This is a genomic window from Achromobacter sp. FW305-C-28, assembly GCF_058783235.1.
Map to the genome: position 1 here is coordinate 1 of NZ_JBYSYL010000010.1, position 114,929 is coordinate 114,929.

93 protein-coding genes, 1 pseudogene and 2 riboswitches (1 of these 96 running past the window's edge) are annotated in these 114,929 nt (G+C 67.3%); of the genes and pseudogenes, 45 read left to right on the forward strand and 49 right to left on the reverse strand.

What is annotated here, in order from left to right; translation table 11 throughout:
• Positions 1–149 precede the first annotated feature (149 nt).
• Both AC3WMR_RS22335 and AC3WMR_RS22340 read right to left on the reverse strand, forming a co-directional pair.
• Positions 150–2,045, reverse strand: a complete 1,896-nt coding sequence (locus tag AC3WMR_RS22335) for an LTA synthase family protein (protein ID WP_492265198.1) — start codon at positions 2,043–2,045, stop codon at positions 150–152.
• Between the two features lie 227 nt (positions 2,046–2,272).
• Positions 2,273–3,001 (reverse strand): FadR/GntR family transcriptional regulator, encoded by a 729-nt coding sequence (locus AC3WMR_RS22340; protein WP_492265197.1) that lies wholly within the window; start codon positions 2,999–3,001, stop codon positions 2,273–2,275.
• A 129-nt stretch (positions 3,002–3,130) separates the two neighbouring features.
• Here AC3WMR_RS22340 and AC3WMR_RS22345 point away from each other — a divergent pair, with 129 nt between their 5' ends.
• From AC3WMR_RS22345 to AC3WMR_RS22365, 5 genes are all read left to right on the forward strand, one after another.
• A complete protein-coding gene (locus tag AC3WMR_RS22345; protein ID WP_492265196.1) occupies positions 3,131–3,970 on the forward strand; it encodes an NAD-dependent epimerase/dehydratase family protein in 840 nt (279 codons plus the stop codon).
• Between the two features lie 14 nt (positions 3,971–3,984).
• Complete coding sequence (locus tag AC3WMR_RS22350) at positions 3,985–4,866, forward strand: SMP-30/gluconolactonase/LRE family protein (protein WP_492265195.1); 882 nt, start codon at positions 3,985–3,987, stop codon at positions 4,864–4,866.
• Between the two features lie 121 nt (positions 4,867–4,987).
• Complete coding sequence (locus tag AC3WMR_RS22355; RefSeq protein WP_492265194.1) at positions 4,988–5,965, forward strand: TRAP transporter substrate-binding protein; 978 nt, start codon at positions 4,988–4,990, stop codon at positions 5,963–5,965.
• Positions 5,966–5,974: 9 nt separating this feature from the next.
• On the forward strand, positions 5,975–6,538 hold the full coding sequence (locus AC3WMR_RS22360) for a TRAP transporter small permease (RefSeq protein WP_492265193.1): 564 nt from the start codon (positions 5,975–5,977) through the stop codon (positions 6,536–6,538).
• Positions 6,529–7,812 (forward strand): TRAP transporter large permease, encoded by a 1,284-nt coding sequence (locus tag AC3WMR_RS22365; protein WP_492265192.1) that lies wholly within the window; start codon positions 6,529–6,531, stop codon positions 7,810–7,812. The genes AC3WMR_RS22360 and AC3WMR_RS22365 overlap by 10 nt, the downstream gene beginning before the upstream one ends.
• Here the strand turns inward: AC3WMR_RS22365 and AC3WMR_RS22370 are convergent.
• From AC3WMR_RS22370 to AC3WMR_RS22390, 5 genes are all read right to left on the reverse strand, one after another.
• Positions 7,764–8,552 (reverse strand): phosphatase PAP2 family protein, encoded by a 789-nt coding sequence (locus tag AC3WMR_RS22370; protein ID WP_492265191.1) that lies wholly within the window; start codon positions 8,550–8,552, stop codon positions 7,764–7,766. The genes AC3WMR_RS22365 and AC3WMR_RS22370 overlap by 49 nt on opposite strands.
• Positions 8,553–8,650: 98 nt before the next feature.
• The gene (locus tag AC3WMR_RS22375; RefSeq protein WP_492265190.1) at positions 8,651–9,982 is read right to left on the reverse strand and encodes a sensor histidine kinase; all 1,332 of its coding nucleotides are present in this window, start codon (positions 9,980–9,982) and stop codon (positions 8,651–8,653) included.
• On the reverse strand, positions 9,979–10,692 hold the full coding sequence (locus AC3WMR_RS22380) for a response regulator transcription factor (protein ID WP_492265189.1): 714 nt from the start codon (positions 10,690–10,692) through the stop codon (positions 9,979–9,981). Before AC3WMR_RS22380 ends, AC3WMR_RS22375 begins: the two co-directional genes overlap by 4 nt.
• 40 nt (positions 10,693–10,732) lie before the next feature.
• The gene (locus AC3WMR_RS22385) at positions 10,733–12,148 is read right to left on the reverse strand and encodes an FAD-binding oxidoreductase (RefSeq protein ID WP_492265188.1); all 1,416 of its coding nucleotides are present in this window, start codon (positions 12,146–12,148) and stop codon (positions 10,733–10,735) included.
• 60 nt (positions 12,149–12,208) lie between these two features.
• Positions 12,209–12,877, reverse strand: a complete 669-nt coding sequence (locus AC3WMR_RS22390; RefSeq protein ID WP_492265187.1) for a BPTD_3102 family carboxylase-like protein — start codon at positions 12,875–12,877, stop codon at positions 12,209–12,211.
• Positions 12,878–13,134: 257 nt separating this feature from the next.
• Between AC3WMR_RS22390 and AC3WMR_RS22395 the strand changes: the two genes are divergently transcribed.
• The 3 genes from AC3WMR_RS22395 (at position 13,135) to AC3WMR_RS22405 (ending at position 17,849) form a co-directional block, all read left to right on the forward strand.
• A complete protein-coding gene (locus AC3WMR_RS22395) occupies positions 13,135–14,526 on the forward strand; it encodes a phosphomannomutase/phosphoglucomutase (protein ID WP_492265186.1) in 1,392 nt (463 codons plus the stop codon).
• A 7-nt stretch (positions 14,527–14,533) separates the two neighbouring features.
• Positions 14,534–16,093, forward strand: coding sequence for a glucose-6-phosphate isomerase (pgi, locus tag AC3WMR_RS22400; RefSeq protein ID WP_492265185.1), 1,560 nt, complete (start codon positions 14,534–14,536; stop codon positions 16,091–16,093).
• A 79-nt stretch (positions 16,094–16,172) separates the two neighbouring features.
• A complete protein-coding gene (locus tag AC3WMR_RS22405; RefSeq protein ID WP_492265184.1) occupies positions 16,173–17,849 on the forward strand; it encodes a gamma-glutamyltransferase family protein in 1,677 nt (558 codons plus the stop codon).
• A 51-nt stretch (positions 17,850–17,900) separates the two neighbouring features.
• On the opposite strand, the gene AC3WMR_RS22410 is transcribed toward AC3WMR_RS22405, so the two are convergent.
• The 10 genes from AC3WMR_RS22410 to coq7 all read right to left on the reverse strand — a co-directional run bounded on the left by AC3WMR_RS22410 (position 17,901) and on the right by coq7 (position 30,735).
• A complete protein-coding gene (locus AC3WMR_RS22410; RefSeq protein WP_175217443.1) occupies positions 17,901–19,034 on the reverse strand; it encodes a glycosyltransferase family 4 protein in 1,134 nt (377 codons plus the stop codon).
• Positions 19,031–20,188 carry a glycosyltransferase family 4 protein gene (locus AC3WMR_RS22415; RefSeq protein ID WP_492265183.1) on the reverse strand — a complete coding sequence of 386 codons (1,158 nt, stop codon included), beginning with the start codon at positions 20,186–20,188 and terminating at the stop codon, positions 19,031–19,033. Before AC3WMR_RS22415 ends, AC3WMR_RS22410 begins: the two co-directional genes overlap by 4 nt.
• Entirely contained in the window at positions 20,185–21,300 is a 1,116-nt protein-coding gene (locus AC3WMR_RS22420) for a glycosyltransferase family 4 protein (protein WP_492265182.1), read from the reverse strand. Before AC3WMR_RS22420 ends, AC3WMR_RS22415 begins: the two co-directional genes overlap by 4 nt.
• 3 nt (positions 21,301–21,303) lie before the next feature.
• On the reverse strand, positions 21,304–23,235 hold the full coding sequence (asnB, locus tag AC3WMR_RS22425; protein ID WP_492265181.1) for an asparagine synthase (glutamine-hydrolyzing): 1,932 nt from the start codon (positions 23,233–23,235) through the stop codon (positions 21,304–21,306).
• A 45-nt stretch (positions 23,236–23,280) separates the two neighbouring features.
• On the reverse strand, positions 23,281–24,423 hold the full coding sequence (locus AC3WMR_RS22430) for a glycosyltransferase family 4 protein (protein ID WP_492265180.1): 1,143 nt from the start codon (positions 24,421–24,423) through the stop codon (positions 23,281–23,283).
• Positions 24,424–25,773 carry a murein biosynthesis integral membrane protein MurJ gene (gene murJ, locus AC3WMR_RS22435; RefSeq protein ID WP_492265179.1) on the reverse strand — a complete coding sequence of 450 codons (1,350 nt, stop codon included), beginning with the start codon at positions 25,771–25,773 and terminating at the stop codon, positions 24,424–24,426. It lies immediately after the preceding gene.
• Position 25,774: 1 nt separating this feature from the next.
• Entirely contained in the window at positions 25,775–26,800 is a 1,026-nt protein-coding gene (locus AC3WMR_RS22440; RefSeq protein ID WP_492265178.1) for an SDR family oxidoreductase, read from the reverse strand.
• Positions 26,801–26,812: 12 nt separating this feature from the next.
• Complete coding sequence (gene tviB / locus AC3WMR_RS22445; protein ID WP_492265177.1) at positions 26,813–28,090, reverse strand: Vi polysaccharide biosynthesis UDP-N-acetylglucosamine C-6 dehydrogenase TviB; 1,278 nt, start codon at positions 28,088–28,090, stop codon at positions 26,813–26,815.
• 97 nt (positions 28,091–28,187) lie between these two features.
• Positions 28,188–29,291: an MraY family glycosyltransferase gene (locus AC3WMR_RS22450; protein ID WP_492265176.1), complete on the reverse strand. Its 1,104-nt coding sequence runs from the start codon at positions 29,289–29,291 to the stop codon at positions 28,188–28,190.
• A gap of 766 nt (positions 29,292–30,057) precedes the next feature.
• Positions 30,058–30,735 (reverse strand): 2-polyprenyl-3-methyl-6-methoxy-1,4-benzoquinone monooxygenase, encoded by a 678-nt coding sequence (coq7, locus tag AC3WMR_RS22455; RefSeq protein ID WP_492265175.1) that lies wholly within the window; start codon positions 30,733–30,735, stop codon positions 30,058–30,060.
• Between the two features lie 121 nt (positions 30,736–30,856).
• Between coq7 and AC3WMR_RS22460 the strand changes: the two genes are divergently transcribed.
• The 4 genes from AC3WMR_RS22460 (at position 30,857) to AC3WMR_RS22475 (ending at position 35,304) form a co-directional block, all read left to right on the forward strand.
• The gene (locus tag AC3WMR_RS22460; protein ID WP_183007172.1) at positions 30,857–31,300 is read left to right on the forward strand and encodes an OsmC family protein; all 444 of its coding nucleotides are present in this window, start codon (positions 30,857–30,859) and stop codon (positions 31,298–31,300) included.
• 39 nt (positions 31,301–31,339) lie between these two features.
• Complete coding sequence (locus tag AC3WMR_RS22465) at positions 31,340–32,311, forward strand: thymidylate synthase (RefSeq protein WP_492265174.1); 972 nt, start codon at positions 31,340–31,342, stop codon at positions 32,309–32,311.
• 379 nt (positions 32,312–32,690) lie between these two features.
• Positions 32,691–34,754: a putative bifunctional diguanylate cyclase/phosphodiesterase gene (locus tag AC3WMR_RS22470; RefSeq protein ID WP_492265173.1), complete on the forward strand. Its 2,064-nt coding sequence runs from the start codon at positions 32,691–32,693 to the stop codon at positions 34,752–34,754.
• Positions 34,755–34,818: 64 nt separating this feature from the next.
• Complete coding sequence (locus AC3WMR_RS22475) at positions 34,819–35,304, forward strand: dihydrofolate reductase (protein WP_492265172.1); 486 nt, start codon at positions 34,819–34,821, stop codon at positions 35,302–35,304.
• Between the two features lie 11 nt (positions 35,305–35,315).
• Here AC3WMR_RS22475 and AC3WMR_RS22480 read toward each other — a convergent pair whose 3' ends face one another.
• A complete protein-coding gene (locus AC3WMR_RS22480; protein WP_492265171.1) occupies positions 35,316–36,734 on the reverse strand; it encodes an aminotransferase-like domain-containing protein in 1,419 nt (472 codons plus the stop codon).
• Between the two features lie 168 nt (positions 36,735–36,902).
• Here AC3WMR_RS22480 and aptA point away from each other — a divergent pair, with 168 nt between their 5' ends.
• The 10 genes from aptA to AC3WMR_RS22530 all read left to right on the forward strand — a co-directional run bounded on the left by aptA (position 36,903) and on the right by AC3WMR_RS22530 (position 51,876).
• Positions 36,903–38,228, forward strand: a complete 1,326-nt coding sequence (aptA, locus tag AC3WMR_RS22485; protein WP_025139401.1) for an omega-aminotransferase AptA — start codon at positions 36,903–36,905, stop codon at positions 38,226–38,228.
• A gap of 150 nt (positions 38,229–38,378) precedes the next feature.
• Positions 38,379–39,872, forward strand: coding sequence for a CoA-acylating methylmalonate-semialdehyde dehydrogenase (locus AC3WMR_RS22490; protein ID WP_492265170.1), 1,494 nt, complete (start codon positions 38,379–38,381; stop codon positions 39,870–39,872).
• 75 nt (positions 39,873–39,947) lie between these two features.
• Complete coding sequence (locus AC3WMR_RS22495) at positions 39,948–41,453, forward strand: M81 family metallopeptidase (RefSeq protein WP_492265169.1); 1,506 nt, start codon at positions 39,948–39,950, stop codon at positions 41,451–41,453.
• Positions 41,454–41,536: 83 nt separating this feature from the next.
• Complete coding sequence (locus AC3WMR_RS22500; RefSeq protein WP_492265168.1) at positions 41,537–43,102, forward strand: ABC transporter substrate-binding protein; 1,566 nt, start codon at positions 41,537–41,539, stop codon at positions 43,100–43,102.
• A gap of 50 nt (positions 43,103–43,152) precedes the next feature.
• The gene (locus AC3WMR_RS22505) at positions 43,153–44,094 is read left to right on the forward strand and encodes an ABC transporter permease (protein ID WP_492265167.1); all 942 of its coding nucleotides are present in this window, start codon (positions 43,153–43,155) and stop codon (positions 44,092–44,094) included.
• A 9-nt stretch (positions 44,095–44,103) separates the two neighbouring features.
• On the forward strand, positions 44,104–45,009 hold the full coding sequence (locus AC3WMR_RS22510; RefSeq protein ID WP_025139396.1) for an ABC transporter permease: 906 nt from the start codon (positions 44,104–44,106) through the stop codon (positions 45,007–45,009).
• Positions 45,010–45,014: 5 nt separating this feature from the next.
• Positions 45,015–46,703: an ABC transporter ATP-binding protein gene (locus tag AC3WMR_RS22515; protein ID WP_492265166.1), complete on the forward strand. Its 1,689-nt coding sequence runs from the start codon at positions 45,015–45,017 to the stop codon at positions 46,701–46,703.
• Positions 46,704–46,729: 26 nt separating this feature from the next.
• Positions 46,730–48,139, forward strand: coding sequence for an amidase (locus AC3WMR_RS22520; protein WP_492265165.1), 1,410 nt, complete (start codon positions 46,730–46,732; stop codon positions 48,137–48,139).
• Positions 48,140–48,215: 76 nt separating this feature from the next.
• On the forward strand, positions 48,216–49,691 hold the full coding sequence (locus tag AC3WMR_RS22525) for a M81 family metallopeptidase (RefSeq protein WP_492265164.1): 1,476 nt from the start codon (positions 48,216–48,218) through the stop codon (positions 49,689–49,691).
• Between the two features lie 214 nt (positions 49,692–49,905).
• On the forward strand, positions 49,906–51,876 hold the full coding sequence (locus AC3WMR_RS22530) for a DUF945 family protein (RefSeq protein WP_492265163.1): 1,971 nt from the start codon (positions 49,906–49,908) through the stop codon (positions 51,874–51,876).
• Between the two features lie 186 nt (positions 51,877–52,062).
• Here the strand turns inward: AC3WMR_RS22530 and gcvP are convergent, their stop codons facing one another.
• The 8 genes from gcvP to AC3WMR_RS22570 form a co-directional block, all read right to left on the reverse strand.
• Positions 52,063–54,936 (reverse strand): aminomethyl-transferring glycine dehydrogenase, encoded by a 2,874-nt coding sequence (gene gcvP / locus AC3WMR_RS22535; protein ID WP_492265162.1) that lies wholly within the window; start codon positions 54,934–54,936, stop codon positions 52,063–52,065.
• 97 nt (positions 54,937–55,033) lie between these two features.
• Positions 55,034–55,411 carry a glycine cleavage system protein GcvH gene (gene gcvH, locus AC3WMR_RS22540; RefSeq protein WP_025139390.1) on the reverse strand — a complete coding sequence of 126 codons (378 nt, stop codon included), beginning with the start codon at positions 55,409–55,411 and terminating at the stop codon, positions 55,034–55,036.
• A gap of 95 nt (positions 55,412–55,506) precedes the next feature.
• Entirely contained in the window at positions 55,507–56,607 is a 1,101-nt protein-coding gene (gene gcvT / locus AC3WMR_RS22545; RefSeq protein WP_492265161.1) for a glycine cleavage system aminomethyltransferase GcvT, read from the reverse strand.
• An 87-nt stretch (positions 56,608–56,694) separates the two neighbouring features.
• Positions 56,695–56,817: riboswitch (glycine riboswitch) on the reverse strand.
• 32 nt (positions 56,818–56,849) lie between these two features.
• A riboswitch (glycine riboswitch) is annotated at positions 56,850–56,944 on the reverse strand.
• Between the two features lie 99 nt (positions 56,945–57,043).
• On the reverse strand, positions 57,044–57,937 hold the full coding sequence (locus AC3WMR_RS22550) for a ZIP family metal transporter (RefSeq protein ID WP_492265160.1): 894 nt from the start codon (positions 57,935–57,937) through the stop codon (positions 57,044–57,046).
• Positions 57,938–57,964: 27 nt separating this feature from the next.
• Positions 57,965–58,579: a superoxide dismutase gene (locus tag AC3WMR_RS22555; protein WP_025139387.1), complete on the reverse strand. Its 615-nt coding sequence runs from the start codon at positions 58,577–58,579 to the stop codon at positions 57,965–57,967.
• A 243-nt stretch (positions 58,580–58,822) separates the two neighbouring features.
• Positions 58,823–60,025, reverse strand: a complete 1,203-nt coding sequence (locus AC3WMR_RS22560; protein ID WP_025139386.1) for a BaiN/RdsA family NAD(P)/FAD-dependent oxidoreductase — start codon at positions 60,023–60,025, stop codon at positions 58,823–58,825.
• An 18-nt stretch (positions 60,026–60,043) separates the two neighbouring features.
• Entirely contained in the window at positions 60,044–62,305 is a 2,262-nt protein-coding gene (locus tag AC3WMR_RS22565; protein WP_025139385.1) for an arginine/lysine/ornithine decarboxylase, read from the reverse strand.
• 231 nt (positions 62,306–62,536) lie between these two features.
• Positions 62,537–62,989, reverse strand: coding sequence for a hypothetical protein (locus tag AC3WMR_RS22570; RefSeq protein ID WP_029954218.1), 453 nt, complete (start codon positions 62,987–62,989; stop codon positions 62,537–62,539).
• Between the two features lie 112 nt (positions 62,990–63,101).
• On the opposite strand from AC3WMR_RS22570, the gene AC3WMR_RS22575 reads away from it, so the two are divergent.
• A complete protein-coding gene (locus AC3WMR_RS22575; RefSeq protein WP_492265159.1) occupies positions 63,102–63,626 on the forward strand; it encodes a GNAT family N-acetyltransferase in 525 nt (174 codons plus the stop codon).
• A 12-nt stretch (positions 63,627–63,638) separates the two neighbouring features.
• Here the strand turns inward: AC3WMR_RS22575 and AC3WMR_RS22580 are convergent, their stop codons facing one another.
• The gene (locus AC3WMR_RS22580) at positions 63,639–64,874 is read right to left on the reverse strand and encodes a GGDEF domain-containing protein (RefSeq protein WP_492265158.1); all 1,236 of its coding nucleotides are present in this window, start codon (positions 64,872–64,874) and stop codon (positions 63,639–63,641) included.
• Positions 64,875–65,046: 172 nt separating this feature from the next.
• Between AC3WMR_RS22580 and AC3WMR_RS22585 the strand changes: the two genes are divergently transcribed.
• On the forward strand, positions 65,047–65,898 hold the full coding sequence (locus AC3WMR_RS22585) for a GNAT family N-acetyltransferase (RefSeq protein WP_492265157.1): 852 nt from the start codon (positions 65,047–65,049) through the stop codon (positions 65,896–65,898).
• Between the two features lie 55 nt (positions 65,899–65,953).
• Here the strand turns inward: AC3WMR_RS22585 and dcd are convergent, their stop codons facing one another.
• From dcd to apbC, 4 genes are all read right to left on the reverse strand, one after another.
• On the reverse strand, positions 65,954–66,517 hold the full coding sequence (gene dcd / locus AC3WMR_RS22590) for a dCTP deaminase (RefSeq protein WP_025139383.1): 564 nt from the start codon (positions 66,515–66,517) through the stop codon (positions 65,954–65,956).
• An 85-nt stretch (positions 66,518–66,602) separates the two neighbouring features.
• Positions 66,603–70,433: a translocation/assembly module TamB domain-containing protein gene (locus AC3WMR_RS22595; RefSeq protein ID WP_492265156.1), complete on the reverse strand. Its 3,831-nt coding sequence runs from the start codon at positions 70,431–70,433 to the stop codon at positions 66,603–66,605.
• Positions 70,430–72,322, reverse strand: coding sequence for an autotransporter assembly complex protein TamA (locus AC3WMR_RS22600; RefSeq protein ID WP_492265155.1), 1,893 nt, complete (start codon positions 72,320–72,322; stop codon positions 70,430–70,432). The genes AC3WMR_RS22595 and AC3WMR_RS22600 overlap by 4 nt, the downstream gene beginning before the upstream one ends.
• Before the next feature lie 3 nt (positions 72,323–72,325).
• Positions 72,326–73,414 (reverse strand): iron-sulfur cluster carrier protein ApbC, encoded by a 1,089-nt coding sequence (gene apbC, locus AC3WMR_RS22605; protein ID WP_492265154.1) that lies wholly within the window; start codon positions 73,412–73,414, stop codon positions 72,326–72,328.
• Positions 73,415–73,516: 102 nt separating this feature from the next.
• Between apbC and AC3WMR_RS22610 the strand changes: the two genes are divergently transcribed.
• Positions 73,517–73,792: a hypothetical protein gene (locus tag AC3WMR_RS22610; protein WP_025139379.1), complete on the forward strand. Its 276-nt coding sequence runs from the start codon at positions 73,517–73,519 to the stop codon at positions 73,790–73,792.
• 254 nt (positions 73,793–74,046) lie between these two features.
• Positions 74,047–76,113 carry a methionine--tRNA ligase gene (gene metG / locus AC3WMR_RS22615; protein ID WP_025139378.1) on the forward strand — a complete coding sequence of 689 codons (2,067 nt, stop codon included), beginning with the start codon at positions 74,047–74,049 and terminating at the stop codon, positions 76,111–76,113.
• 132 nt (positions 76,114–76,245) lie between these two features.
• Here the strand turns inward: metG and AC3WMR_RS22620 are convergent, their stop codons facing one another.
• The 3 genes from AC3WMR_RS22620 to AC3WMR_RS22630 form a co-directional block, all read right to left on the reverse strand.
• Positions 76,246–76,983 (reverse strand): sulfurtransferase, encoded by a 738-nt coding sequence (locus tag AC3WMR_RS22620; RefSeq protein ID WP_025139377.1) that lies wholly within the window; start codon positions 76,981–76,983, stop codon positions 76,246–76,248.
• An 84-nt stretch (positions 76,984–77,067) separates the two neighbouring features.
• On the reverse strand, positions 77,068–77,865 hold the full coding sequence (locus tag AC3WMR_RS22625; RefSeq protein ID WP_492265153.1) for a DUF4377 domain-containing protein: 798 nt from the start codon (positions 77,863–77,865) through the stop codon (positions 77,068–77,070).
• A gap of 162 nt (positions 77,866–78,027) precedes the next feature.
• Positions 78,028–78,558, reverse strand: coding sequence for an META domain-containing protein (locus AC3WMR_RS22630; protein WP_492265152.1), 531 nt, complete (start codon positions 78,556–78,558; stop codon positions 78,028–78,030).
• A 249-nt stretch (positions 78,559–78,807) separates the two neighbouring features.
• On the opposite strand from AC3WMR_RS22630, the gene AC3WMR_RS22635 reads away from it, so the two are divergent.
• The gene (locus AC3WMR_RS22635; RefSeq protein WP_492265151.1) at positions 78,808–80,031 is read left to right on the forward strand and encodes an acyltransferase family protein; all 1,224 of its coding nucleotides are present in this window, start codon (positions 78,808–78,810) and stop codon (positions 80,029–80,031) included.
• Here AC3WMR_RS22635 and AC3WMR_RS22640 read toward each other — a convergent pair.
• A complete protein-coding gene (locus AC3WMR_RS22640; protein ID WP_492265150.1) occupies positions 80,012–80,410 on the reverse strand; it encodes a helix-turn-helix domain-containing protein in 399 nt (132 codons plus the stop codon). The genes AC3WMR_RS22635 and AC3WMR_RS22640 overlap by 20 nt on opposite strands.
• 719 nt (positions 80,411–81,129) lie before the next feature.
• On the opposite strand from AC3WMR_RS22640, the gene AC3WMR_RS22645 reads away from it, so the two are divergent.
• Together AC3WMR_RS22645 and kch are read left to right on the forward strand one after the other, a co-directional pair.
• A complete protein-coding gene (locus AC3WMR_RS22645) occupies positions 81,130–81,948 on the forward strand; it encodes a response regulator transcription factor (RefSeq protein ID WP_492265149.1) in 819 nt (272 codons plus the stop codon).
• A 431-nt stretch (positions 81,949–82,379) separates the two neighbouring features.
• Positions 82,380–83,588: a voltage-gated potassium channel protein gene (gene kch, locus AC3WMR_RS22650; protein WP_492265148.1), complete on the forward strand. Its 1,209-nt coding sequence runs from the start codon at positions 82,380–82,382 to the stop codon at positions 83,586–83,588.
• A 66-nt stretch (positions 83,589–83,654) separates the two neighbouring features.
• On the opposite strand, the gene AC3WMR_RS22655 is transcribed toward kch, so the two are convergent.
• The 3 genes from AC3WMR_RS22655 to AC3WMR_RS22665 all read right to left on the reverse strand — a co-directional run bounded on the left by AC3WMR_RS22655 (position 83,655) and on the right by AC3WMR_RS22665 (position 85,094).
• Complete coding sequence (locus tag AC3WMR_RS22655; RefSeq protein ID WP_081821685.1) at positions 83,655–84,035, reverse strand: DUF4156 domain-containing protein; 381 nt, start codon at positions 84,033–84,035, stop codon at positions 83,655–83,657.
• 184 nt (positions 84,036–84,219) lie between these two features.
• Positions 84,220–84,459: a helix-turn-helix domain-containing protein gene (locus tag AC3WMR_RS22660; protein WP_492265147.1), complete on the reverse strand. Its 240-nt coding sequence runs from the start codon at positions 84,457–84,459 to the stop codon at positions 84,220–84,222.
• Complete coding sequence (locus AC3WMR_RS22665; RefSeq protein WP_492265146.1) at positions 84,459–85,094, reverse strand: hypothetical protein; 636 nt, start codon at positions 85,092–85,094, stop codon at positions 84,459–84,461. Before AC3WMR_RS22665 ends, AC3WMR_RS22660 begins: the two co-directional genes overlap by 1 nt.
• Positions 85,095–85,191: 97 nt before the next feature.
• On the opposite strand from AC3WMR_RS22665, the gene AC3WMR_RS22670 reads away from it, so the two are divergent.
• On the forward strand, positions 85,192–85,389 hold the full coding sequence (locus tag AC3WMR_RS22670) for a hypothetical protein (protein WP_492265145.1): 198 nt from the start codon (positions 85,192–85,194) through the stop codon (positions 85,387–85,389).
• On the opposite strand, the gene AC3WMR_RS22675 is transcribed toward AC3WMR_RS22670, so the two are convergent.
• Both AC3WMR_RS22675 and AC3WMR_RS22680 read right to left on the reverse strand, forming a co-directional pair.
• Complete coding sequence (locus tag AC3WMR_RS22675; protein WP_492265144.1) at positions 85,384–86,952, reverse strand: EAL domain-containing protein; 1,569 nt, start codon at positions 86,950–86,952, stop codon at positions 85,384–85,386. The genes AC3WMR_RS22670 and AC3WMR_RS22675 overlap by 6 nt on opposite strands.
• Positions 86,953–87,029: 77 nt before the next feature.
• Positions 87,030–87,632, reverse strand: a complete 603-nt coding sequence (locus AC3WMR_RS22680; protein WP_492265143.1) for a TetR/AcrR family transcriptional regulator — start codon at positions 87,630–87,632, stop codon at positions 87,030–87,032.
• Positions 87,633–87,869: 237 nt separating this feature from the next.
• Here AC3WMR_RS22680 and AC3WMR_RS22685 point away from each other — a divergent pair, with 237 nt between their 5' ends.
• From AC3WMR_RS22685 to phbB, 7 genes are read left to right on the forward strand one after another with little or no spacing between them, the layout of a single operon-like run.
• Positions 87,870–89,390 carry a PHA/PHB synthase family protein gene (locus AC3WMR_RS22685; RefSeq protein WP_492265142.1) on the forward strand — a complete coding sequence of 507 codons (1,521 nt, stop codon included), beginning with the start codon at positions 87,870–87,872 and terminating at the stop codon, positions 89,388–89,390.
• Between the two features lie 3 nt (positions 89,391–89,393).
• A complete protein-coding gene (locus AC3WMR_RS22690) occupies positions 89,394–90,872 on the forward strand; it encodes an efflux transporter outer membrane subunit (RefSeq protein WP_492265141.1) in 1,479 nt (492 codons plus the stop codon).
• Positions 90,869–91,936: an HlyD family secretion protein gene (locus tag AC3WMR_RS22695; protein ID WP_492265140.1), complete on the forward strand. Its 1,068-nt coding sequence runs from the start codon at positions 90,869–90,871 to the stop codon at positions 91,934–91,936. Before AC3WMR_RS22690 ends, AC3WMR_RS22695 begins: the two co-directional genes overlap by 4 nt.
• Complete coding sequence (rbbA, locus tag AC3WMR_RS22700; protein ID WP_492265139.1) at positions 91,936–94,707, forward strand: ribosome-associated ATPase/putative transporter RbbA; 2,772 nt, start codon at positions 91,936–91,938, stop codon at positions 94,705–94,707. The genes AC3WMR_RS22695 and rbbA overlap by 1 nt, the downstream gene beginning before the upstream one ends.
• A gap of 2 nt (positions 94,708–94,709) precedes the next feature.
• Positions 94,710–95,837, forward strand: a complete 1,128-nt coding sequence (locus AC3WMR_RS22705) for an ABC transporter permease (protein ID WP_492265138.1) — start codon at positions 94,710–94,712, stop codon at positions 95,835–95,837.
• Positions 95,838–95,881: 44 nt separating this feature from the next.
• Positions 95,882–96,355 (forward strand): hypothetical protein, encoded by a 474-nt coding sequence (locus AC3WMR_RS22710; RefSeq protein WP_492265137.1) that lies wholly within the window; start codon positions 95,882–95,884, stop codon positions 96,353–96,355.
• Positions 96,345–97,091, forward strand: coding sequence for an acetoacetyl-CoA reductase (gene phbB, locus AC3WMR_RS22715; protein WP_492265136.1), 747 nt, complete (start codon positions 96,345–96,347; stop codon positions 97,089–97,091). Before AC3WMR_RS22710 ends, phbB begins: the two co-directional genes overlap by 11 nt.
• Before the next feature lie 58 nt (positions 97,092–97,149).
• Here phbB and AC3WMR_RS22720 read toward each other — a convergent pair.
• Positions 97,150–98,046, reverse strand: a pseudogene (locus AC3WMR_RS22720) (LysR family transcriptional regulator).
• 144 nt (positions 98,047–98,190) lie between these two features.
• On the opposite strand from AC3WMR_RS22720, the gene AC3WMR_RS22725 reads away from it, so the two are divergent.
• The 7 genes from AC3WMR_RS22725 to AC3WMR_RS22755 all read left to right on the forward strand — a co-directional run bounded on the left by AC3WMR_RS22725 (position 98,191) and on the right by AC3WMR_RS22755 (position 104,859).
• Positions 98,191–99,072 (forward strand): EamA family transporter, encoded by an 882-nt coding sequence (locus AC3WMR_RS22725; RefSeq protein ID WP_492265135.1) that lies wholly within the window; start codon positions 98,191–98,193, stop codon positions 99,070–99,072.
• Positions 99,073–99,475: 403 nt separating this feature from the next.
• A complete protein-coding gene (locus tag AC3WMR_RS22730) occupies positions 99,476–100,912 on the forward strand; it encodes a cytochrome ubiquinol oxidase subunit I (protein ID WP_492265134.1) in 1,437 nt (478 codons plus the stop codon).
• A 4-nt stretch (positions 100,913–100,916) separates the two neighbouring features.
• Complete coding sequence (gene cydB, locus AC3WMR_RS22735) at positions 100,917–101,924, forward strand: cytochrome d ubiquinol oxidase subunit II (RefSeq protein ID WP_492265133.1); 1,008 nt, start codon at positions 100,917–100,919, stop codon at positions 101,922–101,924.
• Positions 101,924–102,064, forward strand: a complete 141-nt coding sequence (locus tag AC3WMR_RS22740; RefSeq protein ID WP_492265132.1) for a DUF2474 domain-containing protein — start codon at positions 101,924–101,926, stop codon at positions 102,062–102,064. The genes cydB and AC3WMR_RS22740 overlap by 1 nt, the downstream gene beginning before the upstream one ends.
• A gap of 24 nt (positions 102,065–102,088) precedes the next feature.
• The gene (locus AC3WMR_RS22745; RefSeq protein ID WP_492265131.1) at positions 102,089–103,498 is read left to right on the forward strand and encodes an aminotransferase-like domain-containing protein; all 1,410 of its coding nucleotides are present in this window, start codon (positions 102,089–102,091) and stop codon (positions 103,496–103,498) included.
• Between the two features lie 102 nt (positions 103,499–103,600).
• Entirely contained in the window at positions 103,601–104,323 is a 723-nt protein-coding gene (locus AC3WMR_RS22750; protein ID WP_492265130.1) for a hypothetical protein, read from the forward strand.
• 59 nt (positions 104,324–104,382) lie between these two features.
• A complete protein-coding gene (locus tag AC3WMR_RS22755) occupies positions 104,383–104,859 on the forward strand; it encodes a hypothetical protein (protein WP_492265129.1) in 477 nt (158 codons plus the stop codon).
• A gap of 132 nt (positions 104,860–104,991) precedes the next feature.
• Here the strand turns inward: AC3WMR_RS22755 and AC3WMR_RS22760 are convergent, their stop codons facing one another.
• The 6 genes from AC3WMR_RS22760 to AC3WMR_RS22785 form a co-directional block, all read right to left on the reverse strand.
• Positions 104,992–105,966 carry a Bug family tripartite tricarboxylate transporter substrate binding protein gene (locus tag AC3WMR_RS22760; RefSeq protein WP_492265128.1) on the reverse strand — a complete coding sequence of 325 codons (975 nt, stop codon included), beginning with the start codon at positions 105,964–105,966 and terminating at the stop codon, positions 104,992–104,994.
• Between the two features lie 118 nt (positions 105,967–106,084).
• Positions 106,085–107,323 (reverse strand): tricarballylate utilization 4Fe-4S protein TcuB, encoded by a 1,239-nt coding sequence (gene tcuB, locus AC3WMR_RS22765; RefSeq protein WP_492265127.1) that lies wholly within the window; start codon positions 107,321–107,323, stop codon positions 106,085–106,087.
• On the reverse strand, positions 107,310–108,725 hold the full coding sequence (gene tcuA / locus AC3WMR_RS22770) for an FAD-dependent tricarballylate dehydrogenase TcuA (protein ID WP_492265126.1): 1,416 nt from the start codon (positions 108,723–108,725) through the stop codon (positions 107,310–107,312). Before tcuA ends, tcuB begins: the two co-directional genes overlap by 14 nt.
• Before the next feature lie 78 nt (positions 108,726–108,803).
• A complete protein-coding gene (locus AC3WMR_RS22775; RefSeq protein ID WP_492265125.1) occupies positions 108,804–109,730 on the reverse strand; it encodes a LysR family transcriptional regulator in 927 nt (308 codons plus the stop codon).
• A 138-nt stretch (positions 109,731–109,868) separates the two neighbouring features.
• Entirely contained in the window at positions 109,869–110,780 is a 912-nt protein-coding gene (locus tag AC3WMR_RS22780) for a c-type cytochrome (RefSeq protein ID WP_492265124.1), read from the reverse strand.
• Positions 110,773–112,122: a c-type cytochrome gene (locus tag AC3WMR_RS22785; protein ID WP_175217402.1), complete on the reverse strand. Its 1,350-nt coding sequence runs from the start codon at positions 112,120–112,122 to the stop codon at positions 110,773–110,775. The genes AC3WMR_RS22780 and AC3WMR_RS22785 overlap by 8 nt, the downstream gene beginning before the upstream one ends.
• 315 nt (positions 112,123–112,437) lie before the next feature.
• Between AC3WMR_RS22785 and AC3WMR_RS22790 the strand changes: the two genes are divergently transcribed.
• Positions 112,438–112,770 carry a YjaZ family protein gene (locus AC3WMR_RS22790; protein WP_492281592.1) on the forward strand — a complete coding sequence of 111 codons (333 nt, stop codon included), beginning with the start codon at positions 112,438–112,440 and terminating at the stop codon, positions 112,768–112,770.
• Here AC3WMR_RS22790 and AC3WMR_RS22795 read toward each other — a convergent pair.
• A complete protein-coding gene (locus tag AC3WMR_RS22795) occupies positions 112,757–113,455 on the reverse strand; it encodes a glutathione S-transferase N-terminal domain-containing protein (protein ID WP_492265122.1) in 699 nt (232 codons plus the stop codon). The two genes, AC3WMR_RS22790 and AC3WMR_RS22795, sit on opposite strands and share 14 nt — an antisense overlap.
• Positions 113,456–113,628: 173 nt before the next feature.
• A protein-coding gene (locus tag AC3WMR_RS22800) for an HAL/PAL/TAL family ammonia-lyase (protein WP_492265121.1) crosses the window boundary here: on the reverse strand, positions 113,629–114,929 show its 3' portion. The gene runs 475 nt beyond the window's last position; the window shows 1,301 of its 1,776 coding nt (coding positions 476–1,776); its start codon lies beyond the right edge, outside the window; its stop codon occupies positions 113,629–113,631.

Below are 114,929 nucleotides of genomic sequence, written 5' to 3' on the forward strand. Positions count from 1 at the left end.
ACGTTTCTTCTTCATCGGCATATCCATGATCTTTAGTCCTCATGATATGCCCCGCCCACAAAATCCCGGATAGGCCCGCAATCGTAGCCCCGCCCACCCCACACCGACACCGCCAAGCGCGACTTAAGAACCCAATACTCAAGCCCTAATTAAGGCAACCGGTACTTCTCTTCCCGGTAAACCCAACTCCCCCACAATCCATGCGCCAAAGCTTCTTTCACAAGCGCATCGTCTGCCGGCTCAACAGGTTCGTAGATTTCATCACGCCCCACCGGCGCCGCCTCATACCGATATTCTTTTGGTGCCTTCGAAGGTTCCAGAACCAACAGCTTGTCGCCACGCAAATATCCGAAGTTATCCGCGTACTGCATCAGCGCACGATTCGGATCTCGTTGCGTCAGATCTGCGCCCAGCATCGGATTCACGTTGTCCAGGCCGATCAATGACAGCAGCGTCGGCGCCATGTCGATCTGGCTCACGATGCGGTCGTCCTGGCGGGGGGTGATGCCGGCGCCCAGGATCAGCGCGGGGATCTGGAAGTGGCGCACCGGGACCGGGATCGAACCGTAGACACGGGAATCGTGGTCGGCGATCACCAGGAATACCGTGTTGTTCCAGTACGGGGCCTGGCGGGCCTTGTCGAAGAATTGGCCCAGCGCCCAGTCTGCGTAGCGCACCGTGTTGTCCACGCTGGCCGGGTCGCCCACCGGCTGGATGCGGCCAGTGGGGTATTCCCAAGGCGAGTGGTTGCTGACCGAGAACGCCAGCGTGAAGACGGGCTTGTCGCCGTCTTCGCGCAGCAGGCGGTCGACCTGGTTGAACATGTCTTCGTCGGAAGCGCCCCACGAGCCTTCGAACACCGGGTTCACGAACTTCGGGCGGTCAATGACTTCGTTGAAGCCGTTGCCCAGGAAGAATGCTCGCATATTGTCGAAATGCGATTCGCCACCGTAGACAAAACGTGAGTGATAGCCGTGCTTGCCCAGCACTTGCGCCAGCGTGAAGAAGCCGGTCTGCGAGCGTGGCAGTTTGACCACGGCGTCGGCCACACTGGGCAAAAAGCCGGCCGTCACGGCTTCGATGCCGCGTACCGAGCGGGTGCCGGTGGCGTAGGCGCGGTGGAACATCCAGCCGTCCTTGGCCAGGCGATCGATGTTGGGCGTCAGGTCCTTGCCGCCCAGGCTGCCGACGTATTGGGCGCCCAGGCTTTCCTGCAGGATGATCACCACGTTCAGCGGCTTGTCGCGGCGCACGGTGGCTTTCTGTTCGTGCAGGCTGGGGTAGCGCGGGTCCAGCGGCGGGCCGGACAGGCCGGCTTTTTCGCGCACGATGGCGTTCATTTCGTCCACCGGCATCTTCGGGTACATCGCGGCCGACGAGCGCTCGTCGCGCATGCGGTAGGCGGCGTCGAACACGCTGTACAGCGAGTTCAGGGCCAGCGAATTGACCATCGCGTCGGAACTGAACGCCACCTTGGCCGGGTTGATGGGGCGGTGTTCCAGCGTGCCGCGTGCGCCCAGCACCACCAGGGCCAGGATGACCAGCGTCGCCACCGGGCGCTTCCACCATGCCATGAACGGGTCGCGTACGCGTGTCGGGAACAGCTTGACCGCCAGCCAGGCCGCCAGGATCAGCACGATGGCGGCGGCGAGCAGCACACCCTTGTAGCCCTGCCACAGCATCGAACCGACTTCCTTCGGGTTGAGCAGGTAGATGAAGTACAGGCGGTTGGGCCGGGTGTCGTATTCGGCGATGAATTGCGGCGTGGAGACTTCCAGCAGCACGTACAGCATCCACCAGATGCGGAACCACCAGGCAGTCACACGGGCGCCCCAGGCGCGGTGGCCGAACCACGGCGAGAACACCGCGGGCAGCGCGATCACCATGGACAACAGGCAGACGTCGATGCGCAGGCCGCCGAACAACACGGGCCACAGGCCGCCAGCGGCCTCGACGCGGTCCCACATCCACAGCGCCAGGCCCAGCCGGCTGAGGGTCAGCAGGACCAGGACGGACAGGATGAACCGAAGTGTCAGGCGGCGCATGCGGCGGCCCTCCCCTGGCGGCTGCCAAGCCCTTGCGTTGATGCGTCGCTACGATGACCGAGCCAAACCATGCCTTGCCGTCCGGTGAATGAAAACGGCCAAGATTAACGCGGTTTGACGGAGACGACGGCGGTGAACGGCGGTTGAATTTTTACCGAGCCAGGGTAACCGTTGTATGACGTCATATTTCGTCTAATGCTGGCCCTGGGGAAGGCAGCCCGTCGTCGTTACTGCACCTTGCGCAAGCGCTCGCGGCTGTTGCTCAGGTGAGTGCGCATCGCGGCGCGGGCGGCTTCGGCGTCCTGGCGGACGATGGCGCTGTAGATGTCTTCGTGTTCCAGGTTGACGCGGGCCAGGTAGGCGGGGCGGTCTTCGTGGGCGAATTTGGCCGAGTTGATGCGGGTGCGGGGAATGATGGCCGAGCCCAGGTGCGACATCAGGTCGGCGAAATAGCGGTTGTCGGTGGCTTGGGACACCAGCAGGTGGAACTGGAAGTCGGGGGTGATGGTGTCGCCGCCGCTGTCCAGCGCGCTCTTGAAGGCATCCAGCGCGCGGCGCATGTCGGCCAGTTGGGCGTCGCTGCGGCGTATCGCGGCAAGACCCGCGGCTTCGCTTTCGAGGCAGATGCGCAGTTCCAGCAGCACCAGTACATCGCGCACGGTGGCGATGTCGGCCGGGTCCACGCGGAAATCGCCGCCGCCGCTCGGTTCCAGGGCGTAGGTGCCGACGCCATGGTGGGTTTCGACCAGGCCCGAGGCCTGCAACCGCGACAGGGCTTCACGCACGACGGTGCGGCTGACGCCGAACAGCCGCATGATCTCCGATTCCGTGGGCAGCTTGTCGCCCGGGCGGATCTCGCCGCCGCGGATGCGTTCGGAAATGCTTTCGACCAGGCCCTGGGCCAGGTTTCGGGGACGACGCTGCGGCAAGACGGGAGTATCGACAGGAGCGTTCATCAGGGATTATCCGAAAGCGGTTGCGTGGAGCTTGACTGCAAAAATTCGTGCTTATTATACTTTGGACAGGTTGTACGATAACGTACCAGATACGTCCTCTCCACTGCGCCATCCACCGAGTGTTGCGCCATGAGCCAAGTTGTCGACCGCATGCCCGCTGTCCCGCGTTGCCATCGCCTGCTATTGACCGGCGCGGCCGGCAACCTGGGCAAGGTACTGCGGCCACGCTTGAAAGCCTATGCCGACGTGCTGCGGGTATCCGACGTGGCGGCGCTGGCACCTGCCGGCCCTGGCGAGGAAGTCATCCCCTGCGACCTGGCCGATGCCGCCGCCGTTTCCGAACTGGTGCGCGGCGTCGACGCCATTGTGCACCTGGGCGGCGTTTCCGTGGAACGTTCTTTCGAAGAAATCCTGCCGGCCAACATCCAGGGCGTGTACCACGTCTACGAAGCCGCCCGCGTCCATGGCGTGCAGCGCGTGGTGTTTGCCAGCTCCAACCACGTCATCGGCTTCTACGAACAGGGCGCGCAGCTGGATGCCGACGTGCCGCTGCGCCCCGACGGCTACTACGGCCTGAGCAAAGCCTACGGCGAAAACCTGTCGCGCTTCTACTACGACCGCTACGGCATCGAGACCGTCTGCCTGCGTATCGGCTCGTCGTTTCCCGAGCCGAAGGATCGCCGCATGATGGTCACCTGGCTCAGCTACGACGACCTGACCGACCTGGTGGTGCGATCCCTCTTCACGCCGGCCGTCGGCCACCTGATCGCCTACGGCGCCTCGGCCAACCGCGACAGCTGGTGGGACAACGCCCGCGCCGCCGCGCTGGGTTTCGCGCCCAAGGATTCGTCCGAATCCTTCCGCGCCCAGGTCGAAGCCCAACCGCCCTTGCCCGCCGACGACCCCGCCGCCCGCTACCAGGGCGGCGCATTCGTCAAGGCCGGCCCCTTCCCCTTTCCGCCCCGCTGATTCCCGCCCGCGCCATGGCGACCTCCGCTGAACGCATCGGCACCCAGCTCTGCGGCGTGGGCGAAAGCCCGGTCTGGCGCGCCGCCGACCAATCCTTCTATTGGACCGACATCCCTGGCCGCGCGCTCTGGCGCTGGACGCCGGGCAGCGGCGCCATCGACCACTGGGCCCTGCCGCAGATGGCCGGCTGCATCGCGCCGCGCGGCAAGGGCTGGCTGCTGGCCATGGAAGACGGCCTGTATACCTGCGGCCCGCTGGCCGCTGGGCAGCCCTGCCTGCCGCAGCCGCTGGCCCGCGTGCGCCATGGATCGCCAGGCATGCGCTTCAACGACGGGCGCTGCGACCGCCAGGGCCGCTTCTGGGCCGGCACCATGGTCATGGACATGCGCCTGGCCAGCCACGCCGGCCGCCTGTATCGGCATGACGGCGGCGACGTGCTGCAAGCCGTCGTCGATGACCTGATCGTGCCCAACGGCCTGGCCTTCAGCCCCGACGGCCGCACGCTGTACCTGTCCGATTCGCATCCCGCGCGGCAGGTGATCTGGGCCTACGACTACGACACCGACACCGGCGTGCCGAGCAACCGCCGCGTGTTCATCCCGAAGCTGCCCGCGGGCCGGCCCGACGGCGCGGCGGTGGACGCCGACGGCGGCTACTGGATCTGCGGCAACGAAGCGGGCCGCATCTACCGCTACACGCCGGACGGCCGGCTGGACCGCAGCGTCGACGTGCCCGCCCCGCGGGTCGCGATGTGCGCCTTCGGCGGGCCGGACCTGGACGTCCTGTTCGTCACATCCATCCGCCCCGCGGACGCCGCCCCCGGCTCGGCCGCGGGCGCCGTGTTTGCTCTGCGCCCCGGCGCGCGGGGTCTGGAGGAAACCGCAAGCACCGGCTAGCACCCGACCGCGGCGCAGGCCTTGCGCCCATGCACGTGTAGTAGGCAGGTCCGACATCTCAAAGAGCTTCGGGGTCCCACGGGCCCTCAACGAAACGCCGTACTCCCTACCGGAGGTAGACATGCTTGCCCCGACCCTGACCCGCGCCATTCTGGCAGCGGCTGCCTTGCTGACGCTGATTCCCGCCACCCATGCCGCCGAGCTGCGCTCTGCGGACATCCACCCCGACGATTACCCCACCGTGCAGGCCGTGCGCCAATTCGGCGAACTGGTCAGGCAACGCACTAATGGCCGCATCACCGTCAAGGTGTACGCAGGCGGCGCATTGGGCAACGAAGACGATTCGATCGAACAAGTGAAGATGGGCGCGCTGGCCATGGCGCGTGTGTCCAGCGCCGCCATGCACAACATCTGCCAGACCACGCGGGTGCCGTCGCTGCCGTTCCTGTTCCGCTCCAAGGACCACCTGCACAAGGTGCTGGACAGCGACATTGGCGAGCAGATCCTGCGGTCGTGCGAATCGGCCGGCTTCGTGGGCCTGGCGTGGTACGACAGCGGCTCGCGCTCGATGTACACGCGCAACAAGCCGATCAAGACGCTGGCCGACGCCAAGGGCTTGAAGATCCGGGTGCAGCAGTCGGACCTGTCGGTCGCCATGGTCGAAGCCATGGGCGGCAACGCCACGCCGATGCCGATGGGCGAGGTCTATACCTCGCTCAAGACCGGGCTGGTGGACGCGGCCGAAAACAACTACCCCAGCTATGAAAGCGCGCACCACTACGAGGTGGCCAAGTACTACGCGATGACCGACCACACCATGACGCCCGAGATGCTGATCTTCTCGAAGCGGCAATGGGACAAGCTGTCGGCCGACGACCAGAAGATCCTGCGCGAGGCCGCGCGCGAATCGGTGCCCTACATGCGCAAGCTGTGGGACGAGCGCGAACAGAAATCCCGCGCCGTGGTCGAGAAGGCCGGCTCGCAGATCGTCGAGGTCGACAAGGCCTCGTTCCAGGCGGCGATGAAGCCGGTCTATGACCGCTACGTCACCACCCCCGACATGAAAGACCTGGTCGCCAAGATCCAGGCCGTCCAGTAAGGGAACATCATGTTGGCTACCTCCACGAATGACCCGGATGTCGCGGCGGGGGGCCGGGCGCATGCCCTGGCTGCCCCGCTGGACGCCTACACCCGCGCCTGCGCCCGGCTGGCGCGCCTGTGCATGTGGACCAGCGTGTTCGGGCTGGTCTGCCTGATCATCGCCGTGTCGCTGCAGATCTTCGGCCGCCACGTGCTCAACAGCACGCCCACCTGGGCTGAAAGCCTGGCCTTGCTGCTGGTGCTGTACGTCACCATGCTGGGCGCGGCGGTCGGCGTGCGCGATGCCGGCCACATCGGCTTCGAATCGCTGGTGGACGCATTGCCCGCGGCCGGCCAGCGGCGCCTGAAGATATTCATCCACCTGCTGGTGCTGTTGTTCGGCGTGCTGATGGCCTGGAACTGCGCCCTGCTCGCCGAGTCCGTGTGGCCCTACAAGATTCCCAACCTGGGCATCTCCAACGGCTGGAAATACATCCCCGCGGCCCTGTCCGGCACGCTGATTGCGCTCTTTTCCATCGAGCACGTCATCGCCCTGCTGCGCAACCAGAAGGTGGTACCGGCATGGCGCTGACCCTACTCTCATTCACCTTCATGGGCTTTCTGGTGATCGGCGTGCCGGTGGCCTTCGCCATCGGCCTGTCGTCCATCACGGCCATCATGTATGAAGACCTGCCGCTGGCGGTCGCCTTCCAGCAGATGACCTCGGGCATGAACGCGTTCTCGTTCCTGGCCATCCCGTTCTTCATCTTCACCGGCGAACTGATGCTGTACGGCGGCATCGCCGACCGCATCGTGGCCTTCGCCAAATCGCTGGTGGGGCACGTGCGCGGCGGCCTGGGCATGTCCAACGTGGTGGCCTGCACGCTGTTCGGCGGCGTGTCGGGTTCGCCGGTGGCGGACGTGTCGGCAATGGGCTCAGTGATGATCCCCATGATGAAACGCGAGGGCTACCACGCCGACTACGCCGTCAACGTCACGACCCACGCGGCGCTGGTCGGCGCGCTGATGCCCACCAGCCACAACATCATCATCTATACGCTGGCGGCGGGCGGCAAGGTATCGATTGCCGCCCTGATCGCCGCAGGCGTCATCCCCGCGCTGATCCTGACGCTGTGCAACCTGGCCGCGGCCTACTTCGTGGCGCGCAGCCGCGGCTACCCGGCAGGCACGTTTCCGGGCTGGGCCATCGTCGGGCGCTCGCTGGTCGCCGCGACGCCGGGCCTGTTCGTGGTGGTGCTGATCATCGCGGGCATCCTGAGCGGCGTGTTCACCGCGACGGAATCGGCGGCGGTGGCGGTGCTGTATGCGCTGGCGCTGACCATCTTCGTCTACCGCTCGCTGACCTGGGACCAGTTCGTGCGCGCCGCCAGCAAGGCGGTCAAGACCACGGGCGTGGTGTTGCTGCTGATCGGCATTTCAGCCACCTTCGGCTACCTGATCAGCTTCTACGGCGTGGCCGAAAAGACCGGCGAACTGATGGCGTCCGTGTCCACCAGCCCCTGGGCCATCTTCCTGATGGTCAACGTCATCCTGTTCGTGCTGGGGACCTTCCTGGACATGGCCGCCACCATCCTGATCTGCACGCCGATCTTCCTGCCGATCTGCATGCAGTACGGGATGGGGCCGGTGCAGTTTGGCATCGTGATGCTGCTGAACTGCGCCCTGGGGCTGAACACGCCGCCGGTAGGCACCACCCAGTTCGTGGGCTGCGCCATCGGCGGCGTTTCGGTGGGCACGGTGATGCGGACGATCTGGCCCTTCTACGGGGCGCTGATCGCGGCCCTGGGGCTGGTGACCTACGTGCCCGCGTTCTCGCTATGGCTGCCCGGCGTGCTGCTCAACTGAACCGTCGCCACCGGGGACGGTCCGCCAGCGTTCCGTCCCCGCAGCACCGGCCAGAAGAACAGCGCGGCCAGCAGCCACATCAAGGCCGCGGACCAGAGCGTCTGGCTCAGGAAGTGCGCGCCTTGCAGGATGCGCACGACCGAAAACCCCACCCCGGCGGTAATCCCTACCGCCAACCCGCCCCAGCGCCAGTTCGGTCGACCCGCGGCCCAGCCGGCGAAGTACAGAGCCAGCATGGAATAACCGGCGCCGGCATGGCCGCTGGGCAAGGCGCCGCCGGCCTTGGTGCGGTCCCAGGTCCACCATGACGTCGGATACGGCGTGTAGCCGCCCAGCGTGTCCAGGTCGTAGGGCCGCGGCAAGGTGGTGTAGTGCTTGAGCTGGTTGACCAGCAGTTGCCCCACCAGGCAGGTCAGGGCAATGGCCAAGGCCGGGCCCCGCAGGGGTCGCCAGGCCGGAATGCGGTAGCTGGCGGCGGCCACTGCCACCGCACCCAGCCCGATGCCGATGGGCAGGGCCAGCACCATGCGGTGCCCGACCAGTTCCAGCCACCGGTTCGAGTGCAACGGAAAATCGTCCAGCGCCGGGCTGAACAGCGCCCGCCCGATCGCCAGGTCCAGCCCGGAGGCGTTCGCCCACCAGGCCAGGCAGGCCAGGATCAGGGTCACGCCCAGGACGTGCGTGAAGAAATAGGCAGCTGGCGTCGGCCGGGTGGCCGCAGGCAGGGATAACGGGGACATGTAGGAGGCGGTGCGGTGGCGGTCGGCCGGAGCGGACAGCTTAGGCGTGCGATAGTCGAAAATTCGTCAAATTCGCACGCCCGGTTCACGCCATCCGTTCAGGCCGTGGCAGTGGCTGTTTCCAGCCGCAACGTGAAGCGCGTGCCGCGCTGCTCGCCCTCGCGAGCGGAATCGACCGTCAGCGTCCAGCCCTGCATGTCGCATACGCGCTTGGCAATCGCCAGCCCCAGGCCACGCGCCGTCTCGTCGCGTCCGGCCGTGCCCGAATCGCGCATTCGTCCGCTGTAGTAACGGCGGAACAGAAACGGCAGGTCATCCGCCGCAATGCCCTTGCCGTCGTCGCTGAGCAGCAAGGCGCCGTCAGCGTCCAGGCTGGCCGTCAGGGTGGCCGGCGCGGCATGCTCGACGGCATTGCGGACCAGATTGCGCAGCACGGTCAGCAGCGCGTAGCGGTCCAGGATGCGGATGTGGTCGGGCTCGATGCGGTTGTCAAAGCGCAGTTCGGCCAGGCCGGCCTGCGTTTCATACCCCCGCCAGGCATCCAGCATGCATTCGCCCAGGTCGACAGGTTCTGGCGGCCGCATCTGGTCGCGAGCCATGGCGCGCGCGCTTTCCAGGCACACGATGACGTCGTCGACGTTATCCACCACCCGCGTCAGCCGCTGGCGTTGGTCCGGAGTCAGTTCCTGGGTCAGCAACATCAGTTCGCTGTCGGACCGGATGGCCGCAAGCGGAGTACGGACCTCGTGGCTGAGATTGCCGGCAAATTCGCGTTCGCGCGCGATCGACCGGTCGACCTGATTCTGCACCCGGTTGAAGGCTTCGATCAGCCGGCCCGCCTCGTCGTCGCGGGTCACCGCCAGGTCGGGCGCCCCCGGCGCCCAGGTCGACAATCGGTCGGTCAGGTCCAGCAATGGCCCCACCGCCACCGCCGCCACCCGCCGCGACAGGGCGTAGGCCCCCACTACGCAGATGGCCCCCACGCCCAGGACGATCAGGCCGAAATCGTGCACCCGCTCTTCGTTGTCGGTCGCGTCGTACAGCAGATAAACCTTGCCGGTGCCGGTTTCGGCCACCATCACATGCCAGGTATAGGCGCCGGGTTCGATCAGGTGCAGGCCGTTGTCCAGCCCGCGGATTTCTTCAGGCATGCCGATGGGCGGCTGGCCATCGACGCTGAGCCAGGCGCGCATGGACCCGCCCAGCTCGCGGGCGCCGCGGCGCGGCAGGAACTGGTCGCTGGTGCGCGCGTGCTGCACCAGCCGGTCCATTTCGGTGTTGAGGATGTCGTTGACCAGATCGTCTTCCATCTGGTCGAACGTCAGGTAGGCCAGCAGCGCCAGCGCCGTGACGAAAAGCGCCACGGTGCCCGTCAGCGCCCACACCACGCGTTGAGTCAGGGTGCCAGCCCCTGTCGAGGGCCGACTCATGCGGCCGCTCCGCTCGCCACCAGCCGCCAGCCGGTGCCATGCAGCGTTTCGATGCCATCGAAGCCGGCATCGGCCAGTGCGCGGCGCAGCAGGTGAACCTGGCTGCGCAAGGCATCGGAAGACGGCGGCTCGCTGCCCCACAGCTGCGCTTCGAGTTCTTCGCGCGACACCACCCGGCCCGGATCGCGCAGCAGCGCTTCAAGAATGATGGTCGCTTTGCGCGTCAGATGCACCGGCTTGCCGGCGATGGACACCATGCGGCTGCGCGTGTCGTATTGCAGGTCGCCGAACACCCGCACCGTGTCGACGGTGGAGCCCTTGGCGCGCTGGATCAGGGCCAGCAGGCGGGCTTCGACCTCCAGCAGCGCGAACGGCTTGGTCAGGTAGTCGTCGGCGCCATGCGAAAAACCGGCCAGCTTGTCTTCCAGGCTGTCACGCGCGGTCAGCACCAGCACCGGCAGCGGCAGGCGTTTCTCGTTGCGCAAGGCGTGCAGCACCGCGTTGCCGTCCATGCCGGGCAGGCCGATGTCCAGGATCATCGCGTCGAAACGCTGCTCTTGCAGGCGCTTGAGCGCGGCCGGACCGCTGTAGGCCACGTCCGGCAGGAACTTGCGCGCTTCCAGGAAGGTGTACAGGTTGCCGGCGATGATGTGATCGTCTTCGACGATCAGGATCCGCTGATTCGCACCCGCTGCGGGACTGGCCGCCATGTTTGCATTCCCCATGGAAAGAAAGGTTGAGCGTCCCGCGTCAGGCTTGCAGCACCTTGCCGGGATTCATCAGGCCTTGCGGGTCGAGCGCGCGCTTGATGCGTCGCATCAGCGCCAGCTCGACCGGACTCTTGTAACGCGGCAGCTCGTCGCGCTTGAGCTGGCCGACGCCATGCTCGGCGCTGATCGACCCCGCGTGGCCATGCACGCTGTCGTGCACCACGCCGTAGATCTCGCTTTGCAGCGCCAGCAGCTCGGCTTCGGTCTGGCCCGGGGCGTTGGCCACGTTGTAATGCAGGTTGCCGTCGCCCAGATGGCCGAAGATCACGTGCCGCACGCCCGGAAAGCGCGCCTGCAGCAATGCATTGGTCTTGTGCACGAAACCGGCGATGCCGGAAATGGGAATCGACACGTCGTGCTTGACGGACTTGCCCAGCTCGGCCTCGGCCAGCGGGATGCTCTCGCGCAGGTGCCACAGCGCCTTGCTCTGCGCCACATTGGCGGCGATGGCCGCGTCGTTCACCAGGCCGGCTTCGATGGCATCGCCCAGCACGGTTTCAAAGCGCTCGCGCGCATGGGTCTCGCTTTCGCTGTCGGACAGTTCCAGCAGCGCGAACCAGGGCGACGCGGCGGATTCACCGTCGAAAGGCAAGCGCTGTTGCGGAAACAGCCGCACCACCGCCTGCAGGCAATCGCCGCTCATCAATTCGAAGCCGGTCAGCGCCGCGCCAAATCCGGCGCGGGCGCGTGACAGCAATTCCACCGCGTTGTCGATGCTGTCCAGCGTGAGCAGCGCCGTACACGAGGCGACCGGCCGCGGAAACAGCTTGAGTGTGGCCGCGGTGATGATGCCCAGCGTGCCCTCGCTACCGATGTACAGATCGCGCAGGTCATAGCCGGTGTTGTCCTTGCGCAGGCCACGCAGCCCGTCCCAGATCTCGCCTTCGGCCGTCACGACTTCCAGCCCCAGGGTCAGGTCGCGCGTGTTGCCGTAGCGCAGCACCTGCGTGCCGCCGGCATTGGTGGCCAGGTTGCCGCCGATGGTGCAGCTGCCTTCGGCCGCGAGACTCAGCGGGAACAGGCGGCCCGCGTTGGCCGCGGCCTCTTGCACCGCTTGCAGGATGCAGCCGGCTTCCACCGTGATGGTGTCGTTGTCGGTGTCCAGCGCGCGCACCCGGGTCAGGCGGGCGGTGGACAGCACCACGGCGTTGCCGGAGTCGTCGGGCGTGGCGCCGCCGCACAGGCCGGTGTTGCCGCCCTGCGGCACCACCGGCACGCCGTGGCGGGCGCACAGCTTGATGGCATCAGCCACTTCCTGGGCGGACCCCGGGCGGATCACCGCCAGCGCCGCGCCCCGATAGCGCCGGCGCCAGTCCAGCACGTAGGAATCGGCGTCCGCGCCGGTCAGCACATGGGACGCGCCCAGGAGGGACTGCAAATCGCTCAGCAAATTCATAGGCGCCGCACAGGAAATCGCGCCGGGCCGCGCCCGGGCGCTGTTCAAGGGATATACGGCCTATTGTAGAGGCTGCGGCGCCCAGGCCGCCCGCCCGGCCCGCCCTAGGGCCTGGTCCAGCCGGGTGCCCGTCAGGCCCGTGCAGTAGGCCCGCGACGCGATGCGATTCATCAGGAACGCCCGGTCCACGCCGGCGGGGCCGGGCATTTCAGACAATGCGCGGTACGCGCGGCGCAGGGCCTCGCCGCGCGTGGCGCCGCACACCAGCAGGCGGGTGCAGGGCTTGCGACGCTCGGCGCAGCCGTCGATGCGCACTTCCAGTGCATGCGCGGCGACCGGTTCGAAATCGGCCACTGCCGCCCCGGAACGGGGCGTTGATTCGGCGCAGATCACGCGAAAGACGCCGCTGCGGTCGTCCAGCGAAAAGGCCACGGTGCCCATGCCTTGCCAGGCCAGGTCGCGTGCGACGCTGGCCGCTATGGCGCGCAGCGCGCTTTCAATGGAGGACGGCAGGTGCGGCGCCGGGCATTCGGCGATCAGCACCCGGGCATCGCGCCAGACGCAGCGTTCCCAGGCCCGGCCGGTCGCCAGCTCGCCCTCGGGCGAAACGAACACGTGGATGTCGAGCCGGCGCTCCCGCCCGGCGGCGGGGCCGGCGAAGTCCGTGGGCGGCCCCCGCCTGCGCCTGGCGCCGCCCGATGACATGACTGTGGATACTTTGGCTCCCATGGCCCCTCCGGTCTTTCTGCTTGCATGGCAAGCGTATCACCTTCGGATGACGAGCAAGTTCGGTCGCCGCGCAAGGCCCTTGACGTCCTACGGCGGCCGCCGGATGATGCGCCCCGCCCCAATGGGGGATAATCCTTCTTTTCACCCCGCCTTGCCGGCCCGACCGGCCTAGGGGTTAACCAGCAGAACCTGCCCCGGCATCCCCGGCGGGGCCTGCCAGCTGCATGCCAGTATCGTTACTAGAATAAGGAACCGTCGTGGCCGACAACACGCAATTTCCCGCCTCGGTATTCAAGGCCTATGACATCCGCGGCACCGTCCCGGATCTGATCGATGCCCGCTTCGCCCGCTCGCTGGGCGTGGCGCTGGCCGCGCTTGCACAGGCACAAGGCATCCAGACGCTGGTGGTGGGCCGCGACGGCCGCCTGAGCAGCGAAATGCTGTCGCAGGCGCTGCAGGAAGGCATGCTGGAAGGCGGCGTCGACACCCTGGATATCGGCCAGGTCCCCACGCCGCTGGTCTATTTCGCCGCGAACACCATGCAGACCGGCTCGGGCGTCGCCATCACCGGCAGCCACAATCCGCCCAAGTACAACGGCTTCAAGATGATGATGGGCGGACGCGCGCTGTACGGCGAAGACGTGCAGGCCCTGGCCCGCACCATGAATGGCGCCCCGGCCGCCCCGGCCGCACGGCCCGGCGTGCGCCGCGAGCTGGACCTGGTCGCGTCCTACATTGCGCGCGTGGCCTCGGGCGTCAAGCTGGCCCGCCCCATGAAGATCGCCATCGACTGCGGCAACGGCGTGGCCGGTGCCATCGCACCGCAGCTGTTCCGCGCCCTGGGCTGTGAAGTCACCGAACTGTTCTGCGAAGTCGACGGCACCTTCCCCAACCATCATCCCGATCCGGCCGAGCCCAAAAACCTGCAGGACCTGATCCACTGCCTGGCCACGACCGACTGCGAGCTGGGCCTGGCTTTCGACGGCGACGGCGACCGCCTCGGCGTGGTCACCAAATCGGGCCAGATCATCTGGCCGGACCGCCAACTGGTGCTGTTCGCCCGCGACGTGCTCGAGCGCAATCCCGGCGCCACCATCATCTATGACGTCAAGTGCAGCCGGCACGTGGGCCTGTCGGTGCAGGCCGCGGGCGGCGAACCGCTGATGTGGAAGACCGGCCACTCGCTGGTCAAGGCCAAACTGGCCGAAACCGGTGCGCCGCTGGCCGGCGAAATGAGCGGCCATATCTTCTTCAAGGAACGCTGGTACGGCTTTGACGACGGCCTCTACACCGGCGCCCGCCTGCTCGAGATCGTGTCTCGCTTTGCCGACGCCGGCGCGCCGCTGGAAGCCTTGCCGCAAGACGTTTCCACGCCCGAACTGAAACTGGAAATGGAAGAAGGCCAGCCTTTCGCGCTGGTGCAGGCATTGCAAGAGCAAGGCCAATTCCCCGGCGCGGCGCGCGTCATCACTATCGACGGCGTACGGGCGGAATACGCTGACGGCTTTGGCCTGGCGCGGCCGTCCAACACCACGCCGGTCGTGGTCCTGCGTTTCGAGGCACAGACCGCCGAGGCGCTGGCCCGAATCCAGGGTGATTTCCGCCGAGAACTGGCTAAACTCGCTCCCGATGCAACTTTGCCCTTCTAGACTGACCATGTCACTGTCCAACAGTCCCGCATGGCAGCAATTCACCGCCGCTGCCAAACACGCCAACCTGGATGGCGAGCATCTCCGCCTGATCAACGCCCCCGGGCTGCGCCTGGACCTGAGCGCGCAAGCGCATTCGCCCGAGCTTGCGCAAGCCGCGCAATCCTTGCTGACGCAGCAAGGATTCGAGGCGGCGCGCGCCCAACTGTTCGACGGCGGCAACGCCAACTGGACCGAGCAGCGCCCTGCCTGGCACACCGCCCTGCGCGCATCGCAGCCGCCGGCCCTGGTCGCCGGCGCCGTCCTGGCTGAGCGCGAACGCGTGCGTCAGTTCGTGCGCGAGGCAGACGCCGCCAAGCGGTACACCTGCGTACTGCACCTGGGCATCGGCGGCAGCGACTGGGGGCCCCGTCTGGTCACGCGCGCCCTGCGCTACGGTGCCGCCCGGCGTGAAGTGCGATTCGCGTCCAACGTCGACTCGCACTCCGTCGCCGACGCCATGAGCCGGCTCGATCCGCACAACACGCTGGTCATCGTCGCGTCCAAGTCCTTCACCACCACCGAGCCGCTGGCCAACGCCGAAGTCGCCATGAACTGGCTGCGCGATGCTGGCGTGGCCGACCCGATCAAGCAGGTCGTCGCCATTACCGCCAACGTCGAAGCGGCGCTCAACCTGGGCATCTCGCCCGACCATATCTTCCAGATCTGGGACTGGGTGGGCGGCCGCTATTCGCTCTGGTCCGCCATCGGCCTGCCCGTGGCGCTGGCCCTGGGCAATGATGCGTTCGACCAGTTGCTGGCCGGCGCTGCCGCCATGGACGACCACTTCCGTCACGCCCCCTTCGCCGAGAACGCGCCCCTGCAACTGGCGCTGGCCGGCGTCGTCAACCGCAGCGTGCTGGGCTACGACTCGCTGGTCATTTCGCCATACGACTCGCGCCTGTACCACATCGTGCCATGGGCGCAGCAGCTCGAAATGGAATCCCTGGGCAAGGTCGCCACGGCCGATGGCAGTGCAGCGGGCGTCCCGACCGGGCCAGCGGTATGGGGCATGTCGGGCACCGATTGCCAGCACACCTTCTTCCAATGGCTGCACCAGGAGACCACCGGCGCGCCGGTGGATTTCATCCTGTGCGAACAGCCCGACCACGACTACGCACGCCACCACGAACTGCTGATCGCCAATTGCCTGGCCCAGCGCGCCGCGTTGCTGCGCGGCAAATCGTTCGACGATGCACTGGCTGAAACCTCGCTCACCGAGAAAGATCCGACCAAGGCGCGTGTGCTGGCGCAGCACAAAGTGCACCCGGGCGGGCGGCCGTCTTCGCTGATCGTGCTGCCCCGCCTCGAGGCCTATACGCTGGGCGCGCTGTTGGCGCTGTACGAGCACAAGGTCTTCACGCAGGGCGTGATCTGGGGCATCAACCCCTTCGATCAATGGGGCGTGGAATTCGGCAAGGCGCTGGCCAAGAACATCATCCGCGAACTGGACGCGCCTGCCTCGCAGGCCGCCCCCCAGGACCCTTCCACCCGATTCTGGATCGACGCCATCTCGCGCCGCAACTGACGCCGCCCCTGCGGGCGCCCCTATGGACAGCGTGGAACGACGGGCCAATAATGGCCCGTCGTCCTTTCCGGAGCGTCCCATGCCGTCGCCAGTTCGCAGCACCTCCCGGTTCCTCGCCGCCCTGGCGCTGACCGCCGCCGCAGTCAGTGCCCAGGCGCAAACTGCCTCGGGCATGGTCGCCGCCGCCAATCCGCTGGCCGCCGCCGCGGGCCTGGATGCCCTGAAACGCGGTGGCAGCGTGGTCGACGCGGCCATCGCCGTGCAGATGGTGCTGACCGTGGTCGAGCCGCAATCCTCGGGCCTGGGCGGCGGTTCGCTCATGCTGGTGTGGGATCAGGGCAACGCCACCCTGTCGGCGCTGGATGGCCTGGCCGCCGCGCCGGCGCGAACCACCCCCAGCCTGCGCACCGACGTCAATGGCGACACCCTGCCCTTGAAAGACGTTGCGCGTTTTGGCCGGCCGGTGGGCATACCGGGCACCGTGCGCGTGATGGCCTTGGCGCATCAGCGCTACGGCAAGCTGCCCTGGGCCAGCCTGTTCCAGGCCGGCATCCACAGCGCCGAAGACGGCTTCCCGATGTCGCCCTACCTGCACGACAGCCTGCAGCGCTTGCCGCAACTGGCCGAGAACCCCGCCGTTCGAGGCGTGTTCTACGACGCCCAGGGGCAACTGCTGCCGGTGGGCGCCACGGTGCGCAACCCGCTGCTGGCCGACGCGCTCCGCAAGGTCGCGGCCGACCCCGAAGCCATCAACCAGGGCGCGCTCACCGCCGACATCCTGGCCGTGACCGGCGCCGGCAAGTATCCCAGCCTGATCCAGGCCCAGGACCTGGCCGCCTATCGCCCGGCCGAACGCACGCCGATCTGCGGCCCGTTCCTGTCCTGGAAGGTCTGCACCTTTCCGCCCCCCAGCTTTGGCGGCGTCTCGGTCTTGCAGCAACTGGGCATGCTGTCGCAGCGCCGCATCGACACGCTGGCGCCCGGCTCGACCGCGGCCGACCATCTGCTCATCGATACGGCTCGTATCGCCCGCGCCGACCGGCTGGCCTACATCGGCGATCCCGACCAGATCAAGGCGCCCGTGCGCCAGTTGATCTCGCCTGCCTATGTCGATCAGCGCGCCGCCCTGCTGTCCGGCAAGGCGGCCGTGCACCCGCGCCCCGGCGTATTCGCGGGCGTGCCGGCGCCGGCCGGCGCCGAAGCCCCCGGCACCACCGAGACCAGCCAGGTCGCCATCGTCGATGCCCATGGCAACGCCTTGTCCATGACCACCACCATCAACCTGAACTTCGGTTCCTGGCTGATGCCGCATGGCTTCTTCCTGAACAACGCGCTGACCAACTTCTCGTCAAGCCACGGCAAGGATGCGCCCAATGCCATGGCGCCCAACAAGCGGCCGGTAACGTCGATGGCACCCACCATGGTGTTCGACCACGACGGCAAGCTGGTGCTGGTCACGGGGTCGGCCGGCGGCGGCTACATCGTCGATTACATCGCGCAGGCCGTGGTGGGTACGCTGGCCTGGGGCCTGCGCCCGGCCGATGCGCTGGCGCTGCCGCACGTCGCGGGCAACACCGGCCGCAGCCAGGTCGAAAAAGACCGCGTGCCGCTCGAATCGGCGGCACAACTGGCCGCGCAGGGCCACAAGATCGAGCAGGTTGAAATGAAAAGCGGCGCCGCCGCGATCCGCGTGACGCCGCAAGGGCTGGATGGCGCGGCAGACCCACGCCGCGATGGCGCCGCGCTGGGCGGCTAGGATCCAGGCCTGGCGGCGTCCGACGGCGCCGCGCGCAGGCCCGCCGGTACGCTACGCGCTGAGCGTGTCGTACAGGTCCACGTGGATTCGGGCGACGCGTTCGATGTTGAACTCACGCTCGGCCAAGGCCCTGCCAGCCGCGCCCATGGCCTGCCGCAACGCCGGATCGCCAGCCAGGCGGGCAATCGCGTCGGCCAGCGCCTGCGGGTCGCGCACCGGCACGAGCAGCCCAGTCTTATCCGGATCGATCGCATCGCGGCAACCGGGCACATCGGTGGTCACCACGGCGCGGCCGCACGCAGCAGCTTCGATCAACGACTTGGGCAGGCCCTCGCGATACGACGGCAGCACCGCGATGTGCGAGGCCGCATACAGCTGCGGCACATCCGAGCGCTCGCCCAGTGCCTCGACACACCCCTCGCGTTGCCAGGCGTCCACCTCGGCCTGGGTGGCCGATGCGGGATTGCCGGCGTCCACGCCGCCCACCAGGCGCATCGTCACGGGCACGCCGCGCTCGCGCAGCAGCCTGGCGGCCTGCACGAATTCCTGCACGCCCTTGTCGCGCAGCAACCGCGCCACCATGGTCGCCACCACGGGCGGGGTGGCAGGTTCGGGCTGCGCCCGGTAGTCGTTCAGGTCCACCCCGGCGCCGCGGATCAGCACCACCTGTTCGTCACGCACCGCCCCCAGCGACTTGAGCATGTCGCGGTCGCTGGCGTTCTGGAAAATCACGCGGCTGTTGGGGTGCCCCAGCGCGATGCGGTACAGCCGCGCCACCACGGCGCGCACCAGCCGCATCTTGAGTGAATTGGACAGGAACACGAACCCCAGCCCGGAGATCGCCGCGACCATGCCCGGCACGCGAGCCAGGCGCGCGGCGATGCCGCCATACAGGACCGGCTTGATGGTCACCAGGTGCACGACCTGCGGCCGCAAGCGGCGGAACAGCCGCAGCAGCGCCATCAGCGTGCCCAGCTCCTGCAACGGATGCTTGCCGCTGCGCGTCATGGGAATGGCGTGGTGCGTCATGCCCAGCGCCTGGATATCCGCCACCGCGGGGCCGTCCATCGTGGCCACATGCACGTCGTAGCCGGCGCGCTGCGCGGCCAGCGCCAGCGGCACCCGGTGCGACATGAAGAACGCGGGGTTGTTGACGACGAACAGCAAACGACGGGCGGCGCTCATGCCGGCGCTCCGGAAATGCGGCGCCAGACCGCGATGTAGCATTGCACCATGCGCGCCAGGTCGAAGTTTTCCAGCACCCGGGCCCGTCCGGCTTCGCCCGCACGCCCCTGACCGCGCGAAGCCACTTCACGCAGGCCGGATTCGATGCCGCGCGCCAGCGCCTCGGGCTGCTCGGGCGGCACCACCACGCCGGTCTCGCCGATGATGTAGGCGGCATCGCCCACGTCGGTCGCCACGCAATAGACGCCGCAGGCCATGGCTTCGGCCACCACATTGGGGAAGCCCTCCGCGCAGCTGGACAGCACGTGCAGGTCCAGCCCGTTCATCACGGCGGGTACGTCGTCGCTGGGGCCGGCCAGCACCAGCCGGTCGCGCAGATTCAGCTTGTCGACCAGCGCCATCAGGTCCGAGTTGTCCGCGGTCATGCCGCGCCCCACCAGCACGCAGCGCAGGCCGGCATCCCGGCCATCGCGCACCAGCGCGGCCACGGCACGCAGCAGGTTGGCATGGTCTTTCAGCGGGTCCCAGCGGGCCACGCAGCCAATCACCGGCACGTCGCCAGCCAGGCCCCATTGGGCCCGCACGCGTTCGCGCGCTGCCGGGTCCGGGGCGTAGCGCGACAGGTCATAGCCATTGGAGATCACCACCATGCGATCGCGCCGGTAGCCCTTGGCGGCATGGCGTTCGGCGGCGTTCTGCGCGGCGCAGACGATGGCGCGCGGCAAAACGCCCGACAGCGCCGCGCACGCGCGCAACACCATGCGCGCCGAACGGCTGCTGCGCTCAAGGTGCGCACCCGAATTGCGGATGCCCCAGGCAATCGCGCGCACGCCGGCCAGGCGGGCCGCGACGCCGCCGATCAGGTCGGCGTGGTACATCCAGGTCTGCACGGCCTGCGGCTGGGTCTGCGCGATCAGCCGGCGCAACGCCATGAAGCCGCCCAGCGTGATACGGCCGCGCGGCATGCCCAGCGTATGCACGGCGACGCCCGCCGCACGCAACCGTTCGCCGTACACACCGTCATCGGTCAGCGACACCACCACGTGTTCGACGGCCTGATCCGGATAGGTGGCCAGGCGCCACAGCACGGATTCCGCACCGCCCTGCCCCAGGCCGGTGATCACATGCAGGACGCGCAATGCGGCTTGGGTCATCGCCCTTCCCTTACGGCTTCGAACAATTCATCCCATTCGGACAGCACGCTGGCCAGCGCATAGCGCTGCCGCACGGCAGCCGCGGCGCGCACGCCCATCTGCTGGCGCAGCACCGGATCGCTCAACAGGCGCCGCAGCGCCTCGCGCAAGGCGTCGCGGTCCCCGGCAGGCACCAGCAAGGCATCCTGGCCGTCGCGGGTCATTTCGCGCGGGCCGCTGGGGCAATCGAACGCGGCGCAGGGCAAGCCCAGCGCCATGGATTCCAGCAGCACATTGGGAAACCCTTCCACCAGCGAACTCAGCACGAAGGCCTGGCCACGAGCCAGTTCTTCCCACGGTGTTTCGGTACGGCCAGGCAGTTCGACGCGCGATTGCAGGCCCAGCTGCGCGACCTGCTGCTCAAGCGCGCCGCGCTCGGGGCCTTCGCCCCAGATGCGCAGGTTCCAGTCGGGGAAATCGGGCGCCAGCTGCGCAAAGACATCGATCAGCAGGTCGAACTGCTTGTCGGTCACCAGGCGCCCCATCGCCAGGAGCGTACGCGGCGAGCCGTCATCGGTCTGCATCACCAGCGGCGCATCCAGCAGGGGCGCGGGCAAGGGGTTGGGAATGACCGCCAGGCGTTTGATGCCTGGCACCTGGCGCGAAAACGGGCCAGCCGTGTCGGCTGCCTGCACCGTCACCATGTCCGCGCGCGGATACAGCAGGCGGCGCAGCCGGCGCCACACCGTGCCCGTGGTGGTCTCGGCCACGGGGTTGGTACGCTCGCAGACGATCAGCGGCGCGCGCAACCCGCGCGTGGCCAGGATCGCGGCGACATTGACGTTGGTCAGAAAGGACACGACGACATCCGGCTGGGTATCGCGGATATGCCGACGCAGCGCCAACAGGCGCCGGAATGCGGCCAGCGGACCCGACACCCGGGTGCCCGCCAGGTCTGCTAGCCAGTCCAGCTTGACCTTGTCCGACAGGGGATAAAAGCAGGTCCCCTTGGACGAATACGTCGGCGTCAGGGTGACATCGTCACCGCGTTCGGCCCAGGCGTTGACCAGCGTGGCGGCCACGCGCTCGGCGCCCCCGGCGTGCATGGAACTGACCAGCATCAATATCTTCATTCGTCAGCGACTCCCAAACGTTCCTCCTTGCTCACCGCCTGCGCGGTAGCGGTCCAACCAGGCTTGCATCATCAGCACGCCCCACAGATGGCTATCCCAATTGCGATGGCCGGATACATGCTCGCGCCACTTGCGCAAAATGGGTTCCGGCTCGAACCAGCCTTCCTGGCGCAGGCGCGCCGGGTCCAGCAGGGCCTCGGCCCAATCGCGCAGCGGGCCGCGCAGCCAGGCGGCCAGCGGTACGGCGAAGCCGCGCTTGGGGCGGTCCACCAGCGCCTGCGGCACATGTCGGTACAGCACCTGGCGCAGCAGCCACTTGCCGGTGGCGCCGCGCACCTTGTACTGGTGCGGCAGGCTCCAGGCGAATTCGTAGACGCGGTGGTCGATCAGCGGCACGCGCGTCTCAAGGCTCACCGCCATCGCGGCGCGGTCCACCTTGACCAGGATGTCGTCCGGCAGGTACGTGATCGTGTCCAGCTTCATCATGGATTCAAAGGTCGAACCGCGCATCGCCTGCGCGAACTCGGAGACCGGCTCGACGCCGCCCTTGACCACGCGGGCCGGATCGGACCAGTACGACACGAACAGGCGATAGAAGTCACCGCGCGTATCGGCGCGCAGCAACTCGCCCAGCTTGCCGACCTTGCCGCGCCAGGCGCCCCGGCCCGGCAGATGGGTGGACGCGCTGAGCAGCGCGCCCGCGGGCGTACGCAGCAGCGGCGGAATCCGTCCGAACTTCTGCCACCAGTTGTTGACCCGGAAATAGCGCGAATAGCCGCCGAACAATTCGTCGCCGCCGTCACCCGACAGGGCCACGGTCACGTGCTGGCGCGCCATGCGTGTCACCAGCGACGTCGGAATCTGCGACGAATCGGCGAACGGTTCGTCGTACATGTCGGCCAGCCCCGGCACCACGGCCAGCGCATCGTCCGCGGTGACATACAGTTCGGTGTGGTCGGTGCCCAGGTGCATGGCCACGGCTTTGGCGTGCTGCGCCTCGTCGTAGCCCTTTTCATGGAAGCCGATGGCAAAGGTGCGCACTGGCTGCGAGCTCTGCGCCTGCATCAGCGACACGATGGTCGACGAGTCGATGCCGCCCGACAGAAACGCACCCAGGCTGACATCCGACAGCATCTGGCCGCCCACGGCCTTGGACAGCACGCTTTCCAGCGCATCGGTCGCTTCGGCATCGGACCCGAACGACAAGCGCGATTGCGCCGCGGCGTCGGCGGCTTCACGTGCCGACCAATACACGCGCGGTTCCGGCATGCGGCGGCTGCGGGTATCGTCGGCGGTGAACTCGATCCAGGTGCCCGGCGGCAGCTTGGCGATGCCTTCATAGATGGATTGCGGCGCCGGAATGTAGTTGTGCCGCATGAACGAGGCCAACGCATTGCGGTTCAGGTCGCGGCCGAATCCCGGGATCGGCATCAGGCCCTTGAGCTCGGAGGCGAACACCAGTTCGGCGCCAGAATAACCGTAGTACAGCGGCTTTTCACCCATGCGGTCGCGCGCCAGCATCAGCTTGCGCGAGGCCCGGTCCCACAGCGCGATGGCGAACATGCCCACCGACGCCTGCAAGGTGGCCTCGATGCCCAGGGCGGTGAAGCCCGCCAGCAGCGTCTCGGTATCCGAATGGCCGCGCCAGGCCGGCGCCAGGCCGGACTGTTCCAGCTGCTGGCGCATGTCCAGGTGGTTGTAGACCTCGCCGTTGAACACCATGACGTAGCGGCCGCAGGCGGACACCATCGGCTGATGGCCGGCCTCGGTCAGGTCCTGGATCGCCAGGCGCACGTGCGCCAGTGCCAGCTCGGCGCCGGTGTCTTCCCAGAAGCCGTTGCTGTCCGGCCCGCGGTGGCGAATGCGGCGGCAGCTCTCCGCCAGCACTTGCGCCTTATCGCCCAGGGGGCCCCAAATTCCGACAATTCCACACATGATCTAGGTTCTCGTGGTCACCGCAGCAACGGCGTGGCGCGTGGCCTATCGGCCCGATCCACGCACGCCGTCAAAAAGTTCTTCCCATAGGCCCAGCACCCGCTCGGCCGAAAACCGCTCGCGCACGGCCGTGGCCGCCTGCGCCATGCGCTGGCGGCCGGCCTCGTCGGTCATGACCGCATCCAGCGCGCGGCACAGCGCATCCACATCGCCGTTGGGCCTTACCAGCACGCCGTCCACGCCTTCGCGCACGATCTCGCGCGGACCGGTGTCGCAATCGAATGCCACCGCGGCCAGGCCGCTGGCCATGGATTCCAGCAGCGTGTTGGACAGCCCCTCGAAACGCGAGGTCAGCACATACAGATCGGCGCTTTGATACCAGTCGCCCACGTTGCCTGCCCGCCCGGGCAGGCTGACGCGGTCTTGCAGGCCGGCGCCTTGCACTTGCGCCTCCAGTGCGCGCCGCTCGTCGCCTTCGCCCAGGATAACCAGATCCCAGTCCGGATGCGACGCCGCCAACCGGGCATAAGCCTGCACCAGCAGGTCGAAGCCCTTGTCCGCGTGCAGCCGGCCCACGGCCAACAGGCGCTTGCGGCCATCGCCCGCCCGCGGCGCCAGCATCGGTTCGCCCTTGGGCAGGGGCCAATGCACCGGATTGGGGATGACGGCCAACCGCGACCCCGGCACGTGCTGCGCCAGCCAGTCGGCAGTGCCGCGCGTCAGGGCCACGACACGCGCGGCCCGGGGGTACGTAAACCGGCGCAGGCGCTGCCAGAAACCGGACATGGCCTGCGACGGCGGATGGGTATGTTCGGTGGCGATGACGCGCGTGGACAGCCCGGTCGAGGCCAGCACGGACAGGACCGACGCCGTCGTCATCATGCCCAGCACGATATCGGGGCGAAACGCCTTGATCACGCGGCGCAGCGCGCGCACCCGCTGCACATTGCTCAGGATGCCGCGCAAGCCCCCGCCCTCGCCCGCCGTGTGCAGCACTTCGCGGCGCACGTTGGGGTGCAGGGTATAGACGTCGCCTTCGGTGCCGGCCTGCGTCACCACCATCACCTCGCGCCCCATGTCGGCCCAATGCCCGCTCAGGTCGGCGGCCACGCGTTCGGCGCCGCCGCCGTGCAGCGAATGGATGAACAGCAGCACGCGTTGCGCGCGGGCGGAGTCGGCTACGGGCATTCAGTCGGCCTCTTGGGGTTCAGCGCGGCGCAGGGCCACCACCAGGTAGCAGGCATAGGAAAGCAGGTACATCAGGCTGGTCGCCAGCATGATGCCGGCCGCGCCCATCTTGGGCGCCAGCACCACGTTCAGCCCCGCCTTCAGAGCAAAATTGCCCACCGCGATGGCGGACATGATGCGGTAGCGGTTCTGGCTGGCCAACAGTTGCACCAGGATCAGCACGCCGAAATAGAAGGGCAGTTGCAACAGGCCCCAGCGCAGCACGTGCGCCACGGCCTCAGTGTTTTCGGCGGTGAAGGCGCCGCGCTGGAACAGCACCGACACGCCCCACGGCGCCAGCAGCCAACCCACGGCCACGGCGGCAGCGCCAGCCAGCACCATCAGCATCGACCATTTCAGCGCCATGGCGCGCGCACGCGCGGTATCGCCCCGCGCCTGTACATCGGCCAGCACCGGCAAGGCCGCGCGGCCAACCGATACCGCGCCGATACCGAGCACCAGCGACAGCAATCGGCTGGCGTAGCCCAGCGTGGCGTTGGCATTGGCGCCCAGGTTGGCGGCCGCGTATTGGTCCAGCGGGCCGACGAAGCTCATGGCCACCTGGCCGATCAGCATCACGCCCGCGGCGCTCATCAGTTCGGGCCAGTGCGGCGACCGCCACGTCAACCGGGGCGAACCCCAGAAGCCGCCGTCGGCGCGCGCGGCCAGCCAGGCCAGCCAGACGGTCTGGATCGCGTAGCCCACCAGCGTGCCCCACAGCAGCGGCCCGACGCCATCGGCGCTGGCCGCCAGCATCACCCATGCCAACGTGGCGACCGCGGGCACGCTGTCCAGCAAGGTATTGACGTGGCGTTCGTGCGACCGCAGCCGCGCGGCGCTGATGCCGGCCACTAGCAGCAGGGCCGAGACCGGCGCAAAGGCCACCAGCAGGTCGCCGGTCATGCCGCCGACTCGCGCGGACAGGCCCTGGCCCAGGCTGCCCAGCACATGCGGCCAGGCGAACCAGGTCAGGAGCGCCAGCGCAATGCCGGCCGCCGCCACCCAGCCCTGCAGTTCACGGATGAATTGTTCCCGTTCGGCATCGTCGGCGCGGCGCAGGCGCACCAGCACCGGAATCAGCACCACCGACAGCACGCCCACGATCGTGACCGGCAGCCAGGTAGCCATGGTCATCGTGAATTGGTAGGCGTCGACGGCGTCGCTGACGCCGTAGCGGTACGCCACCGCCATTTCCTTGACGGCGCCGGCGGCCTTGCCCAGCAGCAGGAACACCGCCACCCGGAACGCGCCCTTGAAGATGCGCTGGTGGTCCGGGTGGATGGTGCCGAGTTTTCGGATGAGTGCTTTCAAATCAACGCAGGAATTGCGTGTACCAGGGCATTGCCACTTCCAGGCCCTGCAGCACGGTGTGCGTGGGCTGGTAACCCAGCAGGCGGCTGCCCTTGCTGACATCAGCCTGCGAATGGCGCACGTCGCCGGCGCGGAAGTCGCCGTAGACCGGCTTCTTGCCATAGGCAACGTCTTGCTTGCCCAGCGCCTGCACCAGGAAACCGAACAGATCGTTCAGGGTGCTGCGGCCGCTGACGGCCACGTTGTAGACCTGGTTGCGTGCCTCGGGCGGCGCCATGGCGGCCAGGATATTGGCCTGCACGGCGTTGTCCACGAAGCAGAAGTCGCGGCTGGTCTCACCGTCGCCATTGATGGTGACGTCGTCGCCCTTGATCATGGCGGCGGTCCACTTCGGGATCACGGCGGCATAGGCGCCGTCCGGGTCCTGGCGCTTGCCGAACACGTTGAAGTAGCGCAGCCCCACCGTCTCGAAGCCATACGAGCGCGCAAACACGCTGGCGTACAGTTCGTTGACGTACTTGGTGACGGCGTACGGCGACAGCGGATTGCCGATGTTCTCTTCGACCTTGGGCAACGCCGGGTGGTCGCCGTAGGTGGAGCTGGAAGCCGCGTAGACGAAGGATTTCACTTCGGCGTCGCGTGCAGCGACCAGCATGTTCAGGAAGCCGCCGATGTTCACCTCGTTGGTGGTGATCGGGTCTTTCAGCGAACGCGGCACCGAACCCAGGGCCGCCTGGTGCAGCACGAAGTCCACGCCCGCGGTGGCGCGGCGGCAGGCTTCCAGGTCACGGATGTCGCCTTCGATGAAGCTCAAGCGGCTCCATTGCTCGGGCGTCACGGCGCCGCGCACTTCGTCCAGGTTGCGCTGGTGGCCGGTGGCGAAGTTGTCCAGGCCGACCACGGTCTGGCCCAGCTTGAGCAGCGTTTCCAGCAGGTTCGAGCCGATGAAGCCGGCGCAGCCGGTCACCAGCCACTTGCGCGGCGCGGCGGAAAGTTCACGGGTAACGGTTTCGTAGCGAGTGGTCATGGCCGTATCCTCTTACAGACGCAGATCGGATTCGGCGGGCGACAGCACGTACTTCAAGTCGTACAGGATGTGCTCGGCCTTGCCCAGCTTGCGGATGCCTTCGGCGCCCAGGGCCTTGAACTGATTGTGCGCGACGGCCAGGATCACGGCGTCGTACTTGCCCTCTTCGGGCTTGGCGACCGGCGTGATGCCGTATTCGTGCACGGCTTCTTCGGGTTCGACCCACGGGTCGTACACGTCCACGTCGACGTTGTAGTCGCCCAGTTCCTTGACGATGTCCACGATGCGCGTGTTGCGCAGGTCGGGGCAGTTTTCCTTGAAGGTCAGGCCCATCACCAGCACGCGTGCGCCCTGCACGTGAATGCGGCGCTTGGTCATGGCTTTGACCAGTTGCGACACCACGTAGCCGCCCATCGAGTCGTTCAGGCGGCGGCCCGCCAGGATGATCTCGGGGTGGTAGCCGATGGACTGCGCCTTGTGCGTCAGGTAGTACGGATCCACGCCGATGCAGTGGCCGCCCACCAGGCCCGGACGGAACGGCAGGAAGTTCCACTTGGTGCCCGCAGCTTGCAGCACGGCCTCGGTGTCGATGCCCATCTTGTTGAAGATCAGGGCCAGCTCGTTGATCAGCGCGATGTTGACGTCGCGCTGGGTGTTCTCGATCACCTTGGCGGCCTCGGCCACGCGGATGCTGGACGCCTTGTGCGTGCCGGCGGTGATGATCTGCTTGTACAGCTGGTCCACCAGTTCGGCGACTTCCGGGGTCGAGCCCGAGGTGACCTTCTTGATGGTACTGACGCGGTGTTCCTTGTCGCCCGGGTTGATGCGCTCGGGGCTGTAGCCGGCGTAGAAGTCGACGTTGAACTTCAGGCCCGACACGCGTTCCAGCACCGGCACGCAATCTTCTTCGGTGGCGCCGGGGTAGACGGTGGATTCGTAGATGACGATGTCGCCGCGCTTGAGCACGGCGCCGATGGTCTCGCTGGCCTTCACCAGCGGGGTCAGGTCGGGTTGCTTGTATTCGTCGATCGGGGTGGGCACGGTGACGATGAACACGTTGGTCTGGCCCAGCTCGGCGCGGTCGGCGGTGTAGCTCAGGTGACTGGCTTCGACCAGCTCGGCATCGCTGACTTCCAGCGTGTGGTCGTGCCCGGCCTTCAGGGCGTCGATCCGGCGCGTGTTGATATCAAAACCGATGACCGAGCGCTTCTTGCCGAACTCGACCGCCAGCGGCAGGCCGACATAACCCAGGCCGACAACCGCGAGTTTCACATCCTGAATACGCAACATAACTCTCCCTTCACCGTAAAACGATTACGGCATTTTAAATATGGTCGGGGTAATGGATAACCGGGCCCCCGGCGGATATCGCCGGGGCGCCCAAGACTTAATCGGCCCGCAAGACGGAAGGCAGCAACAGCCACCCCGGACGGCGCCAGGACACCAGCCGCGCGTACAGCCAGATATAGACGCTGGCGAACACCACCAGACTGGCGCCAAGCGCCCAGGCGTTGTCCCACCAGATGGTGGCGGGCACCAGGCCGATCAGGGCCAGCACCCACATGTACGGCGACGCCAGGGCGTTGCACAGCGCGGGCACGGCATGGCGGCGGCCGCGGCTGAAGGTCACGCGGACCAGGCGACGGAACACCAGTTGATGCAGGTGCAGCGCATCGGGCTGGTCCACCGGCACGCCACGCTTGAAGCGGCGGCGCCAGATGGAGAACCCGGTTTCAAAGACGGGGTAGAACAGCACGGCCAGCGCGTAGAACGGCGACACCGAGGGGTTGCGCACCACCAGCAGCACAGCCAGTTCGGCCAGCATGAAGCCCAGGAAATACGCTCCGCCGTCGCCCAGGAAGACGCGGCCGAACGGGAAGTTCCAGACCAGGAAGCCCAGCGTGGCCGACGCCAGCGCCGCCGAAATCAGGAAGATCGGCACGTCGCCCACTTGCAGCGCCACCAGGCTGATGGAAACGGCCATCAGCGTGGCGACCATGCCGGCCAGGCCGTTCATGCCATCGACGATGTTCAGGGCATGGGTACAGCCGCCCACGGCGAACATCGTGAAAAGCAGGGAAACGGGCCAATAAGACAGGACGTAATCCACCGGCGCCATGCCGACGCGGCTGACGCCGCCCAGCAGCCACCAGGCGATCGCGGCGGACAGGAAGGCAGCCAGCAAGCGCTTGCTGGCGCCGATATCTTTGGTGATGTCTTCGAGCAGGCCCGCCACGAACACCGGTAGCGCCGAGACGAACAGGGCCGGCCACAACCAGGTCAGGGTCATGTTGTCGGGCCCGAGCACCAACAGGCCCAGGAGCGTGCCGGCCAGCACGGCCAGGCCGCCGACGCGAGGCGTGGCGCGCGAATGGTTCGCTTGCGGTTTGTTGAGGTCGCTGTCGCCGGTGAAGGCGCCATGCCAGCGCTCCGACGCCACGATGATTCCGCCCACCATGAACGCGACCACGCATATGTACAGCCAGGTCACAAGGTCACCTTTGGTTGGTCTATCGAGACAGGCCCGCCATTATCGGCGGCAGGTGTAACGCCCATATATGGGAGGAATAAGGAAGTGCAATGCACCGGGACAGAACGTAACACCCGTGGAAATACGGATTTCATGGATTAATTGTAGAGCTTTCCGTCTTGGCGCACGCGAAATATCCAAGGGAAAACGCCAAGAACTTCCCGGGGAAACCGACCCTGGCGGCACCGGCCTCCACTCAGGCAATCCGCACAGTATCCTCGCTAAATAGGGACGGATTATTCCAGGATAAAAAAAAGCCCGAGATCGTAAGATCTCGGGCTAAATCCACCAAAGGAGGAGGGTGGAGGAGACAACCGTGGCATGTTGGGAGCGGCCTGGAGGTTTCGCTCGCTACGCTGTCGGGGTTTGGCTTGCGGATTGTGCTTGCCTTGGTACCGCGCCGACTGCGTTTCAACATCCGATGAGATGCATAGTATCGGGTTTTTTTGTGCGATGCAAGAATTTTTTCACGCTCGCGGCGACATGACATTCCACGTTGCATTTTTGCCGCACGTTGCGGGTCACCTGCCTGGAAAGCCGCAGCCAGCAATGACCTTGCGACATGGCGGGTTTTTGCCGAACGGGTTAACCCCTTGCGGACTTACCCTAGACCTTGCCGGGTAATCCCGCCCTATGATTGGCACCAGAAAGGTGCATCCGGCACCAATATGCGGCAATTTTTGCGCATTGCAACATTTTTTGCTCCCCACCGCGGGGCAGCGCGCGTTCAGATCCAGTACGCCGTGGTGGTCATGACCTTGGACATCGCCCGCATCGCCGTCTTGACCGGCCCCGGTAGCGGCACGCCGCCGGCCGCCTCGGCGCTGGCGCGATGCTGGGCTTCGTCTTCCTTCATCTTCTGCACGATCTGGCGCGAACGGGCATCCTGTTCCGGCAAGGTGCGCAGGTGGCCGTCCAGGTGGGCCTCGACCTGCCGTTCGGTTTCGGCCATGAAACCCAGGTTGCGCGGCACGCCGGCATAGCTGGCCAGCACGCCCAGCGCAAACGAGCCGGCGTACCAGACCGGGTTGAGCAGGCTGGGCCGGCTGCCCAGCTCGGCCAGGCGCTGATTGCACCAGACCAGGTGGTCGACCTCTTCGCCGGCCGCTTCCAGCAGCAAGGCGCGCGGGCCGGGCTCGCGGCAGGCCGCCGCCTGCCCCCGGTACAGCGCCTGGGCGCAGACCTCGCCGACGTGGTTGACCCGCATCAGTCCTGCCGCGTGGCGCTTTTCCTGTGCCGACAGCGTGTCGGGCGCCTCGTCGGCGGTGGCCGGATTCGGCCGGCCGGCGCTGGCGCTGCCGGACAGCACGCGCAGCGCGCGGTCGGCTTCGGCCAGCAGGGCGTCCAGCGGACTGGCGCGACGCAGGAAAGAAGCGGGGCCGGATTGGAACAGGGCGGTGGACATGGACAACTCCTGGAATTGGGGCGCGCACACCCCTGATGCGGGGCGGGGCTCTCGTGCCTGGAATTGTACGCAACGGGTATCATCAGCCATTGACTGCGCTCAAGCACAAGGACACTGACAAATGGAATGCACGATCGACTGGGGCGGCCCCAACGGCATGCTCTTTACCGCCAGCACCGGCAGCGGCCACGTCGCGGTGATGGACGGCGCGGTGGACGGCGGCGGCCATAACCTGGCGCCTCGCCCCATGGAAATGCTGCTGGCCGGCACCGGCGGCTGCACCGCCTATGATGTGGTGCTGATCCTCAAGCGCGGCCGCCACGCCGTGAGCGGTTGCAGCGTCAAGCTGCAGGCCGACCGCGCCGACGTCGACCCCAAGGTGTTCACCCGCATCCATTTCGCTTTCACCGTCACCGGCCGCAACCTGCCGCGCGCCGCCGTCGAGCGCGCGGTGCAGCTGTCGCACGAAAAATACTGCTCGGCCTCGGCCATGCTGGAAAAGACCGCCGAACTGACGTTCTCGGTCGACATCGTCGACACCCAGGAAGCCCCTGCGACGGCCTGACGCGACCGCGCCCTTTCAGCCCTTACTCATTCTGTACCCATGAAACAATACCTGGACCTCGTTCAATCCATCCTGGACACCGGCGCGTGGCAGGAAAATCGGACGGGCATACGCACCCTGAGCATGCCGGGTGCCTCGCTGCGCTTTGACCTGCAGCAAGGCTTTCCCGCCGTGACCACCAAGAAGCTGGCCTTCAAGTCGGCCATCGGCGAGATGGTCGGCTTCCTGCGCGCCTCGCGCAGCGCCGCCGAATTCCGCGAGCTGGGGTGCAAGGTCTGGGACCAGAACGCCAACGAGAACAGCCAGTGGCTGGCCAACCCGTACCGCGAAGGCCCTGACGACCTGGGCCCGGTCTATGGCGTGCAATGGCGCCAGTGGCCGGCCTACAAGGTGCTGGACGCCCACCGCCAGGAACAGATCGCCGACGCGCTGGGCCGCGGTTACACGAAGGTTGCCGACCTGCGGGAAAACGGCGCCCCCAAGGTGCTGCTCTATAAAGCCGTCGACCAGTTGCGACTATGCCTGGACGCCATCCACGAGCGCCCGGGCGACCGCCGCATCCTGTTCCACGGCTGGAACTGGGCGCAGATCGAGGAAATGGCGCTGCCGCCCTGCCACCTGCTCTATCAATTCCTGCCCAACGCGACCACCCGCGAAATTTCCCTGTGCCTGTACATCCGCTCGAACGATGTCGGGCTGGGCACGCCGTTCAACCTGACCGAAGGCGCGGCGCTGCTGCACCTGGTGGGCCGGCTGACGGGCTATAAGCCGCGCTGGTTCACGTATTTCATTGGCGACGCCCACATCTACGAGAACCACCTGCCGATGCTGCGCGAACAGCTGACGCGCACGCCGTATGAAGCGCCCCAGCTCGTGCTGTCCGATCGCATTCCCGATTTTGCCCAGACCGGCCGCTACGAGCCCGAGTGGCTCGAGAAGGTCGAACCGGGCGATTTCTCGCTGGCGGGCTACACCCACCACGCGCCCCTCACCGCGCCGATGGCCGTTTGAGGCCATGGCGGTGCGGCCGCCTGGCGGCCGTCCGCCATGCCGGAACACGCAGGTGAAGATTGGTGAGCTTCTGGAAGCGCGTTTTCGGTATAACCCATCCCTTAGCCTCGGACGCGCGTCCAGCAAGCCTCGCGCGCCGTTGCTTCTGAACGGCCCATGCCGCGCCGTGCCTGCCGCTCGCCGCGAAACCGGGCACCCCGCCCGGCCTTCCCGGCCGCCTGCACCGCAGCGCCGCACCCCCTATCCAGAAAAGAGAGTACGTGAATCGCCAGCGTCGACAGCAGGACCCCCTTGCGGCCCGAATGCAACTGTTGACTACTAATTGATTTGAATTGAGGCCGGCGCGGCGGCTGTATGCGCTCAGGACAGGACCCCAAAAATGCTCGTTGGAATATATAACCCTTCGCTCGTCCTCGTATCCCTAGGGGTCGCCATCCTGGCGTCGTATACGGCGCTGGGCATGGCCAACCGCGTGCGGGCCGCGAACGGACTGCCGGCGGCGCGTTACTGGTTGGCCGGCGGCGCATTGGCCATGGGCATCGGCATCTGGGCCATGCATTTCGTCGGCATGCTGGCGTTCAGCCTGCCGATTCCCATGGGATACGACCTGCCGCTGACCCTGCTGTCGCTGGTGATCGCGATCGGCTGCTCGGCCTTCGCGCTGTGGATCGTCTGCAAGGACGAGCTGCCCTGGCCGCGGCTGATCGCGGGCGCGCTGCTGATGGGCGCGGGCATTGCGGCGATGCACTATATCGGCATGGCTGCGATGCAGATGACGCCCGGCATCTCCTACAACCCGGCCTGGTTCGCGCTGTCCATCGGCATTGCCGTGGCGGCCTCGGGCGCCGCGCTCTGGATCACCTACCGCCTGCGCCAGGACGGCCCGCGGGTGGCGCTGTCGCGGCCGCTGGCGGCCGTGGTCATGGGCATGGCCATTGTCGGCATGCACTACACCGGCATGGAAGCGGCCGGCTTCCCGGAAGGCAGCATCTGCATGGCCGCCAACAGCGGCATTTCGGCGGGCTGGCTGGCCATTGCCGTGACCGCCGTGACCCTGAGCGTGCTGGCCATCGCCCTGGTGGTCGCCGTGCTGGACAACCGCCTGGAAGCCCGCACGTCCGCCCTGGCCTCGTCGCTGGCCGAGGCCAACGAAGAACTGGTGCAACTGGCGTTGCACGACACCCTGACCAAGCTGCCCAACCGCATCCTGCTCGAAGACCGGCTGGAACAGGCCATTGAAAGCGCCAGCCGCCGCAAGGGCTATTTCGCCGTGCTGTTCTTCGACCTGGACGGCTTCAAGGCGGTCAACGACGCCTACGGCCACCATACCGGCGACGCCCTGCTGATCGACCTGGCCCAGCGCATTCGCCAGACGCTGCGCACGCAGGACACCGTGGCGCGCCTGGGCGGCGACGAATTCATCGTGCTGAGCGAGGTGGTGGAACCCACCGACGCCGCCAATGTGGCGGACCGCCTGATCGAGGCCATTGCGCGCCCGGTCATGGTGTACGGCCACGAAGTGCTGGTGACCTCCAGCGTGGGCATCGCCATCTATCCGAATGACGGCGAAGACACGCACGCGCTGCTGACCAACGCGGACGCCGCGATGTACCACGCCAAGCGCCTGGGCGGCACCGGCTACAGCTTCTTCGAGCCGTCCATGAACGCCGACGCGCACGAGCAGATCGAGCTGCTGCACGACCTGCGCCTGGCACAGGAGCGCGACCAGTTCGTGCTGCACTACCAGCCCAAGTACGAAGCGCCGGCCGGCCCCATCATGGGCGCCGAGGCGCTGCTGCGCTGGAACCACCCCACCCGCGGCCTGGTGGGCCCGGACCAGTTCATCCCCACGGCGGAAAAGACCGGGCTGATCCTGTCGATCGGCGAATGGGTCATCAACGAAGCCTGCCGCCAGATGCGCGAGTGGATCAACGCGGGCCAGGGCCACTGGACCATCGCCGTGAACATCTCGGCGCTGCAGTTCGCCCACGCCGGGCTGGTCGAGACGGTGCGCAGCGCGCTGGCCCGGCACGACGTGCCGCCGTCCTGCCTGACGCTGGAAGTGACCGAATCCACCGCCATGCGCGACGCCGAGGCCAGCCTGACCGTGCTCAAGCGCCTGTCGGGGTTGGGCGTGACCATCTCCATCGACGACTTCGGCACCGGTTATTCCAGCCTGCTCTACCTGAAGCGGCTGCCCGCCACCGAATTGAAGATCGACCGCGGCTTCGTCAACCAGCTGGAAAACGACAACGAAGATGCCGCCATTGTCTCGGCCATCGTCGCGCTGGCCCAGCAACTGAACCTGCGCATCGTGGCCGAGGGCGTGGAAACGACGGCGCAGCAGAAATTCCTGACCGGGCTGGGCTGCGACTCGCTGCAGGGCTTCCTGCTGGGCAAGCCGATGCCGGCCAGCGAATTCCTGGAACACGCGGCGGGCTGAATTTGCTACGCTTGGGGCCTTCCCGCCGGCCCTGCCGGCCGACTTCCCCAAGCCTCCCGACCGCATGTCCGCCAGCCTTACCTTGATCGTCGCCTATTCCACCAACCGCGCCATCGGGCGCGACAACGCCCTGCCCTGGAAATTGCCGGGCGACCTGGCGCATTTCAAGCGCAGCACGCTGGGACACCCCATCATCATGGGGCGCAAGACCTGGGAATCGCTGGGCCGCCCCCTGCCCGGGCGCACCAATATCGTGGTCAGCCGCAATCCGGACTTCAGCGCCGCCGGCGCCACGCTCGTGCCTTCGCTGGAAGCGGCCATCGCCGCCTGCGGCGACAGCGCCGAGGCCTTCGTTATCGGTGGTGCGCAGATCTACACGCAGGCATTGCCGCTGGCCCGCCGCATCCTGGCCACCGAGGTTCATGCCGAGGTCGAGGGCGACGCCTTCTTTCCGCTGCTGCCGGGCTTCCAGTGGAAGGAAACGGCGCGCGACGCGCAGCCCGCCGAGAATGGCTACGACTACGACTTCGTCACGTACGAGCGCGCCTGACCCCGCACGGCCTAGGCCGCGCCCGCATTGCGCATGAAGCGCCACAGCGCCGACGCCTCGGAATACGCCACGTTGAAGCGCACCCAGGGCGTATCGGCCTCGTCGGCCTCGAAATAGGAACCCGGCGCCAGCCAGATACCGTCTTTCAAGGCCAGCTCGGCCAGGCCATTGGCGCCGCGTTCGCGCCACTGGCCGGCCACCTTCGCCCACAGGAACAAACCGGCCTGGGGCCGCGCATAGACCTCGAAGCCATGCTGCGCCATCTGGCCGGCCACATTGGCGTGGGCCTGGGCCAGGCGTTCGCGGGTGCGCTCGATATGTGCCCGGTAGCGGCCTTCGCGAATGACCTGATGGACGATGCGCTCCATGATCTCGGGCGACGTCAGGCCGACCGCCATCTTAGTGCGGGCGATGTCGCGGGTCAGGTCGCGATGCGCCACCACGTAACCCACCCGCACCGACGGGCTGATGACCTTGGAATAGCCGCCCAGGTAGACCACCCGGCGTCCGCCATCCAGCGCCGCCAGCATGGGCGTGACACCCGGCGCGAGTTCGCGCGAGATGTCGTCTTCCACCACCCAAAGTCCATGGCGCTCGGCCAGTTGCAGGATGCGAAAGGCGTTGGCCATGCTGATGCTGGCCCCCGAGGGGTTCTGCAGCGCGGTATTGACGAACAGCGCCCGCGGCCGGTGTTGCACGGCCGCGCGCTCCAGCGCATCGCAATCCAGGCCGTCCAGGGTGCGCGCCACCGGCACCACCCGCAGGCCGGCCAGGCGCAGCATCTGCAACAGATTGGCGTAGGCCGGCTGCTCGACCAGTACGGTGTCGCCCGGCCGCAGCAGGGTGCGGATCACCATGTCCAGCCCGTGGGTCACGCCCTGGGTCAAGAGCACCTGGGAGACCTCGACCTCCATGCCCTGCGCGCTGAGCGTGGCGGCGATGGTTTCGCGCAGCGGCGCGTAGCCGTACGGATGCCCGTAGTGGGCAATGCGCATGGCCGGCACCCGGCCCATGTGGCGCAGCGCCACGTGCAGGCCTTCTTCATTCAGCCATTCGCCGGGCAGCCAGCCGCAACCCGACTTGATGGGGATGGAGTGGTCCGCGAAGATGTCCGACAGCAGCCAGCTTGCGTTTAAGCGGGGCGGCTCCCAGGATTGCGGCTCGCCCCGGCGCGCGGGCGCGTCTGGCTGGGCCACCCGATAGCCGGCGCCCGGCCTTGCGGCCAGCCAGCCCAGCGACACCAGGCGGCTGTAGGCGCTGGCGACCGTGAAGGTGCTGACGGCGTGCTGGCGCGCGAACTCGCGCACCGAGGGTAGGGACATACCCGGACGCAGCAGTTGGGCCTCGATGGCTTGCAGAATGGCCGCCACCAGCTGGTCCACCAGCGTGGGGGCCTGGCCGCGGGCACGCACGGGCTGGAAATCGATCACGGCAGGAAAGCTAACTGTACAGTTGTCATGCTTGCAACTATACAGTTAGCCCGCTTTGCGCGGATTGTATATTTTCAATCCGCGCGGGACGCACCAGAATCATTTGCATCCGCCGGCTGCCTGCACGCGACGCAAGCAAAGCCGGGCCTGTCACCCCCTGGAGCCGCCATGAACGCCCCCGCCGAGTTGCCCGACCTGTCCCATCTCTGGATGCCCTTTACCGCCAATAAACAGTTCAAGGCGCATCCCCGCATGCTGGCGGCAGCGAAAGGCATGTACTACACGTCGGCCGACGGTCGCCAGATCCTGGACGGCACGGCCGGCCTGTGGTGCGTGAACGCCGGCCACGGCCGCCAGGAAATCGTCGATGCGATTTCCCGCCAGGCCGGCATCATGGACTACGCCCCGGGCTTCCAGCTGGGCCACCCGCTGGCCTTCGAAGCCGCCACCGCCGTGGCCAGCTTCATGCCGCAGGGCCTGGACCGCGTCTTCTTCACCAACTCGGGTTCCGAGTCCGTCGACACCTCCCTGAAGATCGCCCTGGCCTATCACCGCGCCCGCGGCGAAGGCCAGCGCACCCGCCTGATCGGCCGCGAACGCGGCTACCACGGCGTGGGCTTTGGCGGCATCTCGGTGGGCGGCATCTCGACCAACCGCAAGACCTTCTCCGGCGCGCTGCTGCCCGCCGTGGACCACCTGCCCCACACCCACAACCTGGAGCAGAACGCCTATTCCAAGGGCCAGCCCGCCTGGGGCGCCCACCTGGCCGACGAACTGGAACGCATCATCGCGCTGCACGACGCGTCCACCATCGCCGCCGTGATCGTCGAGCCCATGGCCGGCTCCACCGGCGTGCTGATTCCGCCGAAGGGCTACCTGGAAAAGCTGCGCGAAATTACGTCCAAGCACGGCATCCTGCTGATTTTTGACGAAGTCATCACCGCCTACGGTCGCCTGGGCGCCGCCACCGCGTCCGAATTCTTCGGCGTCACGCCCGACCTGATCGCCATGGCCAAGGGCGTGAGCAACGCCGCCGTGCCCGCGGGCGCCGTCGCCGTGCGCCGCGAAGTGCACGACGCCATCGTCAACGGCCCGGCCGGCGGCATCGAGTTCTTCCACGGCTATACCTATTCGGCCCACCCGCTGGCCGCCGCCGCCATCCTGGCGACGCTGGACATCTACCGCCGCGAAGACCTGTTCAGCCGCGCCCGCAAGCTGTCGGGCGCGTTCGAACAGGCGGCCCACAGCCTGAAGGGCGCACCGCACGTCATCGACGTACGCAACCTGGGCCTGGTGTCCGGCATCGAACTGGCGCCGCGCGCTGGCGCCCCGGGCGCCCGCGCCGCCGAAGTGTTCCAGAAATGCTTCGACAGCGGCCTGATGGTGCGCTACACCGGTGACATCATCGCCGTCTCGCCCCCGCTGATCATAGAAGAAGCCCAGATCGGGCAGCTGTTCGAGCAGATCGGCAAGGTGCTCAAGGAAGTCGCATGACGGGGCGCCCCGCCGCTGCGCGCACGCGGCGCCGACGGGGCCGTTGCTCCCACCTGCGCGCGGGGCAGGCCCGCGCGCACTGACACACACTCGCGGGCGGCCCTGGGCCGCCCTCCGGCATTTTCAAAGAACCCGTTCCGAGCCTTTCCCATGAAGAAGATTCCCCACTACATCAACGGCCAGCACTACGACGGCCGCAGCAACCGCTACGCCGACGGCTTCAATCCGGCCACCGGCGAAGTGACCACCTCGGTTCCGCTGGCGTCCACCGACGAAGTAGCGCTGGCCGTGGCCTCGGCCAAGGCCGCCTTTCCCGCCTGGTCCGAAACGCCCGCACTCAAGCGTTCGCGCGTGCTGTTCAACTTCAAGGCGCTGCTGGACAAGCATCAGGACGAGCTGGCCGAGCTGATCACCCGCGAACACGGCAAGGTGTTCTCGGACGCCAAGGGCGAAGTCATGCGCGGCATCGAGATCGTGGAATTCGCCTGCGGCATTCCGCAATTGCTCAAGGGCCAGTATTCCGACCAGATCGGCGGCGGCATCGACAACTGGAGCATGCGCCAGGCCTTGGGCGTGGTGGCCGGCATCACGCCGTTCAACTTCCCCATGATGGTGCCGTGCTGGATGTTCCCGGTGGCCATCGCCTGCGGCAACACCTTCGTGCTCAAGCCGTCCGAACGCGACCCGTCGGCGTCGCTGCGCCTGGCCGAACTGCTGACCGAAGCCGGCCTGCCCCCCGGCGTCTTCAACGTGGTGCATGGCGACAAGCAGGCCGTGGACGCACTGATCGCGCACCCCGACGTCGAGGCCCTGTCCTTCGTCGGTTCGACCCCCATCGCCGAATACATCTACGCCGAAGGCACCCGCCGCGGCAAGCGCGTGCAGGCCCTGGGCGGCGCCAAGAACCACCTGGTGGTGATGCCCGATGCCGACCTGGACCAGGTCACCGACGCCCTGATGGGCGCAGCTTACGGCTCTGCCGGCGAACGCTGCATGGCCATCTCGGTGGCCGTGGCGGTGGGCGACGTGGCCGACAAGGTGGTCGAGCGCCTGATCCCGCGCGTCAAGGCCCTGGTGGTCAAGGACGGCATGAACGGCGACGCCGAAATGGGCCCGCTGGTCACCGCCCAGCACCGCAACAAGGTCATCGGCTACATCGAGGACGGCGTTGCCGCCGGCGCCGACATGCTGGTCGACGGCCGCGGCCTGACGGTGCCGGGCAACGAAAAGGGCTTCTTCCTGGGCGGCACGCTGTTCGACAACGTCAAGCCGGCCATGAACATCTACCGCGAAGAAATCTTCGGACCGGTGCTGTGCATCGTGCGCGTGCCTGACTTCGCGTCGGCGGTGGAACTCATCAACGCCCATGAATTCGGCAACGGCGTGGCCTGCTTCACGTCCGACGGCGGCGTGGCACGCGCATTTGCGCGCCAGATCAAGGTCGGCATGGTCGGCATCAACGTGCCGATCCCGGTACCCATGGCCTGGCATTCGTTCGGCGGCTGGAAGCGCTCGCTGTTCGGCGACCACCATGCCTACGGCGAAGAAGGCATCCGCTTCTATTCGCGCTACAAGAGCGTGATGCAGCGCTGGCCGGACAGCATCGCCAAGGGCGCGGAATTCACCATGCCCGTGGCCAAGTAAACGCGCCACGCGCGTCCACACCGCCCCGGCCGCGGCGGCCGGGGCTTGCCGAAAGACACAACAAGGGGAATCCTGATGCGCATCGGGATAGGCGGCTTTCAGCATGAAACCAATACGTTCGCGCCGTCACGCGCGACGTGGGAAGACTTCGCCGACAAGGGCGGCGGCTGGCCCAAGCTGGTCAGCGGCCCGGCGATGTTCCAGGCGGTGGCCGGCGCCAACATTCCAGTGGCCGGCTTCATCGAGGCGATGGGCAACCACACGCTGCTGCCCGCCACCTGGGCCGCGGCCAGCCCTTCCGGCCTGGTCACCGAAGACGCATTTGAACGCATCAGCGCGCTGATCCTGCAGGGGCTGTCGCAGGCCATGCCGCTGGACGGCGTCTACCTGGACCTGCACGGCGCGATGGTCACCGAGCACCTGGACGATGGCGAAGGCGAACTGCTCAAGCGCGTGCGCGCGCTGGTGGGGCCAGACGTGCCGGTGGTCGCCAGCCTGGACCTGCACGCCAACGTCACGCGGGCCATGGTGCAACATGCAGACGCGCTGGTCTGCTATCGCACCTATCCGCACATCGACATGGCCGAAACCGGCCAACGCGCCGCCGCCTTGCTGGCGCGGCGCCTGGCGGGCGCGCCGCGCAGTCACGTCGCGCTGCGCCAGCTGCCCTACCTGATCCCGCTGTGCTGGCAGTCCACCGACATCGAGCCGTCCCGCAGCCTGTACCAGCTGGTGGGCGAACTCGAAACGCGTGGCGCGCAGAGCGTGTCGTTTGCCACCGGCTTTCCAGCAGCCGATTTTCCCGACTGCCTGCCCGCCGTCTGGGCCTACGGCGCAACGCAAGACGAGGCCGATGCGGCCGCCGATGCGCTGACCCGCGCGGTGCTGGATGCCGAGCGCGATTTCGGCGGCACGCTGTACACCCCGGACGATGCCGTTGCCACCGCCTTGCGGTTGGCGCAGGACGCCAGCGCGCCCGTCGTCATCGCCGACGCGCAAGACAACCCGGGCGCCGGCGGCAGCTCCGACACCACCGGCCTGCTGCGCGCACTGATCCGCCACAACGTCCGCGACGCCGCCATCGGCCTGATCGTCGATCCGGCGGCGGCACTGGCCGCGCATCGCGCCGGTGTCGGTAAGACGGTCCGAATTTCATTGGGTGGACATTCGGGTATTCCTGATGACGAACCCCTGGACGCCGAGTTCATCGTAGAGAAAACTTCGAATGGGCGCTTCGATACGCACGGCGCGTTCTACCGTGGTTTCCACATGGATCTGGGCCCCAGCGCCTGCCTGCGGATCGGCGGCGTGCGCATCGTGGTGGCGTCCAGCAAGGTGCAGATGGCCGACCAGGAAATGTTTCGCTTCGCCGGCGTGGACCCGCGCCGCGCGGCGATCCTGGCGGTGAAGAGTTCGGCGCATTTCCGCGCCGATTTCACCCCCATCGCGCACACGATTCTGGTCTGCGCGGCACCGGGCTCGATGCTGATGGATGCGGCTAAACAACCATGGACACGGCTGCGTCCGGGCATCAGAATGGCGCCTTGCGGCCCGGTCTTCGCCGGACCCGCTACAGCCTGACCCTCGCACGCCGCGCCCCTGGCGCGGCGCGTTAACGACGTAGCGGCTCGACATGCCGCTCACTACGCATCAAGGGGATTTTCATGCTCAAGTTTGTCCGCGCGGCCGCATTGGCCAGCGCCACCCTGCTGATGGCTCACGGCGCCTACGCCGAGACCGTCATCAAGTCGGTGATGCACTCGCCTTTGCGCCTGACCGACCCGCACGCCACCACCGCGTACATCACGACGTGGCACGGCTACATGATCTACGACACGTTGCTGGCCACCGATGCCGACAACAAGATCCAGCCGCAGATGCTGGAAAAGTGGGATGTCTCGGCCGACGGCAAGACCTACACCATGACGCTGCGCCCGGGCCAGAAATGGCATGACGGCAAGCCGGTGACGGCCGAAGACTGCGTGGCGTCCATCAAGCGCTGGGCCGCGGGCGATGGCATGGGCCGCACCCTGCTCAAGTTCACGGACAAGATCGAAGTCATCGACGACAACAGCTTCCGTATCGTCATGAAAGAACCCACGGACCTGGCGCTGCGCGCCCTGTCCAAGCCCACCGGCACGGCGCCGTTCATGATGCCCAAGCGCATCGCCGACCTCGCCATTGGCCAGCCCATCACCGACATGACCGGCTCGGGCCCGTTCAAGGTCATCGAGTTCAAGCCGGGCGTGAAGACCGTCTACGCCAAGAACACCGACTACGTGCCGCGCAAGGAACCCGCCAGCGGCCTGGCCGGTGGCAAGGTCGTGAACGTGGACAAGGTCGAATGGGACGTCATGCCCGACGCCCTGACCACCGCCAATGCGCTCCTGGGCGGCGAAATCGACTTCGTCGAGCAGTTCCCCTATGACCTGTTGCCGATGATCGAAGGCAACAAGGACCTGAAGGAAGAATCGCTCAGCCCGGTCGGCTACTTCACGATGTACCGCTTCAACTTCAAGTACCCGCCCTTCAACAACAAAAAGATCCGCCAGGCCGCCATGTACGCCATCGGCCAGGAAGACGTGATGAAGGCGCTGGTGGGTAATCCCAAGTACTGGAAAACCTGCGCATCGCTGTGGGGCTGCGGCACGCCGCTGGAATCCGACATCGGCAAGGACGTCGTGGTGCCCTCGAACATCGAGAAGGCCAAGGCCCTGCTGAAGGAAGCCGGCTACGACAACACCCCCATCCTGGTGATGCACGCCACGGACGTGGGCACGCTGTCGGCCCAGCCGGTGGTGATGGCCCAGGCCCTGCGCAAGGCCGGCTTCAACGTCAACCTGGCGGCGATGGACTGGCAGAGCGTGGCCACCCGCCGCGCCTCGAAGGCGGCGCCGGCCGAAGGCGGCTGGAACATCCACAACACCAACTGGTACGCCACCGACGTGATGGACCCGGTGCGCTCGGCCCCCGCCGCGGCCAACGGCGACAATGCCTGGTTCGGTTGGCCCGACTTCCCCCAGGTCGAGGAACTGCGCACCAAGTTCGCGCTGACTTCCGACCCGGCCGAGCAGAAGAAGATCGCCGACGAGCTGCAGCGCATCGGCATCGACGAAGGCCTGTACGTGCCGCTGGGCCAGATGTCCGTGCCCACCGTGTACACGACCAAGCTGTCCGGCCTGGTGCATGCACCGGTGTTCGCGTTCTGGAATGTGAAAAAAGCTCCTTGAGGAGCGATTAGGGCCTGCCTTCGGGCAGGCCCGGATTCTGGGGGAATTACATGCTGGCATTCGTTTCACGCCGGCTCCTCGCGACCATCCCCGTACTGGTGATGGTCGCGGTGGTGGTCTTTGCGATATTGCGTGCGGGCTCGGGCGATCCGGCCATCATCATGGCCGGCGACGGCGCCACGCCTGAACGTGTCGAACTGATACGTCAGACGATGGGCCTGGATAAACCGGTGGTCCAACAATTCTTCATCTGGGGCGGCCGGCTGTTGCAGGGCGACCTGGGTACCTCGCTGATGTCCGGCGTGCCGGTCACCAAGCTCATCAGCCAACGGCTCGAACCGTCGCTCAGCCTGGCGATACTGACACTGATCTTCACCCTGATCGTGGCGATTCCGCTGGGCGTGCTGGCGGCCTGGCGCCAGGGCCGGCTGCTGGACCGCGCCGTGATGGGTTTTTCAGTGCTGGGCTTCTCGGTGCCGGTGTTCGTCACCGGCTACCTGCTGATCTGGACCTTCGCCATCAAGCTGGGCTGGTTCAACGTGCAGGGCTACGCGCCACTGGCCAACGGCTTCTGGCCCTTCCTGCACCGGCTGATCCTGCCGTCGCTCGCGCTGTCCACGGTGTACATCGCGCTGATCGCGCGCATCACGCGCACCAGCGTCATCGAAGTCATGGGCGAAGACTTCATCCGAACCGCGCGCTCCAAGGGCCTGACCGAAACCGGCGTGCTGCTGGGCCACGCGCTGCGCAATGCGGCCGTGCCCATCGCCACGGTGGTGGGCCTGGGCATCGCGCTCTTGATCAGCGGCGTGGTCGTGACCGAATCGGTCTTCAACATTCCCGGCCTGGGCCGGCTGGTGGTCGAAGCCGTGCTGGCGCGCGACTACCCCGTGATCCAGGGGCTGACGCTGTTCTTCGCGTTCGTCTACGTGTTCATCAATCTGGTTGTCGATTGCGCCTACACGGTGTTCGACCCCCGTATCCGATACTGAGGCCACGCCATGCAAACGCCAACCGACGCCGCCGCGCAAGCGGCCGCCGACCTCCCCGGAGGCGGCAATCCCCACGTCACCGCCTGGCGCCAGATCCGCCAGGGTCTGCGCAGCTGGCCAGTCATGCTGGCCCTGGTGGTGCTGGCACTGATCGTCGCCATCGCCCTGTTCGCCCCGCTGCTGGGCACCGTGGACCCGACCCAGATCAACCCGGGCGCGCGCCTGAAGCAGCCCTTCACCGATTATCTCTTTGGCACCGATGCCTTTGGCCGCGACGTCTGGTCGCGGGTGGCCTACGGCGCCCGCATCTCGCTCATCGCGGGCCTGGGCGCCGCCGTCGTCAGCGTGGCCATCGGCCTGGTGATCGGTGTGATCGCGGGCTGGTTCCGGTCGCTGGACGGCTTCATCATGCGCACCATGGATGCCATCATGGCGATTCCCGGCATTCTGCTGGCGATTGCCCTGGTGTCGGCCACCGGCGCCAGCCTGATGACCGTGCTGATCGCCATCACCATCCCGGAAATTCCACGGGTGGTGCGGCTGGTGCGCGGCCAGATCCTGACCGTGCGCGGCGAACCCTATGTCGAGGCCGCGCTGGCCCTGGGTACGCCGCTGCCGCTGCTGCTGTGGCGCCACATGGTGCCCAGCACCGTGGCGCCCCTGACCGTGCAGGGCACCTACGTGTTCGCCTCGGCCATGCTGACCGAAGCCATCCTGAGCTTCCTGGGCGCGGGCATTCCGCCCGAGATCGCCTCCTGGGGCAACATCATGTCCGAAGGCCGCATGTATTTCCGCATGCTGCCTGGCCTGATCCTGTTCCCGGGCCTGTTCCTGTCGCTGACCGTGCTCAGCGTGAACATCCTGGGCGACGCGCTGCGCGATGCGCTGGACCCGAAAATGGTGCGCAGGATCTGATGCCGATGACCTACTCTCCTACTCCCCCCGCGGGCGATACCTCGTCCGCCGTCCTGGCCATCCGCAACCTGTCGGTGGAAGTCGCCGGCGCCGGCAACCGGGTCGTGCGCAACCTGAGCCTGGACGTGCACGCCGGCGAAACCGTCTGCGTGGTCGGCGAATCCGGCTCGGGCAAATCAGTGACCTCGCTGGCCGTCATGGGCCTGTTGCCGCCCGGCGTGCTGCGCATCAGCGCGGGTTCCATCCGCGTCGAAGGCGAAGACGTCGCCACCGCCACGCCGCGCCGCCTGCGCGAGCTGCGCGCCACCCGCATGGCCATGGTGTTCCAGGAACCCATGACCGCGCTGAATCCTGTGCACACGGTGGGCAAACAGGTCGACGAAGTGCTGCGGCTGCATCGCCGCATGTCGGCCGCCGAACGCCGCGCCAAGGTGCTGGAGATGTTCCGTTCGGTGCACCTGCCCGATGTCGAACGCATTTTCGACGCCTACCCGCACCAGTTGTCGGGCGGCCAGCGCCAGCGCATCGTTATCGCCATGGCGCTGATCCTCGAGCCCAAGCTGCTGATCGCCGACGAACCCACCACGGCGCTGGACGTCACCACGCAGAAGCAGATCCTGCTGCTCATCAAGGAACTGCAGGTCAAGCACAAGACGGCCGTGCTGTTCATCACGCACGACTTCGGCGTGGTGGCCGAGATTGCCGACCGCATCGTGGTGATGAACCGCGGCGACCTGATCGAAAGCGGCACGCGCCATGAGATCCTGGCGGAACCCAAGCAGTCGTATACGCGGCGCCTGGTGTCGTCCGTGCCCAGCCTGGTGCCGTCGCGGCGCGACGCGCCCGCCGGCCAGCCGGTGCTGCACGTCAAGGGACTGGGCCGCACCTATGGCGGCAAGCGCGCGCTGCTGTCGCGCCGCGCGCCGCAGAACGTCATCGCCGCTTCGGACGTCAACCTGACGCTGCGCAAGGGCGAGATCCTGGGCATCGTCGGCGAGTCCGGCTCGGGCAAGTCCACGGTGGCGCGCTGCATCGTGCGCCTGATCGAGCCCACCGCCGGCCACATGATGATGGGCGGCGAAGACCTCAGCACCTTGTCCGGCGCGGCGCTGCGACCGGTGCGCCGCCGCATCCAGATCGTGTTCCAGGACCCGTATCGGTCGCTGAACCCACGCCGCACCGTGGGCGAATCCATCATCGAAGGCCTGCTCAATTTCGGCATGCCGCGCGAAGAGGCCCTAAAGCGCGCGGGCGAAACGCTGACCGTGGTCGGCCTGAGCCCCGACGCGATGCGGCGCTATCCGCACCAGTTCTCGGGCGGCCAGCGCCAGCGCATCTGCATCGCGCGCGCGCTGGTGATGGACCCGGAAATCCTGGTGGCCGACGAAGCCGTGTCCGCGCTGGACGTGTCCGTGCAGGCGCAGGTGCTGGAGCTGCTCGAACAGGTGCGGCAGCGCACCGGCGTGGGCGTGCTGTTCATCACGCATGACCTGCGCGTGGCCGCGCAGATCTGCGACACCATCATGGTCATGCAGCGCGGCAAAGTCGTCGAGACCGGCACCGCCGAAACCGTGCTGACGGACCCCCGCCACGAGTACACCCGCGCCCTGATCGACGCGGCACCCGGACGCGACTGGGACTTCCGCAATTTCCGGCCCGTCGCGGCCGGCCAGACGCCCGTGGCCACCGCCTGACGCGCCCTCACCCACTGGAACCCGCCATGCCGCAACCGCACGAACTCTCGGCCCAGGAACTGCTCTCGGCCTATCGCAACAAGACGCTGTCGCCCGTCGAGGCCACGCGTTCGGTGCTTGACCATATCGAGCGCTGGGAACCGCACATCCACGCCACCTACGCACTGGACCCGGAACAGGCGCTGACCCAGGCCCGCGCCTCGGAAGCGCGCTGGATGAAGGGCGAACCCCAGGTCTGCGGCGGCTACACGCTGGACGGCGTGCCCGCCACCATCAAGGAAAACATCGCCACCCGCGGTGTGCCGGTGCCGCTGGGCACCGCCGCCACGGATTTGACGCCCGCCACGGCGGACGCGCCGCCCGCGGCCCGCATGCGCGAGGCCGGCGCGGTCGTGCTGGGCAAGACCACCATGCCCGACTACGGCATGCTGTCTTCGGGCCTGTCGAGCTTTCATGAACTGACGCGCAACCCCTGGGACATCACCAAGAACCCCGGCGGTTCCAGCGCCGGCGCGGGCGCGGCGGCCGCCGCGGGCTACGGCCCGTTGCACATCGGCACGGACATCGGCGGCTCGGTGCGCCTGCCGGCCGCCTGGTGCGGCATCGCCACGCTCAAGCCCAGCCTGGGCCGCATTCCCATCGACCCGCCGTTCATGGGCCGCTGCGCCGGCCCCATGACCCGCACCATCACCGACGCCGCGCTGATGATGGGCGTGCTGTCGCAGCCCGACGTGCGCGACCACATGAGCCTGCCGTTCCAGGATTTCGACTGGCTCAACCTGACCCAGGACGTGCGCGGGCTGCGCATCGGCCTGTTGCTGGACGCCGGCTGCGGCCTGCCGCTGGACCCGGAAATTCGCCAGGCCGTCGAGGCGGCCGCCCGCCTGTTCGAGGCCGCCGGCGCCATCGTCACGCCCATGAATCCCTGGATGACGCCCGACATGCTGGACGGCGTCGACCGCTTCTGGCGCACCCGCTCGGCCATCGACCTGGGCGCGCTACCCGAAGCCCGCCGCGCCAAGATCCTGCCCTTCATCCGCACCTGGGCCGAAAGCGGCGGCGGCCAGTCCGGCGAAGCCGTGTTCCGCAGCTACTACGACACCCTCAACGTGCGCGCCAAGACCGTGGCCGCATGCGCCCCCTACGACTACGTGCTGTCGCCCGTGGCGCCCGTGGTGGCCTACAACGCCGAGTGGGCCGCGCCCACCAATGAAGTGGCCACCACCATGCATCACATCGGCTACACCCTGCCCTACAACATGAGCGAGCAGCCCGCCGCGTCCGTCAATTGCGGCTACACCCGCGCAGGCCTGCCCATCGGCTTGCAGATCGCGGGCGCGCGCTTTGACGACCTGGGCGTGCTGCGTGTGGCGCACGCCTGGGAGCGCATGCGCCCGGCACAGCACCCGTGGCCCCAGCCGCCCGGCGCGGCCTGATTCCTTCCGTGGGCCGGCCTTTCCGCCGGCCCCGTCACTTTCCGGTCTTTCCCCTTTGGCAACCACAGGAATCCCCATGCGTTGGCTTCTGGCAATGATCAAGCACGAGACGAACACCTTTTCGCCCGTGCCGACCCCGCTGTCGCGTTTTTTCCGCGGCGCCCCTGACATCCTCGAAGGCGAGCGCGCCATCCGCGCCTACGAAAACACCGATAGCGGCCTGGGCGGCTACATCGAAGTGGCGCGGCGTGTCGGCGCCGAGATCGTGGTGCCGGTGGCCGCCGAATCCTGGCCCAGCGGGCCGGCCAGCAGCGACACCCACGAAGCGCTGTGCAAGCTGGTGCTGGACCAGGTCAAGCGCGGCGGCTTCGACGCCATCCTGCTGGACCTGCACGGCGCCATGGTGGCCGAGGGCGTGGAAGACGCCGAAGGCGACCTCTTGCGCCGGCTGCGCGAGATCGACCCGAAGACGCCCGTGGCCGTGACGCTGGACATGCACGCCAACATCTACGCGGACATCGTCGACCATGCCACCGTCATCAGCGGCTTTCACACCTACCCGCACGTCGATATCCGCGAGGCCGGCGTGCGTGCCGCCAACGTCATCGTGCGCACGCTCAAGGGCGAGATCAAACCGGTCATGACCTGGGCCAGCAAGCCGATGCTGCCGCACGTGATGTGCCAGGGCACCCATGCCGAACCCAACAAGTCGCTGCAGGACCGCTGCAAACAGCTCGAGGCTGGCGGCGTACTGGCCGCCTCGGTCTTTGTGGGCTTTCCGCATGCGGACATCCGCGAAGCGGGCCTGAGCGCCGTGGTCTGTACGGACGGCAACCTGGGCCAGGCCGAGCAATACCGCGACGAACTGCTGGACCGTGCCTGGAACGATCGCGCCAAGTGGGTCTTCCACCCCGAACCGCTGGCCCCCACCGTCACCCGTGCCAAGGCGATCGAACACGGCCCCGTCGTGCTGTTGGATCACTTCGACAATACCGGCTCGGGCGGCACCATGGACACCACCGCCGTGCTGGCCGAGGTGCTGCGCCAGGAACTGGACAACGTCGTCTTCTACGCGATTTGCGACCCGCAGGCGGCCCGCGAGGCGGCCGCGGCCGGCGTGGGCAACACGATCACCCTGGCGCTGGGCGGCAAGGTGCCGATGCCCGCCATCAAGCAGGCGAGCGAGCCGCTGACGGTCACGGGCCGGGTCAAGCTGGTGTTCGATGGCGTCTATCTGAATCGCGGCCCCATGTACCGCGGCGTGCGCAACGACACCGGCCTGACGGTGGTGATCGATACGGGCCGGGTCGAGATCGTGGTGGTGTCGCGCCACCAGGAGCCCTTCGACATCAATTGCCTGCTGTCGGCCGGCATCGACCCGCTGCAAAAGCACTACGTGGTACTGAAAAGCCGGGTGCACTGGCGCGCGGGTTTTTCCGACATGGCCACCGACGTCATCGAATGCACCGGGGTGGGCGTCACCACGTCCGACTACGGCCAGCTGGAATTCAAGCACGTGCGACGCCCCATCTACCCGCTCGATCCGCTCTGAAACCGGTTTTGTCGACAATATGGCCGGCGCCCGAGGGCGCCGGCTTTCATTTTGAAATCTTCGGTAACTGGGCGCACTCTCCGCGCGCGATTTGCCTCGTTATACTCGCCCCGGTCCTTACAGGGCGATGAATCCGACATTGCCGCTGCCCGCCTGTTTCACGGCGTTCGGCCGCGGTCGGATCAGACTCGATAATCAACGACAAAGCAAAACGATGAAAAAGAGCGTAGCGATCACCTTAGCCGTGGTCATAGTGGGAGCGGGTAGCTGGGTTGGCGCCACGTGGTACACCGGCAAGCGCATTGAAGAAAGCGCCCAGCGCCACCTGGCCGAAACCAACGAAAAGCTGGCCAAGATCACGCCTTTGTTCGGCCTGCGCATCGACCAGCTCAAATACGAGCGCGGCCTGTTCTCCACCCAGGCCCGTTACGGCCTGTCGTTCGTCAAGAACGACAAGAGCCCGCAGGAAATGCCCGACGGCATGGTCGAATTCGATGCCAAGATCGAACACGGCCCGTTCCCCAAGAGCGCCCTGGCGCGCGGCGCCATCGCCCCCAAGCTGGCGTTCTTCCATGCCGAACTGGCCAAGACGGACAACGTCAAGCCCGTGTTCGAGCTGACCCGCGACGTCTCGCCCCTGATCACGGACGCCGTGGTCAGCTTCGGCGGCAACACCGCGTCGACCTCGAAGATCGCGCCGGTCAAGATCACCCACGAAGGCAACTCGGTCGACTTCAGCGGCATGACCATCACCGGCGCCTTCGACCGCAGCCTGCAGGGCGTCACCGCCCACGCGCAGACCGACACGCTGGCCGTGGACGGCACCAAGGGCAATGACCCGATCAAGCTGCTGCTGTCGGGCCTGTCGATCGACGTCGACAGCCGCATGGGCAAGTTCGGCCTGTCCGTCGGCGATTCGGGCTTCAAGATCAAGCGCACCGAGGTCGTCAAGCCTGATGCCGACGTCAAGCTCAGCCTGGACAACTTCGGCTACACCGTCAAGGTCGCCGAAGACGACAAGACCATCAACGTGCAGGCCGCCTACCAAAGCGGCGACATCATCGTGAACGACGTGGCGCTGGGCAATGCCCAGGCCGTGATCAAGCTGGCCAAGCTGGACGGCGCTGCAGTCAAGCAGCTGTCGGACACCTACAACCAACTGATCCGCCAGTACATGGCCGATACGCGCGACGAAGGCCTGAACGACGAACAGTTCCAGGTGCTGCTGGACAACGCCGGCAAGCTGCTGTCGGGCAACCCGTCGTTCAGCATCGATCCGATCAGCTGGAAGACCGCCAAGGGCGAAAGCAAGCTGACGTTCTCGCTGGACCTGGCCAACCCGCCCAACGCCAAGGACCTGACGCCGCAGGAAATCATCGTCAAGGCCATCAAGCAGATCGACGCCACCCTGGTGATCTCCAAGCCGATGGTGCAAGACCTGATGGTGCAGTACGCCGTCAAGAAGGAAGGCCTGGCCGCCGACAAGGCCGCCGAGGAAGCCGCCGACAACGTGCGCAGCATGTCCGGCATGGCCGAGATGTTCAACGTGGGCAAGAACGAAGGCGACAACATCGTCGGCAAGTTCCACTTTGCCGACGGCATGGGCGACCTGAACGGCAAGAAGATCCCCGCCGACGAACTGTTCTCGGGCCTGCTGGGCTCCGTGGGCATGAACCCGAGCATGACGGACGACGAAGAAGAAGAGTCCGAGCCCGCCGTCGGCGCCACGTCGATGGACGGCGACACCGCGTCGGCCTCGGCCGGCGAGACGCTGCAGGAATTCAACGTCGACATGGTCGTCAGCATGCTCGACGACATGGGCTACACCACGCGCAAGACCGACGGCGACGAAGGCCCCGTGCTGATCCTGGACGCCGGCAGCACCGGTGCCACCGACCTGCGCATGGAATTCCTGTGCAATGACTTCACCGAGAAGTGCTACGACCTGGTCGTCACCGCCACGTACGCCACCAAGAAGCCCGCCTCGCTGAAAGCCATCAACGCCTGGAACCGCGAATACCGCTGGACCCGCGCCTACCTGGACGACAAGAACCAGGCCGTGCTGCAGATGGATATGAACGCGGAAGGCGGGATCGGCAAGAACAACCTGCAGATCCTGATCAACACGTACTTCAGCATCACCGAAGACTTCGCCAAGACCTTGACGGCTGCGCCGGCGAAGTAAGCCGCCCGCCGTCATCCGCCCCTCGCGGCGGCTGGCACGACAGACCCAGGGCCGCACGCAAGTGCGGCCCTTTTTGCATCGGCGCGCAGCAGCCTGGACGCCACGCATGAAAAAGCCCCGGCTTGAAACAAGCAGGGGCTTTGGCATTGCCGGCCGGACCCGCCTCGCGGCAGGCCCGTCACAGGTTTACGCGTAGGCTTCGATCGGCAGGCACGCGCACACCAGGTTGCGGTCGCCGTAGGCGTTGTCCACACGGGCCACCGGCGGCCAGTACTTGGCGTCGCGCAGGGAAGCCACCGGGTAGGCGGCCTGCTGGCGCGGGTAGGCGTGCAGCCACTCTTCGGCCAGCAGCATCTGCGCGGTGTGCGGCGCGTTCTTCAGGACGTTGTCTTCGCGATCGCGTTCGCCGCGTTCGACCTGGGCGATTTCCTCGCGGATCGAGATCATGGCTTCGATGAAGCGATCCAGTTCGGCCACGCCTTCGGATTCCGTCGGTTCGACCATCAGCGTGCCGGCCACCGGGAAGCTCATGGTGGGGGCATGGAAGCCGTAGTCCATCAGGCGCTTGGCGATGTCTTCGGCGCTGATGCCGCTGGTTTCCTTGAGCGGACGCACATCCAGGATGCACTCGTGCGCCACGCGGCCGTTACGGCCCGCGTACAGCACCGGGTAGTGGTCGCGCAGGCGGGTGGCGATGTAGTTGGCGTTCAGGATGGCCACTTCGGTGGCGCGGCGCAGGCCATCGGCGCCCATCAGCGCGATGTACACGAACGGAATCGGCAGGATGCCGGCCGAACCGAACGGCGCGGCCGAAACCGGGCCGACCTTCGCTTCACCGGGCAGCTTGCCCTGTTCGTTGACCACGCCCGGCAGGTACGGCGCCAGGTGGGCGCGCACCGCCACGGGGCCCACGCCCGGGCCGCCGCCGCCGTGCGGGATGCAGAAGGTCTTGTGCAGGTTCAGGTGCGACACGTCGGAGCCGAACTTGCCCGGCTGCGCCACGCCGACCATGGCGTTCATGTTGGCGCCGTCCAGGTAGACCTGGCCGCCGGCCTGGTGGACCAGGTCGCAGATTTCAGTCACGGCTTCCTCGAACACGCCATGCGTGGACGGGTAGGTGATCATCAGCGCGGCCAGCTTGTCGCCGACCTGTTCGATCTTGGCGCGCAGGTCGGTCAGGTCGACGTTGCCGTTGGCATCCGAGGCCACGACCACGACTTCCATGCCGGCCAACTGGGCCGAGGCCGGGTTGGTGCCGTGCGCCGACGACGGGATCAGGCAGATGTTGCGCTGGTGCTGGCCGTTGGCCTGGTGGTAGCCACGGATGGCCAGCAGGCCGGCGTACTCGCCTTGCGCGCCCGAGTTGGGCTGCAGGCTGATGTTGTCGTAGCCGGTGATTTCGCACAGCGCGGCCGACAGGCGGGAGATCAGCTCGTTGTAGCCCTGGCTTTGCGAGCCGGGCGCGAACGGGTGGACCAGCGCGAATTCGGGCCAGGTGATGGGGATCATCTCGGCCGTGGCGTTCAGCTTCATGGTGCACGAGCCCAGCGGGATCATCGTGCGGTCCAGCGCCAGATCCTTGTCGGCCAGCTTGCGCAAGTAGCGCAGCATGTCGGTTTCGGATTGCACGCTGGAGAACACCGGGTGCTTCAGGATGGCGCTTTCGCGGGCCACGGCGGCGGGAATGCCGCTGGCGGCCACGGCGTCGAGCGCGTCGACGTCGAGTTCGACGTCATCGCGCTCCAGGCCGGCGGCGAACACGTTGACCAGCGCTTGCAGGTCGGCGGCGGTGACGGTTTCGTCCAGCGAGACGGCCAGGCGGGCACCGTCGACGCGGCGCAAGTTGATGTGCTCGCACTCGGCGGCCGTCAGGATGGCCGGGGTGGCGGCGCCGGTTTCCAGCAGCAGCGTGTCAAAGAAGGTGTCGTTGGCGACCTTGATGCCCAGCTTGCCGAGTTCGGCGCGCAGGATGGCGGTGTAGCGCTGCACGCGATGGGCGATGCGGCGCAGGCCGGCCGGGCCGTGCCACACAGCGTACATGCCGGCCATGACGGCCAGCAGCACTTGGGCCGTGCAGATGTTGGACGTGGCCTTCTCGCGGCGGATGTGCTGTTCGCGCGTTTGCAGCGCCAGGCGCATCGCCGGGTTGCCCTGGGCGTCCTTGGACACGCCGACCAGGCGGCCGGCCATGTTGCGCTTGAAGGCGTCCTTGCAGGCCATGAAGCCGGCGTGCGGGCCGCCAAAGCCGAACGGCACGCCAAAGCGCTGGGCCGAACCGACGGCGATGTCGGCGCCCCACTCACCGGGCGCGGCCAACAGCGCCAGGGCCAGCAGGTCGGTGGCAACGGCCACCACGGCGCCTTGGGCGTGGGCGGCGTCAGCCAGCTTGCGATAGTCCGACACCGAACCGGTGCTGTGCGGGTATTGCAGCAGCACGCCGAAGCACTCCGGCAGGCCCTCGGCTTCGTCGCCAATGGCGATTTCGATGTCCAGGCCTTCGGCGCGCGTGCGCACGACTTCGATGGTCTGGGGATGCACGTGGCGCGAGATGAAGAACACCGGGCTCTGCGACTTGGCGCCGCGGCGGGCCAGCGTCATGGCTTCGGCGGCGGCGGTGCTTTCGTCCAGCAGCGAGGCGTTGGAGATGTCCAGCCCGGTCAGGTCGGCGACCATGGTCTGGTAGTTCAGCAGGGCCTCGAGGCGGCCCTGCGAGATCTCGGGCTGGTAGGGCGTGTAGGCCGTGTACCAGGCGGGATTCTCGAGAATGTTGCGCAGGACCACGTTGGGGGTCTGCGTGCCGTAGTAACCCTGGCCGATGTAGTTGCGAAAGACCTTGTTGCGGCCGGCGATCTGCTTCAGTTCGGCCAGCACGTCGGCTTCGCTGCGCGAGGGCGGCAGCGCCAGCGGGGCCTGGCTGCGGATCTTGGGCGGCACGACTTCTTCGATCAGGGCGTCCAGGCTGGCGCTGCCGATCACGGCGAGCATGGCGGCCTGGTCGGCGTCGGAGGGGCCGATGTGGCGGGGAATGAAGTCGGTGTGGGTGTCTAGGGCGCGCGACATGGAGGGATCTCGGGGTAGCAGGTGTCGTCGGGGGACGAACGGTGATGCATCTTGCGGACGGGCGCGGCGCCTGGCGCCGCCGCCCGTCCGGACAGGCTTAGCCGTTGGCGACGGCTTCGTAGCCGGCAGCGTCCAGCAGCTTGTCGGCATCGGCGGCGTTGACCGGCTTGATCTTGAAGATCCAGGCGGTGAAGGCCGATTCGTTGATCAGGTTGGGGTTGCTTTCGAGTTCGTCGTTGAATGCAACGATCTCGCCGGCGACCGGGGCGTAGATGTCCGAGGCGGCCTTGACCGACTCGACCACCCCGGCGGTTTCGCCCGCGTTCAGCTTGGCGCCGACCTTGACGTCGCCGACGAAGACCAGGTCGCCCAGTTGGTCCTGGGCGGTATCGGTGATGCCGACGACAAACACGTCGCCTTCGGCTTTGACCCATTCATGGGACTGGGTGTACTTGCGATCGGTGGGCAGACTCATGGGAACTCCTGAGGGATTCGAGTAGAAGAATGGTGTTGCGCGCCTCGCGCCGGCGGCCCGCCCGTCACGGGGGCCTGCGGCGCGAAGCTTCGAGTTTACGAGTGTTCGACGGCTTTGCCGTTACGGACAAACGGCAGTTTGCAGACCAGGGCGGGCACCCATTTGCCGCGGATGTCGACCTCGACCGTATCGCCCACGGCCACGCCTTGCGGCAGGCGGGCAAAGCCGATCGATACGCCCAGCGTGGGCGACATGGTGCCGCTGGTGAGCTCGCCGGTGCCCTGCGCGGTGCGCACGGCCATGTGGGCGCGCATGACGCCGCGCTCCTGCAGCTTCAGGCCGACGAAGGCGGCGGGCGTGGCGAATTGTTCCAGCGCATCGCGACCGATGAAGCGGCGCTCGGGGTTTTTCAGGGAAACCGTCCAGGTCAGCGCGGCTTGCCCGGGCTGGGTCAGTTCGTCCATGTCCTGGCCGTACAGGTTCATGCCGGCTTCCAGGCGCAGCGTGTCGCGCGCGCCCAGGCCAGCCGGGCGCACGCCCTGGGCGACCAGGTCGCGCCACAGCTGCACGGCCTCCGTAGCAGGCAGCACGATTTCAAAACCGTCTTCGCCGGTGTAGCCGGTACGGGCCACCAGGGTGTCGTCGCCGATGCGGGCGGCCACGAACGGGGTCAGCGGCTCGCTGGCGGCCTGCCAGGCGGGGCGCGCAGCCCAGACCTTGGCGCGGGCATTGGGGCCCTGCACGGCGATCATGGCCAGGTCGCGGCGCGGCGTGATGGTGACGTCGAACTTGCCAGCCTGCTTGACGCGCTGCATCCAGGCCATGTCCTTGTCGGCGGTGCCGGCATTGACCACCACGCGCCATTGGTCGGCGGCGAAGAAATAGACGATCAGGTCGTCGATGACGCCGCCCTGCGGGTTCAGCATGCAGGTATAGAGCGCCTTGCCCGGCACCGTCAGCTTGGCCACGTCGTTGGCGACCAGGTACTGCAGGAAGGCAAAGGCATCCGGGCCGGTGACGTCGGCGTTGAGCATGTGCGAGACGTCGAACATGCCGGCATCCTGGCGCACCGCGTGGTGTTCTTCCAGTTGCGAGCCGTAGGCCAGGGGCATGTCCCAGCCGCCGAAATCGACCATGCGGGCGCCAGAGGCGATGTGTTCGTCGGCCAGCGGGGTGCGTTTGAGGGTTGCGGACATGCGCGGGTACTCCGGAGCGGCAGCGGTGCCAGGGTTACGGAATGCCGCTGGCGGACGGGCGATGAGCCCCCGCGCAACGGCTGAATCTTCCGCCCCTCTGTCCTTTTGCCTGAGAGTTGCCCCGCGTGGCGGGTTTGCACCTTCGGCGCCTGGGCTGCGCGCTATGTCCCTGATTGGGCAGCGGCGCCAGGTCTCTCCAGAGTGCTGTTTTGCCCATCCGCACGGCGAAAACCGCGACAGGGCAAACATGTGCGGTATGGGATACCTGAGCGATTCCGGGCGAATTGCGCCTTCGGCGGCGGCCGGGTTAACAGCCGCTCTCTCCCGCAACATGCGTGACAGCGCCGAAAGCATACCGCGAAACGCCGGCTTCGCCCAGCGCCGCGCGGCCTGCAACCGCGGCGCGCGCCCCCGGCGTGCAACCGGCTCCCGGCCCCTAGCCCAGCGCCGTGTCCAGCAGCATCATCAGCACGAAACCCAGCATCAAGCCGCAGGTGGCGTAGACCTCATGCCCCTTGCGGTGCGATTCGGGAATGATTTCATGGCTGATCACGAACAGCATGGCTCCCGCCGCGAACCCCAGCCCCCAGGGCAACATGGCCGCCGACCAGCCCACGACGGCGGCGCCCAGCACGGCGCCGACGGGCTCGACCAGCCCGGACAACATGCCCAGCGCCACCGCGAACGAGCGCTTGTAGCCGGCCGCAATCAGCGCCACGGCCACCACCAGCCCTTCGGGAATGTCCTGGATGGCGATGCCAGTGGCCAGCGCGGTGCCGCGCACCGGATCGTTGCCGGCGTAGCCCACGCCGATGGCCAGGCCTTCGGGCAGGTTGTGCAAGGTAATGGCGAAGACGAACAGCCAGGTGCGGCGCAGCCGGTGCGCCTCGATGCCCTCGCGGCCCTTGATGAAGTGTTCATGCGGCAGCAGCCGATCCATCAGCAGCAGCGCGGCCGCGCCCAGCAGGATGGCCGCGCCGACGGTCAGCCCGGCCCCCCAGGGGCCGGCGCCCTGCGATTCGGCTGCCGCGATGCCCGGGGCGACCAGCGAGAACGCACTGGCCGCCAGCATCACGCCGGCGCCGAAGCCGAACATGCTGTCCTGCATTTTCTGGGGAATGGTGCGCGCGAAAAGTATGGGCAGCGTGCCCGCCGCGGTGGCGCCGGCGGCGACCATGCCGCCCAGCAGCGCGTCCGCCACATGCGGCGCGTTCGCGTCGAAGTAGACCCACAACTGATGCAGGCCCAGGCAGGCGACCAGCACCGCCAGCGTCCATACACTGACGCTGGTGGCTGCGGGCCGGATGCGATGACGGCTGAATGTGTTCATGGAACGCTGCCCTCGCGCAATGCCGGATCAGCCGATGGCGGCGGCGTAGCGGCGCGCCACCTCGGGCCAATTGACGACATTGTAGAAGGCGCCGATGTATTCCGGCCGGCGATTCTGGTACTTCAGGTAGTAGGCGTGCTCCCAGACGTCCAGGCCCAGGATCGGGGTGTTGCCCTGCATCAGCGGGCTGTCCTGGTTGGCGCTGCTTTCCACCACCAGCTTGCCGGCCGGGGTGACGGACAGCCAGGCCCAACCGCTGCCGAAGCGGGTCAGCGCTGCCTTGGTGAAGGCCTCGCGGAACGCGGCCAGGCCACCCAGTTCCGCGTCGATCGCGCGGGCCAGCGCGCCCTCGGGCTCACCACCGCCCTGCGGCGACATGACGGACCAGAACAGGCTGTGGTTGGCATGGCCGCCGCCGTGGTTGCGCACCGCGCCGCGAATCGCCTCGGGCAACTGGTCCAGGCGGGCCACCAGGGCTTCGACCGGCTCGTCCGTGGCGATGCCCGCGCCGTCCAGGGCCGCGTTCAGGCTGGTGACGTAGGTCTGGTGGTGCTTGCTGTAGTGGATTTCCATCGTCATGGCGTCGATATGGGGTTCGAGCGCGTCATAGGCGTATGGCAGGGTCGGCAGGGTGTAGGCCATGAGATGTCTCCGTCAGGACGGCGCCGCGGAATGCGGGGCCGTATTGATTATCGAAAACATAAATGATATGTATTTTTATTTGATATCACAATGGCTGCGTTGCAATGGCTGTCATAGAAGCGGGCTATGCGCTGCCGTCGGCTGCACGGCGCAGACGCACCAAGGCGCCGCGTGGCAGATGGCCGTCGGGAAATCGTCCGAGAATGAAAGAGAAATGGCCGCCCGCCGACGCGGGCGCCGGCCCTAGAGCGCCTTGCCGCAGGCCACGCCCGAGGCCCAGGCCCACTGGAAGTTGTAGCCGCCCAGCCAGCCGGTGACGTCCACGGCTTCGCCAACGAAGTACAGCCCGGGGGTGGTCTTGGCCTGCATGGACTTCTGGTCCAGCCCGCGGGTGTCGACGCCGCCGCGCATGACTTCGGCCTTCTTGTAGCCGGCGGTGCCGCTGGGCACCAGCGTCCACTGGTGGATGTCCTGCGCCAGGGCGCGCAGGGTCTTGTCGGGCGCATCGGCCAGGCGCAACGCCGCCAGGCCAGGCTTGCCGCCCTGCTCGGCCAGGTGCAGCCAGCGATCCGCCAGGCGCTTGGGCCACAGGCCGGCCAGCACCGTGTGCAATTGCTGGCGGTTGCCGGACTTGGACGCCAGCAGTTCGTCGGCCAGGTCGCGCCCCGGCGCCAGGTCGATGACGATGGGTTCGCCCGGTTTCCAGAAACTGGAGATCTGCAGGATCGCCGGACCCGACAGGCCGCGGTGCGTGAACAGCAGGTCTTCGAGGAATTCACCGCGGGTCTTGCCCTGCCCTGTCTGCAGATTGACCTCCAGCGCCACGCCGGACAATTCCGCCAGGGGCTGCCACTGGGCCGCATCGAAGGTCAGCGGCACCAGCGCGGGGCGCGGCTCGACCACCTTAAGGCCGAACTGGCGCGCCAGCTTCAGGCCGAAGTCGGTGGCGCCCAGCTGCGGGATCGCCATGCCGCCAGTGGCCACCACCAGCTTGGCAGCCCGGATGGGGCCCTGGCTGGTGCGCAGTTCAAAGCCGGCTTCGCCGTGGGCCACCTCGGCGACCTGGCAGCCCATGCGCCACTGCACGCTGCCCGCGTCGCATTCGGCGCGCAGCATCTCGATGATGGATTCGCTGGAATCGTCACAGAACAGCTGCCCGCGATGCTTCTCGTGCCAGGCGATATGGTGGCGCTTGAGCAGCGCCAGGAAGTCCTGCGGCGTATAGCCCGACAGGGCCGAGCGACAGAAATGCGGATTGTCGGACAGGAAGTTGGCCGGGCCCGCCCCGATGTTGGTGAAGTTGCAGCGACCGCCGCCGGAAATGCGGATCTTTTCGGCCAGGCGCTCGGCATGGTCGACCAGCACCACCCGCAAGCCACGCTGGCCGGCGACCGCTGCACACATCATGCCAGCGGCGCCGGCGCCGAGAACGGCAACATCGAACATCGGAACAGTCTGCCCGTATCAGTCTTCGATCAGGCAGTCGACGTAGTAACGCTTCTCGCCGTCCGGACCCACTTCGTCGGCCAGGCCGTGGATGTAGGTTTCGAAGCCCGGGAAGCGTTCGTTGAACTCGCGCGCGAACTGCAGGTACTGGACGATGGTGCGGTTGAAGCGTTCGCCCGGAATCAGCAGCGGAATGCCCGGCGGGTACGGCGTCAGCAGCACGCCCGTGACGCGGCCTTCGAGCTGGTCGATATCGACGCGCTCAACCTCGCGGTGCGCCATGCGGGCGAAGGCATCGGACGGTTTCAATGCCGGCACCATGTCGCTCAGGTACATCTCGGTGGTCAGGCGGGCCACGTCACGCTCGCGGTAGGCTTCGTGGATCTGCTGGCACAGATCGCGCAGGCCCATGCGCTCGTAGCGGCGATGCACCTTGCAGAAGTCCGGCAGGATGCGCCACAGCGGCTGGTTGCGGTCGTAGTCGTCCTTGAACTGCTGCAGCGCGGTCAAGAGCGTGTTCCAGCGGCCCTTGGTGATGCCGATGGTGAACAGGATGAAGAACGAATACAGGCCGGTCTTCTCGACCACCACGCCGTGCTCGGTCAGGTACTTGGACACCAGCGCCGCGGGGATGCCGGTTTCGCCGAAGCTGCCCGACATGTCCAGCCCCGGGGTGATGACCGTGGCCTTGATCGGGTCCAGCATGTTGAAGCCTTCGGCCATTTCACCGAAGCCGTGCCAGTGGTCGTTGGCTTCCAGCACCCACTCGTCGCGATTGCCGATGCCTTCGGACACCAGGCGGTTCGGGCCCCAGACCTTGAACCACCAGTCGTTCTTGCCGAATTCGGATTCCACCTTGCGCATGGCGCGGCGGAAGTCCAGCGCTTCGCGGATGCTTTCCTCGACCAGCGCGGTGCCGCCCGGGGGTTCCATCATGGCGGCGGCCACGTCGCACGACGCGATGATCGCGTACTGCGGCGAGGTCGACGTGTGCATCAGGTACGCCTCGTTGAAGACGTTGCGGTCCAGTTTGCGGGTCTCGGATTCCTGCACGATGATCTGCGAGGCCTGCGAAATGCCGGCCAGCAGCTTGTGCGTGGAGTGAGTGGCGAACACCATCGCATCCTGGCTGCGCGGGCGGTCCTGGCCGATGGCGTGCATGTCCTTGTAGAACTCGTGGAACGCGGCGTGCGGCAGCCAGGCTTCGTCGAAGTGCAGCGTGTCGACGTAGCTGCCGAGCTGCTCTTTGATCATTTCCACGTTGTAGATGACGCCGTCGTACGTGCTTTGCGTCAGCGTCAGGATGCGCGGGTTCTTGTTCACCGCTTCGCGCGCGAAGGGGTTGGCCTCGATCTTCTTGCGGATGTTGTCCGGGTGGAATTCTTCCAGCGGGATCGGGCCGATGATGCCCAGGTGGTTGCGCGTGGGGCGCAGGAACACCGGGATCGCGCCCGTCATCGTGATGGCGTGCAGGATCGACTTGTGGCAGTTGCGGTCCACCACGACCACGTCGCCAGCGGCCACGTTGGCGTGCCACACCACCTTGTTGGAGGTGGACGTGCCGTTGGTCACGAAATAGCAGTGGTCGGCGTGGAAGATGCGCGCGGCGTTCAGTTCCGATTCGGCGACCGGGCCGGTGTGGTCCAGCAGCTGGCCCAGTTCGTCCACGGCATTGCAGACGTCGGCGCGCAGCATGTTCTCGCCGAAGAACTGGTGGAACATCCGGCCCACCGGGCTCTTCAGGAACGCCACGCCGCCCGAGTGGCCGGGGCAGTGCCAGGAATAGGAACCGTCCTGCGCGTACTTGACCAGCTCGCGAAAGAACGGCGGCGGCAGGCTGTCCACGTAGCTGCGGGCTTCGCGGATGATGTGGCGCGCCACGAATTCGGGGGTGTCCTCGAACATGTGGATGAAGCCGTGCAGTTCGCGCAGGATGTCGTTCGGGATGTGTTCCGAGGTGCGCGTTTCGCCGTACAGGTAGATGGGGATGTCGGCGTTGCGGAAACGCAGTTCGCCGATGAACATGCGCAGGTTCTTGATCGCGCTGGCCACGTCCTCGGGCGAATCGACGTCGAACTCCTCATCGTCGATCGACAGGATGAAGGCGCTGGCGCGACTTTGCTGCTGGGCGAATGAACTCAAGTCGCCATAACTGGTCACCCCGATCACCTCGACGCCCTCGGCCTCGATCGCTTCAGACAAGGCACGAATACCCAAACCGGACGCGTTCTCGGAACGGTAGTCCTCGTCGATGATGAAAATAGGGAAGCGAAATTTCATGCAGGCGCTCCTGGGGCAAGCGAATCGGACCGTTATGGCGGACGCGAGTGTACTTCTAGTGAAAAACCGTCTGATGACAGGCGGCGCGGAGGCCCCGCCAGGATGGCGGGAATGGCGGAATTGTAGGGCGGATTTTCCCCAGGCCCTATGGTTTTCCCGAAGATGGCCGCACACGGGCCCCGATGGGGCCCGCGACAGGCCCTTTCCCGGGCCCGCCCAAGGCGGCAAGCGCTAGCGGATGGTGCGCGCTTCGCCGGCCCGCAGCGCGGCGGTGAAGGCGTCGAAGTACGGCGGGATGGCCTCGGCGTCACCATAGCGGATGCGCCGTTCGACCTTGGCAATGGCGCCGAAGCAGACCTCGGCGTCGGGCTCGCCGCAGACCAGCACGACCGGGTCTTCGTCGTCGCAGACCTCGTACAGGCCGCCGTGGGCCCGGCGCGCCACTTCGTACAGATAGGCGGCGGCGCCTACGGTCTGCATGGGGGTCAGGGGCAAGGTGCCGACGTGCGCGGCTTCGAGCGCCGCGTCGAGCGCGTGGATGCTGGAGGGGGAGTAGTCGAGCGTGGCCCCGGCGGACCCGGCGGCCTGGACGAAGTCTTTCGCGGCATTCGCCACGCGCGCCACGAACTCTTCCTGGACTTCGTCGCGCTTGGCGTCCTGGTTTATCTTGAGGAAACCGAACATCATTGGCTCCTTTGTGAAAACCGCAAGCGGCGTTAGGGGCATTATAGGCGGCCCCCCCGCCTATACTGGCCAGTAGCCCCCGAACCGTTCCCTATTCCCAACACTTGCCCGCATGCCTTCCAGCGCCCCACTTGTCCGACGTCTTACCCCCGCGGACGCCCTGTCCCTGCGGCAATTGCGCCTGGATGCCTTGCAGGAAACCCCGGAAGCATTCGGATCAAGTTACGAAGAGGAACACACGCTGACACTGGACGACATCCGCGGCTGGATCGCCCCCGCGGACGACAGCGCCATGTTCGGCGTGTTCGTGCAAGGCGCGCTGGCCGGCATGGTGGGCGTGGCGCGCCAGCGCAAGCTGAAGATGCGGCACAAGGCACACATCTGGAGCATGTACGTGGCGCCCGCCTTCCGCGGCCAGGGCCTGGGCCGGCTGCTGATGCGCGCGGCCATCGACCATGCCGCCGGCATGCGCGGCGTGCGCCAGGTGCAATTGAGCGTCACCGCCAACAATGCGGCCGCCTTCAATCTGTATGCCGCGCTGGGGTTCGAGGAATACGGCCACGAATGCGAGGCCCTGTGCGTGAACGGCGAGCTCTACGACGAGCTGCTGATGGCGCTGCCGCTGGCCGGCAAGTAGCGCGCTGGCCGTTCAGCCCGAGCGGCGCCTGGCGCCGTAGGCCCAGACCTGGTTGCGGCCGCCGTCCTTGGCCTTGTACAGCGCCTGGTCGGCTGCCTTGATGACGGCGTCCGGCGCGCGCAGCGCGTCGCCGCGCTCGGCCACCCCGATGCTGACCGTGACCCGCAGCGGACGCGAATTGCGGCCCCCGCGCGCGCCGCGGCGGCGCTGGCCGACCTGGTCCGCCTTGGGCCGCGCCGGCTTGTCGCGCAGGCGCATCTGGTAGGCCTCGATCGCGCGGCGCACGGTTTCCAGATGCGGCATGGCCTCGACCGCGGTCTTGCCAGGAAACACCAGCGTGAACTCTTCGCCGCCGTAACGGTAGGCGTAACCGCCGCCCGCCACCCGGCGCAGTTGCGAAGCGACCATGCGCAGCACCTGGTCGCCCACGTCGTGGCCATGGGTGTCGTTGAAGGCCTTGAAGTGATCCACGTCCGCCATCGCCAACGTGTAGACGCGGCCCATGCGCTGCAGCCGCTCGTTGAGCGCGCGGCGTCCGGGCAGGCCGGTCAGCTCGTCGCGAAAGGCCATGTGGAAGCCTTCGTGCGCCAGCGAAATAGACAGCGCGGTCAGCGCGGCCGACGCCATCACGGCCAGCTCCAGCGGATGCTGGGCGCCGCGCGGCAACGCCCACGCCATGCAGACAAAGCCCAGCCACTGGCCGGCCTGTTGCGGGCGGCCATAACGCAGCAACAGCAGGGTCAACGTCAGGCCGGTGAGGAGCAGCGCCGCCAAGGCTTGCACGGGCAGGCCCAGCCGGGCCAGCATGCCCTGCACCGCCAGCGTACCGAACCACTCTGACACGCCGTCCTTGCCCGCCAGCGCGATGACGGCCGCGCCCACGGCCATCAGGCCGATGCGGGCGGCCATGTCCAGCAGCAGGCTGGACCGCTCGGCCCAGAGCGCATTGATGCTGTAGGCCAGCGACCACCACACCAGCGCCGGCCCCAGCGCCCAGGGCGCCTGGCTGGCCAGCGCCGGCCACACGGCCACCGCCCCCAGCACGCTGAGCATCAGCGCCAAGGTCTGCGACCGCTGGTACATCAGGCAGATGGCCCCACCCACCAGCGCCATGACCCAGGGCACGAACGGCACGATCTGCATCAGGGCCGGGGGCCACTGCTGCCATAGCAACAGCCCGGCCGCCGCGAATACCGGCAGCGCAGGATAGAACAACAGGGGCAGCCAGGGGATATGGGGGTAACGCACGGATAGGGCCTTGCTCACGCTTGCAGAGATGACGTCGCCAAATCGGCAAACACATATCCCCTTTTACGGTCGCGGCCCGGGGTTCTTTAGCGCAGCAACGATCTTGGCCGGGCCTGCCGCGCGGGGTCGGCGCCATGCTATGTTTTCGCGACGCGCTTTCCCGGAAAACCCCATGCGTATCCTGGTCAATATCGACGTTCCCGATCTCGAGCAAGCCATCGCCTTCTACCAGGATGCCTTCGGGCTGGCCCTGCACCGACACCTGGGGCCCCAGGCTGCCGAAATGCTGGGCGCCACGGCCCCCGTCTACCTGCTGGAAAAGGCCGCCGGCACCCCGGCCGCGGCCAGCGTGCGCCAGCCACGCGATTACGCTCGCCACTGGACGCCGGTGCACCTGGACGTGGTGGTCGACGATGTCGATGGCGCGGTGCAGCGGGCGGTGGCGGCGGGCGCGCGGCTGGAAGATGCCGCCGTGTCGCACGCGTGGGGCCGCATTGCGCACCTGAGCGATCCGTTCGGCCACGGCATCTGCATCCTGCAGTTCCTGGGCCGCGGTTACGACGCGCTCGCGCCCGCCGCGCTACGCGACCTGCCGGTCACCGATGCCGATTTCGAAGCCCTGCTGGCCATCCGCATCGAGGCCATGCGGGACAGCCTGGAACGCCTGGGCCGCTTCGATCCCGAACGGGCGCGGGCGCGGCTGCGCAGCACGTTCCGCCCTGAACATACCTGGATCATCGAGCGGGACGGCGCACGCGTGGGCTTCTATGCCCTGCGCCCGGACGGCGACGGGCTGCGGCTGGATCACCTGTATGTGGTGCCGGCCGTGCAAGGGTTGGGGGTGGGAGGCCAGGTGCTGGACCGCCTGCTGCGCGATGCCGACAGCCGGGGCCTGCCGGTGCGCGTGGGCGCGCTGCGCGGCAGCGACTCGAACCGCTTCTACCGCCGGCACGGCTTCGTGCAGGTAGAAGAAAGCGAATGGGATATCGATTATCTGCGCTCTGCGCCGGGGCGCGGAGCCTGATACACCGCCCGAGACCGGGGCCTGCAAGGCCCCGGGTGGCGACGGCGCGCGCCGATCAGGTGCGCGGCAGGGTGACGCCGGTCTGGCCCTGGTACTTGCCGCCGCGATCGCGGTACGAGGTCTCGCAGACTTCGTCGCTTTCCAGGAACAGCATCTGAGCGCAGCCTTCGCCCGCGTAGATCTTGGCCGGCAGCGGCGTGGTGTTGGAGAATTCCAGCGTGACGTGGCCTTCCCATTCGGGTTCCAGCGGGGTCACGTTGACGATGATGCCGCAGCGCGCGTAGGTGCTCTTGCCCAGGCAGATGGTCAGGACGCTGCGCGGGATGCGGAAGTATTCCACCGTGCGGGCCAGCGCGAACGAGTTGGGCGGAATGATGCAGACGTCGCCCTTGAAATCCACGAACGAGCCTTCGTCGAAGTTCTTCGGATCGACGATGGTGGAGTTGATGTTGGTGAAGATCTTGAATTCGTCGGCGCAGCGCACGTCGTAGCCGTAGCTGCTGGTGCCGTAGCTGACGATGCGCCCGCCATTGGCCGTGCGGACCTGACCCGCTTCAAAGGGTTCGATCATGCCGGCTTCGGCCTGGCGGCGGATCCAGCGGTCGCTTTTGATGCTCATGGTGGCAGAGTGCTTGGGATTGAATGGGCCTCATTTTATCCCGAGCGCGCCGCCCCGTCCCCCAAAGGGCCGGGGCGACGCCCCGTCAATCGCCAAAGAAGGTGCGGTAGACCAGCGCGATGCCGTTGACGGAGCCGCCCTTCAAGTCCAGCGACAGGCCCCGCGCCAGCCGGTAACTGGCCCGCCCGACGGTGTCGCTGCCGGCCAGCGCCTGCTCGACGCTCAGGGTGATGCCGTTGGCGAACGACTTGCTGGCCACCAGGAACTGGGTTGCCAGCTGGCTGTCGCTGTCGCGGTTGACGTCGCCGGCCACCGTACGGTCGGGCAGGATGCTGCCGGAGCTGCCCAGGTTGCCGGTGCGCACGCTGACATCGTCCAGCCCGAACTGCTTGTAGAACGGCTGGCCACCGCCCAGCAGGGCCGTGCCCACCGACAGCAGCAGCGCGGCGTCGCTGCCGCTTTCGTCCGGACCGCGGCCCAGCAGCAGCCACGAGAGCTTTTCGACGTCGCTGACGTCCGGGTAGGACACCAGGTCGATACGCGGACGCTGGGCGGTGCCCACGACCTTCACGCCGGCCTCGACCTGCTCGCCCGTGCGCAGGGCCTCGATATCGAGCAGCGGGTTGTCCAGCCGGCCCTGGAAGGTCAGCGTGCCGCGGCGCAGCCGCAGCTTCTGGCCATAGGCCTCGATGCCGCCGCCGCGGGTGCGCAGCGCGCCCACGCCGGTCAGGCGGCCGTCGTTGAGCAGGATCTGGATCGACCCGAGCAAGCCGGCGTCCAGCCCCATGCCGGTGATGTAGAAACGCGGCCCCATGTCGAACTTCAGGTTCATGCTGGTCTGCAGCGGCGTGGAGACGGTGCCCGGGTCGTCGCCCGCGCGCCGCACCTTGACGTCGTCGTCCAGCGACGGCACGCCCTGCAGGATCTCCAGGCTGAACCAGCCGGCATCCGCCTTCAGGTCGCCGACGATGTCGATACGCGGCATCTGCGCGGTCAGGTCCACCGTGCCGGACACCATGGCGTAGCGGTCGGACCGCTGCAGCGCCGGGAAGCGATACAGGGTCAGGCGCACGTTGCCGCCGCCGTCGATCAGGTTCCATTGGCCCCGGGCTTCGGCGTAGCCATCCTTGGCCTCGGGGTTGGTGGTGATCCATTCCTTGGTGCGCCATTCGGCCGGCATGACCCGCAGCGAAGCCGGAAAGCGCAGGCTGTCCAGCACCAGCTTGTCGCCGTCCAGGCGCGCCGACAGCTTGCCTTCGATCAGGCGCACGCCGTCGTCGATCCGCACCACGCGCAGCTTGTCGCCGCGGATCGCCCCCGTGGCGCTCCATTTGCCGGCCAGCGTGCCCTGGGCCTCGAGGTTGGCCTTGACCTGGCCGCCGATTTCCATCGAGTCGCCGATGAACAGGCCCACCCAGGCCAGGTCGGCGATGTCGGCATCCAGCTTGGCGCGGATGGGCTGGCGCGGGTCCAGCGCCATGCCGCCTTGGGCGTTGACCAGCAGCACCGCGGTGGCGTTGCCGGATATCTTGCCCATTTTCTCGGTGGCCAGGTCCAGCTTGGCGTCCAGGCGGCTGGCGTTGGCCGAGGTGGGCGTGGCGGTCAGGTCCAGCACCAGCGCCTTCACGCCCAGCGGAATGGGCGGATCGCCCGGAATCAGCAGGTCGCCGTCGCGCCGCGCGATGCGGGCGCGGCCAGCCAGCCGGCCGTCGAACTTCAGGTCCCACAGCACGTCCAGCGCAATGCGGCGCTGGCCTTCGGCGACCATCGCGTTGACGCGCTTGGGGCCCTTGTTCAACTTGGCCGCCGCCTCGGGATCGACCGCGGCGATGACCTGGCGCGCCATGGCGGCCGTGATGATGAGGTTGTCGGACTGCCCGGCGGTTTCCCAGCGCTTGGCGTCGCCGCGCGAGCCCTTGTGGGCGATGACCAGTTTTTCCTTGCCGGGCAGCGTCAAAGCCAGCGAGGTCTGGCCCACCTGCCACTGCCATTGCGGCGCCACCGCCGACGGCAGGTATGACAGCGTCACGGGGCGCTCGGTGGCGACCGTGAATCCGGCGGTGTCGGCCGACAGGCGCGAGAACGTGCCGCGCCAGCCGGTCAGAGCGGCGTCGGCATCCCCCGTGGGTCCCTTGCCCCAGCCCCCCGCAAACGTAATGGCCGCCTGGGCACGCGCCTGGCCCAGCACCCCGGGCCGCGGCTTGGGCGGGTTGTAGCCCGCGGTGAATTCGCCCTTGTGCGCGGCCGCCGTGCCGGCCAGTTTGCCCTTCAGGTCAGCCCCGCCCGGCAGGCCGGGCCAGAAGGCGTCCAGCTGCGGCGCCTGGGCGTCCAGCGTCAGGGCGCCGTCGGATTCGCCGACTTCGCCTTGTGCCCGGATGCGGTTGGCGCCGAGCTTGAGATCGATGTCCAGGCCATGAATGCGCAGGCCGGCGAGCAGGTCGTCGGCGGGCGTGGCGGGGTTGGCAGGGGTTGTGGCTGGCGCAGCCGGATTGGCGGTGGGTTGCGCGGCGGCGTTCGCTGCCGCCGTGGGGTTTGCGGCGGATTGGCCCGGCGGCGCGGCGATATCCACCTGCGCCTTCACCGTGCCGGTCAACGGCTGCTTGTTCCAGCGCGCGCCGTCTTCGAAGCGCAGATCGATGGCGGCCTGGCGCAGCTGGCTCAGGTTTTCAAGTTCGGCGCTCAGTTGCGCGTTGGCGCTCACCACGGCCGGGGGAATCGCGTTACCCAGCCAGTGCGACAGGTCCAGGCCCCGCGCGCCCAGCGTGCCGGCTATGCGGTCACGGCCGGGGCGGTCGGGCACCGCTTGCAGGTCCAGGCGCGCCGACAGGGACGACTTGTCCGGCAGTTGCGCGTCGGCCCGAGCGCTGCGCAGCACCAAAGGCGTGCGCGGCGCCAGGTCGGCCACGACATCGAGCGCCAGGCCGGCGCCGGTGCCATCGAGCTTGGCCTGGATGCTGTCGAGCGAGCCGGCCGCATCGGCGCGCAGCACCACCTGGCAGGCCGGCGCGGGCGGGCCGGCCAATTCGGTGGCGTTGGGCTTGCCTTCGTTTTTATCCTTGCCCGCGCCGTCAGCCTGGGCCTTGGCCGCAGCGGCCTGAGACTTGGCAGCGCCGCCCTGGGCTTTCGCGGCGCCCGACGCGGGCTTGGCGGCGCCTTGCGCCTTGGGCGCGTCCGCCGGCGCGTTAGCCGCGGGCGCTTTACCGACCGGCACGAACTTGCCGCTCAGTTGATCGGCCTGGCACAACGGCGAATCCGGGCCCGTGCCTCGCGCCGTCACGTCCAGGCGCGCGGCGAAGGGCCACGGGTCGGCCAACCCCAGCAATTCGGCCTGGCCGCTGACCTGGGCCTGGCCGACCTCGTGTCCGACCCGCAGGTTGGCAATGCGCAGTTGCGCGCCGTTGGGGCCGGCCGCGAAGGTGGCGGTCAGGTCGCCCAGCGTCACCGGCAGCGGCTGGCCGTCTTGCAGCAGCTGGAATTCACCCAGCGCCAGGCGGTCCACCGCGATGGTCACCGGCAGCGACGGCAGGGTGAAGGGTTCATCGGACGACGGCTCGGCGGGCGCGTCGGCGCTGGACGTCAGCGCCACGTCGACCGTGCGCGCCGAGATCTCGCGCACGTGCAGCAGCCGGTCGCCCAGCGCACGCCAATGCACATCCAGGCGCAGGTCGCTGATGCCGATGCGGGTGCCGCCAAATTCCAGATCCAGCCGGCCGACGTCCAGGCCGCGCAGGATCGAGCCGCGCACCTCCAGCGCCTGGCCATCCAGCTGCTGCGCCGCGGTGGTGAGCAGCAGGCGCGAACCGGTCTGCGAGGCCAGCAGCCAGAACACGAAACTGCACGCCAGCACGACCAGCATGGCCAGGCCCGGCAGCCACCAGACCAGCACATGGCGCAGGAATCTGCGCAGCGCCGTCAAAACGCGATCCCCAGCGAGAAGTGCAGGCGCAGGTCGCGCTCGCGCTGGCCGTAGGCCACGTCCAGGAACAGCGGGCCGGCCGGCGTGCGCACCCGGGCGCCCACGCCATAGCCCACCGACATCGACATGTCGCTGAAGGATTGGGCCGCGTCGCCGGCATCGACGAACACGCCCATGCCCCAACGTTCATTGAAGTAGTGGTCGTACTCGATGCTGCCGACCACCAGCGACGGCGCGCCCACCGTGGCGTTGTCGCGCTTCAAGCCGATGCTCTGGTACTTGTAGCCGCGGATGGAGCGCGCGCCGCCCGTGCGAAAGCCGAAGTCGTCCGGCACCTGCACGTTGCCATTGGCCCAGACGCGGCCGACTTCGCCGCGCACGGTCAGCACGTCCAGCTTGCCGATGGGCCACCATTTCTGGGCGCGGAAGCGGGCGCGGGTATAGGGCTCGCCGGTATCCAGCGTGACGCCCACGCCACCGCCCAGCGCGATCAGGTTGCCTTCGCGCGGATCGTACTTGTTGTCGACGTCGCGCCGCAGCCACTCGCCGGTGGCGGTCAGGGTCGGCAAGGTGTATTCGTCGCCGCCGTCGATCTTGACGTGGTCTTGCGCCAGCAAGAGGCCCCAGCGGGTTTCGTAGGTGACGCGGCTGTCGCCGGCGCCCTTGCGTTCCTGGCTGCGGGTGGCTCCCAGGGCGTAGCGGGTCACATCCAGGCCCTGGATGTCGGAATGCTGCGCCAGCACGCCGATGGAATCCTTGTAGCCGCGCTCGGTCGGCGGCAAGTAGATGTCGGTGTAGACGCGTTGCTGCAGCCGGTCAACGCTGAAGCCCGATTCCATCGTGACGGGCTGGCCGAACACCACGTTCTGGCGGTACAGCGATTCCAGCCGCACGCCGGCCTCGTCGTCCACCCCCAGCGACAACGAAAAGCGCTTGGGCGGCGCCTCGACCACCCGCACCTGCACGGGCAGGGTCACTTCGCCGTCGGAATCATAGGTGGCGGGCGGCGGCGGCATCGCGCCGGACACCACCGGATCGCCGGCCGGCGCGGATTCGGCGGCATTGGCCGCGCCCGGCGCACGGGCCCGGTCCGACGCGGGTTCGGCGGGCTTCTGGGCGCCACCGGGTTGGCGCAAGGCCACGAAGGCGCCGCGGAAAAAAGCAGTGGATTGCAGGTCCTGCTGCCATTCATCCAGCCGGTTCTGGTCGTAGGGCGACCCCGGCGAATACCGCACGTAGCGCGTGATGAGCTTGTCCGGCACGCGTTCAAGCCCTTCGGTGCTGAGTTCGCCCATGCGCACCTGCGGGCCGCTGTCGATGGTGACGCGCAGGGCAGCCAACGCGGCATCGGCCTGCACTTCGGCTTCGGATGCGGTCATGCGCGCCAACATGAAGTCGCGCACCGAGACCTCGTCCAGCAGCGCCGACTTGGCCTTGTTCCAGTCGCTGTTGATGAACGGCTGGCCCACCTTGAGCAGCCAGTCGTCGCGCAGCTTCTGCACGCGGGCGGCGTATTCCGGGCGGGTGATGCGGCCGGTGAAGGTCAGGTCGACCGACGACACCATGGTGCGCTTGCCCGGAACGATGCCGATGTCCCAGGTTTCGCCGCCGATGTCGGTGCCGGCTTCGAGCGTGACGGTGGGGCTGAAGTAGCCCTGGGTGGCCAGCGCGGCCAGTGTGGCGTCGCGCGCACGGCGTCGCAGGCGGTTGATTTCACCGCCGTCCTGGTCTTCGGCCAGGCGCGCGATGGCGTCCACCGCCTCGGTGATCGATTGCAACGCGGCCGGCGGCACGCCACCGGGGTCCACGATGATCTCGGGACGCTTGGCCGCGGCCTCGCCTCCCACCATGCAAAGTCCAGCCAGAAAGGCCCGGGCTGCCCACCGCATGCGTCAGGTCGGCTGCTGCACGACGATGGACGGGAATTTCCCGGCCATGTCGCGGGGAAGCGCCGCGACGCCCGCCGCGAGTTTCCGGGCGATGCCGCGGTACAGGGCCGCGGCTTCGCTGGCGGAGTCGGCCACCACCGTGGGCGTGCCCGCGTCGGTCTGCTCGCGGATCGCCAGCGTCAGAGGCAGGCTGCCCAGCCAGGGGGTCTCGTACTGTTCGGCCATGCGGCGTCCGCCGCCTTCGCCGAAGATGTGTTCGGCGTGGCCGCACTGCGAGCAGATGTGGATCGCCATGTTTTCGACCACGCCCAGGATCGGCACGTCGACTTTCTGGAACATGCGCAGGCCCTTGCGCGCATCGAGCAGCGCCACGTCTTGCGGCGTGGTGACGATGACCGCGCCCACCACCGGCACCTTCTGCGCCAGCGTCAGGGCCACGTCGCCCGTGCCCGGGGGCATGTCGACGATGAGGTAGTCCAGGTCGCGCCAGTTGGTCTGGCGCAGCAGCTGTTCAAGCGCCTGCGTGACCATCGGGCCGCGCCAGATGGCGGGCGAGTCGGCGTCGATCAGGAAACCGATGGAGTTCGCCTGCAGGCCGTGGCCGGTCAGGGGTTCCATGCTTTTGTTGTCCAGGCTTTCGGGACGGCCCGAAATGCCCAGCATGGTCGGCACGCTGGGGCCGTAGATGTCGGCGTCGAGCAGGCCGACCTTGGCGCCTTCGGCCGCCAGGGCCAGGGCCAGGTTCACGGCCGTGGTGCTCTTGCCCACGCCGCCCTTGCCGGACGCCACTGCAATAATGTTGCGCACATTGGGCAGCGGCTTCAGGCCCTTCTGCACGGCATGCGCCGCCACTTTCCAGGTAACAGTCACCTGGGCGCCGGGCGCGCCGGCGGCGGCCAGCGCGGCCACGGCAACGTCACGCACCTGGTCGCGCACGGCGTCGGCGGGATAGCCCAGTTCGAGCGTCAGGGCGACACGGTCGCCCGCCAGTTGAATGTCACGATCTTTTACAGATGCCCCCAGGTCCAGGCCGGTGTTGGGGTCTTGCGCGGCGCGCAGCGCAGCGCGGATGTGTTCTATCGTTATACTCATATCACTGTGGTTCCGTAGGCAGCGCGGCTTCTGCGGGCCGCCATCCCCTAAAGGATAGCGGAATACGCGGGAACCTTTCGCTGCGTTTTGCATCCGACCTTCATGACCAATACTCTCATCCGCTTCTTCCGTGCCGTCTTATTCGCCGCCCTGGCCTTGATCGGCATGGCGATGGCGCTGGTCTTCATGTTGTCCACGGCCATCGCCGTGGCGATCCTGTACGTCGTCGCCAAGGTGCGCGGCAAGCCTTTCGGCGTTCGCGCCTATTGGAGCCAGCGCCAGGGCGCCCGCCAGGGTCCCTTCCAGTCCGCCAGCGCCCCGTTCGCCACGCAGCCCCGTGGCGACGTGATCGACGTCGAGGCTCGCGAGATCCGCTAAGCGCGGTTTCGCAGGCGCCCAGCCGGCCCGCCTTTCGCGCACCGGCCGCCGCGCCGCATCCGCCTGCCAGGCCTCGGTCCGCCCCCCCCCTGACCGGCACCCGGCCCGTTTTTCGCTGCCGTCCCCCAACCCGCCTGGCGCCCGTCCGCGACCATGCGGGTTGTGTCGTTTCAGGCACGCGCCCCGGCACGTCGCCGCCGTTGCCCTAAAATGGCCGGCCAACCCCTCTTTTCCCTCAACCTCTATCGACAACCATGTCTCGCACCCTTTTTGTCACCACTGCGCTGCCCTACGCCAACGGATCTTTCCACATCGGCCACATCATGGAGTACATCCAGGCCGATATCTGGGTTCGTTCGATGCGAATGGCGGGCCACACGGTGCACTTCGTGGGTGCGGACGACGCGCACGGCGCGCCGATCATGTTGAAGGCCGAAAAAGAAGGCATCACGCCGCAGGCGCTGGTCGCCCGCTACGCGGCCGAGCGGCCGCAGTACCTGAACGGCTTTCACATCCGCTTCGACCATTGGCACAGCACCGATTCGCCCGAAAACGTGGCGCTGTCGCATGACATCTATCGCAAGCTCAAGGCCCAGGACCTGATCGAGACCCGCTCCATCGAGCAGTTCTACGACCCGGTCAAGGGCATGTTCCTGGCCGACCGCTACATCAAGGGCGAATGCCCCAAGTGCCACGCCAAGGACCAATACGGCGATTCCTGCGAGGTCTGCGGCGCGGTCTACGCGCCCACCGACCTGATCAACCCGTACTCGGCCCTGACCGGCGCCACGCCGGTGCTGAAGTCGTCCGACCACTTCTTCTTCAAGCTGTCGGACCCGCGCTGCGTGGAATTCCTGCAGAAATGGACCAACGGCAGCAACGTCAACGGCGGCAAGCACCTGCAGCCTGAAATGCTGGCCAAGACCCGCGAATGGCTGGGCGCCGAAGACGGCGAGGCCAAGCTGGGCGACTGGGACATCTCGCGCGATGCGCCGTACTTCGGCATCGAAATCCCCGACGCGCCGGGCAAGTACTTCTACGTCTGGCTGGACGCGCCGGTGGGCTACCTGGCTTCGCTGAAGTCGTACTGCGACCTCAAGGGCCTGGACTTCGACGCGCTGCTGGACCCGGCCGGCACCACCGAACAAGTGCACTTCATCGGGAAAGACATCGTCTACTTCCACGCGCTGTTCTGGCCTGCAATGCTGAAGTTCGCCGGCCGCAAGACACCGGACGCGGTCAATGTGCACGGCTTCATCACCGTCAGCGGCGAAAAGATGTCCAAGAGCCGCGGCACCGGCATCTCGCCGCTGCGCTACCTGGAAATCGGCATGAACGCCGAATGGATGCGCTACTACATCGCCGCCAAGCTCAACGCCCGGGTCGAAGACATGGACTTCAACCCCGAAGACTTCATCGCCCGCGTCAACAGCGACCTGGTCGGCAAGTACGTCAACATCGCCAGCCGCGCGGCCAGCTTCATCACCAAGCATTTCGACGGCGCCCTGGCCTATTCGGGCGACACCGCCGCGCTGTCGGCCGAATACGCCGAGCAGGCCGAGTCGATCCGCGCCGCGTTCGAGGCCCGCGAGTACAACCGCGCGATCCGCGAAATCATGGCCTACGCCGACCGCATCAACCAGGCGTTCGACACGGCCCAGCCCTGGGTGCTGGCCAAGGGCATCGCCACCGCCGACGACGCCCAGAAGGCCGCCCTGCAGGACATCTGCTCGCGTTCGCTGGCCGGCTTCAAGGCCCTGTCGGTGATGCTGGCCCCGGTGCTGCCGGCCCTGGCCGAGCGCGTGGCGCGCGAACTGTTTGCGGCCGACGCCAACTTCACCTGGGCCGACGCCGCGGTGCTGCCGCAGCGCGTGGCGCCGTTCAAGCACCTGATGCAGCGCGTCGAACCGCAGATGCTCGAAGACCTGTTCGAGCCACCCGCCGCCCCCGTGGTGGTGCCCGGCGGCGAGCCGCTGGCCGAGACCATCTCGATCGACGATTTCGCCCGCGTCGACCTGCGCATCGCGCAGATCGTCAACTGCGAACACGTCGAAGGCTCGACCAAGCTGCTGCGCCTGACGCTGGACGTGGGCGAAGGCCGCCACCGCAACGTGTTCTCGGGCATCAAGTCGGCCTACAAGCCCGAAGACCTGATCGGCAAGCTGACCGTCATGGTGGCCAACCTGGCCCCGCGCAAGATGAAGTTCGGCGTATCCGAAGGCATGGTGCTGGCCGCCAGCCACGCCGATGAAGCCGTGGACGCCGGCATCTACGTGCTGGAGCCCTTCCCCGGCGCCAAGCCCGGCATGCGCGTGCGCTAAGCCGGTTTTCGGCACCAGACAAACGACAAGCCCGCCACTCGGCGGGCTTGCTGTATTTGGGGCGGCCCGCGTAGGGCGGCCCGCGCAGGGCAGTCAGCGGGCGCGGTCAGCGTGGCAGCTGCGGCCCCGGGGTCAGTCCTTGCTGGGGGCCAGCGCCGGGTCCAGCGAGATGCGCTCGTCGAACACGAAGCACTTGCCGTCAAAGCCCGGGCCGCCGGTTTCCTCGAAGTACTTGAGAATGCCGCCGTCGAGCTGGTAGACGTTGGGGATGCCCGCCTCGTTCATGTAGATGGCGGCCTTCTCGCAGCGGATGCCGCCGGTGCAGAAACTGACCACGGTCTTGCCGTCGAGTTCGGCGCGGTGCGCCTGCACGGCGGCGGGAAACTGGGTGAAGCGGTCGATGCGCCAGTCGATGGCGTTCTTGAAGGTGCCTTCGTCGACCTCGAACGCGTTGCGGGTGTCCAGCATGACCACGGGGCGGCCATCGTCGTCGACGCCCTGCTCAAGCCAGCGGGCCAGCGTGCGCGCATCCACGCCCGGGGCACGGCCAGCCTCGGGCCGGATCGTGGGGTGATCCATGCGGATGATCTCGCGCTTGATCTTGACCAGCAGCTTGCGAAACGGCACCTGCGCGCTCTGGCTGAACTTGACTTCCAGGTCGGCAAAACGCGCGTCGGCCCGCAAGGCCTGCAGGAACGCGTCGATGCCGTCGGCCGATCCGGCCAGGAACAGGTTGATGCCCTCTTCGGCCAGCAGCACGGTGCCCTTCAGGGCGGCCTCGCCCGCCTGCGCCAGCAGCCGGGCGCGCAGCTCGGGCAGGGCGTCCAGCGAGACGAATTTGTAAGCGGCGATATTGACGACGGAAGACATGGCAAAGCGGGGCGTAGGACGGCGAAGGCCGTAATAGTAATCGCTGCCCCGCCCTGCCCGCTTGCCGCAGGTCAAACGGACGGATCAGCGCCGGACGATTTCCTGTTCCACCACGGCATCCAGCACCCAGCGCAAGCCGGACGTGTCGGCGGGCGGATTCGGGTCCTTGATTTCGACTACGCGCAGGCGGTAGCGGATGCCCGGCTGGAAGTTGAAGCCGGTGATGTCGCCATACCAGAGCTGCCAGGGCTGCGACTGGCTGTCGCGCACCTGGTAGCAGGTGGTGCGGCCGGCGCCGGCAATGCAAGGCACGCGTTCGGCGTTGACGTACACCAGCTTGGTCGGCCCGACCTGGCCGCCCCCGACGGGGTCGATGCGGCGGCCGAAGTCCAGCGTATCGCCGGTGCTGAGCACCCAGCTCATGCGCTGCGGGTTGTTGGTGTTGTCGAACGACGTGGCGGTGATGCGCGTCAGGCTGGCCAGGAATTCCTGTTCGAGCTGCATGTTCACAGGTGCGCAGGCCATCATTGTCGCCACGGGGTTGGACGTGATGATCAATTGGCCGTTGGCCACGGTGTAGGGCGCGTTGTACGCGTTGCAGCCGGAAAAGCCGCTGGCGCGCGTGGCGCCCTGGTCGTGGATGAAGCTGATGGTGAGCGGACGCGAATTGGACGAGGGGTGCGGGATTTCACGCAGCGCGCCGCCCGGGCGGGTCCAGCGTGCCAGGTCCCAGCTCGTCTGCGCCAGCACGTCAGAGGCCGAGGCGGGCTGGAAGCGCGGGTCCCGTCCATCCGCGGTGCGCTGCGGCGGCGCCGCGCAGGCCGCCAGGCCAAGACTGAGCACGCAAGGCGCGATCCAGCGCAGGGATGAAGACAAGGGCATGGGATTCTCCCGCAAGAAACTAGGGCTTGGTCAAAGCCGGCGGCCCCTTGCACGGCGCCATTGCGGCAGTCGGCCGGGGCCCCGGGCAGCGCCCATTGTAGGCGCGCCCCAAGCCCGCACCGCTGTGCGCAAAACAGACTGAAACACCTGGCCCGGCGCGCCTCAAGGCGTGGGCGGGTCCTGGCGGCGTTCGAATTCCAGCACGTCGCCGCCGCGCAGGTTGAAGGTCAGGTGACGCGGGGCGCCGCCGCTGTCCAGCGTGAAGGTGTCGATGGCGCCCAGGCTGCGCAGGTAGTCGTTTTCAAGGGCCGCGCGCTCGGCCGGCACGCAGGCCATGCGGCTGGCGCCGCGCGCCTGGATGAACAGCTTGCCGGCTTCGAGCTTGTACGTGCCCATGTAGCGGTTGCAGCCCGAAAAACCGTCCGCGCGGTATTCCTTGCCTTGCGCCAGGAAGGTCAGTTGTATCGGTTCACCGTTGTCGCCATGGGGAATGTTGCGCAACCCGCCGGAAGACTGGGTCCAGCGCACCAGTTCCCAGCTGGTCTGGGCCAACGAATCGGCGCTGCTGGCCGCGTTGGCCGCAGCCGCGCCCTGGGCGCGCGCACCGCCCGTGGAACCGGCGCAGCCCGCCAGCGCCGCGGCCAGCAGCCCGACGCCCAACAGGCGGCAATGCGAAGACAGGAAGGAAGACATGGAACAGCACTCCTGAATGGACACCCCCCAACTGTAACCGCCATGAGGCCGACGCGTCCCGGGGCCTCCCCCTGACAGCCGAATCCGAAAGCGGCAAGCGCCGTCCTCCCTGCGCAGGGGGGCCTGCATCGTACGCCGCATGGCGGCGGCCCTCTGCTGCGCGCAGAATCGGCTCACACCCGTACGCGTCTGGCGTGAAGCTGGCGGCGGGCCCGGCAGCACATAACAACGACGACCGGAGACACGGCGATGGGCTTCTTAAGAACTTTGTTGGCGCTGTCCGTGGTGCTGGACCACCTGGGCGGCGGCACGACCGATTGGCTGGTGGGCGGCCGCCTGGCCGTGCAGCTTTTCTACGTGATCTCCGGCTTCCTGATTTCCTATGTGCTGACCGCCACCGATCACTATCAAGGATCGGTCGGGCGGTTCTATGCCAATCGGGCCCTGCGCCTGTATCCGGTGTACCTGGCGGTGGCAGCGCTGACCCTGCTGGCGCATGCGGCGGGCGGCGGCGCGTTCTGGCGCTTCTACGACCACCTGCCCTTTGCGGCGGAACTGTTCCTGGGCGTGTCGAACCTGCTGATCATGGGGCAGGACTGGCTGATGTTCTTCGGCATCGAGCATGGTGCGCTGGCATTCACCGGCAGCTTCGCCCACAGCGAGGTGCCGCTCTACCAGGGCCTGTTGGTGCCGCAGGCCTGGACGCTGGGCGTGGAGATGAGCTTCTACCTGATCGCGCCCTTCGTGCTGCATTCGCCGCGCCGCCTGCTGGTGCTGCTGGCGGCCTCGCTGGCGCTGCGTGCGGCGCTGGTGGCCACCGGCGTGGGCCTGGCCGATCCGTGGACCTATCGCTTCTTTCCCACCGAGCTGGCGCTGTTCCTGATCGGGTCGCTGTCGCATCAAGTGCTGCTGCCGCGCTGGCAGGCCTGGACCCGCCGCTTGCCGCGGCTGCCCGAAATCGGCACCGGCTTGCTGCTGCTTTATGCGCTGGCCCACTTTTCCATCGGCCTGCCGCATACGGTGCGCGATGCGCTGGCGGTGGCGTTGTTTGCCGCCCTACTGCCGCTGGCCTTCCTGTTCCAGTCGCGCCATCGGCTGGACAAGGCCATCGGCGAACTGAGCTACCCGATCTACATCTGCCACGCACTGGTCATCCTGTTCTTCGGCTGGCTGCTGGACGGTGCGCAACAGCGCCAGCCGGCGATGTTCACGGTGCTGGTGGTCGTGGGCTGTATAGGCTTTGCAGCGCTGCTGAACGCACTGATCGCGGACCCGGTCGAACGGCTGCGGCGCCGGCTGCGCGCCCGCGGCGAGGCGGCCGAGACGGCAGTGGCCGCAGGCAGCCGCGAAGGGCGTGCGGATGTCGTCCACCCGCCCTGCAAGGCGGAAACGGCGCGCAGGATGACGCCCGCGTCGCACGCCCGCGCGGTCCCTTCCGGCCGCACCGTGGGGACTATTCGCCGCGCGCCTTGATGTAGGCCGCCAGCACCTGCTCGATCTGGCGCTTTTCCTGCAGGCTCAGGCGGGCATAGGTGGCGTAGGAGACGGTTTCGAAGGGCCAGGGAGGCGGGGGTGCGACGTACTCCCCCACATTGGACGGCGGTTCGGCATAGGCCGGACTGGCCATCGGGCCTTCGCCGGTGCTGAGCCACATGGGATTGACCCGCAGCGCCCGGGTCAGCTTGATGAGTGCGTCGCTGGAAGGCTGCAGGCGCTGGCCACTTTCGTAGTTGCCGATGGCGCTTTGCGACAGGTTGCTCGCGACTGCCAAGTCCTTCTGTGTCCATCCCTGAAGCATTCTTGCGTTGCGCAGACGATGGCTAAACGTGTCCAATCGATCAACCTGAGACATTAATATGAATTTATTTATTTGATTAAAACATCTCAATACTGGCGTCAAATAAACGGATTACACCCCAATTCCCGGGCTAATCCGTAAATCGCGGCGCGCACTCCCACCCGCCTGCCACGGCGCGACCGCGGCCTCGCCGAGCACACACGACATCTTGCAAAAAAGCCATTGCTATCATCGGCTTGCGGGTTAAGGCGGGCGCTTGGCCCGCCGCCCCGGCCCTGATCAGGCCCGGGCGACCACGCCATTAAAACCCGCCCGAGTTTATGTCGCCTCGCCATAAAAAATAAAAAATAATGTATCGGTAATACTTAATATCTTATGGTCGCAAACACGTGAACGAACAGCGTTTCAGGCGTTTTCCCCGGATCAGGGCTGACATCATTGTTACTACCAGAAACTACAGAAACGTATCTTCACAAAAAAACACGCCCGTGTTTAAATGAAACACGGGCGTGACTTCCATGCGGAATCGGATCATCGGCGGCCAGAGCGCAACACGCTTGAGCCAGGCGCCGCCCCAGACCCCGACTGCGGCCTCGACCGGCCGCGGCCCAGACGCTGATCGACAGTCCAATCCTTTTCAGGGGCTGTTGAACACTGAAAGCCCTAGCCCGCCACCAACAACACCGCCAGATGCCGCCACATCATGGCGCGCAGCAAAGGGAGAGGGGCATGACACGCAATGATCACGCTGTGGTTGGCGCAGGCGGGCATCCATGAACAACACACTGGATGTCATCTTTCTTGGCCAGGACGACGCCCGGCATGCCCGGCTGGTCGAGGCCTTGTCCCATCTGGGTTTCAGCGTGCGCCGCTGCCATGACCTGGCCGACGTCTACGACCGCTACTCGCGCCGCCCCAGCCCCCTGGTGATCCTGGAAGCGCCTCTGCCCGACATCCATAACGCCGCGGTGCGGCTGCGCGCCATCGACCGCAGCCTGGGCATCGTCGCCATCGCGCCCTTTGCCGCCGAGGAAAATCGCATCCGCACGCTGCTGTGCGGCGCCGACGCCTGCCTGCCGCCGGAAGTGACCGGGCTGGAATTGGCCGCCGTGTTGCAGGCGTTGGTGCGGCGCGCGGTGGGGCTGGACGGGGCTGATAACGGTGTGGAGCCGCCGCTGCCCGACGAGCCGCTGCAGGAAACCTGGCGGCTGGCCAACAAGGGCTGGACGCTGATCAGCCCCACCGGCCGCCAGCTGGGCCTGACCACGGGCGAGCGCGACTTCCTGACCAAGCTGGTCAAGGCGCCGGACCGCAAGATCAGCCGCGACGCCTTCTACCCCGACGGCGCCGAAGACGCGGACGGCGCCATCACCCGGCGCCGCTTCGTCGACGTGATGATCAGCCGGCTGCGGCGCAAGGCGACCGCCAACCACATGGCGCTGCCGATCCGCGCCGTGCATGGCTGGGGCTATATGTTCGCGGCGGATATCGCGCTGGAACTGGACAATCGGGAGGAGGCAGAGGAAGGGCGTCCGGACGGACTGGAAGATTCACGGCGTTATGCGCTGGATGCCAACGCGCCGTCTTACTGATACGCTACGGGCCAGGACGCTGGCGCCAGACGAAAAAAACGCGGCGCTGCCCCGAAGGTAAGACGCCGCGCTAAAACAACACGTGAGCCTGGAGTCATCAGCCGGCACTGATGCCTTCTACCTAGATCACGCGATTCCAACATTCGTGCCTCATACTACTCACGCACGGACTGGCCGTGAGCCCGGGCGGGGTCTCTAGTCCCCACTCAAGCTGCAGCGTGATCAACGCCCGGGTGATTCGTCCGCCCTGGCAGCTGGCGGGCTTGTCGCCCGTATCAGCGGTGTTCCTCTCGGATAGCCGCGTGATGAAAGAAGTTTAGGACGTCGGGCGCAATTCAAGTAATTCTTTGTTGATAGCCTTCTATACATATTGGATATAGGAAGCCCATCGCGCTGCCCTATAGAATGAGCGGCAAAAGGACGCCCCTGCCATGCCCCATTCCCTGTCCGGCCTTGCGCGCCGATTGCGCCTTGCGCTGACCCGCATTCCCCCCAATTGGTGCCTTGCCATTCTCGTGGCGCTGGACGGCTATGCCTTCATGCATCCCGTGCTGCGCGAAGTGCGCGCGCGCGAGTATTCATTCTGGCTGGCGCTGGATAACTGGCACGACGTGATGCAGGTGGTGGGCCTGCTCGAGATTCCGCGCCTGGTGCTGGGCGTGGGCCTGCAGATCATCGCGCTGGGCCTGATCCTGAAGGCGCGCATCGCGTGGGCGTTTTCGCTGGTGCTGCTGATCGGCGTGGGCACCTTCGCCATCCTGGGCGACAGCGGGCGCGCGGGGCTGGGCGTCTATACCCTGGTATTGGTGATCGCGCTGATCGCCTACTGGCGGCGCTTTGACCGGGCCAGCGTCACGGCCGGCTCGCTGTTCGCGCTGGTCAGCATGGCGTCGCTGCTGATCTACGCGATCTTCGGCACGCTGTACCTGGGCGAGGAATTCAATCCGCCCATCAAGGACGCGGCAACGGCGCTGTACTTTTCGATCGTGTCGATGTCCACGGTGGGCTATGGCGACATCACCCCGCACAGCAACGCGGCCAGGCTGTTCACTGCGTCGATTATCATTCTGGGCATCACCGTCTTTGCCACTTCCATCAGTGCGATCGCCGGCCCGGTGATCGGCGGCAACCTGAAACGGCTGGTCAAAGGCCGGTTTTCCAGCGCCATGAGAAAAAACCACATCATCATCGCCGGCGCCACGCCCCTGGCCATGAGCGTCTACGAAGGCTTGCGTCGCCGCGGCGACGAGGTCACCGTCATCGTGCCGCCTGGCGCGCCGCAGGAATACCCGGCCGCCACCGATCTGATCGAAGGCGACCCGTCCAGCGTGGAAGTGCTGCGCAGCGCGGGCGTGACCCGCGCGCGTTATGTGCTGGCGCTGCGCGAGGACGACGCCGAGAACGCCTTCATCGTGCTGGCCGCCAAAGAGGCCGTGGGCGACCAGGGCGCCAAGACGGTCGCGCTGGTCAACACCAGCAAACACCTGGAAAAGATCCGCCGGGTGCAGCCCGACCTGGTGTTCTCGGTGCAATTGCTGGGCGCCGAACTGCTGGCGCGCGCCATCAACGGCGAAGCGCTGGACAGCCAGTCCATCACGGACCTGTTCTTCGCCAAGGCGACGCCCCAGGCCAAGACCTGATCAGGCGGCCCTGCCAGGTTGACAGGCCCTGGGCGCGTCAACCCGCCACGGCGCCCTGCACGACCCCTAGCCGCAGCGATAGACGTTGCCCGAGAGCGTGACGTTGGTCTGCTCCAGGTGATCCTTGCCGCCCGTCTGCCCCGCGCGCTGCGTCAACAGGTAGACCACGTTGCCGCCGAGCGCAGCGGCCTTGTTCTTCAGGTCGTTGCGCGCCCCCGTTTCCAGATCCGCGTTCGAGGTGATCACGCCCGCCAGGAAATTGCCCTGGCTGCCGGTCACGTCACCCAGGAAGGCGCAGTCCTTGCCCGGTTCGTTGTGCGTGATGCGCACGTTGGAGGAAGCGCCGGGCGACAGCGCCGTGGGCGCGCAGGCAGCCAGCGCGCAGGCCGAGGCCAACAGGGAAGCGACACGCAATGCATCGCGGGAGATCGCAGGCAGGTAGTGCATGGCAAGCATCCATCAAAAGGACGTGGGAACCCGGCGCGCGGGCGAACCCCGCGCGACAGGCGGTGAAAAAAGAGAAGGTCGAATTGCGGCCGCCGCGCAGAGGTCGGGCGGCCCGGTGCGGATCACGCGACGGCCGCCCGCCGCGAACGTGGCTCGACGCGGTGATCGACGCCGGCCGCCAGGGCTAGTCGATGCCGGTGTCGTCGCTGGCCGCGGGCTCGCCGGGTTGGTACTCGAGCAAGTCGCCGGGCTGGCATTGCAGCACCTCGCAAATGCGCTCCAGCGTGTCAAAGCGCATGCCCTTGACCTTGCCCGATTTGAGCAGCGACAGGTTCGGCTCGGTAATGCCGATCTCCTGGGCCAATTGGCGCGCCTTCATCTTGCGCTGCGCCAGCATCACGTCCAGCCTGACCACGATCGCCATCAGATGAATCCCCGGTTTTCTTCGGCGACCTGGGCCGCTTCTTCCATGGCCCAGGCCAGCGTGAACAACAGGCCGCCGAGCAGGCCAAGCAGGATGTCGCTGATATCGATGCCGATCATCATGTAGCGCTCGCCCGGCCCATTGGCCAGCGTCAGCACCAGCATCAATACGGTCTTCAAGGCCGGCATCGCAACGCTGAACACCGTGATCAGCAAGGCGATGCCGCGCAGGCGCCTGGCCGTGGCCACGGTCAGCACATCGCCACGGCTGAAGTCGGAAAACATCGCGTGGGCATGGGCAATGGCGCGCAACGCCAGCGCCGCCAACACCCCGAACAAGGCAAAGCCCAGCACCCGATACGCGGGCCCCAGGTTCAGGCGCGGCAGGGTGACGGGCGCGGCCGGTTCGGCATAGGCCGGCGCCGTCACGCCAAGAAAGGAATACAGGCCGCGGGCCAGCACGGCCTCGGACGTGAAGAACCACATGCCGACCAGCGCGGCCACGAGCAACACCGCGGCAACAACGAGCAGGCCGCGCATCCAGCGCGACAGCCCGCGGATGCGGGCCAGGCGGCGGGCGCCGCCGGCAGATGGCGAGGTCTCGTGGACGGATGAAAAGGTCGGTGCGGCTGCCATGGCGGTCTCCGGATGGCGTTGCTGGGGCTATGAAGTTGCTGTAGTGTAGCAACAAATTATCGTTTTACAATAATTTTTTATCCCAAAGAGGAAAGTCATGCGGATCCCCCTGGTGGTCGCGTCGCTGCTTGCCGCGCTGCTGTACTTCATGCTTTCAGACTCCTGCGCATGCGCCGCCGCCCCCGGCGAACGGATCTGCCGCGACACGACGTGCCCGCAGGCGGCGCGCGGCGCCAGCCTGTGGTCGCTGGGCAACCGCTTTTCGTTGTTGAGCCTGCCGCTGCGCGCGCTATGACGCCGCGGGCACCGGCGGCAGCGCTGCCTTCTCGGCATACCAGCGCACGAAGTCGGCCGACGGCATGGGCCGGGCAAACAGATAGCCCTGAATGAAGGCCACGCCGCGCTGCGTCAGGTAGGCGAACTGCTCGGGCGTTTCCACCCCTTCGGCCACCACCGCCAGGCCCAGGCGATGCGACAGCGTGATGATCACGTCCAGCACCGGCGCGTCTTCGCCGGTGGGTTGGATCGCATGCACAAAGCCCTTGTCGATCTTCAGGTAATCGACCGGGAATTTCTGCAGGTACGACAGCGAGCAATGGCCCGTGCCGAAATCGTCGATGGCCACGAACACGCCCTCGGCCCGCAGCGCGTCGATGTTGCGGCGGGCCTGGCCGTTGTCGGCGATGAGGCTGCGTTCGGTGATTTCCAGCACCATCAGCGATGGCCGGATGCCGGCGCGAAAGGCCTGCACGTCGGCCAGCAACGTCGGGCTGGACAGGTGTGCGGGCGCGAAGTTGACCGCGATATGGAATTCGGGCGGCGTGGCCCAATCGCGCATGTCGCGCTGGATCAGCTTGAGCAGATGCTGGGTCAGCGGCACGATCATGTCCTCGACCTCGGCCGCCGCAATGAAGATGTCCGGACGCACCGGCCCCACGCCAGGACGGTTCCAGCGCATCAGCGCCTCGACACCCTCGCAGCGGCCCGTGGCCTTGCCATAGACCGGCTGGTATTCGACGTGGAATTCGTCGGCCGCCATGGCGCGGCGCAACTGCTCTTTGAAGGACTGCCGGTTCACCTGCAAGCGGTAGGCCCCAAAGGCCAGCAGCGCGCCGAGCAGCAAGGCCACGGGCAGGTAGGTCACCAGCAATTGCTGCCAGGCCCGCACCACGGCCTCGGCCGGAGCCAGCACGCGCACATCCAGATCGGCCCGGTCGGCCACCCTGTCTGCCTGCTGGAACAGCAATTCAGGCACCGCCGACGCATGGCCCCAGGAATCGCTGCGGATGGGCGCCCCCTGCCCCAGCGTGACTTCCAGCTGGTATTCACCCAGCGAGGCCACCGAATTGAGGATGTCCTGCACATAACGCCCGTCGATGGCGACCACGCCGCCGCGGCCATCGGCGGCCGGCATGCCCAGCAGCAGCGCCGGCCGCTCGGGCGCCAGGGGCGTGCCCGCCACGCTGAAGAACCACTGCGCAGGCGGCACGTCCACCGGCCATTTGCGGAATTCGCCGGTAAGGTAATCGACCTCACCCAGCACCGACGAGCAATAGATGTGGTCGCGTTCGACCAGGATCAGCGCGCGGAAGTACGGGTTGAGCGTGCCCCAGCGGTACAGGTCGGGCAGCGCCTCTTCACAGGACTTGTCGGTCAGCGCCGCCACGCGCGGCAGGATGTCGACGGCGCGGGCCACGATCTGCTCGGTCTGGACCCGCACGATGCGCGCCACGGTGGCGGCTTCGGCGCGTTCGGTGGACTGGGCATGCAGCCAGGTCCAGGCGACGCAGCCCAGCACCGGCAGCATCAAGGCCAACGCCACCGGAAAATATCGCCAGGAGGGCACACGGACGGTCATTCCGGAGTTAGGCAAAGCGCCCTCGCTGCTTGAGTCGTGGAAGTGACGCAAGGATACAGGGCGGTGTGGCGCGGCGGCTATAGCAGGCCGCAGATCAGCGCCACGTGCGCCTCGCGCCGCTCCGGCAGGTTGATGCGTTCGTCCGGCCCCAGCAGGATCGCCATGAAAATCGCATGGACCACCGGCGACAGCAACAGCCACGGATGCCGCAGCGCCACGCCGTCGCCGCACAGGCCGCGTTCGCGGGCCAGCTGCAGCAAGTGGGCGATGTCGGCCTGGTGGGCATCGGCCGTGTCCTCGCGCCAGCGGCGCGCCAGATGCGGCACGCGGTCGCTTTCGGCCAGCAGCAGCCGCATGGTGGCGACCATGGCCGGATTGGCCAGGCTGGCATAGAGATGGTTGACCAGGCGCTCGGCCAGGTGCCTGGGCGTGGCTGCGCCCGCAACCAGAGCGTGGGCGTCCAGGCGCGGCGGGCAAAGGTGACGTGCGAGCAAGGCTTCGAAGACCTCTTCCTTGCTGGAAAAATGGGCGTACAGGCCGCCCTTGGACAGCCCGGCCCGCAAGGCGATGTCATCCATCCGCGCACCGGCATAGCCGGCGGCCGAGAATTCCTGCAACGCGGCGTCGAGGATCTGCCCGACGCGCACGGTCGGGGGGAGACGCTGACGCTGCGTACCCATCACCACTGCTCCCTGTGCGAATTGGCGCGGCATCAAGGCCCGCCAACAGCCTCATTAAAAACCGACCGGTCAGTCGCTAGCTTGATCTGGATCAATGAGCGCGCAGGGCGGGCGGCGCACAATCAATTCAAGACGTTTGCCGTCGGATCGATCCCGCGCCGGGCCACAAGCCTGGCCCCGTGACGGTCCGCCCCCTTGAGCGCGGCGATTGCGCCGCCCGAACGCCACGGAGCCCACATGTCGGATACGACCCAGCCAGCACGCAAGGACATGGCGATGACCGCAGGCCGGTTCGATGACGCCGCCTGGGGGCAATGGCCGTATTCCTGGTGGAGCCAGGCCTTCATGCAGGCCCGCAGCGCCTGGGACGCCCAGGCCCGCCTGCTGCCCCTGGCCAACGACCACCAACGCGCGCTGGCTGCCTTTGCCGCGCACCAATGGCTCGAACCGCTGGCCCCCGACAACCAACCGTTCACCCACCCCCTGGTGCTGCGCCAGACCTGGCAGGAAGGCGGCGCCAACCTGCTGCGTGGCGCGCAGGCCGCCTGGGAAGACGGGCTGCGCCAATGGGGCGGCCTGCCGCCGGCCGGCGCAGAACACTTCCGGCCCGGCCACGAGGTGGCGCTGACGCCCGGCAAGGTGGTGCTGCGCAATCGCCTGGCCGAGCTGATCCAGTACCAGCCCGCCACGGCGCGGGTCCGGCCCGAACCCATCTTCATCGTGCCGGCCTGGATCATGAAGTACTACATCCTGGACCTGTCGCCCCACAACTCGCTGATCCGCTACCTGGTCGAACAGGGCCACACCGTGTTCTGCGTGTCATGGAAGAACCCCGCCGCCGCCGATCGCGACCTGGGCATGAACGACTACCTGCGCCTGGGCGTGCGCGAACCGCTGGCGGCGATCAATGCCATCGTGCCGGGCGCCGCCGTGCATGCCACCGGCTACTGCCTGGGCGGCACGCTGCTGGCCATGGCCGCCGCCGCGATGGCGCGCGAGGGCGACACGCGCCTGGCCAGCCTGAGCCTGCTGGCCGCGCAGACCGACTTTTCCGAACCCGGCGAGCTGGGCCTGTTCATCGACGAGTTCCAGGTGGCGCTGCTGCAGGCCGAAATGCAGGCGCTGGGCTACTTTCCGGCGCAGCAAATGAGCGGCGCGTTCCAGCTGTTGCGTTCGCAGCAGCTGGTGTGGGGCCGGATGATCAACGACTACTGGCTGGGCCAGCGGCGGCCGATGACGGACCTGCAGGCCTGGAATGCCGATGCGACCCGCCTGCCGGCACGCATGCATGGCCAATACCTGCGCGGCCTGTACTTGAACAACGACCTGGCCGCCGGCCGTCATGCCGTGGATGGCCAGCCCGTGAAGCTGGCCGACCTGCGCCTGCCGCTGTTCGGCGTCGGCACCGAAACCGACCACGTGGCCCCCTGGCGCTCGGTCTACAAGCTGCACGGCCTGACGCTCGCGCCGCTGACCTTCGTGCTGACCCGCGGCGGCCACAACGCCGGCATCGTCAGCGAACCCGGCCATCCGCGCCGCCACTTTCGCAGCCTGACGCGGCCGGCGGACCAGCCGGCCTTGACGCCCGAGCAATGGTTTGACGCGGCGCCCAAGTACGAGGGCTCTTGGTGGCCGCATTGGCAAGCCTGGCTGGCCGCGCGTTCGGGCAAGCCGGCCAAGCCGCCCGCCCTGGGCGCCGCACGCCAGGGTTACCCGGTGCTGGGCGATGCCCCCGGCGCCTACGTGATGGAGAAATGAAGCATGACCCGCCCCTCCCTTGCGCCATGGAGCGTCGCCCGCCTGGCGCCGGCCGCCCTGGCCGTGCTGCTGGTGCAGGGCTGCGTGTCGATGGCCCCGCAATACGACCGCCCGGCGCTGCCGGTGGCGGCCACCTATGCCGCCGAGACTGCCGGGCCCGCCTCTGCTGCGCCAACGTCAACGCCGGCCGCGCAGGTCGACTGGCGCGACTACTTTTCGGACCCCACCTTGCAAGGCCTGATCGGCGAGGCGTTGGCGCATAACCGCGACCTGCGCGTGGCGCTGCTGCGGGTCGAAGAGGCGCGCGCGCTCTACGGTATCCAGCGCGCCGACCAGTTTCCGACGATCGGGGTGCAAGCCGAAGGCACCCGTGCCCGCACGCCGGGCGACCTGAACCTGACCGGCCGGCCCCAGGTGGCCAGCCAATACCAGGCCGGGGTGGGCATGGCGACCTGGGAGCTGGACTTCTGGGGCCGCGTGCGCAGCCTGAAGGACGCCGCGCTGGAAAACTACCTGGCCTCCGATGCCGCCGCCCGCGCCGCCACGCTCAGCCTGGTCACCCAGGTGGCCGACAGTTACCTGTCGCTGCGCGAGCTGGACGAGCGCCTGGCCCTGACCCGCGCCACGATTGCATCGCGCGAGGAATCCCTGCGCATCTTCCGCCGCCGCTACGAAGTCGGCTCGATCTCCAAGCTGGACCTGACCCAGGTGGAGACGCTGTGGCAACAGGCCCGCGCGCTGGGCGCCGACCTGGAACAGGCCCGCGCCACGCAGGCCCACGCCCTGGAATTGCTGGTCGGCAAGCCGCTGGACCTGCCCCTGCCGCAGGCCGGCCTGGACGACGACGCAGTGATGCGCGACCTGCCGGCCGGATTGCCGTCGGACCTGCTGGCCAACCGCCCCGACATCGTCGCGGCCGAACACCAGTTGCGTGCCGCCAATGCCAACATCGGCGCGGCCCGCGCCGCGTTCTTTCCCCGCATCACGCTGACGGGCGCCTTCGGCACCGCCAGCGCCGAACTCGACGGCCTGTTCGGCACCGGCAGCCGCGCCTGGAACTTCACGCCCAGCCTGGACCTGCCGATCTTCGATGCCGGCCGCCGCAGCGCCAACCTGGACCTGGCCGAAGTGCGTCGCGACCAGGCCGTGGCCGGCTACGAACAATCCATCCAGAGCGCGTTCAAGGACGTGTCCGACGCGCTGTCGGCGCGCCGCTGGCTGGCCGAGCAGGTGCAGGTGCTGCGCGCCACCGTGGCCGCCCAGGCCGAGCGCGCGCGCCTGGCCAAGCTGCGCTATGACCATGGCGCCTCGCCCTACCTGGAAGTGCTGGACGCCCAGCGCGACCTGCTGGCGGCGCAGCAGACGCTGGTGCAGACCCGCCGCGCGCTGCTGTCGGCCCGCGTCGGCCTGTATGCCGCGCTGGGCGGCGGCACCCAGGCGCCCGCCACGCCCTCCTCGATACCCCCCGGAAACGCATCATGAAGCTGCCTACCCGCAAACTGATTCCCGTCCTGATCGTCCTGGCTGTCGCCGCCGCCGGCTATGGCGGCTGGCGCATGCTGTCCGACAACGGCCCTGGCGAAGGCTTCATCAGCGGCAACGGCCGCATCGAAGCCACCGAGATCGACGTGGCCACCAAACTGGCCGGCCGCGTGCAGGACGTGCTGGCCGCCGAAGGCGATTTCGTCGCCGCCGGCCAGCCGCTGGCGCGCATGCAGATCGATACGCTGACCGCGCAACGCGAAGAAGCGCGCGCCCAGCACCAGCAGGCCATCAACAACGCCGCCAGCGCCAGCGCCCAGATCGCGCAGCGCGAAAGCGACAAGCTCGCCGCCGAAGCCGTGGTGGTGCAGCGCGAAAGCGAACTGGATGCTGCTCGCCGCCGCCTGGCGCGCTCGGAAACGCTGTCGCGCGAAGGCGCATCGTCGATCCAGGAGCTGGATGACGACCGCGCCCGCGTGCGCAGCGCCCAGGCCGCCGTCAACGCGGCGCGCGCGCAGGTCAAGGCCGCCGCAGCCGCCATCGATGCGGCCCGCGCCGCCCAGGTAGGCGCGCAGTCGGCCGTGAACGCCGCGCAGGCCACCATTGCCCGCATCGACGCCGACATTGCCGACAGCGAACTGCGCGCCCCGCGCGCCGGCCGTGTGCAGTATCGCGTGGCGCAGTCCGGCGAAGTGCTGGGCGCGGGCGGCAAGGTGCTGAACATGGTGGACCTGGCCGACGTCTACATGACCTTCTTCCTGCCCGAGCAGGCCGCCGGCCGCGTCGCGCTGGGCCAGGACGTGCGCATCATCCTGGACGCCGCGCCGCAATACGTGATTCCGGCCAAGGTGTCGTTCGTGGCCAGCACCGCGCAGTTCACGCCCAAGACGGTCGAGACGGCCACCGAACGCCAGAAGCTGATGTTCCGCGTCAAGGCGCAGATCGACCCGGCGCTGCTGCAGCAGCACCTGACCCAGGTCAAGACCGGCCTGCCCGGCGTGGCCTGGCTGAAGCTGGACGGCGAGGCCGCCTGGCCCGCCACGCTTGAAGTCAAGGTGCCCTGATGAACACCGCCACGACAGCCTCGTCCCCCGCCCCGGTGGTGCAGCTGTCGGGGGTGGCATTGCGCTATGGCAAGACCGTGGCGCTGGACGGCATCACGCTGGACATCCCCGCCGGCCGCATGGTGGGCCTGATCGGCCCCGACGGCGTGGGCAAGTCGAGCCTGCTGGCCCTGGTGGCCGGCTCGCGTGCGGTGCAGGAAGGCTCGGTGCGCGTACTGGACGGCGACATGGCCAGCAAGCGCCACCGCGACGAGGTCTGCCCGCGCATCGCCTACATGCCGCAAGGACTGGGCAAGAACCTGTACCCCACCCTGTCGGTGGAAGAGAACCTGCAGTTCTTCGGCCGCCTGTTCGGCCACAGCGAGGCCGAGCGCCGCCGCCGCATCGACAGCCTGACCCGCAGCACCGGCATGGACGCCTTCCTGTCGCGGCCCGCGGGCAAGCTGTCCGGCGGCATGAAGCAGAAACTGGGCCTGTGCTGCGCGCTGATCCATGACCCCGACCTGCTGATCCTGGACGAGCCCACCACCGGCGTCGACCCCTTGGCGCGCGCCCAGTTCTGGGACCTGATCAACCAGATCCGCCGCGAACGCAGCGGCATGAGCGTCATCGTCGCCACCGCCTACATGGACGAGGCGCAGCGCTTTGACTGGCTGATCGCCATGGACGAAGGCCGCGTGCTGGCCACCGGCACGCCCGACGAACTGCGCGCTCGCACCGGCACCGATTCGCTCGAAGCCGCGTTCATCGCCTTGCTGCCCGAAGAAAAGCGGCGTGGCCACCAACCCGTGGAAATCACGCCGCTGGCGCTGGAGGACAACGCCCCCATCGCCATCGAGGCGCGCGACCTGACCATGCGCTTTGGCGACTTCGTGGCGGTAGACCACGTCAACTTCCGCATCCGCAAAGGCGAAATCTTCGGCTTCCTGGGGTCGAACGGCTGCGGCAAGTCCACCACCATGAAAATGCTGACCGGCCTGCTGCCGGCCAGCGAGGGCCAGGCCTGGCTGTTCGGCGCCGAGGTCGACCCGAAGAACATCGACACGCGCCGCCGCGTCGGCTACATGTCGCAGGCATTCTCGCTATACGGCGAACTGACGGTGCGGCAGAACCTGGTGCTGCACGCGCGGCTGTTCCACGTACCCGAGGCCGACATCCCCGCCCGCGTCGACGAGATGGTGGCGCGCTTTGACCTGGCCGACGCGCTGGACGACCTGCCGGACACGCTGCCGATGGGCGTGCGCCAGCGCCTGTCGCTGGCGGTGGCCATGGTGCACAAGCCCGAACTGCTGATCCTGGACGAACCGACCTCGGGCGTGGACCCGGTGGCGCGCGACAATTTCTGGCGCCTGCTGATCGCACTGGCGCGGCAGGACCAGGTCACGATCTTCATTTCCACCCACTTCATGAACGAGGCCCAGCGCTGCGACCGCATGTCGCTGATGCACGCAGGCAAGGTGCTGGTGAGCGCATCGCCGGAGGAGATCATCCGGCTGCGCGGCGCCAAGACGCTGGAAGAGGCCTTCATTGCCTACCTGATCGACGCGGGCGCGGGAACGCAGCCTGGCACGGCGGGGGATATCTCGACGGCAGCGGCGGAAAACACGGGGGATCCCGCGGCGCCCGTGGTCCACCCGGAACATCGCGGCTTCAATCTGCAACGCATGTTCAGCTACATGTGGCGCGAAACGCTGGAACTGCGCCGCGACCCGGTGCGCGCCACGCTGGCGCTGGCCGGTTCGCTGCTGCTGATGTTCGTCATCGGCTTTGGCATCAGCCTGGACGTGGAAGACCTGCGCTACGCCGTGATGGACCGCGACCAGACCACGCTGAGCCAGAACTACAGCCTGAACCTGGCCGGCTCGCGCTACTTCATCGAGCAGCCGCCCATCAGCGACTACCAGGACATGGACGCCCGCATGCGCAGCGGCGAGCTGTCGCTGGCGATCGAGATTCCACAAGGTTTTGCGCGCGACGCCGAACGCGGCCGCAACGCGCAGATCGGCGTCTGGATCGACGGCGCCATGCCGCAACGCGCCGAGACCATCCGCGGCTATGTGCTGGGCATGCACCAGGGCTGGCTGCAGCAGCAGGCGCGCGAACGGCTGGGCGCGGGCGCGACGCAGCCCTTCAGCATCGAAACGCGCTTTCGCTACAACCCCGACGTGCGCAGCCTGCCCGCCATGGTGCCGGCCGTGATCCCGCTGCTGCTCCTGATGATGCCGGCGATGCTGACGGCGCTGGCGGTGGTGCGCGAAAAGGAACTGGGCTCGATCATCAACCTGTACGTCACGCCGGTAACGCGGCTGGAATTCCTGTTGGGCAAGCAGGGGCCATACGTGGCGCTGGCGATGCTGAACTTCCTGTTGATGACGCTGCTGGCGGTGACGCTGTTCGGCGTGCCCATCAACGGCAGTTTCCTGACCTTGCTGGCCGCCGCGCTGATCTACAACGTGGTCGCCACCGCCATCGGCCTGTTGGCATCGACCTTCACCCGCAGCCAGATCGCGGCGCTGTTCTTCACCATGATCGGCACGCTGGTGCCGGCCGTGCAGTTCGCCGGGCTGCTCAATCCGGTGTCGTCGCTGGAAGGCGGCGGCAAGCTGATCGGCCAGGTCTACCCCGCCACCCACATGCTCACCATCAGCCGCGGCGTCTTCAGCAAGGCGCTGGATTTCTCGAACCTGCAAGGCGCGTTCTGGCCCTTGCTGGTGGCGATTCCCGTCATCCTGGGCGCGTCGGTGCTGTTGTTGAAGAAGCAGGAGACCTGATCATGCTGCGACATGCCGCCAATATCTTCCGGCTGGGCGTGAAAGAGCTCTGGAGCCTGGCGCGCGATCCGATGATGCTGGTGCTGATCGGCGTGTCGTTCACGCTGATGATCTACACCGCCGCGACGGCCGTACCCGAATCGCTGCACAACGCCGCTATCGCCGTGGTCGACGAAGATGTATCGCCCCTGTCCTCGCGCATCGAATCGGCGTTCTATCCGCCGCACTTCACCCGGCCGCAGATGATCGATTCGGCCGAGGCCGACGCCGGCATGGACGCCGGACGCTATACCTTTGCCGTCAACATCCCGCCGAATTTCCAGCGCGACGTGCTGGCGGGCCGCCCCGCGCAGATCCAGCTGAACGTGGACGCCACCCGCATGAGCCAGGCCTTCACGGGCAGCAACTACATCCAGCAGATCATCACCGACGAGATCAACGAATTCGTGCAGCGCTACCGCAAGCCGACCGAGCTGCCGGTGGACCTGGCGGTGCGCATGCGTTTCAACCCGAACCTGACGCAGGCGTGGTTCGGCAGCCTGATGGAAATCATCAACAACGTCACGATGCTGTCGATCATCCTGACCGGCGCCGCGCTGATCCGCGAGCGCGAACACGGCACCATCGAACACTTGCTGGTGATGCCTGTAACACCTACCGAGATCATGCTGGCGAAAGTCTGGTCGATGGGGCTGGTCGTACTGGTGTCCGCTGCGCTATCGTTGACATTCGTGGTGCGCGGCCTGTTGCAAGTGCCGGTCGAAGGATCGGTGGCCCTGTTCCTGGTGGGCGTGGCGCTGCACCTGTTCGCGACCACCGCCATGGGCATCTTCATGGCGACGCTGGCGCGCAGCATGCCGCAATTCGGCATGTTGCTCGTACTGGTGCTGCTGCCCTTGCAGATGCTGTCCGGCGGCACCACGCCGCGCGAAAGCATGCCCGACTTCGTGCAGAACATCATGCTGGCCGCCCCCACCACCCACTTCGTGGAACTCGGCCAGGCCATTCTCTTTCGCGGCGCGGGATTAAGCGTCGTCTGGCAACCTTTCCTGGCGTTGGCGCTGATCGGCAGCGTCCTGTTCGCCTTCTCTTTGACGCGCTTTCGCAAGACCCTCAGCCAGATGGCGTGAGGCCTGTGTATTCGTTGGCCCTTATTACTCTCTTAAAAGGACGCATGATGAAGAAGACAACCGCCCCCACGCCCCCGGATCTCGCCGGCGCCAATGTCGCCTATTGCAAGCGCCTGGCCGAACTGGCCCAGGAAAGCCAGCAGCGCTGGCTGCAACTGAGCCAACGCCTGGCCGGCGACACCGCAGGCCAATATTTCGCCTCGTTCGGACCGCTGAAGGTCGACGGCAATTGGCAGGCCATCGCCCCGGCCCTGGGCGAAGCCACGCGCAAGCACTGGCAATGCCAGCTGGAAGCCAGCCAGGCCATCACCCATGCCGCGCTCGAAGACCAGGCGGCGCTGGCCGCCGGCGTCAGCGAAGCCTTCAGCGGCTGGCTCAGCAATGCCTCGGCCGCGGCCACGGGCGGCCTCACGGCCTCGCCGCTGACGCGCATGTGGTCCAGCTTTTCCGAGCAGATGACCTCGGCGTGCTCGGCCATGCAGGAAGCCACCCAGGTCGGGGCGCGCCATGGGCGCTAAGCGCACGGCGCTCGTCACCGGCGGCGCGGGCTGCCTGGGCCGCGCCATCGCCCGGGCGTTGCACGACGCCGGCCACGACGTGATCGTCACGTACCACTCCAGCGAAGAAGCCACCCGTGCCTGGCTGACCGACGAGGCGGCCAAGGGCCGGCGCTACGACATGGTCAAGGTTGACGTGGCCGACTATGCGTCGTGCCAGGCGCTGGCCCGACGCCTGGAAGATGACGGCCGCCAGATCGACATCCTGATCAACAACGCCGGCATCACGCGCGACGCCAGCCTGCGCAAAATGAGCTATGAGAACTGGAACGAGGTCATGCGCAGCAACCTCGATTCCATGTTCAACATGACGCAGCCGCTGTGCGGGCCGATGGCCGACCGTGGTTGGGGCCGCATCGTCAACATCTCGTCGGTGAACGGGTCCAAGGGCGCGTTCGGGCAGACCAACTACGCGGCATCCAAGGCCGGCATCCACGGGTTCACCAAGGCGTTGGCGCTGGAATTGGCCAAGAAGAACGTCACGGTCAATACCGTGTCGCCGGGCTACCTGGCCACGGCGATGGTCAAGGCCGTGCCCGAAGACGTATTGAAGGAAAAGATCCTGCCGCAGATTCCGCTGGGGCGGCTGGGGGAACCTGATGAAATCGCCGCGCTGGTGGCGTTCATCTGCAGCGATGCGGCGGCGTTCATGACGGGCAGCAATGTCGCCATGAACGGCGGGCAGCACATGTACTGAAGCCTGCCCGCCTGCCTGGAGCACGGGCGCTTGCGACGGCACGCGCCCGTGCGCCGGCTCACGCCGCCGGCGCGCCCAATTCCTCGACCAGGAAATCCACCAGCGCCCGCACCTTGGCCACCATGTGGCGGCGCGACGGATACACCGCGTAGACCTCCGTCTACACGGGCACCCAATCTGGCAGCACCGCCTGCAAGGCGCCGCGGTCCAGGTCGGCCTGCACATATGCGCGTGGCACCAGGCTCACACCAAACCCTGCCCGCAAGGCATCGCAGACTGCCAGGCTGGAACTGACCTGGTAGCGGTCCCGCGCCGGGATGCGTTCGACCTGCCCCGCCCGTTGGAAAGTCCATTCATCGGCATGCCCCGACAGGGTGAAGCGCACGCATTCCAGGCGCCGCAGGTCGGCGGGCTGGACCGGTACCCCATGCTGCTGGAAATACGCTGGCGCGCCGCACAGCACGTGTTCCAGCGTCAGCAGCTTGCGGGCCACCAGACTGGAGTCTTCCAGCCGGTCGCTGCCGCGAATGGCCACGTCGAAGCCTTCCTTCACCAGGTCGATGCGGCGGTCTTCCAGGTGCAGGTCCAGCGACAGGCGCGGATAGCGCGCCAGAAAGCGCGGCATGGCGCCCGCCAGCAGCGTCAGGCTGAGCGACAGCGGCGCGCTCACGCGCAGCGTGCCGGCGGGTTCCTGCTGCAGCGGCCCCAGTGACGACTCGGCCTCGTGCAGGTCGTCCAGGATGCGGGCGACCTGGTCGTAGTACTGCCGCCCCGCCTCGGTCAGGCTCATGCGGCGGGTGGTGCGGTTCAACAGGCGCGCCGACACATGGCTTTCGAGTTCGGCGATGTTCTTGCTGACGGCGGCCGGCGACAGCCCCAACTGGCGCGAGGCCGCCGCAAAACCGCCCTGCTCCACCACCTGGCGAAACACCTTGAGCGCGGTGAGATGATCCATGGATTCCCCGGATGATCATTCACTGCCAGTGAATGATGTTGCCATTGGAATGGATATTATCGCGGCCTGGCGATTCAATTAGCCTGTCGGTATGGATGCCGCGCCCGCGCCCGGCCCGTCTTGCCCTTCCAAGGAATTCTCGCCATGAGCCGCAGCGCCGACCTGCTCCTGACCGCGGTGGCCCCCGCCATCTGGGGCAGCACCTATGTCGTCACCACCTTGATGCTGCCGCAGGGCTACCCGCTGATGGTGGCCATGCTGCGCGCCCTGCCCGCCGGCATCCTGCTGTTGCTGGCCGTGCGGCAACTGCCGCAGGGCATCTGGTGGCTGCGCGCCTTTGTCCTGGGTGCGCTGAACTTCTCGGTGTTCTGGGCGCTGCTGTTCGTGGCCGCCTACCGCCTGCCGGGCGGCGTGGCCGCGACGCTGGGCGCGATCCAGCCGCTGGTGGTCATCCTGCTGGCGCGCGCCTTGCTGGGCTCGCCCGTGCGCGGCCTGGCGGTGCTGGCGGCGCTGGCCGGCATCGGTGGCGTGGCCCTGCTGGTGCTGGGCCCCAAGGCGGCGCTGGACCCGGTGGGCGTCACGGCCGGCCTGTTCAGCGCGGCGTCCATGGCCCTGGGCACCGTGCTCAGCCGCCGCTGGCAGCCGCCGGTGTCGGCGCTGACCTTTACCTCGTGGCAACTGACGGCGGGTGGCGTGCTGCTGTTGCCGGTGGCGCTGCTGGCCGAACCCGCCCTGCCGCCAGTCACGGCCCTGAACGTGCTGGGCATCGCCTACCTGGGGCTGATCGGCGCGGCGCTGACCTACGTGATCTGGTTTCGCGGCATCGCCCGGCTGGAACCCGCAGTGGTGTCGTCGCTGGGATTCCTGAGCCCGGTCACCGCCGTGCTGCTGGGCTGGGCGCTGCTGGACCAGCGCCTGAGCGCGGCGCAGATGACCGGCATGGTGATCGTGGTGGGCAGCGTCTGGCTCAGCCAGCACGTGCAGCGCCGCGCCGCGGCTAGCGCCGCAGGTCGTCCTGCACCGTGAAGCGATAGGCCTGAAACAATCCCACGCCATGGCGCGCCAGGAGTGGCCATAGCATGATCGTGGCTCCATACACAGTCGCGCGCCGATGACGTGGCCGCGCTGATCGACGAGGCGGCGCGCGCCTAGCGGGTGACTCGGATCAAGCAGCACAGTCATCCGGCTGTGCTGCTTTTTTTGTAACCCGCCAGTCTGTCCCCTTCCGCAAAAAACTGCCCGTTTCCCTATGAAATACGGCGGTAACGGCCTTCGCCGTCCGCAAACTGATCCGCTTTTTTCAGCAGTTTCTGAATCTGTACTAACTATCGTCGCCGGCCTACCTTGACGCTACAGGCACCAGCCTGTCCGCGCGCGCCGCCTACCAGCGGTTTCCCCGCGCGGGCCTTGAAGTCAGGAAAACTCCGCCATGGATAGCGACGCGCTACTGCTTGCCCGAATACAGTTCGGTTTCACCATCTCTTTTCACATCCTCTTTCCCGCCATCACCATCGGGCTGGCCAGCTACCTGGCCGTGCTGGAAGGCTGTTGGCTGCGTACCCGCAACACCGTCTACCGCGACCTCTACCACTTCTGGACCAAGATCTTCGCCGTCAATTTCGGCATGGGGGTCGTGTCCGGCCTGGTGATGGCCTACCAGTTCGGCACCAACTGGAGCTTCTTCTCCGATTTCGCCGGCAGCGTGACCGGGCCGCTGCTGGCCTACGAAGTCTTGACCGCTTTCTTCCTGGAAGCCGGCTTCCTGGGCGTGATGCTGTTCGGCTGGTCACGCGTGGGGCCGGGCCTGCACTTTTTCTCGACCATCATGGTGGCGCTGGGCACGTTGGTGTCGGCCACCTGGATCCTGGCGTCCAACAGCTGGATGCAGACACCCGCAGGCTACGAGATCCTGGATGGCCGCGTGGTGCCGACCGACTGGCTGGCCGTGATCTTCAACCCGTCTTTCCCCTATCGTCTGGCGCACATGGGCATCGCCGCCTTCCTGGCCACCGCGTTGATGGTGGGCGCGTCCGGCGCCTGGCACCTGTTGCGCGGCGACCGCAGCCCGGCCGTGAAGAAGATGTTCGCGATGGCGATGGCCATGCTGGCCATATCGGCGCCGCTGCAAGCCGTGGTGGGCGACTTCCATGGCCTGAACACGCTCAAGCACCAGCCGGCCAAGATCGCCGCCATCGAAGGCCACTGGGACAACGAACCCGGTGCGGGCGTGCCGCTGACGCTGTTCGGCATTCCCGACATGGAACGCGAGGAAACCCGCTACGCCGTCAACATCCCGCGCCTGGGCAGCTTGATCCTGACCCACAGCTGGGACGGCCAGTTTCCCGGCCTGAAATCGTATCCGCCCCAGGACCGGCCCAACGCCACCGTGGTGTTCTGGTCGTTTCGCGTGATGGCCGGGCTGGGCATGCTGATGATCGCCCTGGCAGCCTGGGCGCTGTGGGCGCGCTGGCGCGGCAAGCTGTACCAGTCGCGGGCCTTGCAGCGCTTTGCGCTGTGGATGGGGCCCTCCGGCCTGCTGGCGATCCTGGCGGGCTGGTATGTCACCGAGATCGGCCGACAGCCGTGGATCGTCTACGGCGTGATGCGCACGGCAGACGCTGCCACCCGCCATGGCATCGGCGAACTGACGCTGACGCTGGCGCTGTTCGTGGTGGTGTACCTGTTCGTGTTTGGCGCCGGCGTGTCGTACATGCTGCGCCTGATCCGCATGGGTCCCACGCCGGCGCCTGGCCATGCGCCGCTGTCCGGCGGCCCGGGCGAACCGCGCCAGCCGTCGCGGCCGCTGTCGGCCGCCTCCACCTCGGCGGATGTTCCGTCCGCCTCACGCAACGCCAAGGGAGCCTGACGCCATGGGTATCGATCTTGCACTGATATGGGCCGTCATCATCCTGTTCGGCGTGATGATGTACGTGGTGATGGACGGCTTCGACCTGGGCATCGGCATCCTGTTCCCGCTGATCCCCGATGCCGAGGAACGCGACGTCATGGTCAACACCGTGGCGCCCGTGTGGGATGGGAACGAGACCTGGCTGGTGCTGGGCGGCGCGGGTCTGTTGGCGGCATTTCCGTTGGCGTATTCGGTGATCCTGAGCGCGCTGCACCTGCCGCTGGTGTTCATGCTGCTGGGGCTGATCTTTCGCGGCGTGGCGTTCGAATTCCGCTTCAAGGCGGACCCGCACCACCGTCCGCTGTGGGACCGCGCGTTCGTGCTGGGGTCGCTGTGCGCGACGTTCTTCCAAGGCGTGACGCTGGGCGCCTACATCGAAGGCATACCGGTCGTAGACCGCGCGTATCAAGGCGGCGCGTGGGACTGGATCAGCCCGTTTTCGCTCTTCACCGGCGTGGGCCTGGTCGCGGGCTACGCGCTGCTGGGCTGCACCTGGCTGATCATGAAGACCGAAGGCCGCCTGCATCGCCACATGTGCACGCTGGCCCGGCCGCTGACGCTGGCGCTGCTGGGCGTGATCGCCGTGCTCAGTCTGTGGACGCCGCTGGCGCAGCCGCAGATCGCGCAGCGCTGGTTCAGCCTGCCGAACATGTTCTGGTTCCTGCCCGTGCCGTTGCTGGTGGCGGCCGCCGGCTTCGACCTGGTGCGGCGCGTGCGCGGTACGCCCAACGCCGGCCCCTTCGTGCTGGCGCTGTGCCTGGTATTTCTGGGTTACAGCGGCCTGGGCATCAGCATCTGGCCCGCCATCATTCCACCCGACGTGTCCATCTGGACCGCCGCCGCGCCGCCGCAAAGCCTGGGCTTTGCGCTGGTCGGGGCGCTGGTCATCATTCCGATTATCCTGATGTACACCGCCTGGTCCTACTACGTGTTTCGCGGCAAGGTGCGCGCGGGCGAGGAGTTCCATTGATGCATGCCTCACCTTCCCCCACCTCGTGGCGCAGCCGCTTGTTGTGGCTGGCGCTGATCTGGGCCGGCAGCGTGGCCGCGCTGGGCGTGGCGGCCTGCGCCTTGCGCCTCATCATGCGCGCCGTCGGCATGTCGACTTGATTTCCCGCTTTTCACGGACCCGCCATGAAGCGCTATGAACGCCTGACCGAAGATATCACCGCCTCGATCCTCTCGGGCCTGTTGCAGGCCGGCGACCGCCTGCCCTCGGTGCGCCAGACCAGCGCCAGCCGCGGGGTCAGTCCGTCGACGGTGTTCAAGGCCTACTACCTGCTGGAAGCGCGCGGCCTGATCCGCGCACGCGACCGGTCCGGTTACTACGTGCTGCACGCGCCCCATGCAGCGCTACCCGAACCCGACGGTCTGTCCAGCGCCAGCGCGGGCCGCCATCCGGTGGATGTCAGCGACAACGTGCTGCAAGTGCTCAACGCCACCCTGCGGCGCGACATGCTGCCGTTCGGGTCGGCCTTTCCCAGCCCGTCGCTGCTGCCCTACGGCCGGCTGGCCAAGTTCATGGCAAGCGCGGTGCAGCAGCTGGACCCCTGGAGTTCCATCGACGACCTCAGCCCGGGCGATGCCGCGCTGCGCCGCGCCATCGCGCTGCGCTACCTGGCCGACGGCCTGACGGTGCCGGTGGACGACATCATCATCACCAACGGCGCGCTGGACGCGCTGAACCTGTCGCTGGCCGCCGTGACACAGCCCGGCGATGCCGTCATCGTCGAATCGCCCACCTTCTACGCCGCGCTGCAATCGCTGGAACGCAACCAGCTGCACGCCATCGAAGTGGCCACGCATCCACGCGAAGGCATCGATTTGCAGGCCCTGGAACGCGCCATCGTGCAGCACACGCCGCGCGCGTGCTGGCTGATGACCACCTTCCAGAATCCCTTGGGCAGCCTGATGCCCGAGGCCAAGAAAGAAGCGCTGGTGCGGCTCCTGACCGAACACGGCGTCGCGCTGATCGAAGACGACGTCTATGGCGAGCTCTATTTCGGCGACACCCGGCCGCGCCCCGCCAAGGCCTTCGACCGCGAAGGCATCGTGATGCATTGCTCGTCGTTCTCGAAAACGCTGGCGCCCGGCTACCGCGTGGGCTGGGTGGCCGCCGGGCGCCATACCCGCGCCATCATGCGCAACAAGCTCACCACCAGCCTGGCCACCGCCGCGCCCACCCAGGCCGCCATTGCCGCCTATCTGGCCCAGGGCGGCTACGATCGCCACCTGCGCCAGTTCCGCCAGACGCTGGCGCTGCAACAAGGCGAGGTACTGCAAGCCGTGGCACGCTACTTTCCCAAGGGCACCCGCGCCACGCGGCCGCTGGGCGGCTACTTCACCTGGGTCGAACTGCCCGCGCACATCGACACGCTGCAGCTGCATCGCGCGGCGCTGGGCCACGGCATCAGCATCGCGCCGGGGCCGCTGTTCTCGTCGTCGGGCGCCTTCGGCAACTTTCTGCGCTTGAATTACGGACACCCCTGGAATGCCGGGATGGAACAGGGCATGGCGACGCTGGGCAAGCTCATGGGGACATGAAATCCGCCATATTGATACAGATAGAAACCCCGCCCCGACCCACATCCCTTAGAGTGCGAAGCCTTCGACATCTGGACGGTGCCGCGTCGCGGCGCGTTTCTCATGACTGCTTCGTTCCCCCGAGTTTTGCCGCGCCACGCGCTGGGTTGCTACCTGGGCGCCGCGGCCCTGCTGTACCTGTTCTGCGCGCAGCTGCTGGCCGCCATCGACATCTGGCTGCTGCCCCGCAGCCTGCTCGTCGAGATGCTGCGCTATCGCGCCATGTGGCTGGTGTTCTTCCTGACGCTGCCCACCGTGGGCTACCTGCTGTGGCGGGGGTCGGATCTGGTCGCATGGTGGCGCGCTCCGGCCTCGCTCGCACTTGACGGCCACGCGCTGCATCTGGGCACGCGCACCGTGCCCTATACCGACATTGCGTCGATGCGCCACCTGCACAACCGCGACCATCTGCTGCTGACCCTGCACAGCGGCGAACGCATCCGGCTGCGCCTGCCGATCTGGCAAGACGGCTATGCACTGGCCGAGCACCTGGAAGACGCGGTAGGCGGCAATCTCGAAGCCGATACCCGGCGCCAGCTGCAAGCCGGCGCCACCGTGGCGTTCGGCCCGCTGGGCATGAACGCCGCCGGCCTGGTGCACAAGGGCCAGCAGATTCCCTGGACCGCCATCGACACCATCCGTACGCAATCGGACAGCGAAGACATGGAAACCGACGAGACGCTGATCATCGTCGCCCAGGGCAAGACCCACAAGATCGACCGGTCCAGGATCGTCAATGAATCGGTGATGCTGGCCTGTCTACGCCAATACCTGCCCGGCGCCTGACTTCGATTCCGCCCCGTCACAGGACGGCGGCCCCTTTCCCCTTTTTGCGCAGCCTCGACATGGAAATCTACAGCTCCCCCGCCCAACAATCGCAAACGCTGGCCGACCGTCCCGTGTATTTCTCCCGCAACCGCCTGATCGCGGGCGCGGTCATCTGGACGGTCGCGGCACTGGTCTTCGGTTTCCTGGCCGCGCGCTCGCACGACAGCATGGGCGCCCTGGCGTTCTTTGCCGCCATCGCCGCCATCGGCGTCTGGCTGGTCGTCAAATGCCTGACGCGCGCCTTCGGCCCCGCCACGCCCGTGATCACCTTCACCCGCGGCGGGCTGAAGATCACCGACGGCACCGTCATTCCGTGGGACGCCATCAACGAGAACACCTACGTCAATCAAAGCTACGTCGGCATTCCCACCGCCAGGCAGATCCAGCTGAAGACCTCGCTGCCGAACAAGAAGCGCGTGATGATCCAGGCCATGGCGCTGGAGATCAACGGCGACGAATACCTGGCGTTGTGCGACGCCTACCAGGCGCGTTGAAACACGGCTGACGGGCACGTCAGATCAAGGTCGCAGGCCGCCAGCGGCGCGTGCGCCAGCAGGGCAAACAGCAGGGTCGTCAGCATGCGCGAAATCCTGGCATGCGACCCTGCGTGACTCACATGACGATCGTCAGTTCGCCGTGGCGCCCGAGTCCTTCACAGCCTGTGCCCACGCCACGATCTCTGACTGGATGAAAGCGCCGAACGCAGCCGTGTTCACATTCGATGCCTGCGCGCCTTCTTCCATCAGGCGTTGGCGCACGGCGGGTGCGGCCAATGCGCCGCTCAACGCGGCATTCAATTTCTGCACCACCGCGTCGGGCGTGCCCGCCGGCGCCACCACGCCATGCCACGACAAGGCCTGGAAGCCGGGCAAACCGGATTCGGCCATGGTCGGAATATCAGGCAGCGCGGGCGAACGCTGGGGCGAGGTCACCGCCAGTGCACGCAACGTACCCGCCTTGATATGCGGCAACGCGCCGGGAATGGTCGTGAACAGGAAATCGATCTGGCCGCCGATCAGGTCGGTGATGGCTGGGCTGCCGCCCTTATAGGGCACGTGGGTGAACTGCAGGCCGGCCGCGCGCTTGAACATCTCGCCGGCCAGGTGCCCGGGGGTGCCCGCGCCGGCCGAGCCCATGTTGCTGCGGTCGCCCTGCGCCTTGATGTGGGCGATCAACGCCTGCACATCGGCGGCCTTCACGTTGGGGCCGATCACCAGCACATTGGGCACCGTGGCCAGCAGCGTGACGGGCGTGAAATCCTTGGCCGCGTCGTACGAGATGCGCGAGTACAGCGACGGGTTGATGCCGTGCGTGCTGGCGGTGGCCAGCAGTAGCATGTAGCCGTCCGGCGCGGCCGAGGCCACCTGCTTGGCCGCGATGGTGCCGTTGGCGCCGCCCTTGTTGTCGATCACGATGGTCTGGCCCAGCGTCTTGGCGGCTTCGGCCGCCACGGTGCGCGCCAGGATGTCGGACGTGCCCCCCGCCGAATGTGGCACCACCAGCGTGATGGGCTTGGCGGGAAAGGTCTGTGCGTGCACGGTCGGCAGGGCCGACAACAGACAGGCGGCAAGCGCCGCGCGGGCGATGCGGGAAGGGAACATGCAGGTCTCCTGATGGATATGGTTTGCGGCGCCATCGAGGGCGCCGTCATGCGAGCGGGTACAACGAATCGATGCGCGGCGTCCGGACTGGCGTCCCGGCGCCGCGCGGGTCCGGCTTTCAGTCGGCCCCCAGTTGCAGCTTGTTGGGCTGGCGTTTTTCGATCGACCACTTGAGCAACGCGGCCGATCGGTAGATGCCGTGCGCGAACTTGCCGTAGGGCAGCGTCAGGAAGAGCGCCATCACCACGCCCAGGTGCACCGCCAGCAGCAGCGCCATGGCGCCGGTGTCGCGACCGGCCAGCAGCGCCAGGCCCGTGGCGCTGGTCAGGAACAGCAGCGCGATGAAGCCGCGGTCCATCGGCTTTTGCGCGGCGTCGCCATGCTGCGGATGGCGTTTGAGGTTCAACCACAGCAGCCCCGCCGGTCCGACCAGCAGGCCGATGCCGCCCACCGTGCCCAGCAGCACCGGCGCGCTCCAGAACGGATATGGCGCCTGCTGGCCCAGCAGGTAGTGGTACAGCGTGGCCACGACCGTGGCGGCAAAGCACAGCATGAAGCCGTAGAACGTGAAATGGTGAAAGCGGCGACGCCACAGCGTGAAAGCATCGTCGGCGTTGTTGCAGCCCTTGCCGTGGCCGCCATCCAGATAGCGCAGCCGCAGCGCATCGTGCGCGGCCTCGGCGACCGCCGCGCCGCTGGCCGCGCCCGGACTGACGTCGCGCCAGAACTTCGTCACCCCCACGCCCAGCGCCAGCATGGCAAAGCCGAATACCGCGCCGAACATCAGCGCCAGCGTGTTGTGCGGAAACACCGCATAGAAATTGCCCGCCATCGGCGCATGCCACAGGCTGCCGGTCAGCAGCACCGCCAGTGTCAGAAACAGCGCAAGACTCGCCGCGGCAGCCAGCGACAGCGTCAGCCCGTTGCGGCGGTACAGCTGGTCCAGCGCGGGTGGCCAGGCGTAGTCGGTGTACGTCTGCATGCGCACCTTGGCCATGGCCTGCGGCACGTTCACCGCGAACTCGTGCGGCGGCGCGTATTGGCAGGCATGCAGACAGGCGCCGCAGTTGTGGCACAGATTGGCCAGGTAGTTCAGGTCGGCCTTGCCGAATTCCAGGCGCCGGGTCATGGCGGGAAACACCGCGCAGAACCCTTCGCAATAGCGGCAGGCGTTGCAGATCTGCATGACGCGGGCCACTTCGGCCTCGCCGCCGCTGAGCGCATCGGGCGCGGCGGCAACCGGCGAAGAAGCCGGCGCGGCGCCACGGCCATGCCATGTGACGACCTGCTCGGTCATCGCCGCTTGCGGCGGGTTGAACGACTGGGCCTGCTGGGCCAGGGCTTCAAGCTGCCGCATGGCGGGCTCCTTCGAAATGGGCGTGGCGCGCGGCGGCGGCGGCGCGGGTGCCGGCGATGCGACCGAACGCCGTGCCGATGGACATGCCCACCCCCGCCGTGTAGCCCTTGCCCAGCACGTTGCCGGCCATCATTTCACCGGCAACGAACAGGTTGTCGCTGGGAACATCACCAAAGCGCACCGCGGCGGTCTCATCGACCTTCAGGCCCAGGTAAGTGAACGTGATGCCGGGACGCAGCGCATAGCCGTAGAACGGCGCGGTGTCGAGGGGCCGGGCCCAGTGGGTCTTGGCGGGCGTCAGGCCTTCGGTATGGCAGTCGTCCAGCGCGGTGTGGTCGAACTTGCCGACCCGACAGGCCTGGTTGTAGTCGCGCACGGTACGTTCGAACGCCACGGGGTCCAGGCCCAGCTGCGTGGCCAGTGCGGGCAGCGTGTCGGCCTGGACGCCCGGAAAAACCGGCGGCATGAAGCGGCCGATGGCCTTGGCGTCGATGATCGAATAGGCAATCTGCCCCGGCTGCATGGCCGTCAGGCGGCCCCAGATGGCATAGCGCTTGGGCCAGAAATCCTCGCCTTCGTCATAGAAGCGCTGGGCGTCGCGGTTGACCACCACGCCCAGCGACACACAATCGATGCGGGTACAGATGCCGCCGTCATACAGCGGCGCGCGGGCGTCGATGGCCACGCAATGCGACTGCGACGGATCGCCGATGCGGTCCGCGCCCGCGTCCAGCATGAACTTGAGCAGCACACCCTGGTTGAAGCGCGTGCCGCGGATCAAAAAGTTGTCGGCAGGCCATTCGCCGCATTCGTTCTGGCCCCAGGCCTCGCGCAGCCATTCGCGGTTGGACTCGAAGCCGCCGGCGGCCAGCACACAGGCGCGCGCCTCGATGCGTTCGGCGCCGATGCGCGCGGCGATGAAGCGGCCGTCTTGCAGTTCCAGCGCATCCACCGGCGCGTCGTAGCGTATCTGCACGCCCAGCGCTTCGGCGCTGCGGTAGTAGGCATTGACCAGCGCCTTGCCGCCGCCCATGAAGAACGCATTGGTGCGGGCCACGTGCAACGCACCCGACAGCGGCGGCTGGAAGTTCACGCCGTGGCGCCGCATCCAGTCGCGACAGGTGGACGACTCGCGGATCACCAGCCGCGCCAGGTATTCGTTGGTCTGGCCGCCGGTGACCTTGAGCAGGTCCTGCCAGTATTCCTCTTCGGGATAGGCATCGACCAGCACGTCCTGCGGCGCATCGTGCATGCAGCGCAGATTGCGCGTGTGCTGCGAATTGCCGCCGCGCCATTCGCGCGGCGCGGCTTCCAGCAGCAACACGCTGGCGCCGGCTTCGCGCGCCATCAGGGCCGCGCACAGCGCCGCATTGCCCCCACCCACCACCAGAACGTCGACCATGACCGCATTTCCTGAATCAAGGAATGCACTGTAGGTCTACAGGCCGCGCCGCGATATCCCGGCGGCGTCAACAGGTATTCACGATTCGTGAAGGGTCGTGACCGCCCAGGTGCCCGCGCGCGCCAGGCTGCGCGACACATCCGCCAGCACCAGCCGCGCGGCCAGCGCCGCGGGCGACAGTTCGTCTTCGGACAGGCTGGCCAGCAGGTTGGGCCGGAACAGGTCCGCATCGTCGATGCGGGCCATGGCCAACTGGCCGGGCGCGATGCGGGCAGTGGCCGAGCTGGGCTGGATAGTGGCGGCGTAGCCCAGCTGCACCACGTCCATCAGCAACGCCAGGCCATCGACCTCGGCCACTACCCGTGGCGTCAGGCCAGACTTCTGGAACGCGTGATTGACCAGGGCCCGCAGCCCATGGCGGCCGCTAGGCAGCGCCAGCGGCAGGTCGGCAATGTCTTCCAGCCGGGTGGTCGCCCCCGCCGGCAGGCCGGGCATGCCTCGCCGGGCGCACAGGTACAGCGGTTCGTCCAGCAGCGGCATCACGCTCCAGCGGCGCGCGGCCTCGGCGTGGAACACGATGGCCAGGTCCAGCAGGCGGCCGTTGAGCATGTCGGCCAGATGGCCCGACAGCGCTTCGACCAGGTGCAGCCGGATGTCCGGGTAACGCTCGTTCATGGCCTGCACGAACGGCGCCCCCAGGATCGAGGCGGTGGTGGACGACAGCCCCACGCTGACGTGCCCGGCCAGCCGCGCCTGCTGGGCGGCGCGCACGGCATCGTCGGCATGGCGCAGCGCCAGCTGGGCCTGGCGAAAGAACGCCAGCCCCGCGTCGGTGGGCACCACGCCGCTGGCGCTGCGCTGCAACAGCCGCGTGGCCAGCTCGCCTTCCAGGCGGCTGATCTGCTGGCTGAGGGCGGACGTCACCATATCCAGGGACGCGGCCGCGCGGCCGATGCTGCCGGCTTCGACGACGCGGACGAAATAACGCAGCTGGCGCAGTTCCATGGGGCCGGATGATCAGAATGAAGATCAGCCGATTGTAGGGCGGGCCGCACAGGGCTGCCTGTGCAGGCAGGCCTCCGAAGAGGCCATCACAAGGTCCCCCGTGGGGACGACCCGTGATGGTCTTCGGCCAGGATCACCTCAATACCGCGCGTCCTTGGGCTTCTTGCCGTTCGGCCAGTCCTTTTCCTTGCCGGGGAAGTCCGGGCGCGGCATGTGGGTGAAGTATTCCGCCACGTCCACCGCGTCCTGGTCTGACAGCACGCCGCCCTCGCCCCAGGTGCCGTGGGTGTTCACGCCCATCGGCATGCTGTTGCGGATGAAGGCCGCGGCCTTGTAGGTGCGCGCCAGGCCCGCGCCGATGTTGAACGACTCGTCGCCCCACAGCGGCGGAAACACGACATCGCCCGCACGGTCCTTCTTGCCTTCGCCGTTGGCGCCGTGGCAGGCGGCGCACTGCGCCGCATACAGGTTCTTCCCACGCACGGGGTCGCCGATCAGCTTGGTGTCGATCGGCCAGGCGTTTTCGATCTGCACCTTGGCGCCGTGCGGCACGTCCTGCGCCAGCCACTTCATGTAGGCCACCATGGCCTGCATTTCCGGCGACGTCTTGTCCAGCGGCTTGCCATTCATCGACCGCATGAAACAGCCATTGATGCGGTCTTCCAGCGTCACCACGCGGTTGGCGCGCGGGTTGAACTGCGGAAACGAATTGACCGTGTTGATGTACGGCGCCCCCAGCGGCTTCTTGCCCTGCTGCACGTGGCAGCTGTTGCAGTTCATGCTGGCGCCGGTGTTCTGCGGCAGCAGGCGCCGGGTTTCGTTGAGCAGGCGCTTGCCGTAGTTGATCTGGTCGGCGTTGGGTTCCTTGGCAATCAGCGTGTCGGACGGAATGGTGTAGTCGGCCAGCCGCTTGCCGTCCTTGTCCAGCACGGCGAAGGTCTTGCCGTTGGGGTCCGCAGCCGGCGCATCCTGCGCCGCCATCGCGGCCATGCCGCCTCCGACCGTGGCCGCCAGCACCAGCGCCGCGGCGATCTTGAGCCTGTTATTCATGTTTGCCTCCCGACACGATGTTCGGTTTCTTGCCTGCCAGGAAGTCGCGGATGTGCGCCACGTCGCCATCGGCGATGGCCGGCGCCTGGTTGGTCCAGGCCGTGCGGATGAAATTGATGACGTCGGTGATGTCGCGGTCGCTCAGGTGGTTGAACCCGGGCATGGCGAAGGCCATGGCGTCATGGTCGTTGGCGGGCATCTTGCCGCCTTCCAGGGTGATCTGGATGATGGACTGCGGGTTCTGCGCGAAGATGGCCGAATTGCCCGCCAGTGCCGGGAAAATGCGCGGCATGCCCTGGCCGTCCGCGCGGTGGCAGACCACGCACTGCTCCATGTAGATCACCGCGCCGCGCGAGTCGTAGCGGCCATCGAGCAGGGCCGCCGTGGTGGTGTCGGCCTTGGCGGCGAACACCGGCAGTTTGCCTTGCACCGGCGGCAATTGCTTCAGGTAGGCCGCGATGCTGGCCAGGTCGTTGTCGCTGAAATGGCGCGTGCTGTGCTCGACCACGTCGGCCATCGCGCCAAACGCCGCCACCTTGTCGGTGCGGCCCGTCTTCAGGAACAGCGCAATGTCGGCCGCCGTCCACGATTGCAGGCCCTGGGCTTCGCCGCGCAGGCTCTTGGCGCGCCAGCCGTCGATCACCGCGCCCGACAGGAAGGCATCGCCATCCGCCATGGACAGCGCCTTTTCCTGGTAAGCCAGGCCGCGCGGCGTATGGCAGGCGCCGCAATGCCCCGGCCCTTCCACCAGATAGGCGCCGCGCGTCAGCATTTCGTCGGCGCCGGCCGGCGCCGCAAACTGCCGCTTGCCGGCAAACAGCGCCTGCCACCAGGCCATGGGCCAGCGCATGTTCAGCGGCCACGGAATGGTGGAATCGGCGCTGGGCTTGCTGTCGGGCTTCACGTCGGCCATGAAATAGGCGTACAGCGCCTGCACGTCGGCGTCGGGCATGATGGCGTACGACGGATACGGCATGGCCGGATAGAGCGGCGTGCCGTCCTTGCGGATGCCGTACTGCACCGCGTTCTTGAAATCGGCGTAGCTGTAGGCGCCGATGCCGGCAGTCTTGTCGGGCGTGATGTTGGACGAGTAGATCGTGCCCACCGGCGTCTGCATCGCCAGGCCGCCCGCAAAGGGCTTGTCACCGGGCACGCTGTGACAGGCCACGCAATCGGCCGTGCGCGCGATATAGGCGCCGACCTCGGCCAGGCGCCGATCCTGCGGATCGACGGTGGCCGTCGTTTCCGTCTTGCGATGGGCGGTAAGCACCTGGGCGCCACCGATGGCCCCGCCTGCCAATACCAGCAGCGCCACCACCGCCTTGATCCCGAACTTCTTCATCTGACCCTCCGTTACGCGCCGGCAAGCGCGTACGTCGGGTGTTCGTACTGCGTTGTCCAGCTTATGAGGCCAGCTTACGCGTTTTGGTAATAAGCATATGACTGAAAAGCATGAAAGTATCGGGCTTGTTTGATCGGGCGCAAAGGGCGGTCACGGAAAGAGGCACGCCATGGGCGACTGACTACAGTGGGAGTAAAGCGAGACATAAAGCGCACGCTACATGCCATCAGGCACAAGCTGGCGATGCATACTCTGCGCCTCGTGGAACCAGAGCCAGCGGAATGAAAGATGGGGGCCAATTGGCACGAAGGCATGATGCGCTGGGTGTCGTACGTCGACTCGCAAGGCCAGGCCTATCCGCTGAGTCACTTACACCCGTTTCGCTACTCACTCACTGTCAGTCACGGCTGCAATGTCGAAATCCGCGTCACCTTCGCCATGCATTGCTTCACTCGCACCTGTCAGACTGCAAAGCGAAGGCCCCCGAAGGGGCCCCGTAGTCTGGCGTCTGTTACCTCCGCTTTTGGCGGAACCGCTATCGCGGCAGTCAACGCTTTTGCCCGAAGGCTCACCAGCTATTGCGTTAGGGAAGATCGTTGCCCAAATCCGCGTGATGAGCAACCCATTGCCCTGCTCAAGTTGGAATAGTCAGACCCTTTACCACTGCCGGACGCGCCACGAAGGCTTCCAGCACGCGGGCGACGTTCTTGAATTGCGAGAACTCGACCAGGTCGCCGGCGCCGTAGAAGCCGATCAGGTTGCGCACCCACGGCAGGATCGCGATGTCGGCGATGGTGTATTGGTCGCCCATGACCCAGGCGCGGCCTTCCAGGCGCTTGTCCAGCACGCCCAGCAGGCGCTTGGATTCGGCCACATAACGGTCGCGCGGGCGCTTGTCTTCGTAGTCCTTGCCGGCGAACTTATGGAAAAAGCCCAGCTGGCCGAACATCGGGCCGATGCCGCCCATCTGGAACATCACCCATTGCAGCGTTTCATAGCGGCCGGCGGTGTCGGCGGGGATGAACTGGCCCGTCTTGCTGGCCAGGTAGACCAGGATGGCGCCGGACTCGAACAGCGCCAGCGGTTTGCCGTCGGGACCGTTGGGGTCCAGGATCGCCGGGATCTTGTTGTTCGGGCTGAGCGACAGGAATTCCGGCGAAAACTGGTCCTGGGAATCGAAGCTGACCCGGTGCGGCTCATAGGGCAGGCCCAGCTCTTCCAGCAGGATCGACACCTTCACGCCATTGGGCGTGGGCAGCGAATAGAGCTGGATGCGGTCGGGGTGCTGGGCGGGCCATTTTTGGGTGATGGCGAACGAGTCTAGGGAAGACATGCGTAGGAACTCCTGGAGATCCGGGGGGGTGGCGATGGGGAACGCGGTGGCGGCGCGGGCGACGGGCGATCCGGCGCCTGCGGGCGTCGCGCAAATTTAACGCAAATCACCTGCTTGGCAAGCGTTCGGCGGCCGGCCCGTGGGCGGCCGACGCGCAACAGACTGTTCCACGCCTACAGGTCAGGCGCCCAGGCGGATCGGGCGTCCCGGTTCTGCCGCAGGAATGCCGTGGCCGCGATGATGTCGGCGTCGTTGCGGCGGTCTTCGGCCAGGTACGGCACCTGCTTGCGGAAATCCCGCCACAGGATGGCGGTGCCCTGCCCCAGGGCGGCTGCCGGCCCTTGCGGATAGCGCAGGTCCACGGCCTGGGCCGCATGCATCAGTTCCACGGCCAGCAACCGGGTCAAGGCGGTGATCTGCCCGGTGACGCGCAGCCCGGTCAGCGGCGCGTTGGTACCCACGTCTTCGATGTTGCCGGCCTGTGCCTGCACGTCGGTCACGACCGGGCCGGACAGGGCCCGCACGTCGGCCGCCAGCGCCGACACGGTCTTCTGGATCGGGCCGTAGCCGATGGCGCCGTTGCCCGGGCTGAGAAAGCGCGGCAGCCGGGTAAACGCCGGGTCGGTCAGGCGCAAGGTGCGCTGCGCCGACAGCTGCGCCACCTGCGACAGGGCCACCGCCGTGCCCTGCAACGGCAATACCCAGGCGCTGGGGTCAAACCCGGCGCTGGGCAGCACGGCCCCGCGCACCGGCCCGTCGGTCACGAAATACTGGGTTTCATAGGCAGATGCGCCGGGGCCGGGCGTGGCGTCCAGCACCACGGTCGGGTTGTCATCGGAACTGTTGATCTGCACCTGCAACTGGCTGTCCAGCAGCGCCAGCATGTCACGGGCGGCGCCGTGGGCCTGGCTGACGGTGCGAAAGCTGAGCGGATCCTGCAGCGGCCGCTGCGCATCGGTTCTCCACAATACGCTGCCTTGCAGCAGCCCCAGCATGCGCTCGGCGGTGGCGCGCTGGCCGGCGTAGGGCCGCTGCGACTGCGCGGGGGCCAGTAACGGCGCCAGATTGCCGTCCAGCCCTTCCAGCGACAGCGCCGCCACCGCATCGGCCTGGGCCAGCAGCGCCCGCGCATCGTGCGCGGCCAGCACCGCCACGGCGGCGCCGTAGGCGTTGGAACTGACCATGGACAGCGCATCCTTGCCGAACGGCCGCACCGGCGCCAGCCCGGCCTCGTGCAGCGCCTGCTCGGCGCCCAGGCGCCGCCCGCCGCGCCAGGCCTCGCCTTCGCCCATCATGACCAGGCCGATCTGCGGCAGGATGGTGATGTCGGCTTCGCCGACCGAGCCTTCGCCCAGCATCACCGGCGTGACATCGCGGTTCAGGAAGGCGGCGTATTGGTCCAGCACCGCGGGCTGCATGCCCGCCCCGCCGAACAGCGCGGTGTTCAGGCGGATCAGCATGGCCGCGCGGGTCA

What these genes read in the sequence shown, in the direction of transcription:
- AC3WMR_RS22675 (WP_492265144.1), bottom strand. Translation starts at nt 86,952, where the DNA reads ATGACCGTCCGTGTGCCCTCCTGGCGATATTTTCCGGTGGCGTTGGCC.
- AC3WMR_RS22655 (WP_081821685.1), bottom strand. Translation starts at nt 84,035, where the DNA reads ATGCACTACCTGCCTGCGATCTCCCGCGATGCATTGCGTGTCGCTTCC.
- aptA (WP_025139401.1), top strand. Translation starts at nt 36,903, where the DNA reads ATGAACGCCCCCGCCGAGTTGCCCGACCTGTCCCATCTCTGGATGCCC.
- AC3WMR_RS22610 (WP_025139379.1), top strand. Translation starts at nt 73,517, where the DNA reads ATGACCAATACTCTCATCCGCTTCTTCCGTGCCGTCTTATTCGCCGCC.
- AC3WMR_RS22730 (WP_492265134.1), top strand. Translation starts at nt 99,476, where the DNA reads ATGGATAGCGACGCGCTACTGCTTGCCCGAATACAGTTCGGTTTCACC.
- AC3WMR_RS22360 (WP_492265193.1), top strand. Translation starts at nt 5,975, where the DNA reads ATGTTGGCTACCTCCACGAATGACCCGGATGTCGCGGCGGGGGGCCGG.
- AC3WMR_RS22505 (WP_492265167.1), top strand. Translation starts at nt 43,153, where the DNA reads ATGCTGGCATTCGTTTCACGCCGGCTCCTCGCGACCATCCCCGTACTG.
- AC3WMR_RS22510 (WP_025139396.1), top strand. Translation starts at nt 44,104, where the DNA reads ATGCAAACGCCAACCGACGCCGCCGCGCAAGCGGCCGCCGACCTCCCC.
- AC3WMR_RS22710 (WP_492265137.1), top strand. Translation starts at nt 95,882, where the DNA reads ATGATGAAGAAGACAACCGCCCCCACGCCCCCGGATCTCGCCGGCGCC.
- gcvP (WP_492265162.1), bottom strand. Translation starts at nt 54,936, where the DNA reads ATGTCGCGCGCCCTAGACACCCACACCGACTTCATTCCCCGCCACATC.
- phbB (WP_492265136.1), top strand. Translation starts at nt 96,345, where the DNA reads ATGGGCGCTAAGCGCACGGCGCTCGTCACCGGCGGCGCGGGCTGCCTG.
- AC3WMR_RS22475 (WP_492265172.1), top strand. Translation starts at nt 34,819, where the DNA reads ATGTCCGCCAGCCTTACCTTGATCGTCGCCTATTCCACCAACCGCGCC.
- AC3WMR_RS22690 (WP_492265141.1), top strand. Translation starts at nt 89,394, where the DNA reads ATGACCCGCCCCTCCCTTGCGCCATGGAGCGTCGCCCGCCTGGCGCCG.
- gcvT (WP_492265161.1), bottom strand. Translation starts at nt 56,607, where the DNA reads ATGTCCGCAACCCTCAAACGCACCCCGCTGGCCGACGAACACATCGCC.
- AC3WMR_RS22525 (WP_492265164.1), top strand. Translation starts at nt 48,216, where the DNA reads ATGCGTTGGCTTCTGGCAATGATCAAGCACGAGACGAACACCTTTTCG.
- AC3WMR_RS22565 (WP_025139385.1), bottom strand. Translation starts at nt 62,305, where the DNA reads ATGAAATTTCGCTTCCCTATTTTCATCATCGACGAGGACTACCGTTCC.
- AC3WMR_RS22555 (WP_025139387.1), bottom strand. Translation starts at nt 58,579, where the DNA reads ATGGCCTACACCCTGCCGACCCTGCCATACGCCTATGACGCGCTCGAA.
- AC3WMR_RS22560 (WP_025139386.1), bottom strand. Translation starts at nt 60,025, where the DNA reads ATGTTCGATGTTGCCGTTCTCGGCGCCGGCGCCGCTGGCATGATGTGT.
- AC3WMR_RS22600 (WP_492265155.1), bottom strand. Translation starts at nt 72,322, where the DNA reads ATGCGGTGGGCAGCCCGGGCCTTTCTGGCTGGACTTTGCATGGTGGGA.
- AC3WMR_RS22380 (WP_492265189.1), bottom strand. Translation starts at nt 10,692, where the DNA reads ATGGCGGCCAGTCCCGCAGCGGGTGCGAATCAGCGGATCCTGATCGTC.
- AC3WMR_RS22355 (WP_492265194.1), top strand. Translation starts at nt 4,988, where the DNA reads ATGCTTGCCCCGACCCTGACCCGCGCCATTCTGGCAGCGGCTGCCTTG.
- AC3WMR_RS22630 (WP_492265152.1), bottom strand. Translation starts at nt 78,558, where the DNA reads ATGTCTTCCTTCCTGTCTTCGCATTGCCGCCTGTTGGGCGTCGGGCTG.
- AC3WMR_RS22470 (WP_492265173.1), top strand. Translation starts at nt 32,691, where the DNA reads ATGCTCGTTGGAATATATAACCCTTCGCTCGTCCTCGTATCCCTAGGG.
- AC3WMR_RS22745 (WP_492265131.1), top strand. Translation starts at nt 102,089, where the DNA reads ATGAAGCGCTATGAACGCCTGACCGAAGATATCACCGCCTCGATCCTC.
- AC3WMR_RS22695 (WP_492265140.1), top strand. Translation starts at nt 90,869, where the DNA reads ATGAAGCTGCCTACCCGCAAACTGATTCCCGTCCTGATCGTCCTGGCT.
- AC3WMR_RS22705 (WP_492265138.1), top strand. Translation starts at nt 94,710, where the DNA reads ATGCTGCGACATGCCGCCAATATCTTCCGGCTGGGCGTGAAAGAGCTC.
- gcvH (WP_025139390.1), bottom strand. Translation starts at nt 55,411, where the DNA reads ATGAGTCTGCCCACCGATCGCAAGTACACCCAGTCCCATGAATGGGTC.
- AC3WMR_RS22520 (WP_492265165.1), top strand. Translation starts at nt 46,730, where the DNA reads ATGCCGCAACCGCACGAACTCTCGGCCCAGGAACTGCTCTCGGCCTAT.
- AC3WMR_RS22635 (WP_492265151.1), top strand. Translation starts at nt 78,808, where the DNA reads ATGGGCTTCTTAAGAACTTTGTTGGCGCTGTCCGTGGTGCTGGACCAC.
- AC3WMR_RS22575 (WP_492265159.1), top strand. Translation starts at nt 63,102, where the DNA reads ATGCCTTCCAGCGCCCCACTTGTCCGACGTCTTACCCCCGCGGACGCC.
- AC3WMR_RS22340 (WP_492265197.1), bottom strand. Translation starts at nt 3,001, where the DNA reads ATGAACGCTCCTGTCGATACTCCCGTCTTGCCGCAGCGTCGTCCCCGA.
- AC3WMR_RS22780 (WP_492265124.1), bottom strand. Translation starts at nt 110,780, where the DNA reads ATGAATAACAGGCTCAAGATCGCCGCGGCGCTGGTGCTGGCGGCCACG.
- AC3WMR_RS22465 (WP_492265174.1), top strand. Translation starts at nt 31,340, where the DNA reads ATGAAACAATACCTGGACCTCGTTCAATCCATCCTGGACACCGGCGCG.
- AC3WMR_RS22750 (WP_492265130.1), top strand. Translation starts at nt 103,601, where the DNA reads ATGACTGCTTCGTTCCCCCGAGTTTTGCCGCGCCACGCGCTGGGTTGC.
- AC3WMR_RS22345 (WP_492265196.1), top strand. Translation starts at nt 3,131, where the DNA reads ATGAGCCAAGTTGTCGACCGCATGCCCGCTGTCCCGCGTTGCCATCGC.
- AC3WMR_RS22490 (WP_492265170.1), top strand. Translation starts at nt 38,379, where the DNA reads ATGAAGAAGATTCCCCACTACATCAACGGCCAGCACTACGACGGCCGC.
- metG (WP_025139378.1), top strand. Translation starts at nt 74,047, where the DNA reads ATGTCTCGCACCCTTTTTGTCACCACTGCGCTGCCCTACGCCAACGGA.
- AC3WMR_RS22405 (WP_492265184.1), top strand. Translation starts at nt 16,173, where the DNA reads ATGCCGTCGCCAGTTCGCAGCACCTCCCGGTTCCTCGCCGCCCTGGCG.
- AC3WMR_RS22685 (WP_492265142.1), top strand. Translation starts at nt 87,870, where the DNA reads ATGTCGGATACGACCCAGCCAGCACGCAAGGACATGGCGATGACCGCA.
- cydB (WP_492265133.1), top strand. Translation starts at nt 100,917, where the DNA reads ATGGGTATCGATCTTGCACTGATATGGGCCGTCATCATCCTGTTCGGC.
- AC3WMR_RS22460 (WP_183007172.1), top strand. Translation starts at nt 30,857, where the DNA reads ATGGAATGCACGATCGACTGGGGCGGCCCCAACGGCATGCTCTTTACC.
- kch (WP_492265148.1), top strand. Translation starts at nt 82,380, where the DNA reads ATGCCCCATTCCCTGTCCGGCCTTGCGCGCCGATTGCGCCTTGCGCTG.
- rbbA (WP_492265139.1), top strand. Translation starts at nt 91,936, where the DNA reads ATGAACACCGCCACGACAGCCTCGTCCCCCGCCCCGGTGGTGCAGCTG.
- AC3WMR_RS22420 (WP_492265182.1), bottom strand. Translation starts at nt 21,300, where the DNA reads ATGAAGATATTGATGCTGGTCAGTTCCATGCACGCCGGGGGCGCCGAG.
- AC3WMR_RS22625 (WP_492265153.1), bottom strand. Translation starts at nt 77,865, where the DNA reads ATGCCCTTGTCTTCATCCCTGCGCTGGATCGCGCCTTGCGTGCTCAGT.
- AC3WMR_RS22665 (WP_492265146.1), bottom strand. Translation starts at nt 85,094, where the DNA reads ATGGCAGCCGCACCGACCTTTTCATCCGTCCACGAGACCTCGCCATCT.
- coq7 (WP_492265175.1), bottom strand. Translation starts at nt 30,735, where the DNA reads ATGTCCACCGCCCTGTTCCAATCCGGCCCCGCTTCTTTCCTGCGTCGC.
- AC3WMR_RS22515 (WP_492265166.1), top strand. Translation starts at nt 45,015, where the DNA reads ATGACCTACTCTCCTACTCCCCCCGCGGGCGATACCTCGTCCGCCGTC.
- AC3WMR_RS22790 (WP_492281592.1), top strand. Translation starts at nt 112,438, where the DNA reads ATGCGCTGGGTGTCGTACGTCGACTCGCAAGGCCAGGCCTATCCGCTG.
- AC3WMR_RS22410 (WP_175217443.1), bottom strand. Translation starts at nt 19,034, where the DNA reads ATGAGCGCCGCCCGTCGTTTGCTGTTCGTCGTCAACAACCCCGCGTTC.
- tcuB (WP_492265127.1), bottom strand. Translation starts at nt 107,323, where the DNA reads ATGCGGCAGCTTGAAGCCCTGGCCCAGCAGGCCCAGTCGTTCAACCCG.
- AC3WMR_RS22350 (WP_492265195.1), top strand. Translation starts at nt 3,985, where the DNA reads ATGGCGACCTCCGCTGAACGCATCGGCACCCAGCTCTGCGGCGTGGGC.
- apbC (WP_492265154.1), bottom strand. Translation starts at nt 73,414, where the DNA reads ATGAGTATAACGATAGAACACATCCGCGCTGCGCTGCGCGCCGCGCAA.
- AC3WMR_RS22375 (WP_492265190.1), bottom strand. Translation starts at nt 9,982, where the DNA reads ATGAGTCGGCCCTCGACAGGGGCTGGCACCCTGACTCAACGCGTGGTG.
- AC3WMR_RS22440 (WP_492265178.1), bottom strand. Translation starts at nt 26,800, where the DNA reads ATGACCACTCGCTACGAAACCGTTACCCGTGAACTTTCCGCCGCGCCG.
- AC3WMR_RS22785 (WP_175217402.1), bottom strand. Translation starts at nt 112,122, where the DNA reads ATGAAGAAGTTCGGGATCAAGGCGGTGGTGGCGCTGCTGGTATTGGCA.
- AC3WMR_RS22740 (WP_492265132.1), top strand. Translation starts at nt 101,924, where the DNA reads ATGCATGCCTCACCTTCCCCCACCTCGTGGCGCAGCCGCTTGTTGTGG.
- AC3WMR_RS22570 (WP_029954218.1), bottom strand. Translation starts at nt 62,989, where the DNA reads ATGTTCGGTTTCCTCAAGATAAACCAGGACGCCAAGCGCGACGAAGTC.
- AC3WMR_RS22585 (WP_492265157.1), top strand. Translation starts at nt 65,047, where the DNA reads ATGCGTATCCTGGTCAATATCGACGTTCCCGATCTCGAGCAAGCCATC.
- AC3WMR_RS22550 (WP_492265160.1), bottom strand. Translation starts at nt 57,937, where the DNA reads ATGAACACATTCAGCCGTCATCGCATCCGGCCCGCAGCCACCAGCGTC.
- AC3WMR_RS22385 (WP_492265188.1), bottom strand. Translation starts at nt 12,148, where the DNA reads ATGAATTTGCTGAGCGATTTGCAGTCCCTCCTGGGCGCGTCCCATGTG.
- AC3WMR_RS22640 (WP_492265150.1), bottom strand. Translation starts at nt 80,410, where the DNA reads ATGTCTCAGGTTGATCGATTGGACACGTTTAGCCATCGTCTGCGCAAC.
- AC3WMR_RS22370 (WP_492265191.1), bottom strand. Translation starts at nt 8,552, where the DNA reads ATGTCCCCGTTATCCCTGCCTGCGGCCACCCGGCCGACGCCAGCTGCC.
- AC3WMR_RS22495 (WP_492265169.1), top strand. Translation starts at nt 39,948, where the DNA reads ATGCGCATCGGGATAGGCGGCTTTCAGCATGAAACCAATACGTTCGCG.
- asnB (WP_492265181.1), bottom strand. Translation starts at nt 23,235, where the DNA reads ATGTGTGGAATTGTCGGAATTTGGGGCCCCCTGGGCGATAAGGCGCAA.
- AC3WMR_RS22390 (WP_492265187.1), bottom strand. Translation starts at nt 12,877, where the DNA reads ATGGGAGCCAAAGTATCCACAGTCATGTCATCGGGCGGCGCCAGGCGC.
- AC3WMR_RS22680 (WP_492265143.1), bottom strand. Translation starts at nt 87,632, where the DNA reads ATGGGTACGCAGCGTCAGCGTCTCCCCCCGACCGTGCGCGTCGGGCAG.
- AC3WMR_RS22670 (WP_492265145.1), top strand. Translation starts at nt 85,192, where the DNA reads ATGCGGATCCCCCTGGTGGTCGCGTCGCTGCTTGCCGCGCTGCTGTAC.
- AC3WMR_RS22755 (WP_492265129.1), top strand. Translation starts at nt 104,383, where the DNA reads ATGGAAATCTACAGCTCCCCCGCCCAACAATCGCAAACGCTGGCCGAC.
- tviB (WP_492265177.1), bottom strand. Translation starts at nt 28,090, where the DNA reads ATGTTGCGTATTCAGGATGTGAAACTCGCGGTTGTCGGCCTGGGTTAT.
- AC3WMR_RS22760 (WP_492265128.1), bottom strand. Translation starts at nt 105,966, where the DNA reads ATGTTCCCTTCCCGCATCGCCCGCGCGGCGCTTGCCGCCTGTCTGTTG.
- AC3WMR_RS22335 (WP_492265198.1), bottom strand. Translation starts at nt 2,045, where the DNA reads ATGCGCCGCCTGACACTTCGGTTCATCCTGTCCGTCCTGGTCCTGCTG.
- AC3WMR_RS22795 (WP_492265122.1), bottom strand. Translation starts at nt 113,455, where the DNA reads ATGTCTTCCCTAGACTCGTTCGCCATCACCCAAAAATGGCCCGCCCAG.
- AC3WMR_RS22660 (WP_492265147.1), bottom strand. Translation starts at nt 84,459, where the DNA reads ATGGCGATCGTGGTCAGGCTGGACGTGATGCTGGCGCAGCGCAAGATG.
- AC3WMR_RS22415 (WP_492265183.1), bottom strand. Translation starts at nt 20,188, where the DNA reads ATGACCCAAGCCGCATTGCGCGTCCTGCATGTGATCACCGGCCTGGGG.
- tcuA (WP_492265126.1), bottom strand. Translation starts at nt 108,725, where the DNA reads ATGGTCGACGTTCTGGTGGTGGGTGGGGGCAATGCGGCGCTGTGCGCG.
- AC3WMR_RS22775 (WP_492265125.1), bottom strand. Translation starts at nt 109,730, where the DNA reads ATGGAACTGCGCCAGCTGCGTTATTTCGTCCGCGTCGTCGAAGCCGGC.
- dcd (WP_025139383.1), bottom strand. Translation starts at nt 66,517, where the DNA reads ATGAGCATCAAAAGCGACCGCTGGATCCGCCGCCAGGCCGAAGCCGGC.
- AC3WMR_RS22645 (WP_492265149.1), top strand. Translation starts at nt 81,130, where the DNA reads ATGAACAACACACTGGATGTCATCTTTCTTGGCCAGGACGACGCCCGG.
- AC3WMR_RS22430 (WP_492265180.1), bottom strand. Translation starts at nt 24,423, where the DNA reads ATGCCCGTAGCCGACTCCGCCCGCGCGCAACGCGTGCTGCTGTTCATC.
- pgi (WP_492265185.1), top strand. Translation starts at nt 14,534, where the DNA reads ATGTCACTGTCCAACAGTCCCGCATGGCAGCAATTCACCGCCGCTGCC.
- AC3WMR_RS22725 (WP_492265135.1), top strand. Translation starts at nt 98,191, where the DNA reads ATGAGCCGCAGCGCCGACCTGCTCCTGACCGCGGTGGCCCCCGCCATC.
- AC3WMR_RS22500 (WP_492265168.1), top strand. Translation starts at nt 41,537, where the DNA reads ATGCTCAAGTTTGTCCGCGCGGCCGCATTGGCCAGCGCCACCCTGCTG.
- AC3WMR_RS22530 (WP_492265163.1), top strand. Translation starts at nt 49,906, where the DNA reads ATGAAAAAGAGCGTAGCGATCACCTTAGCCGTGGTCATAGTGGGAGCG.
- AC3WMR_RS22620 (WP_025139377.1), bottom strand. Translation starts at nt 76,983, where the DNA reads ATGTCTTCCGTCGTCAATATCGCCGCTTACAAATTCGTCTCGCTGGAC.
- AC3WMR_RS22365 (WP_492265192.1), top strand. Translation starts at nt 6,529, where the DNA reads ATGGCGCTGACCCTACTCTCATTCACCTTCATGGGCTTTCTGGTGATC.